The 115,343-nt window shown below is 72.2% G+C and carries 93 protein-coding genes and 1 riboswitch (2 of these 94 cut by a window edge); of the genes, 53 read left to right on the forward strand and 40 right to left on the reverse strand.

What is annotated here, in order from left to right; all coding sequences use genetic code 11:
- From DMA15_RS09690 to DMA15_RS09710, 5 genes are all read right to left on the reverse strand, one after another.
- Positions 1-2,520 carry the 5' portion of an efflux RND transporter permease subunit gene (locus tag DMA15_RS09690; RefSeq protein WP_125512371.1) on the reverse strand. The gene continues 627 nt to the left of window position 1, outside the view, so 2,520 of the gene's 3,147 nt are visible here — the first part of the coding sequence; the start codon lies at positions 2,518-2,520; the stop codon falls past the left edge of the window.
- Between the two features lie 211 nt (positions 2,521-2,731).
- Positions 2,732-3,412: a response regulator transcription factor gene (locus DMA15_RS09695; protein ID WP_125512372.1), complete on the reverse strand. Its 681-nt coding sequence runs from the start codon at positions 3,410-3,412 to the stop codon at positions 2,732-2,734.
- Complete coding sequence (locus tag DMA15_RS09700) at positions 3,409-4,656, reverse strand: histidine kinase (protein WP_125512373.1); 1,248 nt, start codon at positions 4,654-4,656, stop codon at positions 3,409-3,411. Before DMA15_RS09700 ends, DMA15_RS09695 begins: the two co-directional genes overlap by 4 nt.
- A 56-nt stretch (positions 4,657-4,712) precedes the next feature.
- The gene (locus DMA15_RS09705; RefSeq protein WP_125512374.1) at positions 4,713-4,991 is read right to left on the reverse strand and encodes a hypothetical protein; all 279 of its coding nucleotides are present in this window, start codon (positions 4,989-4,991) and stop codon (positions 4,713-4,715) included.
- 58 nt (positions 4,992-5,049) lie between these two features.
- A complete protein-coding gene (locus tag DMA15_RS09710) occupies positions 5,050-5,844 on the reverse strand; it encodes a PspA/IM30 family protein (RefSeq protein ID WP_125512375.1) in 795 nt (264 codons plus the stop codon).
- 243 nt (positions 5,845-6,087) lie between these two features.
- On the opposite strand from DMA15_RS09710, the gene DMA15_RS09715 reads away from it, so the two are divergent.
- Positions 6,088-6,684 (forward strand): DUF3043 domain-containing protein, encoded by a 597-nt coding sequence (locus DMA15_RS09715; RefSeq protein ID WP_125512376.1) that lies wholly within the window; start codon positions 6,088-6,090, stop codon positions 6,682-6,684.
- A gap of 74 nt (positions 6,685-6,758) precedes the next feature.
- Positions 6,759-7,466, forward strand: a complete 708-nt coding sequence (locus DMA15_RS09720) for a class I SAM-dependent methyltransferase (protein WP_125512377.1) — start codon at positions 6,759-6,761, stop codon at positions 7,464-7,466.
- A gap of 81 nt (positions 7,467-7,547) precedes the next feature.
- On the opposite strand, the gene DMA15_RS09725 is transcribed toward DMA15_RS09720, so the two are convergent.
- A complete protein-coding gene (locus DMA15_RS09725) occupies positions 7,548-7,769 on the reverse strand; it encodes a hypothetical protein (RefSeq protein WP_125512378.1) in 222 nt (73 codons plus the stop codon).
- Positions 7,770-7,871: 102 nt separating this feature from the next.
- Here DMA15_RS09725 and DMA15_RS09730 point away from each other — a divergent pair, with 102 nt between their 5' ends.
- Positions 7,872-9,125, forward strand: coding sequence for a bifunctional adenosylcobinamide kinase/adenosylcobinamide-phosphate guanylyltransferase (locus DMA15_RS09730; protein WP_125512379.1), 1,254 nt, complete (start codon positions 7,872-7,874; stop codon positions 9,123-9,125).
- A 7-nt stretch (positions 9,126-9,132) separates the two neighbouring features.
- On the opposite strand, the gene DMA15_RS09735 is transcribed toward DMA15_RS09730, so the two are convergent.
- Entirely contained in the window at positions 9,133-10,197 is a 1,065-nt protein-coding gene (locus DMA15_RS09735) for a class I SAM-dependent methyltransferase (protein WP_125512380.1), read from the reverse strand.
- Between the two features lie 173 nt (positions 10,198-10,370).
- Here DMA15_RS09735 and cobT point away from each other — a divergent pair, with 173 nt between their 5' ends.
- From cobT to DMA15_RS37030, 3 genes are all read left to right on the forward strand, one after another.
- The gene (gene cobT, locus DMA15_RS09740) at positions 10,371-11,510 is read left to right on the forward strand and encodes a nicotinate-nucleotide--dimethylbenzimidazole phosphoribosyltransferase (protein WP_125512381.1); all 1,140 of its coding nucleotides are present in this window, start codon (positions 10,371-10,373) and stop codon (positions 11,508-11,510) included.
- A 615-nt stretch (positions 11,511-12,125) separates the two neighbouring features.
- The gene (locus DMA15_RS09755) at positions 12,126-13,892 is read left to right on the forward strand and encodes a phosphatidylglycerol lysyltransferase domain-containing protein (RefSeq protein WP_125512382.1); all 1,767 of its coding nucleotides are present in this window, start codon (positions 12,126-12,128) and stop codon (positions 13,890-13,892) included.
- On the forward strand, positions 13,889-14,611 hold the full coding sequence (locus DMA15_RS37030; protein ID WP_206302701.1) for a hypothetical protein: 723 nt from the start codon (positions 13,889-13,891) through the stop codon (positions 14,609-14,611). Before DMA15_RS09755 ends, DMA15_RS37030 begins: the two co-directional genes overlap by 4 nt.
- On the opposite strand, the gene DMA15_RS09765 is transcribed toward DMA15_RS37030, so the two are convergent.
- Positions 14,527-15,315, reverse strand: coding sequence for a hypothetical protein (locus tag DMA15_RS09765; protein ID WP_125512383.1), 789 nt, complete (start codon positions 15,313-15,315; stop codon positions 14,527-14,529). The genes DMA15_RS37030 and DMA15_RS09765 overlap by 85 nt on opposite strands.
- Before the next feature lie 90 nt (positions 15,316-15,405).
- Here DMA15_RS09765 and DMA15_RS09770 point away from each other — a divergent pair, with 90 nt between their 5' ends.
- The 7 genes from DMA15_RS09770 (at position 15,406) to DMA15_RS09800 (ending at position 27,400) form a co-directional block, all read left to right on the forward strand.
- On the forward strand, positions 15,406-16,188 hold the full coding sequence (locus tag DMA15_RS09770; RefSeq protein WP_125512384.1) for an adenosylcobinamide-GDP ribazoletransferase: 783 nt from the start codon (positions 15,406-15,408) through the stop codon (positions 16,186-16,188).
- A gap of 145 nt (positions 16,189-16,333) precedes the next feature.
- Positions 16,334-17,881, forward strand: coding sequence for a leucyl aminopeptidase (locus DMA15_RS09775; protein WP_125512385.1), 1,548 nt, complete (start codon positions 16,334-16,336; stop codon positions 17,879-17,881).
- 321 nt (positions 17,882-18,202) lie between these two features.
- On the forward strand, positions 18,203-19,591 hold the full coding sequence (gene lpdA, locus DMA15_RS09780) for a dihydrolipoyl dehydrogenase (protein ID WP_125512386.1): 1,389 nt from the start codon (positions 18,203-18,205) through the stop codon (positions 19,589-19,591).
- 119 nt (positions 19,592-19,710) lie between these two features.
- Positions 19,711-21,495, forward strand: a complete 1,785-nt coding sequence (gene sucB / locus DMA15_RS09785; RefSeq protein ID WP_125512387.1) for a 2-oxoglutarate dehydrogenase, E2 component, dihydrolipoamide succinyltransferase — start codon at positions 19,711-19,713, stop codon at positions 21,493-21,495.
- A gap of 138 nt (positions 21,496-21,633) precedes the next feature.
- Entirely contained in the window at positions 21,634-22,257 is a 624-nt protein-coding gene (locus DMA15_RS09790) for a GntR family transcriptional regulator (protein WP_125512388.1), read from the forward strand.
- Between the two features lie 337 nt (positions 22,258-22,594).
- A complete protein-coding gene (gene aceE, locus DMA15_RS09795; protein WP_125512389.1) occupies positions 22,595-25,300 on the forward strand; it encodes a pyruvate dehydrogenase (acetyl-transferring), homodimeric type in 2,706 nt (901 codons plus the stop codon).
- Between the two features lie 1,080 nt (positions 25,301-26,380).
- On the forward strand, positions 26,381-27,400 hold the full coding sequence (locus DMA15_RS09800) for a YafY family protein (protein ID WP_125512390.1): 1,020 nt from the start codon (positions 26,381-26,383) through the stop codon (positions 27,398-27,400).
- Here DMA15_RS09800 and DMA15_RS09805 read toward each other — a convergent pair.
- Positions 27,391-28,362, reverse strand: a complete 972-nt coding sequence (locus DMA15_RS09805; protein WP_125512391.1) for an SDR family oxidoreductase — start codon at positions 28,360-28,362, stop codon at positions 27,391-27,393. The genes DMA15_RS09800 and DMA15_RS09805 overlap by 10 nt on opposite strands.
- A 140-nt stretch (positions 28,363-28,502) precedes the next feature.
- Between DMA15_RS09805 and DMA15_RS09810 the strand changes: the two genes are divergently transcribed.
- The gene (locus DMA15_RS09810; RefSeq protein WP_164551929.1) at positions 28,503-29,024 is read left to right on the forward strand and encodes a DUF4240 domain-containing protein; all 522 of its coding nucleotides are present in this window, start codon (positions 28,503-28,505) and stop codon (positions 29,022-29,024) included.
- 43 nt (positions 29,025-29,067) lie between these two features.
- Here DMA15_RS09810 and DMA15_RS09815 read toward each other — a convergent pair whose 3' ends face one another.
- Positions 29,068-30,222, reverse strand: a complete 1,155-nt coding sequence (locus DMA15_RS09815) for a PP2C family protein-serine/threonine phosphatase (RefSeq protein WP_125512392.1) — start codon at positions 30,220-30,222, stop codon at positions 29,068-29,070.
- 137 nt (positions 30,223-30,359) lie between these two features.
- Complete coding sequence (locus DMA15_RS09820) at positions 30,360-30,848, reverse strand: GNAT family N-acetyltransferase (RefSeq protein WP_125512393.1); 489 nt, start codon at positions 30,846-30,848, stop codon at positions 30,360-30,362.
- Positions 30,849-30,952: 104 nt separating this feature from the next.
- On the opposite strand from DMA15_RS09820, the gene DMA15_RS09825 reads away from it, so the two are divergent.
- Positions 30,953-31,879: a TIGR01777 family oxidoreductase gene (locus tag DMA15_RS09825; RefSeq protein WP_125512394.1), complete on the forward strand. Its 927-nt coding sequence runs from the start codon at positions 30,953-30,955 to the stop codon at positions 31,877-31,879.
- A 178-nt stretch (positions 31,880-32,057) separates the two neighbouring features.
- Positions 32,058-33,422 (forward strand): NAD(P)/FAD-dependent oxidoreductase, encoded by a 1,365-nt coding sequence (locus tag DMA15_RS09830; RefSeq protein ID WP_125512395.1) that lies wholly within the window; start codon positions 32,058-32,060, stop codon positions 33,420-33,422.
- A 117-nt stretch (positions 33,423-33,539) separates the two neighbouring features.
- On the opposite strand, the gene DMA15_RS09835 is transcribed toward DMA15_RS09830, so the two are convergent.
- On the reverse strand, positions 33,540-34,985 hold the full coding sequence (locus DMA15_RS09835; protein ID WP_125512396.1) for a regulator: 1,446 nt from the start codon (positions 34,983-34,985) through the stop codon (positions 33,540-33,542).
- Positions 34,986-35,203: 218 nt separating this feature from the next.
- Here DMA15_RS09835 and lipB point away from each other — a divergent pair, with 218 nt between their 5' ends.
- From lipB to DMA15_RS09855, 4 genes are all read left to right on the forward strand, one after another.
- Complete coding sequence (gene lipB / locus DMA15_RS09840) at positions 35,204-36,025, forward strand: lipoyl(octanoyl) transferase LipB (RefSeq protein WP_125512397.1); 822 nt, start codon at positions 35,204-35,206, stop codon at positions 36,023-36,025.
- 149 nt (positions 36,026-36,174) lie between these two features.
- Positions 36,175-37,140 carry a lipoyl synthase gene (locus DMA15_RS09845; protein ID WP_125512398.1) on the forward strand — a complete coding sequence of 322 codons (966 nt, stop codon included), beginning with the start codon at positions 36,175-36,177 and terminating at the stop codon, positions 37,138-37,140.
- A gap of 322 nt (positions 37,141-37,462) precedes the next feature.
- On the forward strand, positions 37,463-37,666 hold the full coding sequence (locus DMA15_RS09850) for a hypothetical protein (RefSeq protein ID WP_125512399.1): 204 nt from the start codon (positions 37,463-37,465) through the stop codon (positions 37,664-37,666).
- A gap of 30 nt (positions 37,667-37,696) precedes the next feature.
- On the forward strand, positions 37,697-38,404 hold the full coding sequence (locus DMA15_RS09855; protein WP_125512400.1) for a DUF4191 domain-containing protein: 708 nt from the start codon (positions 37,697-37,699) through the stop codon (positions 38,402-38,404).
- Positions 38,405-38,507: 103 nt separating this feature from the next.
- Here DMA15_RS09855 and DMA15_RS09860 read toward each other — a convergent pair whose 3' ends face one another.
- Entirely contained in the window at positions 38,508-38,975 is a 468-nt protein-coding gene (locus DMA15_RS09860) for an RDD family protein (protein ID WP_125512401.1), read from the reverse strand.
- A 203-nt stretch (positions 38,976-39,178) separates the two neighbouring features.
- Here DMA15_RS09860 and glnA point away from each other — a divergent pair, with 203 nt between their 5' ends.
- The gene (gene glnA / locus DMA15_RS09865) at positions 39,179-40,588 is read left to right on the forward strand and encodes a type I glutamate--ammonia ligase (RefSeq protein ID WP_125517532.1); all 1,410 of its coding nucleotides are present in this window, start codon (positions 39,179-39,181) and stop codon (positions 40,586-40,588) included.
- A 271-nt stretch (positions 40,589-40,859) separates the two neighbouring features.
- On the opposite strand, the gene DMA15_RS09870 is transcribed toward glnA, so the two are convergent.
- From DMA15_RS09870 to DMA15_RS09895, 6 genes are all read right to left on the reverse strand, one after another.
- Complete coding sequence (locus tag DMA15_RS09870; protein WP_125512402.1) at positions 40,860-41,690, reverse strand: metallophosphoesterase; 831 nt, start codon at positions 41,688-41,690, stop codon at positions 40,860-40,862.
- Between the two features lie 121 nt (positions 41,691-41,811).
- Positions 41,812-42,585 carry an ABC transporter ATP-binding protein gene (locus tag DMA15_RS09875; RefSeq protein ID WP_240660187.1) on the reverse strand — a complete coding sequence of 258 codons (774 nt, stop codon included), beginning with the start codon at positions 42,583-42,585 and terminating at the stop codon, positions 41,812-41,814.
- A gap of 71 nt (positions 42,586-42,656) precedes the next feature.
- Positions 42,657-43,679 carry an iron chelate uptake ABC transporter family permease subunit gene (locus tag DMA15_RS09880; protein ID WP_240660188.1) on the reverse strand — a complete coding sequence of 341 codons (1,023 nt, stop codon included), beginning with the start codon at positions 43,677-43,679 and terminating at the stop codon, positions 42,657-42,659.
- Between the two features lie 2 nt (positions 43,680-43,681).
- Positions 43,682-44,746 (reverse strand): ABC transporter substrate-binding protein, encoded by a 1,065-nt coding sequence (locus DMA15_RS09885; RefSeq protein WP_125512405.1) that lies wholly within the window; start codon positions 44,744-44,746, stop codon positions 43,682-43,684.
- Positions 44,747-44,809: 63 nt separating this feature from the next.
- Positions 44,810-44,995, reverse strand: a riboswitch (cobalamin riboswitch).
- A gap of 7 nt (positions 44,996-45,002) precedes the next feature.
- Positions 45,003-45,548 carry a VOC family protein gene (locus DMA15_RS09890; protein WP_125512406.1) on the reverse strand — a complete coding sequence of 182 codons (546 nt, stop codon included), beginning with the start codon at positions 45,546-45,548 and terminating at the stop codon, positions 45,003-45,005.
- Between the two features lie 5 nt (positions 45,549-45,553).
- Entirely contained in the window at positions 45,554-46,405 is an 852-nt protein-coding gene (locus DMA15_RS09895) for a helix-turn-helix domain-containing protein (RefSeq protein ID WP_125512407.1), read from the reverse strand.
- A gap of 872 nt (positions 46,406-47,277) precedes the next feature.
- Between DMA15_RS09895 and DMA15_RS09900 the strand changes: the two genes are divergently transcribed.
- The gene (locus tag DMA15_RS09900; protein ID WP_125512408.1) at positions 47,278-48,408 is read left to right on the forward strand and encodes an HAD family hydrolase; all 1,131 of its coding nucleotides are present in this window, start codon (positions 47,278-47,280) and stop codon (positions 48,406-48,408) included.
- A 36-nt stretch (positions 48,409-48,444) separates the two neighbouring features.
- Here the strand turns inward: DMA15_RS09900 and DMA15_RS09905 are convergent, their stop codons facing one another.
- Both DMA15_RS09905 and DMA15_RS09910 read right to left on the reverse strand, forming a co-directional pair.
- Complete coding sequence (locus DMA15_RS09905; protein WP_125512409.1) at positions 48,445-49,458, reverse strand: alpha/beta fold hydrolase; 1,014 nt, start codon at positions 49,456-49,458, stop codon at positions 48,445-48,447.
- A gap of 181 nt (positions 49,459-49,639) precedes the next feature.
- The gene (locus tag DMA15_RS09910; RefSeq protein WP_125512410.1) at positions 49,640-49,948 is read right to left on the reverse strand and encodes a hypothetical protein; all 309 of its coding nucleotides are present in this window, start codon (positions 49,946-49,948) and stop codon (positions 49,640-49,642) included.
- Between the two features lie 167 nt (positions 49,949-50,115).
- Between DMA15_RS09910 and DMA15_RS09915 the strand changes: the two genes are divergently transcribed.
- Complete coding sequence (locus tag DMA15_RS09915) at positions 50,116-50,484, forward strand: arsenate reductase family protein (RefSeq protein WP_125512411.1); 369 nt, start codon at positions 50,116-50,118, stop codon at positions 50,482-50,484.
- Between the two features lie 24 nt (positions 50,485-50,508).
- Here DMA15_RS09915 and DMA15_RS09920 read toward each other — a convergent pair whose 3' ends face one another.
- The gene (locus tag DMA15_RS09920) at positions 50,509-51,420 is read right to left on the reverse strand and encodes an alpha/beta fold hydrolase (RefSeq protein WP_125512412.1); all 912 of its coding nucleotides are present in this window, start codon (positions 51,418-51,420) and stop codon (positions 50,509-50,511) included.
- 226 nt (positions 51,421-51,646) lie between these two features.
- On the opposite strand from DMA15_RS09920, the gene DMA15_RS09925 reads away from it, so the two are divergent.
- The 4 genes from DMA15_RS09925 (at position 51,647) to DMA15_RS09940 (ending at position 55,238) form a co-directional block, all read left to right on the forward strand.
- Positions 51,647-52,117, forward strand: a complete 471-nt coding sequence (locus DMA15_RS09925; RefSeq protein ID WP_125512413.1) for a hypothetical protein — start codon at positions 51,647-51,649, stop codon at positions 52,115-52,117.
- A gap of 147 nt (positions 52,118-52,264) precedes the next feature.
- Positions 52,265-53,302: a glutamine synthetase gene (gene glnII / locus DMA15_RS09930; protein ID WP_125512414.1), complete on the forward strand. Its 1,038-nt coding sequence runs from the start codon at positions 52,265-52,267 to the stop codon at positions 53,300-53,302.
- 318 nt (positions 53,303-53,620) lie between these two features.
- Positions 53,621-54,181: a winged helix-turn-helix domain-containing protein gene (locus tag DMA15_RS09935; RefSeq protein WP_125512415.1), complete on the forward strand. Its 561-nt coding sequence runs from the start codon at positions 53,621-53,623 to the stop codon at positions 54,179-54,181.
- A gap of 70 nt (positions 54,182-54,251) precedes the next feature.
- Positions 54,252-55,238 (forward strand): NAD-dependent epimerase/dehydratase family protein, encoded by a 987-nt coding sequence (locus DMA15_RS09940; protein ID WP_125512416.1) that lies wholly within the window; start codon positions 54,252-54,254, stop codon positions 55,236-55,238.
- A 57-nt stretch (positions 55,239-55,295) separates the two neighbouring features.
- Here the strand turns inward: DMA15_RS09940 and DMA15_RS09945 are convergent, their stop codons facing one another.
- The gene (locus DMA15_RS09945; protein ID WP_206302702.1) at positions 55,296-57,533 is read right to left on the reverse strand and encodes an MMPL family transporter; all 2,238 of its coding nucleotides are present in this window, start codon (positions 57,531-57,533) and stop codon (positions 55,296-55,298) included.
- 219 nt (positions 57,534-57,752) lie between these two features.
- Between DMA15_RS09945 and DMA15_RS09950 the strand changes: the two genes are divergently transcribed.
- Genes DMA15_RS09950 through DMA15_RS09960 form a run of 3 tightly spaced genes read left to right on the forward strand, consistent with a single transcriptional unit; the run spans position 57,753 to position 61,108 of the window.
- The gene (locus DMA15_RS09950; protein WP_125512417.1) at positions 57,753-59,033 is read left to right on the forward strand and encodes a sensor domain-containing protein; all 1,281 of its coding nucleotides are present in this window, start codon (positions 57,753-57,755) and stop codon (positions 59,031-59,033) included.
- The gene (locus DMA15_RS09955; protein ID WP_125512418.1) at positions 59,018-59,668 is read left to right on the forward strand and encodes a response regulator transcription factor; all 651 of its coding nucleotides are present in this window, start codon (positions 59,018-59,020) and stop codon (positions 59,666-59,668) included. Before DMA15_RS09950 ends, DMA15_RS09955 begins: the two co-directional genes overlap by 16 nt.
- Before the next feature lie 42 nt (positions 59,669-59,710).
- A complete protein-coding gene (locus DMA15_RS09960) occupies positions 59,711-61,108 on the forward strand; it encodes a DUF1996 domain-containing protein (RefSeq protein ID WP_125512419.1) in 1,398 nt (465 codons plus the stop codon).
- Positions 61,109-61,138: 30 nt separating this feature from the next.
- Here DMA15_RS09960 and DMA15_RS09965 read toward each other — a convergent pair whose 3' ends face one another.
- Positions 61,139-61,573 carry a hypothetical protein gene (locus DMA15_RS09965; protein WP_240659729.1) on the reverse strand — a complete coding sequence of 145 codons (435 nt, stop codon included), beginning with the start codon at positions 61,571-61,573 and terminating at the stop codon, positions 61,139-61,141.
- A gap of 128 nt (positions 61,574-61,701) precedes the next feature.
- On the opposite strand from DMA15_RS09965, the gene DMA15_RS09970 reads away from it, so the two are divergent.
- From DMA15_RS09970 to DMA15_RS09995, 6 genes are all read left to right on the forward strand, one after another.
- On the forward strand, positions 61,702-64,827 hold the full coding sequence (locus DMA15_RS09970; protein WP_125512420.1) for an alpha-N-acetylglucosaminidase: 3,126 nt from the start codon (positions 61,702-61,704) through the stop codon (positions 64,825-64,827).
- Positions 64,828-65,324: 497 nt separating this feature from the next.
- On the forward strand, positions 65,325-67,262 hold the full coding sequence (locus DMA15_RS09975) for a hypothetical protein (RefSeq protein ID WP_125512421.1): 1,938 nt from the start codon (positions 65,325-65,327) through the stop codon (positions 67,260-67,262).
- Positions 67,263-67,362: 100 nt separating this feature from the next.
- A complete protein-coding gene (locus DMA15_RS09980; RefSeq protein WP_125512422.1) occupies positions 67,363-68,310 on the forward strand; it encodes a metal-dependent hydrolase in 948 nt (315 codons plus the stop codon).
- Between the two features lies 1 nt (position 68,311).
- Complete coding sequence (locus DMA15_RS09985) at positions 68,312-69,379, forward strand: PDR/VanB family oxidoreductase (RefSeq protein ID WP_125512423.1); 1,068 nt, start codon at positions 68,312-68,314, stop codon at positions 69,377-69,379.
- Positions 69,380-69,435: 56 nt separating this feature from the next.
- On the forward strand, positions 69,436-70,152 hold the full coding sequence (locus tag DMA15_RS09990) for a TetR/AcrR family transcriptional regulator (RefSeq protein ID WP_125512424.1): 717 nt from the start codon (positions 69,436-69,438) through the stop codon (positions 70,150-70,152).
- Positions 70,149-70,694 (forward strand): GNAT family N-acetyltransferase, encoded by a 546-nt coding sequence (locus tag DMA15_RS09995; protein WP_240659730.1) that lies wholly within the window; start codon positions 70,149-70,151, stop codon positions 70,692-70,694. Before DMA15_RS09990 ends, DMA15_RS09995 begins: the two co-directional genes overlap by 4 nt.
- Here the strand turns inward: DMA15_RS09995 and DMA15_RS10000 are convergent.
- Both DMA15_RS10000 and pulA read right to left on the reverse strand, forming a co-directional pair.
- Positions 70,691-72,319 (reverse strand): fused response regulator/phosphatase, encoded by a 1,629-nt coding sequence (locus DMA15_RS10000; protein ID WP_240659731.1) that lies wholly within the window; start codon positions 72,317-72,319, stop codon positions 70,691-70,693. The two genes, DMA15_RS09995 and DMA15_RS10000, sit on opposite strands and share 4 nt — an antisense overlap.
- Before the next feature lie 67 nt (positions 72,320-72,386).
- A complete protein-coding gene (gene pulA / locus DMA15_RS10005; protein ID WP_125512426.1) occupies positions 72,387-75,083 on the reverse strand; it encodes a pullulanase-type alpha-1,6-glucosidase in 2,697 nt (898 codons plus the stop codon).
- A gap of 306 nt (positions 75,084-75,389) precedes the next feature.
- Between pulA and DMA15_RS10010 the strand changes: the two genes are divergently transcribed.
- The 6 genes from DMA15_RS10010 (at position 75,390) to DMA15_RS10035 (ending at position 82,289) form a co-directional block, all read left to right on the forward strand.
- On the forward strand, positions 75,390-76,682 hold the full coding sequence (locus tag DMA15_RS10010; RefSeq protein ID WP_125512427.1) for an extracellular solute-binding protein: 1,293 nt from the start codon (positions 75,390-75,392) through the stop codon (positions 76,680-76,682).
- 62 nt (positions 76,683-76,744) lie between these two features.
- Complete coding sequence (locus DMA15_RS10015; protein WP_125517544.1) at positions 76,745-77,623, forward strand: sugar ABC transporter permease; 879 nt, start codon at positions 76,745-76,747, stop codon at positions 77,621-77,623.
- Positions 77,624-77,637: 14 nt separating this feature from the next.
- Positions 77,638-78,546 carry a carbohydrate ABC transporter permease gene (locus DMA15_RS10020; RefSeq protein WP_125512428.1) on the forward strand — a complete coding sequence of 303 codons (909 nt, stop codon included), beginning with the start codon at positions 77,638-77,640 and terminating at the stop codon, positions 78,544-78,546.
- A gap of 43 nt (positions 78,547-78,589) precedes the next feature.
- Complete coding sequence (locus DMA15_RS10025) at positions 78,590-80,251, forward strand: glycoside hydrolase family 13 protein (RefSeq protein WP_125512429.1); 1,662 nt, start codon at positions 78,590-78,592, stop codon at positions 80,249-80,251.
- Between the two features lie 25 nt (positions 80,252-80,276).
- Complete coding sequence (locus DMA15_RS10030) at positions 80,277-81,302, forward strand: LacI family DNA-binding transcriptional regulator (protein ID WP_276314331.1); 1,026 nt, start codon at positions 80,277-80,279, stop codon at positions 81,300-81,302.
- Between the two features lie 105 nt (positions 81,303-81,407).
- Positions 81,408-82,289 (forward strand): phosphatase PAP2 family protein, encoded by an 882-nt coding sequence (locus DMA15_RS10035; protein WP_125512431.1) that lies wholly within the window; start codon positions 81,408-81,410, stop codon positions 82,287-82,289.
- Here DMA15_RS10035 and DMA15_RS10040 read toward each other — a convergent pair.
- Positions 82,277-85,288, reverse strand: coding sequence for a bifunctional [glutamine synthetase] adenylyltransferase/[glutamine synthetase]-adenylyl-L-tyrosine phosphorylase (locus DMA15_RS10040; protein ID WP_125512432.1), 3,012 nt, complete (start codon positions 85,286-85,288; stop codon positions 82,277-82,279). The genes DMA15_RS10035 and DMA15_RS10040 overlap by 13 nt on opposite strands.
- A 178-nt stretch (positions 85,289-85,466) precedes the next feature.
- Between DMA15_RS10040 and DMA15_RS10045 the strand changes: the two genes are divergently transcribed.
- Positions 85,467-85,901 carry a VOC family protein gene (locus tag DMA15_RS10045; RefSeq protein ID WP_125512433.1) on the forward strand — a complete coding sequence of 145 codons (435 nt, stop codon included), beginning with the start codon at positions 85,467-85,469 and terminating at the stop codon, positions 85,899-85,901.
- 127 nt (positions 85,902-86,028) lie between these two features.
- On the opposite strand, the gene DMA15_RS10050 is transcribed toward DMA15_RS10045, so the two are convergent.
- The 5 genes from DMA15_RS10050 to DMA15_RS10070 all read right to left on the reverse strand — a co-directional run bounded on the left by DMA15_RS10050 (position 86,029) and on the right by DMA15_RS10070 (position 90,969).
- Complete coding sequence (locus tag DMA15_RS10050) at positions 86,029-86,784, reverse strand: helix-turn-helix transcriptional regulator (protein WP_164551717.1); 756 nt, start codon at positions 86,782-86,784, stop codon at positions 86,029-86,031.
- Positions 86,785-86,800: 16 nt separating this feature from the next.
- Positions 86,801-87,016 carry a hypothetical protein gene (locus DMA15_RS10055; RefSeq protein WP_125512435.1) on the reverse strand — a complete coding sequence of 72 codons (216 nt, stop codon included), beginning with the start codon at positions 87,014-87,016 and terminating at the stop codon, positions 86,801-86,803.
- 487 nt (positions 87,017-87,503) lie between these two features.
- A complete protein-coding gene (locus DMA15_RS10060) occupies positions 87,504-88,262 on the reverse strand; it encodes an alpha/beta hydrolase (protein ID WP_125512436.1) in 759 nt (252 codons plus the stop codon).
- An 18-nt stretch (positions 88,263-88,280) separates the two neighbouring features.
- The gene (locus DMA15_RS10065; protein WP_030786766.1) at positions 88,281-89,642 is read right to left on the reverse strand and encodes a glutamine synthetase family protein; all 1,362 of its coding nucleotides are present in this window, start codon (positions 89,640-89,642) and stop codon (positions 88,281-88,283) included.
- Between the two features lie 301 nt (positions 89,643-89,943).
- Positions 89,944-90,969 (reverse strand): hydroxyacid dehydrogenase, encoded by a 1,026-nt coding sequence (locus DMA15_RS10070; protein ID WP_240659732.1) that lies wholly within the window; start codon positions 90,967-90,969, stop codon positions 89,944-89,946.
- A gap of 299 nt (positions 90,970-91,268) precedes the next feature.
- Here DMA15_RS10070 and DMA15_RS10075 point away from each other — a divergent pair, with 299 nt between their 5' ends.
- The 4 genes from DMA15_RS10075 (at position 91,269) to DMA15_RS10090 (ending at position 95,828) form a co-directional block, all read left to right on the forward strand.
- A complete protein-coding gene (locus DMA15_RS10075) occupies positions 91,269-92,123 on the forward strand; it encodes an ABC transporter permease subunit (protein ID WP_125512437.1) in 855 nt (284 codons plus the stop codon).
- Positions 92,120-93,016, forward strand: coding sequence for a carbohydrate ABC transporter permease (locus DMA15_RS10080; protein WP_240659733.1), 897 nt, complete (start codon positions 92,120-92,122; stop codon positions 93,014-93,016). The genes DMA15_RS10075 and DMA15_RS10080 overlap by 4 nt, the downstream gene beginning before the upstream one ends.
- Positions 93,017-93,063: 47 nt before the next feature.
- Positions 93,064-94,701: an extracellular solute-binding protein gene (locus DMA15_RS10085; RefSeq protein ID WP_125512438.1), complete on the forward strand. Its 1,638-nt coding sequence runs from the start codon at positions 93,064-93,066 to the stop codon at positions 94,699-94,701.
- 74 nt (positions 94,702-94,775) lie between these two features.
- A complete protein-coding gene (locus DMA15_RS10090; protein ID WP_125512439.1) occupies positions 94,776-95,828 on the forward strand; it encodes a LacI family DNA-binding transcriptional regulator in 1,053 nt (350 codons plus the stop codon).
- 123 nt (positions 95,829-95,951) lie between these two features.
- Here the strand turns inward: DMA15_RS10090 and DMA15_RS10095 are convergent, their stop codons facing one another.
- Together DMA15_RS10095 and DMA15_RS10100 are read right to left on the reverse strand one after the other, a co-directional pair.
- Positions 95,952-96,758, reverse strand: a complete 807-nt coding sequence (locus DMA15_RS10095) for an alpha/beta hydrolase (RefSeq protein WP_125512440.1) — start codon at positions 96,756-96,758, stop codon at positions 95,952-95,954.
- Complete coding sequence (locus tag DMA15_RS10100) at positions 96,755-97,495, reverse strand: DUF998 domain-containing protein (RefSeq protein ID WP_125512441.1); 741 nt, start codon at positions 97,493-97,495, stop codon at positions 96,755-96,757. The genes DMA15_RS10095 and DMA15_RS10100 overlap by 4 nt, the downstream gene beginning before the upstream one ends.
- A 179-nt stretch (positions 97,496-97,674) precedes the next feature.
- Between DMA15_RS10100 and DMA15_RS10105 the strand changes: the two genes are divergently transcribed.
- The 3 genes from DMA15_RS10105 to DMA15_RS10115 all read left to right on the forward strand — a co-directional run bounded on the left by DMA15_RS10105 (position 97,675) and on the right by DMA15_RS10115 (position 102,015).
- The gene (locus DMA15_RS10105; RefSeq protein ID WP_125512442.1) at positions 97,675-98,223 is read left to right on the forward strand and encodes a hypothetical protein; all 549 of its coding nucleotides are present in this window, start codon (positions 97,675-97,677) and stop codon (positions 98,221-98,223) included.
- Positions 98,224-98,355: 132 nt separating this feature from the next.
- Positions 98,356-100,095, forward strand: coding sequence for a multicopper oxidase family protein (locus tag DMA15_RS10110; protein ID WP_125512443.1), 1,740 nt, complete (start codon positions 98,356-98,358; stop codon positions 100,093-100,095).
- 159 nt (positions 100,096-100,254) lie between these two features.
- Positions 100,255-102,015 carry an NAD+ synthase gene (locus DMA15_RS10115; RefSeq protein ID WP_125512444.1) on the forward strand — a complete coding sequence of 587 codons (1,761 nt, stop codon included), beginning with the start codon at positions 100,255-100,257 and terminating at the stop codon, positions 102,013-102,015.
- A gap of 823 nt (positions 102,016-102,838) precedes the next feature.
- Here DMA15_RS10115 and DMA15_RS10120 read toward each other — a convergent pair.
- The 4 genes from DMA15_RS10120 to DMA15_RS10135 form a co-directional block, all read right to left on the reverse strand.
- Entirely contained in the window at positions 102,839-104,050 is a 1,212-nt protein-coding gene (locus DMA15_RS10120) for an MFS transporter (RefSeq protein WP_125512445.1), read from the reverse strand.
- Between the two features lie 192 nt (positions 104,051-104,242).
- Positions 104,243-105,271 carry an endonuclease/exonuclease/phosphatase family protein gene (locus DMA15_RS10125; protein WP_125512446.1) on the reverse strand — a complete coding sequence of 343 codons (1,029 nt, stop codon included), beginning with the start codon at positions 105,269-105,271 and terminating at the stop codon, positions 104,243-104,245.
- A gap of 220 nt (positions 105,272-105,491) precedes the next feature.
- Complete coding sequence (locus tag DMA15_RS10130) at positions 105,492-106,091, reverse strand: TetR/AcrR family transcriptional regulator (protein WP_240659734.1); 600 nt, start codon at positions 106,089-106,091, stop codon at positions 105,492-105,494.
- 77 nt (positions 106,092-106,168) lie between these two features.
- Positions 106,169-107,767, reverse strand: coding sequence for an MFS transporter (locus tag DMA15_RS10135; protein ID WP_125512447.1), 1,599 nt, complete (start codon positions 107,765-107,767; stop codon positions 106,169-106,171).
- Between the two features lie 224 nt (positions 107,768-107,991).
- Between DMA15_RS10135 and panB the strand changes: the two genes are divergently transcribed.
- The 3 genes from panB (at position 107,992) to DMA15_RS10150 (ending at position 111,519) form a co-directional block, all read left to right on the forward strand.
- Entirely contained in the window at positions 107,992-108,873 is an 882-nt protein-coding gene (gene panB, locus DMA15_RS10140; protein WP_125512448.1) for a 3-methyl-2-oxobutanoate hydroxymethyltransferase, read from the forward strand.
- Between the two features lie 799 nt (positions 108,874-109,672).
- Positions 109,673-110,692: an ATP-binding cassette domain-containing protein gene (locus DMA15_RS10145; RefSeq protein WP_125512449.1), complete on the forward strand. Its 1,020-nt coding sequence runs from the start codon at positions 109,673-109,675 to the stop codon at positions 110,690-110,692.
- Positions 110,689-111,519, forward strand: coding sequence for an ABC transporter permease (locus DMA15_RS10150; protein ID WP_125512450.1), 831 nt, complete (start codon positions 110,689-110,691; stop codon positions 111,517-111,519). Before DMA15_RS10145 ends, DMA15_RS10150 begins: the two co-directional genes overlap by 4 nt.
- A 39-nt stretch (positions 111,520-111,558) precedes the next feature.
- On the opposite strand, the gene DMA15_RS10155 is transcribed toward DMA15_RS10150, so the two are convergent.
- Together DMA15_RS10155 and DMA15_RS10160 are read right to left on the reverse strand one after the other, a co-directional pair.
- Positions 111,559-114,909, reverse strand: coding sequence for a BTAD domain-containing putative transcriptional regulator (locus DMA15_RS10155; protein WP_125512451.1), 3,351 nt, complete (start codon positions 114,907-114,909; stop codon positions 111,559-111,561).
- Positions 114,910-115,014: 105 nt separating this feature from the next.
- Positions 115,015-115,343 carry the 3' end of a geranyl diphosphate 2-C-methyltransferase gene (locus DMA15_RS10160; RefSeq protein WP_125512452.1) on the reverse strand. The gene runs 562 nt beyond the window's last position, so 329 of the gene's 891 nt are visible here — the last part of the coding sequence; its start codon lies beyond the right edge, outside the window; the stop codon is at positions 115,015-115,017.

A 115,343-nucleotide genomic window follows, 5' to 3' on the forward strand; every position in this document is an offset into this window, starting at 1 on the left:
GGCCGTGGCCCCGGCCGGGAGCTTGAGCGCGTCCAGCTTCTTGGTCAGCTCGGTGCTGATCGCGCCCGTGTTGTCGCCGGTCGGCTTCGCGGTGATCGTCGCGGCCCGCGCGCCGTCGATGCGGGTCATCGAGACCGGCCCCTCGGCCAGCTTGACGTCGGCGATCTCGCCGAGCTTCACGCCGGGGCCGAGCGGCAGCCTCTTCAGCTCGTCCAGCGTCTTCGCCGGCTTCGCCGACTTGATCACCACGTCGCGCTCGGTGTCGTCCAGAACGGCCTTGCCGCTGGTGGTGCCGCGCACCGCCTGGGCGACGGCCTGGCCGAGGGTGGTCTCGTCGAAGCCGGCCTCGGCCGCCTTGGCGTTCGCCTTCACCGAGATCCTCGGGACGCTCTGCGACAGGTCGCTCTGCACGTCGGTGACGTCGTCGAGCTTCGCGACCTCTTCGCGCACCTGCTCGGACGCCTTGCGCAGCACGTCGCCGTCGGCGGCCTTCACCACGACGCTCAGGTCCTGGTCGCCGAAGCCGTCACCGGCGGCGACGGTGGTCCTGCCGATGCCGGAGAGCTTGGCCAGCTCCTTCTCGACCAGGTCCTGCGTCTCCTCGTACGCCGCCTTGTCCTTGAGGGTGAGGGTGTACGAGGCCTGGTTGGTGTCCGTGCCGCCGCCGAAGGCGGCCATGAAGCCGGAGGAGCCGACCGTGACCTGGTAGTCCTTGATCTCGTCGAGGCCGGAGAGCATCTTCTCGATCTTCTTCGCCGAGGCGTCGGTCGCGGCGAGGCTGGTGCCGGGCTTCAACTCCTGCTTGACGGTGAGGACTTCCTGCTCGCCCTCGTCGAAGAAGTTGGTCTTCAGGAGCGGCGCCATGGCGAACGTGCCGACCAGGACGGCGAGCGCGATGGCGAGGCTGGTGAGGCGGCGGCGGGTCGCGAAGCGCAGGACCGGGACGTAGATCCGCTGGAGTCTGCTGCGGCTCTCCTTCTCCTCGGCCTTGCGGCGGGCCTCCTCCGGGTCGACGCCCCGGATCGCCTTGGGGGCGCGCAGGAACCAGTACGAGAGGACGGGTACGACGGTGAGCGAGACGAGCAGGGAGGCGAGGAGCGCCGCCGTGACCGTCAGCGAGAACGAGCCGAACAGCTCACCGACCATGCCGCCGACCAGACCGATCGGCAGGAAGACGGCGACCGTGGTGAGCGTCGAGGACGTCACCGCTCCGGCGACCTCGCGCACGGCCCTGAGGATCGCCTGCTCGCGCTCCTCGCCGTAGCCGAGGTGGCGCTTGATGTTCTCCAGGACCACGATCGAGTCGTCGACGACGCGGCCGATGGCGATGGTCAGGGCGCCCAGCGTGAGCATGTTGAGGGAGAGGTCGCGGGTCCACAGCACGATGAGGGCGAGGATCACGGACAGCGGGATGGAGACCGCCGTGACCAGCGTCGAGCGGATCGAGGCGAGGAAGACCAGGATGACGAGGACCGCGAAGAGCAGGCCGAGCGCGCCCTCGGTGGTGAGGCCCTCGATGGACTTGGAGACGGCCGGGCCCTGGTCGCTCGTGACGGTCAGCTCGGCGCCGGAGCCGAGGTCCTCGCGCAGGTCGGGCAGCTTGTCCTTGACCGCCTTCGAGATGGCGACGGCGCTGCCGTCGTGGTCCATGGTGACGGAGACGGCGAGGCTGGGCTCGCCGTTGGTGCGGGTGAGGGAGGCGGTGGTGGCCGGCTTCTGCTCGACCGTGGCGATGTCGCCGAGGCGCACCGGCTTGCCGGACCGCTCGCCGGGGGTGGCCTCGGGCGTGACCCGCAGCTCCTCGATCTGCTTCAGCGAGGTGAAGCCGCCGCCGACCTGGACGGTGCGGTTCTTGCCGTCCTCGTCGAAGGAGCCGGCGGGGAGCGTGGCGCCGCCCGCCTGGAGGGCCTTGCCGAGCGCGGCCGGGGTCAGGCCCGCCTGGGCCAGCTTCTTGTCGTCGGGGGTGACGTCGACCTGGAGGTCGCGTACGCCGTCGACGGTGACCCGGCCGACGCCGTCGATGTCCTTCAGGGAGGGCACGACGGTGCGGTCGAGCTGGTCGGCGAGGGCCTGCTGGTCCTTGTCGGAGGTGACGGAGAGCACGACGGTCGGCATGTCGTCGGTGGAGCCCGCGACGACCTGCGGGTCGACGTCGTCGGGGAGTTCGGCGCGAGCGCGGTTCACGGCCTGCTGGACGTCGGAGACGAGCTGCTCGGAACCGTCGCCGTAGTCGAACTGGGCCATGATCACGGCGTTGCCCTCGCTCGCCGTGGAGGTGATGCCGGTGATGCCGTCGACCGTGTCGATATTGCGCTCGAGCGGCTCGACGACCTGCTTCTCGACCACATCGGGGGACGCGCCCTGGTAAGGGGCGATCACGGACACCATGGGGAGTTCTATGGAGGGCAGCAACTGCTGCTTGAGCTGCGGAATCGCGATCGCCCCGAAGGCGATCACGATGATCGACATCAGTCCGATCAGGGCCCGCTGGGCGAGGCTGAACCTGGACAGCCAGGACATGGGGGGTCTCTCTCTGTGGCGTGAGCGGCGGGGGCGGGCGGTCCGGGCCCGGAGTGGGCCGACCGGACCGGCCGGGCCGGAGAGTTGGGGCCCTCCGGCCAGCGGTGGTACGCCCCTCTCACCCTGGGCCATCCGGGAGGCGCGAGCCCTCGCCCCCAGGACCATTTCCTTATGCCGCCCCTACTGCGGGTGCAGTACGCCGCCCCTGGCATCACTCCACCCTTGGACGTACCAGCCCCGACTCGTAGGCGATGACGACCAGTTGTGCCCTGTCGCGGGCGCCGAGCTTGGCCATCGCGCGGTTCACATGGGTCTTCACGGTGAGCGGGCTGACCTCCAGGTGCTCGGCGATCTCGTCGTTCGAGTAGCCGCCCGCGACCTGGACGAGCACTTCGCGCTCCCGGCCGGTGAGCGCGCCCAGCCGCTCACCGCGCACCGACGCCTCCCCGTCCGAACCCTCGCCCTGCGCGAGGAACTTGGCGATCAGCCCCTTGGTCGCCACCGGCGAGAGCAGCGCCTCGCCCGCCGCCGCGATCCGGATGGCACCGAGCAGTTCATCGGGCTCCGCGCCCTTGCCGAGGAACCCGGAGGCCCCCGCGCGCAGCGACTGCACCACGTACTCGTCGACCTCGAAGGTCGTCAGCATCACCACGCGTACGTGCGTCAGGGCCGGGTCGGCGCTGATCATGCGGGTGGCGGCGAGGCCGTCCGTGCCGGGCATGCGGATGTCCATCAGGACCACGTCGGCCCGCTCGGAGGCGGCGAGCCGCACCGCCTCCGCGCCGTCGGACGCCTCGCCGACCACCTCCATGTCGGGCTCGGAGTCGACGAGCACCTTGAACGCGCTGCGCAGCAACGCCTGGTCGTCGGCGAGCAGTACGCGGATCGTCACGCCGTCTCTCCCTTTGCCGTGGTGACGGGGGCGACGGGCAGGATCGCATGGACGCGGAAGCCGCCGCCGTAGCGGGGACCCGCCGTGCAGCTGCCGCCGAGCGCCGTGACGCGCTCGCGCATCCCGAGCAGGCCGTGGCCGCCGCCGTCGGTGTCGCCCTGCCCTTCGCCGTCGCCGCCCTTGCCCTGGCCCTGGCCCGGGCCGTCGTCGATGACGGTGACCTCCACGTTCGGGCCGACGCGCACGACGCTGACCTCGGCCTTGGCGTCCCGTCCCGCGTGCTTGCGCACGTTGGTGAGCGCTTCCTGGATGATCCGGAACGCGGCGAGGTCGACGGCCGCGGGCAGATCGAGGCCGACCTGGCCGAGTGCCACCTCCACCGGCAGGCCCGCGTTGCGGAACGTGTCGACGAGTTCGTCGAGCCGGTGCAGGCCCGGGGCGGGCTCGGTGGGCGCCTCGGGGTCGCCGGTCTGCCGCAACAGGCCGACGGTGGCGCGCAGTTCGTTGAGCGCGGAGCGGCTGGCGTCGCGTACGTGCGAGAGGGCTTCCTTCGCCTGGTCGGGCCGCTTGTCCATGACGTGCGCGGCGACGCCCGCCTGCACGTTGACCAGGGCGATGTGGTGGGCGACCACGTCGTGCAGATCGCGGGCGATGCGCAGCCGCTCCTCGGCGACGCGGCGCCTTGCCTCTTCCTCGCGGGTCCGCTCGGCCCGTTCGGCGCGCTCCCTTATGGCGTCCACGAAGGCGCGGCGGCTGCGCACCGCGTCGCCCGCGGCGGCGGCCATGCCGGTCCAGGCGAAGATGCCGAGGTTCTCCTGGGCGTACCAGGGCAGCGGTCCGGAGAGCATCGCGACGCCGGTGAGGCCCGCCATGGTGACCAGGCCGATCCGCCAGGTCGTGGAGCGGTCGGTGGTGGCGGCCACGGTGAAGAGCGCGATGACCGCGCACATCACGACGGGCGCGCGGGGGTCGCCGGTGAGCAGTTCCGTGATGGAGGCGGCGCAGGTCACGGCGAGTACGGACCAGGGGGCGCGGCGGCGGAAGAACAGGGCGAGGGCGCCGAGGGCCATCAGGAGCAGGCTCGGGGCGTCGGGGGTGCGGGTGCCCCAGGTGGGGCCGTGCTCTCCGTAGGGCTCGGCGAAGGAGCCGATGACCATGCAGACGAGGACGACGGTGGCCAGCGCCGCGTCCACCGCCAGCGGGTGTGTCCGGGCCCAGCAGCGGCCTTTGCCTAGCGTGGTCAACTTCCCGCTCTTCTGTTGATTCTGCACAGCCCCGCGCCGCTCGCGGGGCGCTTCGGTCAGCCCGGGATCAAGCCGTCGTCGCTCAGCATCTCGCGGACCTCGTCGAGGGTCGCGTCCGGGGAGGGGAGAATCAGCTCGGACGGTTCGAGGGCGTCGTCCGGGAGGGGTTCGCCCAGCTCCCGGACCTTGTCCAGGAGCGCGTGGAGCGTGGAACGGAAGGCGACGGAATCGCCGCCCTCCATCTCCTGGAGCAGCTCGTCGTCCAGCTTGTTCAGCTCGGCGAAGTGGCTGTCGGCCAGCTTCACCTGGCCCTCCCCCATGATCCGTACGATCATGTCGTCCTCCTCGGACGTGAGCGGTACCCGTGCCGCATGGAACTACCGCTCGTCGAAGCTACTGCTTGTCGAAGCGCGGGGTGTCCTGCGGCTGCTGCGACTGGGGCCGGCCCTGGCCGCCCTCGATCGCCTGCTGCCCACCGCTGGAGCCGCCCGCCAGCTCCGCCTTCATGCGCTGCAGTTCCAGCTCTACATCAGTACCACCGGAGAGGCGATCCAGCTCGGTCTGGATGTCGTCCTTGGCGAGACCGGATGAGTCGTCGAGGGCACCGGAGGCGAGCAGTTCGTCGATCGCGCCGGCCCGCGCCTGGAGCTGCGCGGTCTTGTCCTCGGCGCGCTGGATCGCCATGCCGACGTCGCCCATCTCCTCGGAGATGCCGGAGAAGGCCTCACCGATACGGGTCTGCGCCTGCGCGGCGGTGTAGGTGGCCTTGATCGTCTCCTTCTTCGTACGGAAGGCGTCGACCTTGGCCTGGAGGCGCTGTGCCGCGAGGGTGAGCTTCTCCTCCTCGCCCTGGAGCGTCTGGTGCTGCGTCTCCAGGTCGGTGACCTGCTGCTGGAGCGCGGCGCGGCGGGAGAGCGCTTCGCGGGCCAGGTCCTCGCGGCCGAGGGCGAGGGCCTTGCGGCCCTGGTCCTCCAGGGTGGAGGACTGCTTGTTGAGCTGGGCCAGCTGCAGTTCGAGGCGCTTGCGGGAGGTCGCCACGTCGGCGACGCCGCGGCGGACCTTCTGCAGCAGCTCCAGCTGCTTCTGGTACGAGTAATCGAGGGTTTCGCGCGGGTCCTCGGCCCGGTCAAGGGCCTTGTTCGCCTTCGCGCGGAAGATCATCCCCATACGCTTCATGACACCGCTCATGGGCTTCGCGCGCCCCCTTCTGACGGACTTCCAGCTCCAGGTACTGCTCAGAACCCACAGTACGGGCCCTGCATCCATTACCGCACTGTTCGCGGGCGGATGCGCTCATCCCCAAGGACGACTGCGTACGGCCCCGCTCCGGCGTAAGGAGTAGGTGCACCCCTGTGAAGACGCCCGGTGTTGCCGGATCGTTCCCCGTGGGACGGGGGTCCATGCCCGCCGCACCACGTACCCTTGGGTTTTGTGTTCCGTAGCCGATCCAAGGAAGAGAAGGCCCCGGCCGCGCAGGCGCCGGTGACCGACTCCAAGCAGCCCCGTGACCCGCAGGCCCCCAAGGGCCGCCCCACCCCCAAGCGCGCCATGGCACAGTCGCAGCGCCGCAGCGTGACCAATACGCCGACGTCGCGCAAGGAGGCGGCGAAGCGGCAGCGTGACGAGCGCCGTGCGCAGATGGCGAAGCAGCGCGAGGCGCTGGCCAGCGGTGACGAGCGGTTCCTGCCCGCCCGTGACAAGGGGCCCGTGCGCAAGTTCGCGCGCGACTTCGTCGACTCGCGCTTCTGTATCGCGGAGTTCTTCCTGCCGCTCGCGGTGATCATCCTCGTCCTGAGCATGGTCCGCGTGCCCCAGCTGCAGAACATCGCGCTGCTGCTCTGGCTCTTCGTGATCGTGCTGATCGTCGTGGACTCCGTCGCCACCGCGTTCCGCCTGAAGAAGCGCCTCGCCGAGCGCTTCCCGAGCGAGAACAAGAAGGGCGCCGTCGCCTACGCCCTGATGCGTACGCTCCAGATGCGCCGGCTGAGGCTGCCGAAGCCGCAGGTCAAGCGCGGAGAGCGGCCCTGACCGGATTCACCGGCGGGGCCACCGCCTGGCTGGCGAAGCTGGGCGGTCTGCGCAATGCCGTACGCCAGGAGCTGGTGGCCCGGCAGCTCGACGAGCAGATAGCCGCGCGCTTCCCCGTGGGGCAGCGGCTGCGGGTGCTCGACGTGGGCATGGGCCAGGGCACGCAGGCGCTGCGGCTGGCCCGCGCCGGGCACAAGGTGACGGGGGTCGAGCAGGACCCCGCGATGATCGCCGCCGCACGTGAGGCGCTCGCCGAGGAGCCCGAGGGCATCCAGGGCCGGGTGCGCATCGTCGAGGGCGACGGCCACCAGACCGGTGTGCACTTCCTGCCGGGCAGCTTCGACGTCGTGCTCTGCCACGGCGTCCTGATGTACGCCGACGAGCCCGACGCCCTCCTTGCGGGGCTGGCCCGGATGCTGGCCCACGGCGGGCTGCTCTCGCTCGTCGTGCGCAACGCGGACGCGCTGGCCATGCGGCCGGGGCTCAGCGGCGACTGGAGCGGCGCGATGGCCGCCTTCGACTCCGTCACGTACCGCAACCACCTCGGTCTCGACGTGCGGGCCGACCGGCTCGACGCCCTGTCGGCGACGCTGGCGGGCATCGCCGCGCCGCTCCAGGTCTGGTACGGCGTACGGGTCTTCACGGACACCGTCCCCGACGGGGCGCCGCTCCCCCCGGAATGGGAGCTGGAGGCGCTGCTGGCCGCCGAGGAGCGGGCCGGACGCACCGACCCCTATCGGCGGGTGGCCGCGCTGCTGCATCTGTGCGGGGTGCGGGACTAGGACTGCGCGGGACCGTGCATGACAGGAGGCGGCGACCGGGGTTCCGGTCGCCGCCTCCTGTCGTGCCGTGGGCCGCTGCGCCTACGCTTCCTGCGCGTCCTGCGCGTGCAGGCTCATCGGGCCGTAGATCTTGTTCTCGTCCTCGAAGAGGGACACCTGGTCGGCGCCGCCGTCGGCCAGCGACTTCCAGTACTCACCGACCCAGGACTCGGCGTCGCCCTGCGTGGTGAACTCCTCGGGCTCCACCGCGGGCTGGACCTCCGTCCCGTCCGCCTTCTCGAACCGCCACGTCCATGCCGCCATGTCAGCCTCCCGAAGGTCCGTGGCGGTCTCATGAGACCGCCTGAATCCGCTTGAAGCCTAGCCGGGCGCGCGGCCCGGGACCCGACGCGGGAGGATCTTCGTGTGGAACTGACTCTGCTCGGCACCGGCGCCCCCGAAGGGCTGCCCCTCCCCGGCTGCCCCTGCGCGGCCTGCGCGACCGCCCTCGGCGACGCGGCGCGCGCCGCCACCGCGCTCCTCGTGGACGGCGTCCTGCTGCTCGACCTCACCCCGGGCGCGGCCTTCGCGGCCGCGCGCGCGGGGCACTCGCTCGGCGGTGTGCGCCAGGTCCTGCTCTCCCATCCGCACGACGGGCCCGCCGTGGAGGTCCCCGCCGGACTCCCTCAGCCCGTACGGGGAGCCGACGGACGGGAGTTGACGCTCCTGACCGGTCACCGGGTGCGCGCGGTGGCGCTGGACGCGCCCGGGTCCGGGTACGAGGTGACGGGACCGGACGGGGAGCGGCTGCTGTACCTGCCGCCCGGCGGGGCGGCAGCCGGTCTCTCGGGGCCCGCGGGGTCCCCCGGGTCCGCGGATGGCAACGGCTTCGGCGTGGCGAACGGCAGGCGTGCCGCGTACGAGATGGTCGTCGCCGACGTCCTCGGCCGCCCCGACGGGCTTGCCCGGCTGCGCGCGGCCGGGGCCGTCGGACCCACCACGGATGTGATCGCCGTCCACATCGGCCACGAGGTGCCGCAGGGCGCGGAGCTGACGCGCCGGCTCGCGGCGGCGGGCGCGCGGGCCGTGCCGGACGGCACGACGCTCGTCGTCGGCGCCTACGAGGAGGTACCGGACGTGCCGCGCCGCACCCTCGTCCTCGGCGGTGCCCGCTCGGGCAAGTCGGTGGAGGCCGAGCGGCGCCTGGAGGCCTTTCCCGAGGTGCTGTACGTGGCGACGGGCGGGACCAGGAGCGGCGACACGGAGTGGGCGGACCGGGTGCACCTGCACCGCGAGCGGCGTCCCGGCTCGTGGCGGACGGCGGAGACCTGCGATCTGGTGCCGCTGCTCGCGCAGGACGGGCCGCCGCTGCTCATCGACTGCCTGTCGCTGTGGCTGACCCACGTCATGGACGAGGTGAACGCCTGGGACGACGCCGAGTGGGCGGGCGGCGGCGAGCGGGCGCTGCGGGGGCGGGTCGCGGGGCTCGCGGAGGCGGTGCGCGCGACCCGGCGCACGGTTGTCGCCGTGTCGAACGAGGTCGGCTCCGGCATCGTGCCCGCGACCGCGTCGGGCCGCCGCTACCGCGACGAACTGGGCCGTCTGAACGCGGCGTTCGCCGCCGAGTGCGAGCACGTCCTGCTGGTCGTGGCGGGCCAGGCGCTCGCGCTGCGCGGCTGACTCGGCGTCAGTCGTCCTCGCCCCTGCGGGCGACGACCCGGTAGGTGTTGGCGAAGCCGGCGCGGGTGAGCAGCGGGGCCAGGAGCCTGTCGAGGGCGTGGGCGAGGGCCAGCGCGGGCACGCAGGCCCACCACGCGGCCCGGCGCAGCCGCAGCCGCAGCGGGGGCGCGGGGCGGGCGCGCCAGGGGACGTCGCCCTTGGGCAGGCAGCGGTTGAGGAGGAGGGCGAGCGCCCCGCTCAGGTCGGCCGGCACGTGCGCCGCGCGGCGCTCGACGCCGACGACCGTGAAGCCGAGCCGCTCCAGCTCCTCGCGGAGGTTGGCGAGCGGCACGAGGTGCAGATGCTGGGGCTGGGCGTACGAGGGCCACCACTTGCCGAGCACCCGGGCGTACCGGCAGTCGGGGTCGGTGGCCTCGATCATCAGGTGGCCGCCGGGGCGCAGCGCGGTCCTGGCCGCCCTGAGTTCCGCGCGCGGGTCAAGACTGCGCTCCAGCTGGTGGAAGAGGCTCAGGGCGTCGTAGCGGCCGGCGAGGGCGTCCGCGAGGCCGGCGAGGGTGCCGCGGTGGCCCTCCTCGACGCGGCCGCGGCGTACGGCGTCGACGACGCCCCGGCCCGGGTCGAGGCCGTCGAAGGACGTGTACGGGAGGACCTGCTTGGCCAGGGCCGGGAAGCGCGCCCGCCCGGTGCCGACGTCCAGCCAGCACTCGGGCTCGTCGAACTCGCGCAGGGCGCGGGCGCGGGCGAGGTGGCGGCCGTCGGTGGCGGGGGCGCCGAGGAGCGTGTCGGCGGCCTTGCCGCTGAGGGTCTCGCGGATGTCCCGCCGGTAGAAGTCCAGGCCTTCGGGGGTGAGGCGGGGGTTCTGGAAGGAGTGGGCGCAGTTGCCGCACCGGTCGAGGGTGAAGGTCCCCGGCTTGTGCTGGATCAGGTCGGCGGTGCGCAGCCGGATCCGCAGGCGCGGGGAGCCGCACCAGGGGCAGTCGGCGCGGCGGGGCTCGTGGAACCGCTCGGTTCCCCCGGCGAGGGCGGCGAGATAGGCGGGGCGTCGTTCGGCGACCCGCTGGGCGACGTCCAAGCTCGTACTCCTGAAGTCGGTTTTGACGCGTTGGGTCCGGCAATGACGTTATGTGCCCATTGCCACACATGTCGTAACCGCTCTTCGGGCCGGTCCGCCGGACGCCCGCTTGACGTGCGCGCGGCCGGAGCCGTTCGAACACCGGCGCCGCCGCTGCCGGTACTGTTCGGCGAATGAGCTCGCTGAATCTCGACGACTTCACCGACCTGATCGAGCGGCCCGACGGCGGGGTGCGCCGCGACGCCGAGGAGCGCAGGGAGCGGCTGACCGTGCCGCCCGGCGCCCTCGGCCGCCTCGACGAACTGGGCGAGTGGCTGTCGGCGGCCCAGTCCTCGGTGCCGGTCCGGCCGGTGGAGCGGCCGCGCGTGGTGCTCTTCGCGGGCGACCACGGGGTCGCCCGGCTCGGGGTCTCGGCGCGGCCCGCGGGCGGCGCCGCCGAGCTTGTGCGTGCCGTGCTGGCCGGTGAGAGCCCGGTGGCCGTCCTCGCGCGCCGCCTCGACGTGCCGGTGCGGGTCATCGACATGGCGCTGGACTGCGACCCCGCCGAGCTGCCCGCGGAGGTCGCGGGACACCGGGTGCGGCGCGGGTCGGGACGTATCGACATCGAGGACGCGCTGAGCGCCGAGGAGGCCGAGCGCGCGGTGCGGGCGGGCATGGCCGTCGCCGACGAGGAGGCGGACTCCGGCACCGATCTGGTCGTGCTCGGCGATGTGAGCGTCGGCGGCACGACGCCCGCCGCGACGCTGATCGCCGCGCTCTGCGGCACCGACGCGTCCGTGGTGACCGGGCGGGGCGGCGAGGCCATCGACGACCTGGCGTGGATGCGCAAGTGCGCGGCGGTGCGGGACGCGCTGCGGCGGGCCCGGCCGGTACTCGGCGACCAGCTGGAGCTGCTGGCGACGGTCGGCGGCGCCGATCTGGCCGCGATGACGGGGTTCCTGTTGCAGTGCGCGGTGCGGCGTACGCCGGTGATCCTGGATGGCGTCGTGGCCTCGGCGGCGGCGCTGGTCGCCCAGCGAGCGGCCTTCCGGGCGCCGGACTGGTGGCTCGCGGGGCACGACAGCGGGGAACCGGCGCAGGCCAAGGCGCTGGACCGGATGGCCCTGGAGCCGCTCCTGACCCATGGGGTCAAGGTCGGCGAGGGGGCGGGGGCGCTGCTCGCGCTACCGCTGGTGCGGGCCGCGGCGGCACTCTCGGCGGAGCTGCCGGAGCGGGCCGCTGACGCGGGGTCTGGGGCGGAGTCCGGGGCGGAGTCCGGGGCGGAGTCCGGGGCGGAGGCCGGGGCGGCGACCGGAGCGGCGGCCGCCGGGTAGGTGCCCGGCGGGTTGGCGGCTGGCGGGTTGGCGCCCGGCGGGTTGGCGGCTGGCGGGTTGATGGCCGCCGGGTAGACGCTGGCCGGGTAGGGCGCCCGGCAGGTAGACGGCCCGGCAGGCAGGTGTCCGGCAGGGAGCCGCCCGGCAGGCAGACGCCCGGCAGGTAGACGGCCAGCAGGTAGACGCCGCCCACCCCGTTGACGGCCGCCGGGTTGACGGGCGGCAGGCAGCCCCCGGCGGGTTGACGGCCGCCGGGCAGACGCCCGACAGGGATCCGGCCGGCAGGCAGACGCCCGACAGGTTGGCGGCCAGCAGGGAGCCGCCCGGCACGGAGCCGCCCGGCAGGTTGACGGCCAGCAGGTAGACGCCGCCCACCCCGTTGACGGCCGCCGGGTAGACGGGCGGCAGGCAGCCCCCCGGCGGGTTGACGGCCGCCGGGTAGACGCTGGCCGGGTAGGCCCCCGGCAGGCAGACGGACCGGCACGGAGCCGCCCGGCAGGCAGACGCCCGGCAGGTTGGCACCGACAGGCAGGCGCCCGCCGCACAGGCACCCGCCGCGTAGGCGCCCGGCGGCGCGGATCGGTCATGCCGGGCTTGCCCATATGATCCCTTTTCATGGGAGATGAGCAGGTCGTCGCCGGGCGACAGAAACCACGCACCGTCACACAACGCCGCGCCGCGGGTTTCACCGTCTGGTACCTCCGCGCCGTCACGTTCATCAACTTCCTCAGCGCGGTCTGGGTCTCCCTCGGGCAGGATCTGCGGCAGCACAACACGGCGAACTACTTCACCCCGTACATGCTGACCGCGGGCTTCGCCTCCGGGGCGTTCACGATGTTCCTGGCGATCACCATGCGGCGCCGCAAACGCGCCGCGTGGATCCTCAACCTCGTGCTCAGCGGGCTCTTCCTGCTGCTCTTCGCCTTCACGATGGTCTTCCCGGAGATCCGCGCGCACGCGCAGAACTGGATCTCCCTCGCGCTGACCGCCGCCTTCGTCGCGGCGCTGGGCGTCGGGCGCCGCGAGTTCTACGCCAAGGGCGACCGCTCCAACCCGAAGCTGGCCTCGGCCGTCGCGGTCGGCGGGCTCCTGGTGACCTCGCTGATCGCGGCGCTGCTCGTCACCGCCACCAACCGCGCCCACGACGACCACCGTTCGACCTTCCTGGACCGCTGGCGCTACGGCACCATGCGCCTGGTCTCGCTCGCCGCCGACGACCGGCGCTTCGCGGGGATCACCACGCCCGGCTGGGTCAACGTCACCATCAACGTCCTGAGCGCCCTGCTGCTCTGCGCCGTCCTGTACGCCGCGTTCCGCTCGCGCAGGGCCGTCGACCCGCTCACCGAGGAGGACGAGGAGCGGCTGCGTGCGCTCCTCGACCGGCACGGCGAGCGCGACTCGCTCGGCTACTTCTCGCTGCGCCGCGAGAAGAGCGTCGTCTGGTCCCCGACCGGCAAGGCGGCGGTCGCCTACCGCGTCGTCAGCGGCGTCTCGCTGGCGTCCGGCGACCCGATCGGCGACCCGGAGGCCTGGCCCGGGGCGATCGAGCCGTGGCTCGCCGAGGCCCGCGAGCACGGCTGGCTCCCCGCCGTGATGGGCGCGAGCGAGGAGGCGGGCACGATCTACGCCCGGCACGGCCTGGACGCCCTGGAGCTGGGCGACGAAGCCATCGTGGAGATCGACGAGTTCACCTTGGAGGGGCGGGCCATGCGCACCGTCCGCCAGGCGTACAACCGCGTCAAGCGCGCCGGGTACACGGTCCGCGTCCGCCGTCACGAGGAGATCCCGGCCGAGGAGATGGCGGAGCTGCTGCGCCGCGCCGACGACTGGCGCGACGGCGCCACCGAGCGGGGGTTCTCGATGGCGCTCGGGCGGCTCGGCGACCCGGCGGACGGGCGGTGCGTGATGCTGGAGTGCACCGACGGCGAGGGCCGGCTGCGGGCGCTGCTCTCCTTCGTGCCGTGGGGGCCGCGCGGGCTCTCCCTGGACCTGATGCGGCGCGACCGCGACTCCGAGAACGGCCTGATGGAGTTCATGGTCATCGAACTCCTGCAACGCGCCCCCGAGATCAAGATCACTCAGGTCTCGCTCAACTTCGCCGTGTTCAGGTCGGTCTTCGAACGTGGCTCACGGCTCGGCGCGGGCCCGGTCCTGCGCCTGTGGCGTTCGCTGCTCGGCTTCTTCTCCCGGTGGTGGCAGATCGAGTCCCTGTACCGGGCCAACGCCAAGTACCGGCCGATCTGGGAACCCCGCTTCCTGCTCTTCGAGAAGAGCGGCGACCTGCCGCGCATCGCCGTCGCCGCGGCCCGCGCGGAGGGCTTCCTGGAGGCGCCGGGCCTGCCGAAGTGGCTGCACCGCAAGCACCTGGAGTCGAGACGATGAGCACCCTGGCCCGCCGCGCCCGCGCCGAGTGGGGACCGCTGTCCTTCGCCGTGCGGGACGGGCTGCGCACCCGGCGCCTGCGGGCCGCGCCCATGACACTGGCGGCGGTCGGGCTCACCGCGCTCTTCCAGTACGTCCAGAACCAGCCCTGGGGCTATCAGTTCGTCCAGAACATCGGCTCCGTGCGCGCCGAGGACCCCCTCTGGCTCGCGCTGCTGCGCACCCCGCTCTCCCTCTTCGTGCCCGCCCTCGACCTGCCGGTGTGGGGCGCGCTCGCGCAGATCCTGCTCGTCTTCGGGATCGCCGAGATCTGCCTCGGCTGGTGGCGCACGCTCGCCGTCGGATACGCGGCCACGCTCGCCGGCACGCTCTACGCGCGCGTGGGCGTCGCCTTGGGCCCCGGCCACCTCCTCGGGCTACCCGCCTCCGACGCGCGGGTCATCGACACGGGCCCGTCGGCCGCCGTGGTGGGCCTCGCGGTCTATGTGTGCTGGCGCTACCGGGCGTACTTCACGGCGGCCCTGGTGACCGTCCTGATGGCCGTCGAGGTGCTCGTCAAGAACAACCTCGCGGGCAAGGAGCACCTGGCGGCCCTCGCGGCCGTGTTCGTGCTCTGCGTGTTCTCCGCCGTACGTCACCGGGGCGGCGGCACGCGCTCCGGGTCGTCCGGTTCCGGGAGCGGCTTCGGATCGGGCGAGAAGCCGCCGATCCAGTCCTGAAGCTTGCGGCGTGGGCGCGCCCAGCGCCGGTCGTGGTGGAAGGCGCGCAGCCCGGCACGCGCGCGTGCCCGGTGCCGGTTGCGGTAGAACTTGCGCGCCCACGCCGATCCCGGCCGGGCCAGCCTGACCGCGCCGACCAGCGCGACCAGCGGGACCACCATGCCGATCAGGGCCGTGCGCAGCTTGCCCTTGAGGAGGGCGATCAGCGCGAAGGCGCAGTTGATGCCGACGTTCAGGGCGAACAGGGCACGGTTCTGGCGTTCGTCGGGCGTCAGTTCGTTGACCCCGAACGGCGTGAAGCCGGTGAGCACGAGCACCACCAGCGCGGCCGTGAGCATGACGACCTCCACGCTCTTGCGGCCCTGCTCGCTCCAGTAGACGTCGTCGAGGTGGAGGATCAGCGCGAACTCGTCGAGCACGAGCCCGGCGCCGATCCCGAAGATGACCGCGGCGTACAGCGGCCCGGCGCCGTGCCGGCCCGCGGCCACCGCCCAGAAGCCGCCGACGAGCATCAGGAAGATCCCCGGTACGACGTGGTGGACATGCACCTCTCCCGAGCTGATGTTCCGGAAGGGGCCCTTGCCCGCCCGGATGAGCCGCGTGATCGTCCGGGTGACCAGGAACGACCCGACGAAGGAGAGCAGCGCGAGCAGCAGTGGCAGCTTCCCCGGCTCGACGATGTTCCGGTACCACCAGTCGCTCATGCGGCCATCCTCGGTGGAGGAGGGAGCTGCCGCACCCGCTGTGGGCGGCCGTCCGCCGGGCGGGTGCATCACCCCAGGTAGCCTTCGCCGGTGCCAAGAACCTCCTCGACCGACGGCATACGTTTCGCCTTCGGCACCCTCACCGCGCTCCCCGTCAGGGTCACCCGCTGGGACCGCGACGCCGCGCGCGCCGGGATGCAGTGCGCGCCCCTCGCCGGCCTGGTGGTCGGCCTGAGCGCCGCGGGCGTCGGCGGCGTACTGACCCTGCTGGGCGCCGGTCCCCTCCTCGCCGCCACCGCGACCGTGGCGACCCCCGCCGCGCTCACCCGCGGCCTGCACCTCGACGGCCTCGCGGACACCGCCGACGGACTGGGCAGCGCCAGGCCCGCCGAGGACGCGCTGCGCGTCATGAAGCAGTCCGACATCGGCCCCTTCGGCGTCCTCACCCTGCTCTTCGTCCTGCTCGCCCAGGTCGCCGTGGTCGGCCAGCTCTACCAGCGCTCGTGGACGGAGGGCGCCGTTGCCGCCGTCGTCTCGGCCACCGCCGCCCGCCTCGCCCTCACCCTCGCCGCCCGCACCGGCGTGCCCCCCGCCCGCCCCGAGGGCCTCGGGGCCGCCGTCGCCGGGGTCGTCCCGCGCGGGCGGGCGCTGCTCGTCACGGCGCTCGTCGTGGGCGGGGCGGCAGCGGCGGGCGCGCTGCTCGGGGCGGACGGCGCGGTGCGGGCGGCGGTGGCCGTGGTTCTCGCGGCGGGCGCCGCCGAGGCGCTGCTCCGGCACTGCGTACGGCGGTTCGGCGGGGTCACCGGAGACGTCTTCGGCGCTCTCGCGGAGACGGCCGCGACGGCCGCCCTGGTCGTGCTCGCGCTCGGCTGACCCCGGCTCCGCCGAAACCCCGGCGTCCACGACGCCCCGCCGAACACGCACAGTGAGGCGCACCGCAGCGCTCACGGGCGTAGGCTCGCGACGGGCTCACCCCCGCACAGCCCGCCGAAACTCACTGAAAGAGGACCTCACCACTGTGACTGCTCTGACTCTCAGCACCGCCGCCGCGCCCGGCCTGCGTGCCGACGCGATCGTCGTCGGTGTCGCGAAGGGCTCCGGCTCCAAGGGGGCTCTGGTCGTCGCCTCCGGCGCCGAGTCCGTGGACAAGGCGTACGACGGCAAGCTCGCGTCCGTCCTGGAGACCCTCGGCGCCTCGGGCGGCGAGGGCGAGGTGACGAAGCTGCCCGCTCCGTCCGGCTTCAAGGCGCCGGTCGTCGTCGCGGTCGGCCTCGGCGAGGTCCCGGAGAAGGACGAGACGTACGGCACGGACGCGCTGCGCCGCGCCGCGGGTGTCGCCGCGCGCGCCCTGTCCGGCACGAAGAAGGCCGCGTTCGCGCTGCCCGTGGAGGACGCGGACGACATCTGCGCCCTCGCCGAGGGCGCGCTGCTCGGCGCGTACTCCTTCGTCGCCTACAAGGACCAGGGCGACGCCAAGGGCGCGAAGAAGAACGGCAAGGACGCCAAGGCGCCGCTCGCCGAGATCGCCCTGCTCGGCGGCAAGCCGCGCGACAAGGCGTACAAGGCCGCTCTGGAGCGCGCCACCGCCGTCGCCGAGGAGCTGAACCGCGCCCGCGACCTCGTCAACACCCCGCCGAACGACCTCGACCCCGAGGCCTTCGCGGCGGTCGCCACCGCGGCCGCCAAGGAGCACGGCATCAAGATCCAGGTGCTCGACGAGAAGGCGCTCGTCAAGGGCGGCTTCGGCGGCATCCTCGGCGTCGGCGCGGGCTCCGATGCCCCGCCGCGCCTGGTGAAGCTCTCGTACACGCACTCCAAGGCCAAGAAGCACCTCGCCTTCGTCGGCAAGGGCATCACCTACGACTCGGGCGGCATCTCGCTGAAGCCGGCCGGCCACAACGAGACCATGAAGTGCGACATGGCCGGTGCCGCGGCCGTCTTCGCCGCCGTCGTCGCCGCCGCGCGCCTGGGCCTCGAAGTGAACGTCACCGGCTGGCTGGCGCTCGCCGAGAACATGCCCTCCGGCTCCGCCACCCGCCCCGGCGACGTCCTGCGCATGTACAGCGGCAAGACCGTCGAGGTCCTGAACACCGACGCCGAGGGCCGTCTGGTCCTGGCCGACGCGATCGCCAAGGCCTCCGAGGACAAGCCCGACGCGATCGTCGACGTGGCGACCCTGACCGGCGCCATGATGGTGGCGCTCGGCAACCGCACCTTCGGCATCATGGCCAACGACGACGCGTTCCGTACGTCGGTCCACGAGATCGCGGAGGAGGTCGGCGAGCCGGCCTGGCCCATGCCGCTCCCCGGCGACCTGCGCAAGGGCATGGACTCCCCCACCGCCGACATCGCCAACATCGGCGACCGGATGGGCGGCGGCCTGGTGGCCGGACTCTTCCTGAAGGAGTTCGTCGGCGAGGGCATCATCTGGGCCCACCTGGACATCGCGGGCCCGGCGTACCACGAGGGCGCGCCGTTCGGCTACACCCCCAAGGGCGGCACCGGCACCGCCGTGCGCACCCTGGTCCGCCTGGCGGAGCGCACCGCCGCGGGCGACCTGGGCTGATCCGCGTACACCGTTTCGGGGCTCCGGACGTTCCCGCGTCCGGAGCCCCGGACGTTCCCGCGCACCGGCGCCTCGTTCGATTTCGCCCTCAACGAAATCCGTACGTTCCTACGCGCGAGAACCGCTGGAGACGGCTGATCAGACGTCTCACAGCCTGGCCCGGCGTCCCGTCTCCCGTCGACAAGTGCGAAGATGGGTTCTCGGCAGGACAGGGCCCCCACCAAAGGGCCGAAACAAGAGCGGCCGAATACCAGCCGACCGACCGGTCGTCCCCCGCGCAACGGGGTCCGGCGTACGGCGCACATGCATGGAGGACGTGACGTGGCGAACGACGCCAGCACCGTTTTCGACCTAGTGATCCTCGGCGGCGGTAGCGGCGGTTACGCCGCGGCCCTGCGCGGAGCGCAGCTGGGCCTGGACGTCGCCCTGATCGAGAAGAACAAGCTCGGCGGCACCTGCCTGCACAACGGCTGCATCCCCACGAAGGCGCTGCTGCACGCCGGCGAGATCGCCGACCAGGCGCGCGAGGCCGAGCAGTTCGGCGTGAAGGCCACCTTCGAGGGCATCGACATGGCGGCCGTCCACAAGTACAAGGACGACGTGATCTCCGGCCTCTACAAGGGCCTCCAGGGCCTTGTGGCCTCCCGCAAGGTGACGTACATCGAGGGTGAGGGCAAGCTCTCCTCGCCGACCTCGGTGGATGTGAACGGCAGGCGCGTCCAGGGCCGCCACGTGCTCCTCGCGACCGGCTCCGTGCCGAAGTCGCTGCCGGGCCTGGAGATCGACGGCAACCGCATCATCTCCTCGGACCACGGCCTGACCCTGGACCGCGTGCCGAAGTCCGCGATCATCCTGGGCGGCGGCGTCATCGGCGTCGAGTTCGCCTCGGCGTGGAAGTCGTTCGGGGCCGACGTCACGGTCATCGAGGGCCTCAAGCACCTCGTGCCGGTCGAGGACGAGAACAGCTCCAAGCTTCTTGAGCGCGCGTTCCGCAAGCGCGGCATCAAGTTCAACCTCGGCACGTTCTTCGAGAAGGCCGAGTACACGCAGGACGGCGTCCGCGTGACCCTCGCCGACGGCAAGACCTTCGAGGCCGAGGTCCTCCTGGTCGCCATCGGCCGCGGCCCGGTCTCGCAGGGCCTCGGTTACGAGGAGCAGGGCGTCGCCATGGACCGCGGTTACGTCCTGGTCGACGAGTACATGCAGACCAACGTCCCGACCATCTCGGCCGTGGGCGACCTGGTGCCGACCCTCCAGCTCGCGCACGTCGGCTTCGCCGAGGGCATGCTGGTGGCGGAGCGCCTTGCCGGTCTCAAGCCCGTCCCGGTCGACTACGACGGCGTGCCCCGGGTGACGTACTGCCACCCCGAGGTCGCCTCCGTGGGCATCACCGAGGCCAAGGCCAAGGAGATCTACGGCGCGGACAAGGTCGTCGCCCTCAAGTACAACCTGGCGGGCAACGGCAAGAGCAAGATCCTCAAGACCGCGGGCGAGATCAAGCTCGTCCAGGTCAAGGACGGTGCCGTGGTCGGCGTCCACATGGTCGGCGACCGCATGGGCGAGCAGGTCGGCGAAGCCCAGCTGATCTACAACTGGGAGGCGCTGCCGGCCGAGGTGGCCCAGCTCATCCACGCCCACCCGACGCAGAACGAGGCGCTGGGCGAGGCCCACCTGGCCCTGGCGGGCAAGCCGCTGCACTCCCACGACTGACCTCGGTCTCCGGCTGACCCCAGTCGCCGGCTGATCTCGGTCTCCGGCTGACCCCAGTCTCCGGGCGCGACGAGACGACGACCAGACTTCCGCAATTTTTGTAAGGAGCAACTGAAACCATGGCGGTTTCCGTATCCCTTCCGGCGCTCGGCGAGAGCGTCACCGAGGGCACTGTCACCCGTTGGCTGAAGGCCGAGGGCGAGCGTGTCGAGGCCGACGAGCCGCTGCTCGAGGTCTCGACCGACAAGGTCGACACCGAGATCCCCTCCCCGGCCGCCGGCATCCTGGCGTCCATCAAGGTCGCCGAGGACGAGACCGTCGAGGTCGGCGCCGAGCTGGCCGTCATCGACGACGGCTCGGGCGACGCGGGCGGCTCGGCCGCCCCGGCGCAGCAGCAGGAGGAGGCCCCCAAGCAGGAGGAGGCCCCGGCCGCCCCCGCGCAGCAGGAGGCCCCCCAGCAGGAGGCCCCGGCCCCGTCCGGCGGCTCCGCCGAGGGCACCGAGGTCACCCTGCCCGCGCTCGGCGAGTCCGTCACCGAGGGCACCGTCACCCGTTGGCTGAAGGAGGTCGGCGAGGAGGTCGCGGCCGACGAGCCCCTTCTCGAGGTCTCGACGGACAAGGTCGACACCGAGATCCCCTCGCCCGTCGCGGGCGTTCTCCTGGAGATCGTCGTCGGCGAGGACGAGACCGCCGAGGTCGGCGCCAAGCTCGCCGTCGTCGGTGCGCCCGGTGCCGCTCCGGCCCCGGCCAAGGAGGAAGCCCCGGCCGCCCCCGCGCAGCAGGAGGCCCCGAAGCAGGAGGCTCCCAAGCAGGAGGCTCCGGCCAAGGCCGAGGCCCCCGCCGCTCCGGCGCAGCCCGCCGCCCAGGCTCCGGCCGCCCCGGCCGCGCCCGCCGCCCAGGCCCCGGCCCCGGCTCAGCCCGCGGCCCCGGCCCAGCCGGCTCCCGCCGCGCCCGCCGCCCCGGCGCAGTCCACCCCGGCCGACGACGGCGCCTACGTGACCCCGCTGGTCCGTAAGCTCGCGTCCGAGAACGGCGTGAACCTCTCCGAGGTCAAGGGCACCGGCGTCGGCGGTCGTATCCGCAAGCAGGACGTCATCGCCGCCGCCGAGGCCAAGAAGTCGGCCCCGGCCCCGGCCGCCGCTTCGAGCGCTCCCAAGGCCCCGGCCCTGGAGACCTCTCCGCTGCGCGGCCAGACGGTCAAGATGACCCGCATGCGCAAGGTCATCGGCGACAACATGATGAAGGCCCTGCACTCGCAGGCCCAGCTGACCTCGGTCGTCGAGGTCGACATCACCAAGCTGATGAAGCTGCGCGCCAAGGCCAAGGACGCCTTCGCCGCCCGTGAGGGCGTCAAGCTCTCCCCGATGCCGTTCTTCGTCAAGGCCGCCGCCCAGGCGCTGAAGGCCCACCCGGTCATCAACGCCCGGATCAACGACGACGAAGGCACCATCACCTACTTCGACGCGGAGAACATCGGCATCGCCGTCGACGCGGAGAAGGGCCTGATGACCCCGGTCATCAAGGGCGCGGGCGACCTGAACATCGCCGGTATCTCCAAGAAGACCGCGGAGCTGGCCGGCAAGGCCCGTGGCGGTGGCCTCACCCCGGACGACATGTCCGGCGCCACCTTCACCATCTCCAACACCGGCTCGCGCGGCGCCCTGTTCGACACGGTCATCGTGCCGCCGAACCAGGCCGCCATCCTCGGCATCGGCGCCACCGTCAAGCGCCCGGTCGTCATCAACCACCCCGACCTCGGCGAGACCATCGCCGTGCGGGACATGACGTACCTGTCGCTCTCCTACGACCACCGTCTGGTGGACGGCGCCGACGCCGCCCGCTACCTGACCGCGGTCAAGGCCATCCTGGAGGCGGGCGAGTTCGAGGTCGAGCTCGGCCTGTAGTTCCGGCGCGCGAGCGTCTGTAACACTCGTCTCATCAGCGCGTACGCCCCCGTCCGGAGTCTTCCGGGCGGGGGCGTCGCCGTATTGTCTAGGGGTCACACGCCCTTGGGGCCCGCAGCCCCTGCCGGAGGAGCTCTCATGACCGCGCCCGTCGTTCACTCGCTGCGCGAACAGATCCGCGAGCACATCGTGGAGGGGATCGTCAGCGGGCGCTGGAAGCCGGGCGAGCGCATCGTGGAGCGGCGGATCGCCGTGGAGCTGGAGGTCTCCCAGACGCCGGTGCGGGAGGCGCTGCGGGAGCTGGAGACGCTGCGGCTGATCGAGTCCGCGCCCAACAAGGGCGTACGCGTACGGAACTTGACGGCGGCGGACCTGGAGGAGAGCTACCCCGTGCGGGCGGGGCTCGAAGCGATCGCCGCGGAGCTGGCGGCGGAGCGGCTCGCCGAGGACTGCTCGGCGCTGGAGCCCCATGTCGCCGCCCTCTACGAGGCGGACCGCGCCAGTGACGGCACCGGACAGGTGCGGCACACCGTCGCCTTCCACCGGGAGCTGGTGCGGGCCGCGGACAACTCCGTGCTCCTGCACACCTGGGAGGGCCTCGGCATCGAGGTCTTCACCGCGCTCTCCATCCGGTGGCTCGGCACGGTCCAGCAGTCGTACGCGGAGGAGCACGAGGCCCTCGTCTCGGCTTTCCGGCGCCGGGATCCCGCGATCGCGGAGCTGGTGAAGGGGCATGTGCTGGGGTGCGCGCCGCGCGCGTGAGGCCGCGCGCCGCGTGGGCCTGAGGCCGCGCTCATCCGAGGCCCCCGGTCGGCAAACGTGCCCCGCAAAAGGGCTCCGACCTGCGCGGATCCTTCATTTCCAAGGCACCGCGTGCCCTTATTCCTGGCACCGGATGCCGACTTTCTCGTTCTGGCGAAGTTTTTCGCTCAACGCTTTGATCGATCATCGATCACGGGCTTAAAGTCGTCGATGGCCCTGTGGCGGAGCCACACCAACGATTCCGCACCAGAGCCGCACGCCCTGTCCTGCCAAAGACACCGGGCACCCCCACCCCTTACCGAACAGGGGACCCCCTCCGACTCAGGAAGGCGGCGCAATGACCGACCCCTCCGCAATCCAGCCGAGCGAGCTCGACCAGCTCCCGGACCGCGACCCCGAGGAGACCGCCGAATGGCAGGCCTCCCTGGACGCCGTTACTCAGGCGGCCGGGCCGCACCGTGCCGCGTACCTGATGCGCCGCACGCTGGAGCGCGCCGAGGGCGCGGGCCTGGCGCTGCCCAAGCTCCTCGAAACGGACTACGTCAACACCATCCCCACCTCCGCCGAGCCGTCCATCGACGGTGACGAGGAGATGGAGCGGAAGATCACCGCGTGGAACCGCTGGAACGCGGCCGCGATGGTCACCCGCGGCTCCAAGCACGGCGTCGGCGGCCACATAGCGACCTTCGCGTCGGCGGCCTGGCTGTACGAGACCGGCTTCAACCACTTCTTCAAGGGCAAGGAGTCCGGCGAGGCCGCCGGCTCCGGCGACCAGCTCTACATCCAGGGCCACGCCTCCCCCGGCATCTACGCCCGCGCCTTCCTCGACGGCCGCCTGAACGAGGCGCAGCTCGACAACTTCCGCCGCGAGGCGGGCGGCGACGGCCTGCCGTCCTACCCGCACCCGCGCCGCCTGCCCTGGCTGTGGGAGTTCCCGACGGTGTCGATGGGCCTTGGCCCGCTCTCCGCGATCTACCAGGCGCGCTTCAACCGCTACCTGACCAACCGCGGCATCAAGGACGTCTCCGCCTCGCACGTGTGGGCGTTCCTCGGTGACGGCGAGATGGACGAGCCCGAGTCGACGGCGGCCCTCGCACTCGCCGCGCGCGAAGGCCTGGACAACCTCACGTACGTCATCAACTGCAACCTCCAGCGCCTCGACGGCCCGGTCCGCGCCAACTTCCGTGTGGTGCAGGAGCTGGAGGCCCAGTTCCGCGGCGCCGGGTGGAACGTCATCAAGGTCCTGTGGGGCAACGCCTGGGACGAGCTGTTCCAGCTCGACACCACGGGCGCCCTCGTCCGCCGCCTGCGCGAGGTGCCGGACGCGCAGTTCCAGACGTACGCGACGCGCGACGCCGCCTACATCCGCGAGCACTTCTTCGGCGCCGAGCCCGCCCTCGTCGAGCTGGGCAAGCTGCTGAGCGACGACAAGATCAGCGAGTGCTTCCACCTCTCGCGCGGCGGCCACGAGGCCCGCAAGGTGTACGCGGCCTACCGTGCGGCGCTCACCCACAAGGGCGCGCCGACCGTGATCCTCGCGCAGACGGTCAAGGGCTTCACGCTCGGCAAGGGCTTCGAGTCCAAGAACGCCAACCACCAGATGAAGAAGCTGACGGTGGACGAGTTCAAGGACATGCGCGACCTGCTGGGTCTGCCGATCCCGGACAGCGCCTTCGTCGACGGCCAGGTGCCCTACGGCCACCCCGGCGCCGACTCCCCCGAGGTCCGCTACCTCCAGGAGCGCCGCGCGGCCCTCGGCGGCCCGGCCCCGGCCCGCCGCACCCAGCCGCTGGCTCCGCTGCCGGCCGCCGCGGACAAGACGTTCGCGTCCTTCGACAAGGGCTCCGGCTCGCAGAACGTGGCGACGACCATGGCGTTCGTACGCCTGGTCAAGGACCTCGTACGCGACAAGGAGACCGGCAAGCGCTGGGTGCCGATCGTCCCCGACGAGGCGCGCACCTTCGGCATGGAGAGCCTCTTCCCGTCGCTCGGCATCTACTCCCCCAAGGGCCAGACGTACGAGCCGGTCGACCGCGACCAGCTGATGTACTACAAGGAGGCCAAGGACGGCCAGATCCTCAACGAGGGGATCACCGAGGCCGGTTCCATGGCGGACTTCATCGCCGCGTCCACGTCGTACGCGACGCACGGCGAAGCGATGATCCCCTTCTACATCTTCTACTCGATGTTCGGCTGGCAGCGCACCGCCGACCAGATGTGGCAGCTCGGCGACCAGCTCGGCCGCGGCTTCCTCGTCGGCGCCACCGCCGGTCGTACGACGCTGACGGGTGAGGGCCTCCAGCACGCGGACGGCCACTCCCCGGTCATCGCGGCGACCAACCCGGCCGCGCTGACCTACGACCCGGCGTTCGCGTACGAGATCGCGGCGATCGTCAAGGACGGTCTGCGCCGCATGTACGGCGAGGCGGCCCCGGGTGAGGACCCGAACGTCTTCTACTACCTCACCGTCTACAACGAGCCGATGCCGCAGCCCGCGAAGCCCGCGGGTGTCGACGAGGGCATCGTGCGGGGCCTCTACCGCTTCAACACGGCGGAGTCTGCGGGCCTGGCGCCCGCGGCCAACGCCGCGCGCATCCAGCTGCTCGGCTCCGGTACGGCCATCCACTGGACGCTCGCCGCGCAGAAGATGCTCGCCGAGGAGTGGGGCGTGGCCGCGGACGTCTGGTCGGCCACGTCCTGGACGGAGCTGCGCCGGGACGCCCTGGAGGCGGACGAGGCGCTGCTGCGCGGCGAGGAGCGCATCCCCTATGTGCGCAAGGCACTTGAGGGTGCGCAGGGCCCCGTGCTCGCCGTCTCCGACTACATGCGTCAGGTCCCCGACCAGATCGCCCAGTGGGTCGAGCAGGACTACTCCTCGCTCGGCGCGGACGGCTTCGGCCTCTCCGACACGCGAGACGCCGCCCGCCGCCACTTCGGCGTCGACGCGGAGTCGATCGTCGTCGCGGCGCTGGCGCAGCTGGCGCGGCGGGGCGAGGTGCGGGCTTCGGCGGTGAAGGAGGCTCGGGCCAAGTACGGCCTGTAGCCCCGTACCGGGGCGTTCTCTCCCGGGGCGCCGGGGGCGGTGTCCTCGGGGCCCGGGGGGCTTGGTCCGGCCTTCCCTTCGGACGCGCGGGAGCGGTTGCCCCGGGGGCGGTGTCCTCGGGGGCGAGGGGGCGGTGTCCTCGGGGCGAGGGGGCGGTGTCCTCGGGGCGAGGGGGCGGTGTCCTCGGGGGCGAGGGGGCTTGGTCTGGCCTTCCCTTCGTACGCGCGGAAGCGGTTGCCCGGGGGGCGGCGAGGGCGGATGCCGACAGCGGCGTCCTCGGCGCAGGGGGCTCGGGCCCCGTACCGCCCCCGTAGCCCCGTCCCAGAGTCTCCCCTCTCGCCCCTGTCCCGCCGCTTCGCGGCGGGTGCCTCCCACCCACCCACCCGTTTACCCCGCGTTGAGCGGTGAACGGGTGGGTGGCGGCGTTTGGGGCCAATCCGGTGCGGCGTGACGACGCCGGGTGAACGGGGGGCGTCCGGTGTGGGGTTGGTGCCGGGTGAAGTGGTGGGTGGGTGGGGACATCCGTCGCGGACCGGCGGGATAGGGCATGGTGCCGGGTGAACGGGCGGGCGGGTGGGGAACATCCGGCGCGAAGCGGCGGGACAGGGCATAGCGCGGGGTGAACGGGTGAGTGGGTGGGAGACATCCGGCGCGAAGCGGCAGAACAGGACATCGCGCGGGGTGAACGGGCGGGCGGGTGGGAGACATCCGGCGCGAAGCGGCGGAACAGGACATCGCGCGGGGTGAACGGGCGGGCGGGTGGGAGACATCCGGCGCGAAGCGGCGGAACAGGACATCGCGCGGGGTGAACGGGTGGGTGGGTGGGAGACATCCGGCGCGAAGCGGCGGGACAGGGCATCGCGCGGGGTGAACGGGTGGGTGGGTGGGAGACATCCGGCGCGAAGCGGCGGGACAGGGCATGGCGCCGGGTCGGCCGGAGGTGTCCGGGGCGGGGCGGCCAGGCCGGCTTGGCGCCGGGCGAGCGGGCGAGACGCGTCCCGCGCGAAGCGGAGGCGCCCCCGCCCGAGAGGGCCAGGACAGCCGGGGCGAGCCCGTTCAATAGCACTGCATGATGGACGTATGCGCGCCGCCCGCCTCATCAAAATGGTCCTCCTGCTCCAGTCCCGCCCCTCCATGACCGCCGCGGAACTCGCCACCGAGCTGGAGGTGTCCGAGCGGACCATCACGAGGGACGCGCAGGCCCTGTCGGAGGCGGGCGTCCCCGTCTACGCCGACCGGGGCCGAACCGGCGGCTACCGCCTCATCGGCGGCTACCGCACCCGCCTGACGGGCCTGGGCCGCAGCGAGGCAGAGGCCCTGTTCCTGTCCGGAGTGCCGGGCGCCCTGCGCGAGATGGGCCTGGAGGACGCCGCGTCGGCCGCCCGCCTGAAGGTGTCCGCGGCGCTCATGCCCTCCCTCCAGGACGCCTCACAGAACGCCTCGCAACGGTTCCACCTGGACGCGCCCGGCTGGTTCAAGGAGACGCCCGCCCCCGAGCTGCTGCCGGCCGTCGCGGACGCGGTGTGGGACGACCGCCGGGTCACCGCCCGCTACCGCCGCCAGGAGGCGGAGGTGGAGCGGGAGTTGGAGCCGTACGGGCTCGTGCTGAAGGCGGGCGTCTGGTACTTGTGCGCGAGGGTGCCCGACTCCGGGGCGTACCGGGTCTACCGCATCGACCGGTTCACCGCGGTGGCCCCGGGCGAGGAACGCTTCGTACGCGATGACGAGTTCGACCTGCCGGGCTTCTGGGAGGAGCGGGCGGCACAGTTCGCGCGGGCGATCCTGCGCGCGGAGGTCGTGGTGCGGCTCACCCCCGCGGGCGTGCGGCAACTGCCGTACGCCACCGACCGCGCGGTGGCCCGCGAGGCGATGGAGTCGGCGGGCGAGCCCGACGCGACGGGCCGGGTGACGGTCACCCTGCCCGTCGAGAACGAGGACGTGGCGTACACGCAGCTGATGTCTCTCGGCCCCGAAGCGGAGGTGCTGGCGCCCACCGCCCTGCGCGAACGGTTCACGGACGCGGCGCGCCGCCTGTCCGGCCTCTACCGAGACCACCAAGACCACCAAGACGGCCCGGACCGCCAGGACCGTCACCGGTAACCGGTGACGTCCGCGACCTCGCTCTCCTGGTCTACCTCCATCAGGTACCGCCAGGCGTCGGGCGCCGAACCGTCCACGTCCGTGAAGCCGTACTCCTTGGCGAGTCCCCCGCTGGAGAGCGACTTGCCGTTGTGGCGCGCCACTTCGGGGTCCGCGGCCAGCGCGACGAGCGCGCGCCCCACGAAGGCGGGGGTCTCGGAGATCGCGAAGTGCGGGTTCTGCTCGCAGCCCGCGAGCCAGTCGTCCTCGGTCACCTTGAAGTAGGTGTCGAGCATGGCCTCGGAGCGCAGCCAGCCGGGGGTGAGGCAGAGCGCCGTACAGCCGTACTCCTCGACCTCCTCGGCGAGGCCCCGGGCCATGCGCAGCGGGGCCGCCTTGGCGAGGTCGTAGTAGAAGGGCTTGCGGTAGTGGGGGCCGTTGTACTCGGCCGTGCCGTCGGTGACCTCGACGACCAGGCCGCCGGGGTTCTTGATGAGGAGCGGCAGCGCGTACCGGCTGGTGACGATGTGGGTCTCGATGCCGAGCCGCAGGATGCGCAGGCCCTTGTCGAGGTCGTGCTCCCACATCTTCTTGTCCCACTGGACGTGGAGGTCGCCGCCCCAGATGTCGTTGACGAGGATGTCGAGGCGGCCCTGCTCGCGGTCGATCCGTGCGACGAGTGCCTCGACCTGGTCGGGCTCCAGGTGGTCGGTGGGTACGGCGACGCCCTTGCCGCCGGCCGCGTCGACGAGTTCGGCGGTCTCCTCGATGGTCTCGGTGGCCCTGCCGACCTCGCTGGTGTGCTCGCGGGTGGTCCGTCCCGTCACGTATACGGTGGCCCCGGCCCGGCCCAGCTCCACGGCCATGGCCCGGCCCGCGCCCCGGGTGGCGCCCGCGACGAGGGCGATCTTCCGCTTGAGGGGCTGTGCCGACTCGTCGAAGGGCTGTACGGAGGTGTTCGCGCGCTCTGTGTTGGTGGTCATGCTCTGGAGGCTTCCACCAAAAGGCGACAACCCCTGTCGGTCTTGTCGGTTCGTGTAGGCGTGTGCGACATAACGAGACAGCCGCATTCCGGCGTACTCCGCGTGCGCCCCCACTCCCCAGGACCGATGCTGGACCCGTGATGGACGAGACGGAGTTCTGGGAGATCGTGGACAGTACTCGCGAGGCCGCCGGCGGCGACCCCGAGGACCACGCCGAGCTGCTCGTCGAGCGACTGCTGCAGTCCGACCCGGACGCCGTCCTCGACTTCGCCCGCCATTTCGAGGCCCGCTACAACCGCGCCTACCGCTGGGACCTGTGGGGCGCGGCCTGGGTGCTGCTCGGCGGCGCGAGCGATGACGCCTTCGACTACTTCCGGTGCTGGCTGATCGGCCAGGGCCGGGAGATCTTCGAGGGCGCGGTGCACGACCCCGACGCGCTCGCCGACCTCCTCGACGACTTCGACGAGGAACTCGACGGCGACGGCGAGGAGCTGGGTTACGCCGCCGACGAGGCGTACGAACAGCTCACCGGCCTCGTCGCACCCGATCTCGGCATCCTGCCCGCCCCGCCGGAGCCGGAGGGCACACCGGTGGACTTCGAGGACGACGCGGTGATGGCGCAGCGCTATCCGAAGCTGTGGAGCCGCTTCATGGCGGACTGAGGCCATCCCTCCCAGGCTCCGAACCGGTCCCGAGCAGGTCTGCCTACTCCGCCCCCGAGGGACCCCGCCCCTCCTGCTCCGCCTCACACGGTCCCGGCGCGAACACCATCATCGTCACGTCGTCCCGCACCGTCCCCGCATGGCGCACGACGTCGGCCCAGACCCGTTCCGTCAGGCCCGCCGGGTCGTCCAGGATGTCCGGGTCGGCCTTGACCATCTCGGTGAGCCGCTCGGCCAGGGGGTAGAACGTGCCGGACGCGTCCCGCGCCTCGCTCACCCCGTCGGTGAGGCCGAGCAGCCGGTCCCCGGCGAGCAGCGGCACCGTCAGCTGTTCCGGCCGGGCCAGGCCCGCGATGCCGAGGCCCAGCGGGGGGCCCGACGCCACCTCCAGCTCGGTGATCTCGGGGCCGCGCAGCAGCAGCGGCGGCGGGTGGCCGCAGGAGACGACGCGTACGACGCAGCAGTCGTCCGGGAACTCCAGGAGCACCGCCGTGGCGAACAGCTCCGCGTGCTCGTCGCCCTTGGAGTCCACGACGAGCCTGCGGTCGAGCCGGGCCGCGACGCCCTCCAGGTCGGGCTGGTCGATGACCGCCTCGCGGAAGGCGCCGAGCAGCGCCGCGACCGTGCCGACGGCCGCGAGCCCGTGCCCCTGCACATCGCCGATCAGGGCGCGCACGACACCCGGGCCCCTGCGTACGTCGAAGAAGTCGCCGCCGACCAGCGACTCGTGCTGCGCCGCCTGGTAGAGGCCCGCGCACCGCACTCGGCCGACCCGTTCCGGCAGCGGCGGCAGGACCGCGAACTGGGCCGCCTCGGCGACCGTGCGGACCGTGACCAGCTGCGCCTCGCGCCTGCTGCGCACCCATGCGAAGACGACGCTGAGCAGCGCGATGAAGGTGATCGTCAGCTCGTCGCTGCTGCCGGAGTGGCCGAGGCCGAAGCCCGGCAGCGAGAGCAGCGCGACCACGAGACCGCCGAGCAGGGCGGTGGCGGCGGGCCCGTACGAGAGCGCGGCCAGCGGCGGGACGGCCGCGACCAGGAAGCTCAGGTCCACCGTCTTGGGGGTGATCAGCTGGATGAAGATGATCGCGAGGAGCAGCAGCGGCGGGGGCCAGCGCACCCATGGCGGGGGCGGTGTGCCACGCAGCAACCAGTCGCGCTCTTCCGCGTCGCGCCGTCTGGCCGCAGCCCTGATCATCTCTTCACGCTCCTACGCGCGCGGGGACACCGCACGCCGGGCCGGTCCGTCGGGTGGGGGGCCTTGCGAACCGTGCGGGCCCCCGGGGGTGTCTGAGGGGGTGTCTGAGGGAGGCAGGCAGGTGAGGGAGGCGGGTGTCAGAGGAGGCGGCCCATGAGGACGTCGTCGACGTACTCGCCGTCCAGCAGGAACTCGCCGGGCAGTACGCCCTCGATCACGAAGCCCTCCGCCTCGTAGAGCTTGCGGGCCGGTGTGTTGTGCGCGAGGACCCGCAGGGTGATGCGGACCGCGCCCTGGCGGCGGGCCTCGTCCATGGCCGCCCTCATCAGCCGCCTGCCCACTCCCTGGCCGCGCGCCTCATCGGCGACGACGAAGCCCTGGATCTGGCGTACGTGCGCGTTGACGAGGAGCGGGGTGGGGTAGCCGAGTTTCACATAGCCGACGATCCGCCCGGCCGACTCGGCGACGAGGTGGTCGCGGGGGCCGAAGCGGTCGTTGAAGAAGGGCTCGTAGGGGGGCTCGGGGCGGGGCTGGACCGCGTGCAGCGTGGACCACGTGGCGCGGTCGAGACGGGCGAGGGCGTCGTCGTCCTCGGGCAGCGCGGTGCGTATGTGCAGGTCCGTCATGGCGCCACTGTACGGCGGGCGCCTCACACCCCCGTGGCATTTCCGCCGGGCGCCTCCTCGCGGCGCGGCGGTGCCCGCGCGGTGTTCGGGGGCAGGATGGGTCCATGGAACCCACGCAGCCGAAGCGTTCCCCGCAGCCGTCCCGGGTGGCCGTCGCCGGCGCCTCCGGGCTCATCGGGACGGCGCTCACGCGCTCCCTCACCGAGGACGGCCACGACGTCGTCCGGCTCGTGCGCAGGGCGCCCAGCGGTCCGGGGGAAGTGCGCTGGGACCCCAAGAGGGGATATGTCGACACGGCCGGGCTCGTGGGCTGCTCCGCGATCGTCAATCTCGCCGGGGCGGGCATCGGCGACCGCCGCTGGACGGACGCCTACAAGCGGGAGCTGCGCGACAGCCGCGTCCTCGGCACCACCGCGCTGGCCGCCGCGGCCGCCTCGCTCGACGAACCGCCGCGTGTCTTCCTGAACGCCGGCGCGATCGGCTACTACGGAGACACCGGACAGCGGGCGGTGGACGAGAGCGCGCCCCCGGGCGAGGGTTTCCTGCCGTCCGTGTGCGTGGAGTGGGAGGCGGCAACGGCCGCCGCCGAGGAGGCGGGCATCCGCACGGTCATCGCCCGCAACGGCCTCGTGGTGGGCAGCCGGGGCGGCGCCTGGGGGCGTCTGTTCCCGCTCTTCAAGGCGGGGCTCGGCGGCCGCCTCGGCAACGGCAGGCAGTACTGGAGCTACATCTCCCTGCACGACACGGTGGCCGCGCTGCGCCATCTCCTCGACACGGAGACGCTGTCGGGCCCGTTCAACCTCACCGCGCCCGACCCGCTCACCAACGGCGAGGTGACGGCCGCGATGGGACGGGTCCTGAAGCGGCCCACACTCCTGGCCGTCCCCGCGCCCGCGCTGCGGGTGGTGCTCGGCGAGATGGCGGGCGACGTCCTCGGCAGCCAGCGGGTGCTGCCGAGGCGCCTCCTGGAGTCCGGCTTCACCTTCACGTTCCCCGGGATCGAGGAGACGATCAGGGCAGCACTGAGGTAAGAGCCGAGGTAACCGCTGATCGAATCTGTTCGCGTGCGACCGCTGTGCGACCGTGCCCGGTCCATGCGCGACTGCCTTTGACCGGAACCCCTCCTACCCTCGGCCGAAGTCGGGGATTCCGGAGCCCCGTCGGGGGCATCAGCCCCCCACCAGCCCGCACGACCTCTGGGAGGGGCACGTGCTAGAGCCTGCGCACCATGCGGATGTCGTCATCGTGGGGGCCGGGGCCGCGGGGCTCTCGGCCGCGCACCGGCTGACCAGCGCCGGTGTAACGACCGTTGTCCTGGAGGCCGCCCCTTACGCCGGCGGCCGGATGTCGACCGAGAAGGTCGACGGCTTCCGGCTCGACAGGATCGGCCAGCTGCTCACCACCTCATATCCGGAACTGCGCCGCACGCCGGGCCTCGACTCGCTCGTCCTGCGCCCCTTCGCGCCCGGCCTGCTGGTGCACAGCGACGGCCGCCACCATCGCGCGGCGGAGCCCGCGCTCGGCCGGAACGCAAGGAGCGCAAGGGGCGCACTCTCCGCAGCGCGCGCCCTCGCGAGCGCCCCTCGTGTGCCGCGGGCCGCGAAGGCCGCCCCCGGCCCGGCCTCCCGCCCCGCGCCCCTCGGCGGCCCGCTCGACCAGGCGAGGCTCGGCGCCGCGCTCGCCCGCCTCGCGGCGACACCGGTGAAGCGACTCCTTGCCCGCCCCGAACTGCCCGCCGCACGCGCCCTCTCCGCGCGCGGACTGCCCGCCCGCACCATCGACGGCTTTCTGCGCCCCCTGCTCTCCGCACTGCTCTGCGACCCCGGCCTGACCACCTCCAGCCGGTGCGCCGACCTCGCCCTGCACGCCTTCGCGCGCGGCCGGCTCTGCGTACCGGAGGGCGGGGCCGAGGTCCTGCCCGAACTGCTCGCCGCCGCGCTGCCGCCGGGCACGGTCCGCACAGGCGTCCGTGTCACGGCGGTCTCCACGACCTCCGTCACCACCGCCGAGCACGGCGAGATCGCCTGCCGCGCCGTGCTGCTCGCCACCGACGCCCGCGCCGCCGCCGAACTCCTCCCCGGGCTGCGCGTGCCGCCCTTCCACGAGCTGACGGTGGTCCACCACACCGCCCCCGAGCCGCCGCTGGAGGGCCCCGCGCTGCTCCTGGACGCCGACCGCGCGGGCCCGGTCGCCCATACGACCGTCATGAGCCGGGTCGACCCCTCGCGCGCGCCCGCCGACCGCGTCCTCGTCTCCTCGACCGTGCTGGGCCCGCCGCCGGACGAGCGGACCGTCCGCGCGCACCTCGCCACGCTGTACGGCACCCCGACCGACCGCTGGGAACTCCTCGCCGTCCACCACACCCGCGAGGCCGTGCCCGCGATGCCGCCGCCGCACGACCCGCGCCGCCCGGTCCGCCTGCTCTCGGGCCTCTACGTCTGCGGGGACCACCGGGACACCAGCACCGTGCAGGGCGCGCTGCACTCGGGGCGGCGGGCGGCGCGCGCCGTGCTCACGGACCTCGGCGTCGCCGCCCCCGGTCGCGCCGAGGAGTCACTGCCGACCGCGGCCTGACCCACCGGCTCACCCCGCCGGGACAGCGCCACCCGCGCCGACCTTCCTGGCCGGCTCCCCCGGAAGCCCCCGCGCCCCCCACGCGGGGGCTTCTCCCCTGCCCCACGCCCTGGCCGCTCACCCCAGCGCCGCGACCCTGTCGCGATACCCCCGCACCGGCGCCGCGTCCCGGTACGGCTCAAGGCGGCGCTCGAATTCACGGACGTACTCATGGGCCCGGGCCGAGCGCATCTCGCCCGCCGCCTGGGCCGCCTCGGCGCCCAGCTGGCAGGCCTGTTCCAGCTCGCCGAGGCCGAGCCGCGCCGTGGCGAGGACCACCCGGCAGAACAGGCGGCTGCGCGCGAAGCCGGGGGCGCGCAGCTGGAGGGAGCGCTCGGCGTGCTGGGCGGCGACGCGGTACTGCTGGAGGTCGCGGTAGCTGTGCCCGAACTCGTCGGCCAGCTGCGCCTCGTCGAAGAACCGCGCCCAGTACGGCACCTCGTCCCCCGGCCGCGCCGCTTCGAGGGCCCGTTCGGCCCGCTGGAGCGTGGTCGTACAGGCCCGCGCCTCACCGAGCACCCCGTGCCCGCGCGCCTCGGCGGCGTACAGCAGGGACTGCACGACGGGCGGCGCCGAGGAGCCGACGCCCTGCTGGGCCACCCGCGCGAGCTGGACGGCCTCGCGCCCGTGCCCGAGATAGACGGCCTGGCGGCTCATGGTGACCAGGACGTAGGAGCCGTACGCGCGGTCGCCCGCCGCCTGCGAGAGGCGCAGCGCCTGCACGTAGTACCGCTGGGCGAGCCCGTGGGCCGCGATGTCGTACGACGTCCAGCCCGCGAGCCGGGTCAGATCGGCGGCGGCCGCGAAGAGCCGCCGCCCGGCCTGCTCGCCGTAGGTGCCGCGCAGCATCGGCTCGGCCTCGTGCTCCAGATAGCGGACGAGGGCCTGGCGGGCGTGCCCGCCCCCGTAGGCGTTGTCGAGCGCGCGGAACAGCTCGCCCACCGAGCGCAGGGCGGCGATGTCGCCGTTGGTGACGCGCTGCCCGGGGCCCCGGTCGGACTCTCTGCGCTGGCGGGGCACGGCGGAGCGGCCCTGGGCGGGTACGCGCAGGTGCCCGGGGTCGACCTCGCCGCGCCCGACGCGCTCGTCGGGCCGGCCGATCAGCCAGTCCCTGCTGGGCACGACGAGCCCGGCCGGGGTGAACGCGATCTTCCGTAGCTCCGCGTGGCTGCCGGAGTCCTTGCGCCACAGGCCGCCGACGATGTCGACGGCTTCCTCGGGTGTGGCCGCGAACTCGAGCCCGGCGTACACCGGCGCGCACGCGTCGAGCCCGAGGTCCTGGGCGGACAGGCGCCGTCCCAGCCTTCTGGTGAAGACCTCGGCGATCAGCGCGGGTGTGGTGCCTCTGGGCTGCTGGCCACGCAGCCACCGGGTCACGGATGTCTTGTCGTAGCGCAAATCGAGACCGTGCTCGAGCCCGAGCTGGTCGACGCGGCGCGCGAGGCCCGCATTGGAGAACCCGGCTTCCGAGATGAGCGCGGCTAGCTGGCGGTTGGGAGTGCGCTGCGGGGGTCGTTCCGTCATCGGCTGTGCGGTCTCCTGCCTTCCGGGCCTGCCTTTGAGCAGCCCTTATGGCCTCGTGAACGGCGCGAATGTAACGGCCATCACAGCCCCTGGATGCACCTTCATCCGCTGTTCATCCGATCGTGTGAGGAACCCGGGCCGGGGTTGCCGGGCGAGGGGGCCCGTACAGTGGCAGGGGCGCGATATGTGCACGGTGAATGTTCAGGGAGGCACCTGCCGTGAGTGAGTTCCGGTTCGTCCGCATGGGCTTCGGTCCCGACGCCGTGGAGTACCAGGAGGCGTGGGACGAGCAGCGCCGGGTGCACGCCGCCCGCTTCGCCGACGAGGTCCCGGACACCTGCCTGCTCGTCGAGCATCCGCCGGTGTACACCGCGGGCCGCAGGACCGCGGAGAGCGAGCGTCCGCTGGACGGCACGCCCGTCGTGGACGTGGACCGCGGCGGCAAGATCACCTGGCACGGGCCGGGCCAGCTGGTGGGCTATCCGATCCAGAAGCTGCCGCGGCCGGTGGACGTCGTAGCACATGTGCGGCGCCTGGAGGAGGCTCTTATCCGTACGTGTGCGGAGTTCGGCCTGGAGACCTCGCGCGTCGAGGGCCGCAGCGGCGTATGGGTCCTCGGCGACCCGGTGGAGGAGCGTCCGGCGCTCGGCGGCCTGTCCCTCGACTTCGACCCGCGCCTCCAGGACGACGAGTTCGACGCCCGGTTCAACGGCCCGGAGTACGCCCCGTCCAACGCGGGCCAGCGCCGTGAGGACCGCAAGATCGCCGCGATCGGCATCCGGGTCGCCAAGGGCGTGACGATGCACGGCTTCGCGCTCAACGTGAACCCGGACAACACCTGGTTCGACCGGATCATCCCGTGCGGCATCCGGGACGCGGGCGTCACGTCCCTTGCGTACGAGCTGGGCCGCGAGGTCACCATCGCCGATGTGCTGCCCGTCGCGGAGCGGCACCTGCGGGACGTGCTGGAGAACGCGGAGCTGAAGCCGAGGATCGTGGAGCGGCAGACCGAGAAGCAGGCCGAGCCCGCGGGAGCCTGAGGGAATGCCCTGAGGGAGTGTTCTGAGGGAATGCTCTGCTCTGGCCAGAGGTTGGCCGGAAGTAAGTACCGCGAAATAACGGGCGTACCCTGGTGTGCGCCGAAGAATCGAAGCTACGCCAGCTATACGCCAGCTAACAGGGAGCCGATGTGTCCGCAGTCGCACCCGACGGACGCAAGATGCTGCGCCTGGAGGTCCGGAACGCCCAGACCCCCATCGAGCGCAAGCCCGAGTGGATCAAGACCCGGGCGAAAATGGGCCCCGAGTACAACGCCCTGCAGAAGCTCGTGAAGAGCGAGGGTCTGCACACGGTCTGCCAGGAGGCGGGCTGTCCGAACATCTACGAGTGCTGGGAAGACCGCGAGGCGACGTTCCTCATCGGCGGCGACCAGTGCACGCGGCGCTGTGACTTCTGCCAGATCGACACCGGCAAGCCGCAGGCCCTCGACCGCGACGAGCCGCGCCGCGTCGGCGAGTCCGTCGTGACGATGGACCTGAACTACGCCACGATCACCGGCGTCGCCCGCGACGACCTGGACGACGGCGGCGCCTGGCTGTACGCGGAGACCGTGCGCCAGATCCACGCGATGACCGCGGACCGCGCCGAGGGCCAGACCAAGGTCGAGCTGCTGATCCCCGACTTCAACGCGGACCCCGACCAGCTGGCCGAGGTCTTCTCCTCGCGCCCCGAGGTCCTCGGGCACAACGTGGAGACCGTGCCGCGCATCTTCAAGCGCATCCGCCCCGGCTTCCGCTTCGAGCGCTCCCTTGAGGTCATCACCCGCGCGCGGGAGGCCGGCCTGGTCACCAAGTCGAACCTCATCCTGGGCATGGGCGAGGAGCGCGAGGAGATCAGCGAGGCGCTGCACGCGCTGCACGAGGCGGGCTGCGAGCTGATCACGATCACGCAGTACCTGCGCCCGACGCCGCGCCACCACCCCGTGGAGCGCTGGGCCAAGCCCGCGGAGTTCGTGGAGCTGAAGGAGGAGGCCGAGGAGATCGGTTTCTCCGGCGTCATGTCGGGCCCGCTGGTCCGCTCCTCCTACCGCGCCGGGCGCCTGTACCAGATGGCGATCGAGAAGCGTGGGGCGTACGTCGCCTCGCAGGCGGTGTGAGTCCGGCACAGGCACGGCGGGGCCGCTGTGTGAATCCGCGCACAAGAAGCTACTGACTAGTAGAACCCGCAACGACGCGGTCCGCACGATCTCCGCAGGTGACGGGGGCGTATGGGCCGCGTCAGTGTTTTGGGGCGGGGCGTAAAGGTTTCATCGGCGTTTGACCGGTCGGTCACGCCCTGGTAACACCAATCAGTGACCCTGGAATTACCGCACGTACAGCCTTACCCCCAGCTTTCTTCCCGGGTCTACCCGCAAGTGCCACCGCCAGCCTCATCCACAGCCGCTCGTCCCCCGAGCCGCTCCCCAGGAGGGCCCCATCATGCAGGCCGCGCCCGTACGCGCCACCGCCATCCCGTCCGTCACCGACGCCCTGCGCGCGGTCGAGTCGCTGTTGATGAGCGGCGGCCAGCGCACCGCACGCCGTAACGCCTGGACTTCCGTGCTCGAGGACCGGCGCCGCGCCAAGGACCGGGTCGAGGCGCTGCGGGTCTTCGAAGAGGGCATGGCGACCCGTACGTCGTAGCCGCCTCCCGGGCCACGTAGACTTCACGACATGGCGAGGAAGGAATCCACCGCGGCGGATACGGCCGCGGAGCCAGGGCGACTCAAGCAGATCGCTCTGACCTACAAGATGACCCGACGGGCCGACTCCAAAATCGGTCTCATCATCGCGGCTGTGGGAATCGTCACCTTTGGTGCGTTCCTCGCGATCGGCTTCTTGATCGGTCACCCGGTCTATCTGGGCATTCTCGGCTTCCTGCTCGCCTTCCTCGCGATGGCGATCGTCTTCGGACGCAGGGCCGAGCGTGCCGCCTTCGGGCAGATGGAGGGCCAGCCCGGTGCGGCGGCCGCGGTGCTCGACAAGATCGGCCGCGGCTGGACGACGACCCCCGCGATCGCGATGAACCGCAGCCAGGACGTGGTGCACCGCACCGTCGGCAAGGCCGGCATCGTCCTGGTGGCCGAGGGCAACCCGAACCGCGTGAAGGGCCTGCTGGCCGCCGAGAAGAAGAAGATGGCGCGCATCGTCTCGGACGTGCCGGTGCACGACATCATCGTCGGCACCACCGAGGGCACGGTCTCCCTGAAGAAGCTGCGCACCACGCTTCTGAAGCTGCCTCGTGTCCTCACCGGCCCGCAGGTCACGGCGACCAACGACCGGTTGCGGGCGATGGGTGACCTTATGTCCAATATGCCCCTGCCAAAGGGCCCCATGCCCAAGGGCATGCGGATGCCGCGCGGCGGTCCGAAGATGAGGTAGTCCGCCCTGCTTCTCCCTACGACGGTGAAGGCCCCGGAACCGAGTCGGTTCCGGGGCCTTCACCGTCGTATGCGTATGCGCAGGGGCCGTGGGCGCCCGTCGGCTAGATCCGGATCTGCACGGCGCGGGCGAGGCGCTCGTGGAGGCCGCGGCCGTCGCGGTCCCAGATCAGGGCCGGGATGGCGACGCAGAGCAGGACGGTACGGGTGAGGACCCGGCCGATGCCGAGCCGACCGCCGCCCTCGGCGACGACGCGCAGCCTGAAGAGGGCCTTGCCCGGCGTGCAGCCGACCGTGCCGACGGTGAGCACGCTCATGACGAAGAAGATGCCGAGGGCCCAGTTGCCCATCGCCTGCTGGTCACCGCGGGCGAACAGGCCGTATGCGATCAGCATGCACAGGCCCCAGTCGACGGCGATGGCGCCGATGCGGCGGCCCGGGCGTGCGATCGACCCCGGCCCCTCCTCGGGCAGACCGAGCTGCTCGCCCCGGTACCCGAAGTCGACACCGGCGTCCTCCGCGGCCGCGCGCGGGCCGGACAGCCACGATCCGATTACTTGCCTGTTGTCCACCCGTCCACGGTACTGCGCCCGGTCCCTTACGGGGACGGCACCCCGTCCCGAGCCGCCGGGCCGGTTAACTTGGGCGAAACAAATGGGTCATGCTTGAGAAATCCCCCGTCCCTATGGTCGGGTCCCAGCGTGTGCCACCGCACTGGCCGCACCACGAGCTGCAACCCCGTCCCGCCCCGGGCGGGAGTAGGAGGAGTTGGATGTTGTTCCAGAACGCCGACGACGCAAAGAAGTACATCGCGGACGAGGACGTCAAGTTCGTCGATGTCCGCTTCTGTGACCTGCCGGGTGTGATGCAGCACTTCACGATCCCGGCCGCGGCGTTCGACCCGGACGAGGAGCTGGCCTTCGACGGTTCGTCGATCCGCGGCTTCCAGGCCATCCACGAGTCCGACATGGCGCTGCGCGCGGACCTGTCGACCGCCCGGGTCGACCCGTTCCGCCGCGACAAGACCATCAACATCAACTTCTTCATCCACGACCCGATCACGGGCGAGCAGTACAGCCGTGACCCGCGCAACGTCGCGAAGAAGGCGGAGGCGTACCTGGCCTCCACCGGCATCGCGGACACGGCCTACTTCGGCCCCGAGGCGGAGTTCTACGTCTTCGACAACGTCCGCTTCCAGACGTCGGCGAACGAGAGCTTCTACCACATCGACTCCGAGGCGGGCGCCTGGAACACCGGTGCGGTCGAGAACAACCGCGGCTACAAGGTCCGCTACAAGGGCGGTTACTTCCCCGCCCCGCCGGTCGACCACTTCGCCGACCTGCGCGCCGAGATCTCCCTGGAGCTGGACAAGAACGGCCTCCAGGTCGAGCGCCAGCACCACGAGGTGGGCACGGCGGGCCAGGCCGAGATCAACTACAAGTTCAACACGCTGCTGGCCGCGGCCGACGACCTGATGCTCTTCAAGTACATCGTGAAGAACGTCGCCTGGCGCAACGGCAAGACCGCGACCTTCATGCCCAAGCCGATCTTCGGCGACAACGGCTCGGGCATGCACGTCCACCAGTCGCTGTGGTCGGGCGGCAACCCGCTCTTCTACGACGAGCAGGGTTACGCGGGCCTGTCGGACACCGCGCGCTACTACATCGGCGGCATCCTCAAGCACGCGCCGTCGCTGCTGGCGTTCACCAACCCGACGGTGAACTCCTACCACCGCCTGGTCCCCGGCTTCGAGGCCCCGGTCAACCTGGTCTACTCGCAGCGCAACCGCTCCGCGGCGATGCGTATCCCGATCACGGGCTCGAACCCGAAGGCCAAGCGCGTCGAGTTCCGCGCGCCGGACCCGTCCTCCAACCCGTACCTGGCCTTCTCGGCGCTGCTCCTCGCGGGCCTCGACGGCGTCAAGAACAAGATCGAGCCGGCCGAGCCGATCGACAAGGACCTCTACGAGCTGGCCCCCGAGGAGCACGCGGGCGTCCCCCAGGTCCCGACCTCCCTCCCCGCGGTCCTCGACGCCCTGGAGGCGGACAACGAGTACCTGCAGGCGGGCGGCGTCTTCACGTCGGACCTGATCGAGACGTGGATCGACTACAAGCGGACGAACGAGATCGCCCCGATCCAGCTGCGGCCGCACCCGCACGAGTTCGAGCTGTACTTCGACATCTAAGAAGCGCGGGCTTGGTCCCGTACGCATCACGAGGGCTGTCTTCCAGGAACAGGAAGGCAGCCCTCGCGTGTGTTCGTGGAGCCGGTGGTCCCCTACGGGGCGCCGGGGATGTCCGTCTGGCCGCGCCGCCCTTGCGGACCGCGATGATCTCGTGGGTCGCCGACCATAAAGCCCCCGAGGACCGTGGCGGTGTGGTGAGGCCATGGGTCTTGGTGACCGAGTTGAGCAGCGAGATGGCGCCCTTTGTGTCGGGACGGGGGGCAACAGGGGATTAGGGGAGTGGTATCGGGCGGTAGTGCGTCGTCAGGCGGCCTGCTGGGTTCAGGACGTGGAAGGCGAGGGCCGGGGGGAGGTCCTGGTGGATGTGGTGGGTGGGGTGGGTCTGGTGTTCCCAGGGGAGGCGGAGCGTGGAGGTCACGCCCGGGGCCACCAGGAGGGGGCGGTCGGCGAAGGTGGTGGCCGCGGGGGTGTGGGCGTGGCCTGCCAGGAATGCCGTGATGTTCGGGTGGCGGGTGGTCAGTTCGGCGAGGCGGGACTCGTCGAACTGGCGGATCTCGTCGACGTACGGCGTGTGCAGGTCGACCGGCGGGTGGTGGAAGGCGATCAGCGCGGGGCGTGTGGGCGGGGCCGCCGCCAGGGTGTCCGACAGCCACGTCAGCGTCTCGTCCGTCAGTGTGCCGTGGTGCTTGCCGGGGACCGAGGTGTCGCAGAGGGCGAGTGTGAAGCGGTCAGTTGAGTACGACTGGTTGATCGGGGACGTTGTCGGGGCCTCGCCCAGCAGGTGCTCCCGGAACGCGCCGCGCTCGTCGTGGTTGCCGGGGCAGGTCAGCAGGGGGTGGCGGGAGACGAGGAGTTTGCGGGCCTCCTCGTACTCCGCGGGAGTCCCGTGGTCCGCGATGTCGCCCGTGACGATGATGGCGTCCAGGTCGTACGGGAGGTCGTTCAGGTACTCCATGACCGCGCGGGTGCGGGCGATGCTGCGGCCGTCGTCCTCGTCGCGCGCGACTATGTGGATGTCGCTCACGTGGGCGATCACGGCGGGGGCGGGGGTGGCTTGCGCCGTCGTCGGGATCAGGTTCGGCGTCGGGGTCGGGGTCGGCATCTTCGCGGGCTCCCTTTCAGCGGTTCCTTGCGGCTGTCCAGTGGATCTTCCGTGAACCTAGGGACCCGCAGGCGTACGCGTGAAGAGCCAGTGCGTTCCCTCTGGCCTGCTCCTCGCCCCGTCAGCTCCGCAGGAAGCGCACCGACGGGGTCGGCGGGCGGCCGTCGGGGGTCGGCTCGCCGGGGGTGACCCGCGCCCGTACTCCGTATACCTCCGCGATCAGCTCCTCCGTGATCACCTCCGCCGGTGCGCCCGCCGCGTATGCCGTGCCCTCCTTCAGGATCAGCAGGTGGTCGCAGAACATCGCCGCCAGATTGAGGTCGTGCAGTGCTACCACGCTGGTGACGGGGAGTTCGGCGATCAGGGTGAGCAGGTCCAGCTGGTGCTGGATGTCCAGGTGGTTGGTGGGCTCGTCCAGGAGGAGTTCGCGGGGTTCCTGCGCCAGGGCGCGGGCGATCTGGACGCGTTGGCGTTCGCCGCCGGAGAGCGTGTGCCAGGACTGGGCGGCCCGTTCGGTGAGACCGGTGCGCTCCAACGCCTCCCGTACCGCCCGCTCGTCGTGGGACGTGGGGGCCGACCACGCGCGGCGGTGCGGGATGCGGCCCAGGCGTACGACATCTCGTACGGTCAACTCCACCTGGGTGGACGCGTGTTGCTCGACCACCGCGATACGGCGTGCCACAGTGCGGCGCGGCGTCTCGGGGAGGGGGTGGCCGTCCAGTGTGACCACCCCGGAGGCGGGCGCGAGGACACCCGCGAGGATGCGCAGGAGCGTGGACTTGCCGGAGCCGTTCGGGCCGAGGAGGCCCACGGTGGCGCCGGGCGGCGGGGCGAGGCTCACGCCGTCCACGATCAGGCGGCCACCGGCCTCGCGGGTGACCCGGTCGGCGCGCAGGCCGTTCTCGGAGGTGGGGGGCTCGGGCGCCGTCTGTCGGGGACGCGTGGGCTCGTGCGTCGTCTTTTGCCTCACGTCGTCGCCCTTCGTGTCCGGTACAGCACCAGTACGAACGCCGGTACGCCGATGAGCGAGGTCACCACGCCCACCGGGACCTCCTGCGGGTCGAGTGCCGTACGGGCCAGCGTGTCCACCCAGACCAGGAAGACCGCCCCGGCCAGCGCCGTGACCGGCAGCAGCCGGGCGTGGCCGGAGCCGGCGAACGCGCGGGCCGCGTGCGGCAGGACCAGGCCCACGAAGCCGATGGCGCCCGCCGAGCTGACCAGGGCCGCCGTCAGCAGCGCCGTCACGCAGAGCAGGACGAGCCGGGTGCGTGCCACCCGTACGCCCAGCGTCGCCGCCGCCTCCTGGCCGAAGGCGAAGGCGTCGAGCGTGCGGGCGTGGCCGAGGCAGACGGCCAGCGTCACGGCGAGGACCGCCGCGCACAGCCATACGTCGGTCCAGCCCGCCCCGCTGAGCGAGCCGAGCAGCCAGAACAGCACGCCGCGGGTGGTCTCCGCGTCGCCCGCCGTGAGGATCACGAAGGACGTCAGCGCGGAGAAGAGCTGCATCGCGGCCACGCCGGACAGGACCACCCGGTCCACCGTGTCGCCCAGCGAGTGGCTCAGGAGCAGGACCAGCGCGAAGGAGAAGAGCGCGCCGACGAACGCGCCCGCCGAGATCGACACCGCTCCCCCGCCGACGCCCAGGACGACGACCGCGACGGCTCCCGTGGACGCCCCGGACGACACCCCGAGCACGAAGGGGTCGGCGAGGGGGTTGCGCAGCAGGGACTGCATGACCGCGCCGCAGACCGCGAGGCCCGCGCCGCAGACCGCGGCGAGCAGGGTGCGGGGCATCCGCAGGTTCCAGACGATGCCGTCCCTGAGGGGGGTGAGCCGTGGCTCGCCCCAGCCGAGGTGCGCGGCGAGCGCCGACCAGACGTCGGGCACCGAGATGTCGGCGGGGCCGATGGTGACGGCGACCGCCACGGAGAGTGCGAGCGCGGCGCACGCCGCCAGCCACAGCAGCCCTTGCCGGGCAGGGGCGGCCAGCCTCACTTCGCCAGTCCGAACTTCCGCAACCCGGCGGCCACTTGTTCGATGCCGTCGACCGTGCGGATCGTGGGGTTCATGGCCTGGCCGCTGAGCAGGACGTACCGCTTCTTCTTCACGGCGGTCAGGTTCCTGGTCGCCGGGTTGGACTCCAGGAACTTGATCTTCGCCGCCGCGCTCTCCGCGGACTGCGACTTGCGGGTGAGGTCGCCGATGACGAGGACGTCGGGGTCGCGGTCGGCGACGGTCTCCCAGTTGATCTGGGGCCACTCCTCGCGGGTGTCGTCGAAGACGTTCTTCACGCCCAGTTCGCGGGTGATGATGCCGGGGGCGCCGCAGCAGCCCGCCATGTAGGGGGCGTCGGAGTTGGCGAACCAGTACAACACGCTCGTGCCGGAGGCATCGGCGGCCTTGATGTCCTTCGTGGCCTTCGTCACGCGGCTCTTCAGCCGCGCGATCAGCTTCTCACCGCGCTCCTCGACGTCGAACACCTTCGCCAGGTCCCGCACTTCGCCGTAGACGGTGTCCATGGTGAGGGTCTTGACGCGCTTGCCGTCGCCGCCGCCGTCGTTGTCCTTGCCCGCGCAGTCGGTGGGCGAGACGTAGACGGGCACGCCGAGTTCGGTGAACTTCGTACGGTCAGCGACGCCGCCCTTGCCCACGGTGTAGAGGAAGGAGGCGCTGACGAAGTCCGGCTCCTTGGCGAGGACCTTCTCCAGGGAGGGGTAGCGGTCGGCGAGCCGCTCCACCTTCGCGTTCTGCTTCTCCAGGTTCTTCAGGACCGGGTCGGTCCAGGTGCCGGTGCCGGCCATGCGGTCGGCGAGGCCGAGGGAGAGCAGGATCTCGGTGGAGCCCTGGTCGAGCGAGACGGCGCGTTGGGGCGGGGCGCCGACCTTCGCCTCCTTGCCGCAGGAGGCGACCGTGACGGGGTAGCCGTCGGCGCTCTTGCCCCCGGGCCCGTCGGCGGACTTCTGTGCGGAGCCGTCGCCGCACGCGGTTAGCGCGAGCGTGGCGGCCGCCAGCAGTCCGGCACAGCGCAGGGCGGTTCTACGGTCTTTCGAGGACACGCGATCCCTTGAGTCTCACGGCTCATACGCGGAGCCTGGTCTGCGTCACGACCTCCGCCGCGGTGTGCGGGCGGAGGCGCCAGCAGGTCTTCGGACTCGGGATCGACCGGACGGGACGCCTTCCCGGGCGTCGTGAGACGCCCAGTGGCCGTGGCCCCGCCCGTCCCCCTCACCGCTGCGCGTCAGTTCCGGATTTCCACCGGATTCCCTGGCCCAGGTACGGGTTTGACTGGCTTGCGCAAGTTATCACGCGCTCTCACGGCGTCGGTCCGGGCCTGGGCTCGCCCCGGTAGGTGCCGAAGAACCAGCGGTTTCCCTCGGGGTCCGCGATGCCGAACTCGCGGCTGCCGTACGGCTTGTCCTCGATCTCACCGACGATCTTCACGCCGGCCTCGGTGAGGCGGGCGTACAGGGCGTCCACCTCGTCGGTGACGACATAGGCGCCGGAGGTGCCGGGCTTCCCGCATGCCTCTCCGGGGGCGTCCGGGTCGTACGAGCCGAGCATGATGCCGCCGCCCTCGGGCCAGTCCAGCTGGGCGTGGGCGACGCGGGCGCCGTCCTCGTAGACGGCCGTCCGCCGGAAGCCGACGGTGTCGACGAGGAAGTCGATCAGGGCGGGGGCGTCCTGGGCCTGGAGGGTCGGCCAGACGGCGGGGTCCCGCTGGGGGGAGGGGGTGGTGGTGTCGAGGTGCGGCTTCGCTGTGGTGTCGGGTTCGGGTGAGGTGCGGTGCTGTTTCGCTGTGGTGTCGGGTTCGGGTGAGGAGGAGTGCTGCTTCGCTGTGGTGTCCGGTGTGGTGTTCATGGCTTCTACTCTTCGCCTCCGCCGTGCGCCCCGGCTTGGATATTCCGGCACTCTTCCGCCAGCCAGCGGGTGGGGCTCGCCTCCGTGTACTGGTGGAAGTCCCGTACGAGGTGGGAGTGGTCGTAGTAGCCCGTGTCGGCGGCGACCCGCGCCAGGTCCGGCGGGCCGCCCGCCGCCACGGCCCGCACCACGGCGGCCTTGGCGTGCTGGAAGCGCATGAGGCGGGCTGCCTGTTTGGGGCTCAGGCCGGTCTCGGCGCGGAAGAGGGCGGTCAGGCGGCGCTCGCTGAGCACCACGTGCCGGGACAGGCCGCCGAGGGTGCCCGCGCCTCGGTGCCGGGCCAGCCAGGCCCAGGCCTCGGTGACCTCAGGGCGTACGGATCCGGCGGCGCGGGCGTCCGCGGCGCGCTGTCTCAGGTAGCCGGTCAGGAGGGCGAAGCGGTCCTCCCAGCGGTTCAGCTCGCACAGGCGTTCGCGGATCTCGGCGGCGGGGGCGCCGAGTACGTCCGTGCCGGCGATGACGAGCTGTCCGGTCAGCGCGCCCGCGGGCAGGCCGAGGAGCGGGCGGGCGGCCAGTGGGTGCACGGCGAGCTGGATGCCGGCCTCGTGCTCGGCCTGTACGACGTACGCGGGGCTCTGGTGCAGACCGCCCACGACGATGTCGGTGCGGATCGCGTCGGCGCCGGTCGCCTGGGCGGGGGTGGCGCCGGTGGTGATGGGGCCGTCCAGGGAGAAGATCAGTGTCAGGTACGGGGAGGGCAGGCCTCTGTGCAGGGCTGGGCGTGGGTCCGCGGTGCGGTAGCCGGTCGCGGAGATGACCATGCCGTCCAGTCGGGGGGCGGCCCTGACGAACTCCATGTCTTCCAGTATGGGTTCCGGGGCTTCGGGCTGCGGCTCGGCGGGGCTTTCCCGGCGGGGGCCGGGCCTCGGCTTTCCCGGCGGGGTGGGCCGGGCCTCGGCAAGGGGCTTCTCCAGCGGGGTGGGCCGGGCCTCGGCAAGAACCTTTCCCACCCGCCCGGCACCCCGCGATCAGTCGCGCGCCCAGGACGCCGGACCCGCACCCCGCGATCTCCCCCGGAGCCAGGGGCACGGACCGGCACCCCGCGACCATCCCCCGGGGCGAGGGACACGGACCGGCGCCCCGCGACTACCCGAACCCCAGCACGCGGACCGGCGCCCCGCGACGACCCCGAACCCAGGCACGCGGACCGGCGCCCCACGACCACCCGAACCCAAGCACGCGGACCGGCGCCCCACGACCACCCGAACCCAAGCACGCAGACCCGCACCCCACGACCACCCGAACCCAAGCACGCAGACCCGCACCCCACGACCACCCGAACCCAAGCACGCAGACCCGCACCCCGTGATCACCGGAGCCGGGGGCGCCCCGCGCCCGGCACCCCGCGCCCGCGCCCGGACCCGGCTTCGAGACGCGGGACCGGCACCCCCGCATCCAGCCCCAGGACGCGGTCCGGCACGTGTGATCACCGAAGTCGAGGACGCCCCGCAGCCGGCACCCCGGCTCAATCCCAACCCCAAGACGCGGGGCCAGCACCCGGCCCCCGCGCGCAGGACGGAGCCCCCTCCGCTACCCACCCTCCCCCCACCCCACGCCCCCCACCCCCGGTGACTTCGATCATGGGAAACCGGGGGGTCTGCCCATAGCATGGCGCGCCGCTCCGGATGGGGGCGCGCATCGCTCTCAGGAACGGTGGGACAAGGAAGACATGGCAGTACGAGCATTGAAGAAGCCGGCCCTCATCGGCGCCACGGGAGCCCTCGCGGCGGCGCTGCTCGCGGGTGGCGCGCTGTGGCCGACGAGCGAGGCGACGGCGGCGGACACCTCGGCCGCCACCGCCCGCGAACTGTCGCACTGGCCCGAGCCGGTCGCGAAGAAGCTCGGCAAGGTGATCGCCGCCAACGACCACAAGGGCGCGTACGCCGTCTTCGACGCGGACAACACCTCGTACCGCAACGACCTGGAGGAGTCGCTGCTGCCCTTCCTGGAGATGAGGGGCGTCCTGACCCGCAAGACCATGGACCCGTCCCTGAAGGTCATCCCCTTCAAGGACAAGGCCGGGCACAAGGAGAGCCTCTACAGCTACTACAACCGGCTCTGCGAGGTGGACGACCAGGTCTGTTACCCCTGGGCCGCGCAGATCTTCTCCGGCTTCACGCTGAAGGAGCTGAAGGGGTACGTCGATGACCTCCTCGCCTACAAGAAGCCGATCCCGGCCGAGTACTACGAGGCCGGGAAGGTGACGAAGACCGAGGTGAAGCCGCCGGAGCTGTCGCGCGGCATGCGGCAGCTCTACAAGACGCTGCGCTCGCACGGCATCGAGGTGTACGTCGTCAGCGCGGCCAGCGAGGACCTGGTCCGCATGGTCCTCGCCGACCCGAAGTACGGCTACGGCGTGAAGCCGCAGAACGTCATCGGCGTCTCCATGCTCCTCAAGGACCGCAAGACCGGCGAGGTGACCAGCTCCCGCAAGGAGATCGCCGAGGGCCGCTTCGGCGAGAAGGACCGCGCGAAGCTCGCCGGGCACGAGCTGACGCCCAAGCTGTGGGCGCCGCTGACCTGGTACGAGGGCAAGCCCGCGGCGATCAACACGTACATCGACGAGTGGCGGAAGCCGATCCTCGCGGCCGGTGACACGCCGGTCAGCGACGGCCCGATGCTCTTCCACTCCGCGGACGTGGAGCACGGTGGCGTACGGGTCTGGGTCAACCGCAAGGACTCGTACATGAAGCAGCTCGACGGGATGAAGAAGAAGAACGCCGAGCGCCAGCGCGAGCTGGGCCAGAAGGTCACCGCCGACAAGCGGTGGCTCACGGTGACGCCGGACCAGATCGGCTGACCGTCGACCGGTCGGCCGGTCGGCTGACCGGACCGATCAGACGGTGGACGTCCAGGCCGCCACCTGCTTGGCGAGCGCGCCGCCCGCCCTCGTCCACGCGAAGTGGTCGAGGCGGCCGCCCGCCTCCCGCTCGGTGTAGTGGCGCCGGGTGAGGCGGGCGCGTGGGACCTTGCCGAGCAGGTGGTCGAGGGCGGCGGCGGGGGCGAAGGTGTCGCGCTCCACGGTGACCGCGAGCACCGGCAACTCCAGTGCGGCGAGGGCCGTTTCGTAGTCGAGGATCGATCCCTTGGCGGTGTAGCGGCCCGTACGTCCCTGCCGCGCCCAGTCCCGCATGACGCCCTTGGGCTGGTCGCCGCCGAAGCCGAGCCGGGTGCCGGGCCAGCGGCCGAGCACGGTCGAGGTCGCGCCGATCAGCAGCTCGCCGAGGAGCAGGGCGGGGCCGCGCAGCGGGCCGTACGCGCGGAACCAGACGGACCCCGAGGCGACGAGCACCACGCCGTCGACGCCGGGACCGAGGCCTGACGCTGCGCCCAAGGCGGCGTGGACCAGGGCGAGTTGGCCGCCCAGGCTGTGGCCGAGGAGGTGCAGCGGTGGCTCGGGGCCCAGCTCCGCGCGGACGGCCGCGAGGACGGCGGGGAGGTCCTCCTCGACGATCGTGCGGTAGCCGTGGTCGCCTGCCCCGCGGGCGCGGGCGCCGCCGCGCGGGGTCGCCTCGCCCTGGCCGCGCAGGTCGGCGGTGAGGACCGTCAGGCCCTCGCCGTGCAACTGGCGCGCGAAGCGGCGGTAGAAGCGGGCGGGGGTGCCCATCGCGGGGAGGATGAGGACCGCGGGCGCCGGGGGCGGGCCCGGCGCGGGGCCGGAGCCGGACGGAAGGAAGCGTTCCGGCGCGGGGGCGCGCAGGGCACGCACCGGAACGCGGGCGCCGTCCGGGAGTTCGACACTCGCCAGGAGCGGCAGTTCGGCGGCGGGGTCCGGCTGGGCCCGCTGGTCCGTGCCGACGGTTTCCGGCTGGGTCGGCCGGGTCAGGCCGACGGGGTCCGGCTGGGTCATGAGGCACAGCATGTCTCATCGCACATGCGTCCGCACGGTTTCGCGCAGGTTCACGCGGTTCCTATGAGTGCGCATGGGTTCACACGGGTCCACGTCGGAGTTGACGCGCGGGCCGGGACGGAAAGACGCCGGGCCCGAGAGCGGAGGCGAACTCCCCTCTCGGGCCCGGCACTTCCTCCGCTCAGCGGCTGTAGCGCATCAGCGCGCGCACCATGTGGCAGGTGATGTCGGAGGGCGGGTGGATCCCGACCTCCTCCGCCATGCTCCGTATCGTGCTGTTCTTCGCCTGGTTCGGCAGGTACACCCCCGAGTCGAGCAGGGCGATGGCCAGGCGCATGGCCTTGAGGCGGCGGTTGTGGTTGACGTACCACTCGCGCGGGCGGCCGGCGGGCAGCGCCTTCTTCGCCAGTGGCACATACGGCAGATCGATCAGTACGGGCTTCGGGACTCGCTGGGAAACGGGCTTCCTCGTCAGTGCGGCAGCGGGCACGGGCATCCTCCTGTCGCGGTCGGGACCCCCCGTCGGGCGCCCTCGAACACTACTGTGATTCTACCGTCCACCACTGACAATCGCCGCTGGCCAGAAGGGCTTTGGGCTGTTCGAACAGACCCGCGCCGCACGGCCTGGGGCGGGTGTTTCGGAGGTAGCGTGTGGGCATGGAGATCTGGATCAACCCCGCCTGTTCGAAGTGCCGCGGCGCCCTCGCGCTGCTCGACGCGGAGGGCGCCGACTACACCGTGCGCCGCTACCTCGAAGACGTACCGAGCGAGGACGAGATCCGTGCCGTGCTCGACCGTCTCGGCCTCGAACCGTGGGACATCACCAGGACACAGGAGCAGGCCGCCAAGGACCTCGGCCTCAAGGACCGCGAGGCCTGGCCGCGCGACGCGTCGGGGCGCGACCGCTGGGTCAGGGCCCTCGCCGAGCACCCGAAGCTGATCCAGCGGCCCATCATCACGGCCGACGACGGCACGGCGGTGGTGGCGAGGACCGAGGAGGCGGTGCGGGACGCGCTCTCCCGCTGACGCCGCCGCCGGCGTCGCGGCCGACTACGACGGCGGTCGCGACGCCAGGAACTCCGTCACCGCCCGGTCCAGCTCCGCGGGCCGCGCATGCGGGAGCGCGTGGTGCGAGACGTCCGGCAGCGTCGCCACCGTCACGTCGGGGAGGAGGGCGCGGGCCCGGGCGGCGACCTTGCGGATGTCGTGGGCGCGGCTGCGGGCCGCGAGGAGGAGCAGCACGGGACGGCGCAGCTCGCGCAGGGAGGCCGGGGCGGGGCGCGGGCCCGTGACCGGCCTGGCGGTGGGGAAGGCGGCCGCGCGCTCCTGGAGGGCGAGCCAGTCGGCGTCGAGCGGGGCGCCGCGGGTCTCCCAGGCGAGGAAGGCGCGCGTGACCTTGCCCGAGGGGCGCAGCAGCGTCGGCAGGGCGCGCAGCAGATAGCCGGGGCGGAAGCCCGCGAAACACTGGGTGGGGTCGAGGAGCACCAGGCACCGTACGCGATCGGGGGCGCGCAGCGCGTAGTGGAGGGCGATCCAGGCCCCGTACGAGTGTCCCGCGAGGTCGGCCGCCGGTAGCCCCAGGCCGTCGAGCAGGGCGTCGAGCCAGGCCGTCAGGTCGGCCACGGTCCTGATCGGCCGCCGCTCCGCACGGACGCTGCGCCCGGGCTCCCCGATCAGGTCGACGGCGAACACCCGGCGCGTACGGGAGAGTTCGGCAGCGTTCGCGAACCAGCTGACCCCCGTCGCACCGCCGCCGGGCAGCAGCACGAGCGGAACGCCGTCGCCGTCGTCGCCACCGTCCGGGCCACCGTCGCCGGAGCCGGAGCCGGGGCTGGCACCCGGGCCGTGGACGGTGACGTGCGTGTTCCCGAAGGGCGTGGGGACGGTCCGGGTCGTGGTGCCCTCGGGCCACTTGGCGAGGAGCGCGTCGTACGCCGTCCGGAACGCGTCCGTGTCAGCCATGGGATCAGCTCTCCTCCGCCTCTGCGCCCGGCCGACGGCCAACGGTCAACGGCCGGCGGTCAACGCCACGCACCCTACCGGCGCACCCGCCCGGGGCGCCGGGCAGGAGACCTCGCCCCTCGACCGATGGGAGAACTCCGGCAAACCGTTACATAACCGTACGCAGCCGAGGGCACCCGACGGGCTGCCGCCCGGACGAGGGTTCCGGGGCGGGGAGAGGAGCGCCGTGCGGAGCTGGCTGTTCGGAGGCGTATACGGAACGGTCCTCGCGAGCGCGCTGTTGGCCGCGCTGCACTCGGGGGGCGCCGTCTACACGCCCCTCTACGACGCGGCCTGGATCATGGTGACCGCGGGCACGGCCGGCCTCGCGCACGGCTACGCGCACCACATGTCCACCCACCGACCGGGCGCGGGCATCCACCGCTGGCGCCAGCTGGGCCTTGCGCTCGTCGACGAGTGGCCGGTCGTCGTCGCCTGCTGGCCCACGGTGGCCCTGCTGCTGCTCGCCGGAGCCTTCGGCTGGCCCGAGCCGCCGGTCACCTGCGCCGGACTGCTCCTGAACGCCGCGCTCCTCTTCGGCTGGGGCACCTTCGCCGCGCTGCGGGTCGGCTACCGGCGGCGCTCGGCGGTCCTGATCGGCGGCGCGGACGCGGCGATCGGCCTGGTCATCGCCGCCGCGAACGCGGTCATCAAGTGAGGTGGGCCACTCCTGACGCAGGTAACACGGGGTTCACACAAGAGCAACGGTCGGGAAATCGCCGGTTGCCAGGCTGCCGCTCATCACCACGGCACCGCAGCACCCGCACGTTCTGCGCCGTACCGAGCGTTTAAGGATGAGGCCCCCGTGACCTTCAAGGCTGAGTACATCTGGATCGACGGCACCGCGCCGACCGCGAAGCTCCGTTCGAAGACGAAGATCCTCGGGGACGACGCGAAGGGCGCCGAGCTGCCGCTCTGGGGCTTCGACGGATCCAGCACGAACCAGGCCAAGGGTCACGCCTCCGACCGCGTACTCAAGCCGGTCTTCACCTGCCCGGACCCGATCCGCGGCGGCGGCAGCACCGGTGACGTACTCGTCCTGTGCGAGGTCCTCAACACGGACATGACGCCGCACGAGTCCAACACCCGCGCCGAACTGGCCGAGGTCGAGGCCCGCTTCGCCGCGCAGGAGCCGATCTTCGGCATCGAGCAGGAGTACACCTTCTTCGAGGGCGACCGCCCGCTCGGCTTCCCCGTCGGCGGCTTCCCCGCCGCGCAGGGCGGCTACTACTGCGGCGTCGGCTCGGACGAGATCTTCGGCCGTGACGTCGTCGAGGCGCATCTGGAGAACTGCCTCAAGGCGGGCCTCGGCATCTCCGGCATCAACGCCGAGGTCATGCCGGGCCAGTGGGAGTTCCAGGTCGGCCCGCTCGCCCCGCTGGAGGTCTCCGACCAGCTGTGGGTGGCCCGCTGGCTGCTCTACCGCACCGCCGAGGACTTCAAGGTCTCCGCGACCCTCGACCCCAAGCCGGTCAAGGGCGACTGGAACGGCGCGGGCGCGCACACCAACTTCTCCACCAAGGCGATGCGCGAGGGTTACGACGCGATCATCACCGCCTGCGAGTCGCTGGGCGAGGGCTCCAAGCCGATGGACCACGTCAAGAACTACGGCGCGGGCATCGACGACCGCCTCACCGGCCTGCACGAGACCGCCCCGTGGAACGAGTACAGCTACGGCGTCTCCGACCGCGGCGCCTCGGTCCGCATCCCGTGGCAGGTCGAGGTGGACCGCAAGGGCTACATCGAGGACCGCCGCCCGAACGCGAACGTCGACCCGTACGTGGTGACGCGCCTCCTCGTCGACACCTGCTGCGCCGCCCTGGAGAAGGCCGGCCAGGTCTGACCCGTCGTGCACACCTTCGGCAAGGGCGCCCACCGGTACCGGTGGGCGCCGTTGTCGTCATCTGATTCAATGGGGACCATGGGCAGCCACCAGAACACCTCGACCGGTCGTGACGACCTCGAGCCTTTCTGGCCCTCCCGGCAGCATCACGACTTCGACCGGGTGTGTTGCCGCGCGACGAACGCGCGGGCCCTCTAAAGCCGTTCACCCCGGCCTTCGCCTGACGCGCACGGCGTGACGCCGTTTCGACGTATCGCCGTATCGACGTACGTCTCGTTCTCGACGACTCCTCTCTTCGCGCGAAAGAGCTGACCTCCCATGGCGAACTCCCGTACTTTCACTGCCACTGCCGCCGTCCCCGCCGCCGCCACCACGACCGCCTCCGCCTCCGCCGCCCGGGGGCGCCTGCGGGCCGTCGCCCCGGACGAGGTGGTGCACATCCCCGACTTCCTGCCGCCGGGCGCCACTTGGCTGCCCGCGCCCCAGCACACCCTGCCGACCCTGCCGGGCCAGCCGCCGATGGTCGGCTACCTCGTCCTCGTACCGGCCGCGGGGCAGGAGCCCGCCGAGCCGCGGCCGCCGGCCACCGGACCGGTCAGCGTCGACCCCGTGCGGCGCTCCGCCGAGGTCGACGGGCGGCCCCTGGACCTCACGTATCTGGAGTTCGAACTCCTCGCGCACCTCGTCGCGCACCCCCACCGGGTGCACACCCGGGACCAGTTGGTGACCACCGTGTGGGGGTACGGCCACGTGGGCGACGGCCGCACCGTGGACGTCCATGTCGCGCGGCTGCGGCGCAAGCTCGGCGCCGAGCACCGCAGGGCGATCCAGACCGTGCGGCGGGTGGGCTACAAGTACGCGCCGCCGGCCTCCCGCTGAGCGGCGGTCGCTGTCTGCTGGCAGCAGAAGACGTTTCCCTGCCCCCTGCCACCAGGGCAGAGTCTCCCCCATGAGACTTCTGATGCTGGGTGGTACCGAGTTCGTGGGCCGTGCCGTCACCGAGGCCGCACTGGCCCGCGGCTGGGAGGTGACCGTCTTCCACCGCGGTCGGCACGCGGCGCCCGAGGGTGCCCGTGTCGTCCACGGTGACCGCACGGCCGAAGGTGGCCTCGCGGGGCTCGCCGAGGGCGAGTGGGACGTGGTGGTCGACACCTGGTCGGGCGCGCCGCACGCCGTACGGGACGCGGCGCGGCTCCTCGCCGGACGGGCGGGACGTTATGTCTATGTGTCGACCGGTTCCGTCTACCGCTACCCGGCCGACGCCGGGTCCGATGAGACGTTCCCCCTGGTGGACGGCGACCCCGACGCCGACGCGAAGGGGTACGCGGAGGACAAGCGGGGCAGCGAGCTGGCGGCGGTCGACGCGTTCGGCGCCGAGCGGACGATCCTCGCGCGGGCGGGCCTGATCCTCGGCCCCTACGAGAACATCGGCCGGCTGCCGTGGTGGCTGAACCGGATCGCGCGGGGCGGGCCGGTGCTGGCCCCCGGCCCCCGCGATCTGGAGATCCAGTACGTCGACGCGCGGGACCTCGCGGAGTGGATCCTCGACGCGGCCGCAGCCGAGCTGCACGGGCCGTACAACCTGGTCAGCCCCATGGGCCGGTTCACGATGGGCGAGCTGCTCGACGCGTGCGTCGAGGTGGTGGGCAGTGACGCGAGCTTGCGCTGGACGGCGCCCGAAGCGGTGGCGGAGGCGGGCATCCAGGAGTGGGTCGAGCTGCCGGTGTGGGCGGCTCCCGGGGAGGGGCACGACACGATGCACCGCACCTCCTCCGAGAAGGCGATCGCCGCGGGGCTCAGGACGAGGCCCGTCGCCGAGACGGTGCGCGGCACCTGGGAGTGGCTCCAGTCCATCGGAGGGACCCCGCCGCAGCGGCCCGACCGGCCCGTGGTCGGGCTCGCCCCCGACAAGGAGGCGAAGGCGCTCGGCCTGTAGCGGACGCGTGGCCCCCTGTGCGGTCACTCGGCACAGGGGGCCCTCGTCACGGCCGCGTCAACGCCCGCTCGCCACCGGGGAGTCGTGCCGTCCGGCCCGGGGCGGGGCGGTGGGCCCCGCCTCCTCGTGGGAGACCCGCGGCAGCCACGCCAGGTACCGCGGCGTACGCCAGTTGCGCTCCCCCAGCAGTGCCATCACCGACGGCAGCAGGACCATGCGGACCACCGTGGCGTCGAGCAGGACCGCCACGCCGAGGCCCACGCCCATCTGCTGCATGTCCTGCATCGACAGCGTGCCGAAGACCGCGAAGACCGCCACCATGATCACGGCCGCGCCCGTCACCGCGCCCGCCGTGCGGGTGACGCCCTCACGGATCGCCGCGCGGTTGTCCATGCCCCGGTCCCGGGACTCGCTGATCCGGGAGACCACGAACACGTGGTAGTCCATCGACAGGCCGAAGAGGACGACGAGGACGAAGAGCGGCATCCAGTTCTCGATCGCGCCGACCTGCTCCGAGCCGATCAGCTCCGCGCCCCAGCCGTGCTGGAAGACGGCGGTCATGACGCCGTACGCGGCGCCCACGGAGAGCAGGTTGAGGGCGATCGACGTCACCGCGATCACCACCGAGCGGAAGCTGAGGAGCATCAGCAGGAACGTCACCGCGGCGATGAAGGCGAAGACGGGGAGGATGCCCCTGCCCAGCTGGTCGCTGAAGTCCTCCGACGAGGCCAGATCGCCGCCCACGTACGCCGTCGCGGCGACGCCCTCGAAGGCGGCGGGGACCGTGTCGTCGCGCAGTTCGCCCAGCGCCTTCTTCGCCTCGGCGTCGGTGCCGTCGCCCGGCAGCGGCACCTCGATCTCGGCGACGTCCGCCGCCTCGTGGACGGTGAGTTCGGCGCCGTCGCCCGCCTTCTTCGTCAGGGCGTCGAGGGCGTCGCGCACCGCCGGGGCGCCGATGTCGTCCGCCTCGACGACCACGCGGGCCGGGGCGGGGCCGCCGGGGAACTCCTCGGTGATGGTCTTGTACGCGATCGAGAGCGGGGCATCGGAGCCGAACTGCTTCTCCAGGCCCAGCTGTTCGGTCTTCATGCCGAGGGCGGGCGCGGCCAGCGCGAGGAGCAGCACCGTCGCGCCGACTGCGAAGAGCTTGGGGCGGGCGAGGACGGGCCGCAGCAGTCTGCCCGCGATGCCGCCGCTGGTGGGTGCGCCGCTGCCGCCCCTCGTCCGTGCACCGGTACCGCCACCGGCGTGCGTGCCCCTCTTGGCGCGGCGGTTCAGGAACGGGACGCGGCCCGCGTCGATCCGGTCGCCGAGCCCGGCGAGCAGTGCCGGAAGGACCGTGACGGAGCCGAGCATCGCCACGCACACCACCAGGATCGTGGCGACGGCGAAGCCCTTGAAGAGCAGCAGCCCGGACAGGAACATGCCCGCCATCGCGACCATCACCGTCAGTCCCGAGACCAGCACGGCCCGCCCGCTGGTGGCGGCGGCGATCCGCAGCGCGGTGTCCGCGTCGTGTCCGGCCGCCCGCTCGTCCCGCTCGCGGCGCAGATAGAACAGGCAGTAATCGACGCCGACCGCGAGGCCCATCAGGAACATCACGGAGTACGTCGTCTCGAACAGATGCAGCTGGTGACTGGCGAGGGAGAGCAGTCCGAACGCCGCCACGCACGCCGTGAGCGCGAGGCCGACCGGCAGCAGCGCCGCGACCACCGCGCCGAAGGCGACGAGGAGGATGCCGAGGGCGAGCGGCACCGCGGTGAACTCGGCCCGCTTCAGGTCGTCGGCGAGCAGGTCGGACAGGTGTTTCTCGGAGCTGGCCTCGCCGAACTGATGGATAGCGATGCCGCGCGCCGCGCCCGCTTCCTTCGCCTCGGCGACGGTGTCGAGCACCGGCTGGACGCGGTCGGCCGCCTCGTCCGAGGGGCCCTTGATCTCGAAGCGGAGCAGCGCGTCCTTGCCGTCCTCGGAGCGCAGCGGCTCCTGGAGGCCGGTCACGTCGCCGGTCGCCGTCAGCGCCTTCGACAGGTCGGCCGCCGCCTCGCGCCAGCCGTCGGGCGTCCGCGCGGTGACCATGACGAGTTCGCCCGCCGGCTCGTCGATGCCGGCGTCCTTGAGGATCCCGGCGGCCCGGCCCGAGTCGCCGACGCCCATCTCGTCGTCGGACGCCGTGACCATGCCGCTGGCCCCGCCGAGAACCGTGGCGAGCACCACGAGGGCCAGCCAGCCGAGCACGGCCGTTCTGCGGTGGTGTGCGCTCCACACCCCAAGTCGTGCCGCGAGGTTTCGCCTCATGGCCCCTCCCCCATCACTCTGCGCAAGTAAGCGTCGGATAAGACGTGCCTCACGCTAGGAAGCGGCGCCTTCGCGCCCCAGCCGCCGAGGCCCCCTCCGCGGGAAGCGGAAGGCGAAGCCCGGGGGTGTCGCCAGGTACACCCCGGCCCGGGGGGCGGGCCCCGTGACCTGGGCACGCGCCACGGGCGAGACTGGGTGACGCCGTAGACACCGAGAAGGATGGATGCCATGACGAGGCTGAAGGACGCAGTGATCGCGGGGGCCCAGGGCCTCTATCTGGCGATCGTCTCGTTGGTGGGGTCGATCGTCCTCTTCGTCTTCTCGGTCGTCTCGATGGCTTTCCTCCTGCTCGGGGTCGGCTTCCTCACCACCCCGGCCATCCTCATGGGCGTACGCAGGTACGCCGACGCCCACCGCGCGCGGGCCGCCGAGTGGTCCGGCGTCCAGATCCCGGTGCCCTACCGCCCCTTCCCCGCCGGGAAGCGGACCGGCCTCACCGGGCAGGTGGAGCGCTGCTCGCTGATGCTGAAGGACCCGGCGACCTGGCGCGACCTCCAGTGGCTCCTGGTGAACATGACCGCGGGCTTCACCCTCGCGATCTTCCCCCCGGCGCTGCTGCTCTACATGGTGTACGGCTGGGTGCTCGCGCTCGGCGTGTGGAAGCCCATCCACGAGGCGGGCGGCGGCGAGTGGTTCGCCTGGATCCACGTCACCTCGCAGTCCACCGCCAACCAGGCCGCGGCGCTCGGCGTGGGCTTCTTCGTGCTCGGCGTGCTCGTCAACACCTCTCTCGTACGCTCCCACTTCCTCCTCGCCCGTACGTTCCTGGCGCCCACGGCCGCCATGCGGGAGCGCCAACTGGCCCAGCGCGTAGACCGGTTGACCGAGACCCGGCACGACGCCGTGGACAACTCCGCCGCCGAGCTGCGCCGCATCGAGCGCGATCTGCACGACGGGGCGCAGGCCCGTCTGGTGGCCATGGGCATGGACCTCGGCACGATCGAGGCGCTCATCGAGACGAATCCGGCCAGGGCCAAGCAGCTGCTCGCCAAGGCGCGGCACGACTCCGGGGAGGCGCTGACCGAACTGCGTGACCTGGTGCGCGGCATCCACCCGCCGGTCCTCGCCGAGCGGGGCCTCGGGGACGCGGTGAAGGCCCTCGCGCTGCGGCTGCCGATCCCCACGGAGGTCGACGTGGAGCTGCCGGGCCGGGTCGAGGCGCCGGTGGAGTCGGCGGCGTACTTCGCGGTGAGCGAGTCGCTGACGAACGCCATCAAGCACGCGGGCGCCGACCGGATCTGGGTCGACGTGCACCACGGCGACGGCATGCTGCGCATCGCGGTCACCGACAACGGCAAGGGCGGCGCCGCTCTGGGGGCGGGCTCCGGGCTGAGCGGGATCGAACGCCGACTCGGTACATTCGACGGCGTACTGGCCGTCAGCAGCCCCGCGGGCGGTCCGACCATGGTGACCATGGAGATCCCTTGCGCGTTGTCCTAGCCGAAGACCTCTTCCTGCTGCGCGACGGCCTGGTGCGGATGCTGGAGGCATTCGACTTCGAGATCGCGGCGGCCGTGGAGAGCGGCCCCGAACTCACCAAGGCCCTCGCGGAGCTGGAGCCGGACGTCGCCGTCGTCGACGTCCGGCTTCCGCCGTCCCACACGGACGAGGGCCTCCAGTGCGCGCTGGCCGCCCGCCGGGCGAGGCCGGGGCTGCCGGTGCTCGTCCTCTCGCAGCATGTGGAGCAGTTGTACGCGCGTGAACTCCTGGCCGACGGGACCGGGGGCGTCGGCTATCTCCTGAAGGACCGGGTCTTCGACGCCGAGCAGTTCATCGACGCGGTACGCAGGGTCGCGGCGGGCGGCACCGCGATGGACCCGCAGGTGATCCAGCAGCTCCTCTCCCGGCGCTCCAGCGACCAGCCGCTCGGCGCGCTCACCCCGCGCGAGCGCGAGGTCCTCGAACTCATGGCGCAGGGCCGGTCGAACGCGGCGATCGCCTCCCAGCTCGTCGTCACCGAGCGGGCGATCGCCAAGCACACGTCGAACATCTTCGGCAAACTCGATCTCCCGGTCTCCGACGACGACAACCGGCGCGTGCTCGCCGTACTGGCCTATCTGGACCAGGGGCGCTGAACGCGCCTGAACACGCCGGGCCGCTGATGCGTATGTAGCCCCATGGGACGCACATCACGAAAACGATCAAAGCTCGCGCGGCGCCTGGTCGCCGTGTCAGCGGCTGTAGTCATGGGCGGCGGCGGTCTGATCGCCGTGAACGTCTACGCGAACGCCGGGGAGGGCGCCGACCAGCCCCCTCCGCAGGCGTCCGGCCTGCCTGTCTCGACCATCAGCTGTCCTGATGTGGCCAATCGCCTGTCGGACGTTCCTCAGGGCGCGCGCGGCGAGGTCGACGACCGGCTCGCGGAACTCGACAGTCAGATCACTCGGGCGTACGACCAGCTCGGCGCGGCGCGGGACAAGCAGTCCGTACTCGCTCCGCTGGAGGAGCGGCGCCAGGGCACGCTCGGCGAGATCGCGGACGCCATGGACCAGGCGGGGCAACGGCCCGAGCGCCTCGACAGCATGGCGCCCTGCACCCTGCGCGCCGTCGACGCCCCCGACCAGCAGGGTCAGCAGGGGCAACAAGGCGAGCAGGGCCAGCAGGGCCAGGGGCCCGGACAGGGCGGCAATGGGCCCGCGGCCAATGACTTCGTCGAGATCGAGTCCGTACAGCCGAACGTCAACCGCCCCCGCAATCAGCGGGGCGCATCCCGCGGCACCTTCACCACGAAGTGCGGGCGGAACGAGAACGGCAAGTTCAACCCCGACAACGTCATCGTCGCGCCCGGCGTGAGCAACGGCGCCCACCACATGCACGATTACGTGGGTAACCAGGCGACGGACGCCTTCTCCGGTGACGACGACCTCGCGAACGGCCGGACCAGCTGCCGGAACCAGGGCGACAAGTCGACGTACTACTGGCCCGTGCTGCGGCTCCAGAACGGGGAGAACGAGGCGGACGCCCAGGCGGACGGCGGCGGAAAGGACCAGAACGTCGGCGAGATCCAGACCCCGTCCTCGGTCACGCTGAACTTCGTCGGAAACCCGCGGAGCAAGGTCGTCGCGATGCCGCGGTTCCTGCGCATCATCACCGGTGACGCCAAGGCGTTCACGAACGGCGACGCCAACGCCAACGCCTCGTGGAGCTGCACCGGGTTCGAGGACCGGCAGCTGAAGGACAAGTATCCGATCTGTCCCGAGGGCAGCAAGGTCGTCCGGACGTTCAACTTCCAGAGCTGCTGGGACGGCCGGAACACCGACAGCGCCAACCACCGCACCCATGTCGCCTTCGCGGACCAGCGGACGGGCGCCTGCCCCCAGGGCTTCAAGGCCATCCCGCAGCTGGTGCAGCGCGTCGTGTACGACGTGCCGCCGGGGCCCGGCTTCGCCGTCGACTCGTTCCCCGAGCAGCTGCACAAGCCCGTCACCGACCACGGCGACTTCATCAACGTCTTCGACGAGCGGCTGATGCGGCGCGTCGCGGACTGCGTCAACTCCGGGCAGCGCTGCACCTGACGCCAACCCCCTGCCCCCCCGCTGGGCCCCTCACCCCATGCGGTGACCGTGGTGGTCCCCGCCGTGCCTCCCCGCGGCGTCCACCACGGTCCCGCCAAGACGTTCGCGCAGCGCCGAGATGTCGGCGCGGGCGCCGACGGCGACCCAGCTGCCGCCGACGAGGTACGTACCGCCGTAGTCGTCCGCCTCGTCGAGCCATTCGGCCTGGCCACGGGCGTTCGCGAAGGTGACGAGCACATAGCGCCGGGGACCGTTCTCACAGGTGGCCTGGCGCAGGTCGGCCGCGTCCGTCTGGATGTCGGCCCTGCACTTCGCCCTGGCCGCCAGCTGCTCCAGGCTGCCGCTCGCCGTGCCCGGTGCGCCGTCACCCCCCGGGCCGCACCCCACGATCACCGAGCCGCATCCCACCATCGCGAGCAGCAGGCCCACGCCCCTGCCGCTGAACCTGCCCCTGCCCGCACGCACGCTCCGCGCTGCCTTCATCGTCCCACCAACCGCTTCCGGCGAGCCGAACTCGCCTGTCTCGTATGCACCTTTGAGGGAGCCGGCCGCGCGGATACCGTGCGCCGCAGCCTTCACCTCAGGGGGTACACATGTCCGAACCGTCCCGACGTTCCGTGCTCGGCACCGCCGGAGCCCTCGGCCTCGGCGCCGCCACCGGCGGGGTACCGCTCTCGGCCCATGCCGCCGACCGGCCCGCGAGGGCCCCGGCCTTCGATACGGATTCCGCGCGCTCGGCACTCAACAGACTCCTTCCGCGTCACGCGGAACAGTTCCGGCTCGGGCTCCGTCCGGCGAAGGACGGACGCGAGGACCGCTTCCGGGTCACCGGCACCACCGGGCGGATCGAGGTCTCCGGCACGACGCCGGCCGTGCTGCTCACCGGCGTCCACTGGTACCTGAAGTACGTCTGCGGCGCCCATATCACCTGGAACGGGCGCCAGTTGGAGCTGCCGCGCAGGCTCCCCGCCCCGGCCCGGCCGCTGGAGCGGTCCACCACGCTCCCCCACCGGTTCGCCCTGAACGACACCAACGACGGGTACACCGCGCCCTACGCCGACTGGGCGTACTGGGAGCGGATGATCGACGTACTCGCCCTGCACGGCTGCAACGAAGTCCTCGTGGTGGCGGGCGCCGAGGCCGTCTACCACCGCGTCCTGAGGGAGTTCGGCTACTCCGACGCCGAGGCCAGGGCGTGGCTGCCCGCCCCCTCGCACCAGCCGTGGTGGCTGCTCCAGAACCTCGCCGGGTACGGGGGTCCGCTCACCGGGCGACTGATGGCCGACCGGGCGCGGTTGGGGCGGCGGATCACCGACCGGCTCCGCGCGCTCGGCATAGCGCCCGTGCTGCCCGGCTACTACGGGCACGTCCCCGACGGCTTCGTCGAGCGCAACGGCGGGGACGCGCGGGTCGTCCCCCAGGGCATCTGGCACGGCTTCCAGCGGCCCGACTGGCTCGACCCGCGCACCACGGCCTTCGCGGAGGTCGCCGCCTCCTTCTACCGCCACCAGGAACAGCTCCTCGGCCCCGCCGACCTGTTCAAGATGGACCTGCTGCACGAGGGCGGCACCCCCGGTGACGTGCCCGTGCCCGCCGCCGCCCGGGGCGTGGAGGCCGCCCTGCGCGCGGCACGGCCCGGCGCGACCTGGGTGATCCTCGGCTGGGAGGCCAATCCGCTGCCCGCGCTGCTCGACGCCGTCGACAAGGAGCGGATGCTGATCGTCGACGGTGTCTCGGACCGGTACGCGGGCGTCACCGACCGCGAGAAGGACTGGGGCGGGACCCCGTACGCGTTCGGCACCATCCCCAACTTCGGCGGGCGCACGACGATCGGCGCCCGCACCCACCTGTGGAACGAGAAGTTCTTCGCCTGGCGTGACAAGGCGGGCAGCGCGCTGGCCGGCACCGCCTTCATGCCGGAGGCCACCGACCGGGACCCGGCCGCCTTCGAGCTGTTCTCCGAACTGGCATGGACCAAGGCCCCGTTGGACCGGGCCGCGTGGTTCTCCTCGTACGCCGATTTCCGGTACGGCGGGCGCGACCGGGACGCGCGGGACGCCTGGCGGGCGCTGCGCGACACCGCCTACCGGCACACCGCGGTGGAGCGCAGCGACCCCCACGACTCCCTGTTCGCCGCCCGCCCCGACCTCGCGGCGAACCGCGCCGCCGAGTACGCGCCGCGCGCCCTCACCTACGACCCCGCCCGCTTCGACGCCGCGCTCACCGGGCTGCTCGGGGTGGCGGGCGCGCTGCGGGGCAGCGCCGCCTACCGGTACGACCTGGTGGACGTGGCCCGCCAGGCCCTCGCGCACCGCAGCCGCCAGCTCCTGCCGCAGCTGCGGGCCGCCTACCGGCGCAAGGATCAGGACGCCTTCCGCGCTCTTTCGGCGCTGTGGCTGCGGCTGATGCGGCTCTCGGACGAGGTCACGGGGACGCATTCCGCCTTCCTGCTCGGGCCGTGGATCGAGGCCGCCCGGCGCATGGGGACGACCGACGCCGAGCGCGCCGAGTTCGAGCGGACCGCCAAGGTGCTGATCACCGTGTGGGGCGGGCGCGCCACGGCCGACGGCGGCAGGCTCCACGAGTACGGCAACCGTGAGTGGCACGGGCTGATGAGCGACTTCTACGTGCCCCGCTGGCAGCGGTGGCTCGACGAGCTGGCGGACGCGCTGGCCGCGGGGCGCGAGCCGGTGCCGGTCGACTGGTTCGCGGTGGAGGAGCCCTGGACACGGGAGCGCGAGGACTATCCGCTGCGGCCTACCGGCGATCCGTACCGCACTGTCTCGCGGGTGCGCGGCGTCCTCGCGCGGGCGCCCTACCAGGGGAGCGTGGAGGTCACCGCGGAGCCGCCCGCGTTCCCGCCCGGCGGCCACGCGCGCGTGACGGCCGTTTTCCGCAACGTCAACGGGCTGCGCGCGACGGGCCGCGTCGACTTCGCGTTGACCGGCGTCGAGGCGGAGCCGACGGGCCCGGTGTCCCTGCCGAGGGTGGGCCCCGGGGCCACGGGCGAGGTCACGTGGCGGGCGGGGGCCCCGGTGACCCCCCTGGACCGGCCGCTGCGTCCGCTGCCGTACGAGATCGCCGTGCGGTACGGCCCGGCGGGCGAGCGGCGGGTGCGGCACGTCCACGAAGGGACCCTGTTCGAGGCGGGGCCGGTGAGCGGCAGCTGGCGGACATACTCCAACAACGCGGCCGTCTTCGGCGAGTGGGAGGGGCGGTACGCGATCCATGGGGGCGGGGCGGACCTGTGGAAGGGCACCGCGGAGTTCGGCGCGCTCTACCGGGCGGGGGCGCTGCGTGACGGGGTCTCGGTGACGGTACGGGTCGACGCGCAGGCGGCGACGGGGCCCTGGGCGCGGGCGGGCCTCATCGCCCGCGACGCGCTGGCCACGGCGGGCTCTCCCGGCTTCGTGAACCTTGCCGTGACTCCGGGGAACGGGGTGGTGCTGTCGTACGACACGAACGGCGACGGAACGCTGGACACGTACCAGCGGCTTACGGGCGTCCGGGCGCCGGTGCTGCTGCGGCTGACCCGTGCCGGGGCTTCCTTCGTGGGCGCCTGTTCCCTGGACGGGGGCTCCACTTGGCGGACGGTGGCGACGGTGGCGGTGCCGCCGGGGGCGGGGGCGGTGCAGGACGCGGGCATGTTCATGAGCGCGGCGAACGGTGGGGACGGGGAGCGGGGGGTGGTGGAGTTCGGGGGGTGGGCGGTGGTGTGACTGGCGGGGGTGCCTTGGGCGGGGTCTCGCCTTGGCTTCGTGGGTGGGGCGGGGCCGCGGGGGTATGTGCGTGCTCGCCATCTCGGTGCGGGCGCCTGCTGGTTGTTGCTCGGTTACTGGGGGCCACTGTGCTGCGCTCGCACATACCCCCACGTCCCCTCCGGCGCGCGCGCGGCTGCGGGCCGGTGGGGGTGACCTGCCGGGCGTGCCCGTTCCCCTGCGTTGCAGGGAAGGCCCGCACCCGCCCCGCCGGTACCCCCGCCCCGCCCGCGTTCCCGCGAGGGAGTTCCCCACCCACCCGCCCCCGCCCCTACGGCACATCGCCCGGTGCCGCGAGACGGGTGGGTGGGTGGGGAAGCATCCGCCGCGAAGCGGCGGGACAGGGACGCCCGCAACGGCGGGGAGAGCACCCGAGGCACGCCCGCACGAAGCGACCCCGGACGGCCTTGAGGTGACCATCCGAGGATTCGCTCGTTTTGCTGAACGTGTCGTCGAATGTGCAGTCTCAGCCTTCCCAGTCCCCAGGCGCCAGCACCAACGCCAACGCCAGCGCGAGCGCCCCCGCTCCCGTCCTCGACGTGGAGCAGGCCGAGGCCGCCCTCGTCGAGCACTACCCGCGGCTCGTCCGGTTGGCCTATCTGGTGCTGCCACCCAGCCTCGGCCGCAACCGCCGGGTCCTGACCGCCCACGCCCTCACGCAGCGCGCCCTGCCGCGCGGCCGCAAGTCGGGCACCGAGGTCGCCATCCCCTCGCAGCGGGGCGGCGGCCCGCACCTGCGGGACCCCGGGTACGCGTACGTACGCCTCCAGGTCCTGCGCGGCGCGCTCGACGCGGGGCTCCCCCTGACGTGGAAGGCCCTGCCCAGGCGGGCACAGCTGCCGCCGCTGCTGCCCCAGGTCCGGGGGCTGCGGCTCTTCCCGCGTGCGGGCGGCGCCGACGAACTCGCCTTGGACCAGCGCCTGGCCAAGCTCTCGGGTGCCGCCCGCGCCGCCTACGTCCTGCGCGGCCTGGAGGGGCTCGACGACGCCGGCGTGTGCACGGTGCTGACGGCCGCCGGGTGCGACGACGTCGACGACGCCCTCGACGAGGCGGACGAGGTCGAGGCGCGCTACGCCCTGCTCGCCTCCCCCGAGTTCGACCCCTGCTCCCTCCAGGCCAGGCCGACCGACCTGATGCGGCGCAGGCAGCACATGAAGGCCGCCGGTGTCGCCGCCCTCGCCATGCTGGTGTGCGGGGCGTTGCTCGGTATGCCGGGCGAGGGCTGGGGGCCCGACGGCGCCGCCGCTCCCCCGTACGCGCGAAACCCCGCCGCCCAAGCCGCCCTCGACCCCGGCCAGTTGACGGTGGCGACCGCGAGCGCGTGGAAACGTTCCGCCCGCACCGACTTCTCCGTGTGGCCCGCCCGCGGCAACCTCACCGGCGACCGGGAACTCCTGCGCCGCGCCCTCGCCGTCTGGGCGCGGCCCGGTGAGACCGTCCAGGTGTCCGCCACGCCCGGCACTCCCTCCGGAGCGCCCCCCGGGCCCGCCCAGCTGCTCTTCGCGGGCGATGTCGACGCCGCGCGCGTGGTGCTGCTCCACGACGGTCTGCGCATCGTGCGCTATGCCGAGCCGAAGGAGGGCACGAGCGGCGCCGCGCTGGACTTCGCGCGGGTGGACGGCGCGAGCGGCCCCGAGGCGAGCGCCGTCGTCGTCAGCCGCGCGGACGGCAACATCCGCTATCTGACGGCCCCTTGGGTCAAGGCCGCCGCGGTCCGCGACCTGCTGAAGCCCGCGGACAGGGCCCAGCCCCTGCGCCGCGGCAAGGACGGCGTCACCGACCCCTTCGCCGGCCCCGCGCCGACCGGACAGTGCACGTCCTGGAACGCGCTGCGGCTGCGCGACGACACCGGTGCGGTGCGGACATCGACCGACCTCGGGGAGCTGACCCCTGCCCGGCTGACGGCGGGCCGCCCAGAGGCGCCGCGCGAGGCCGCGCCCGCGGACTGGGCCAAGACCGCCTGTTCCCTCGCGACGGTGCGCTCGAACGGCGTACGGTCCGTGAACTCCTGGGCGTACGCCCGTCAGACCCTCCCCGAGGGCAACGGCGCCGCCCAGTGGGTCTGCACCCGCGCCGAGACCTGGCGGGGCGCGGGCAGCCGGTCCCTCGCCCAGTTCGAGACGGCGGGCGGGCCCGCGGGCGCCGTGGCCGCCAAGGCCGAGGACACTCTCGCGTGCGGCGCCCGCGACCCGAAGGTCCTCGCGGGCGTCCTGTGGAAGTCCCGGGGCGGGAACTGGTACCTCCTGGGCGCGGGCAGCAAGGACGTCACGTCCCTGACCACGTCCGGCGGCGACCGGGTCCAGGGCAACGTCATCGCGGCCAGGACGGAGCGCACCGCACGGGCGCGGCTGACCGGCACCCTGGCGGACGGCACGAAGGTGTCGACGCTGGGGTAGCGGGCCCCGGCGGGCGGGGTGCGCGGCGAGTGATCGTTCGGGCCGAATTCCCTTCGCGCACCCCTGTACCACCCGACCTACCCATCAGTACATTGACGCCATGTCTAACACGCAGAGGCGGGTGCCCGAGCCCGTCGCGTCCGAGCACATATCGCTCAAGGCTCGCAACGTCTCCTTCTCCTGGGAGCAGACCCCGCTCCACTGGCTCCCGGGCGACCCGTTCACCACGCACACCATCAACGTGCTGCATCTGCTGCTGCCCGCCGGTGAGCGCTGGTTCGTGCACGTCTACAAGCAGGTCCTGCCGTACATAACGGACGAGCGGCTGCGCGAGGACGTCATCGGGTTCATCGGCCAGGAGGCGGTGCACTCGCAGGCCCACGACGAGGTCCTGCCGCACCTCAAGGAGCAGGGGCTCGACCCGACCCCGTACACCGCGCAGGTCGACTGGCTCTTCGAGAAGCTGCTCGGGGACCGCACGCTGCCGCCGGGCAGGGCGCGCCACTGGTGGCTGATGGAGCGCGTCGCGATGATCGCGGCCATCGAGCACTACACCGCCTTCCTCGGCGACTGGGTCCTCAACGCCCGGGAACTGGACCGCAGGGGCGCCGACCCGACCATGCTGGACCTGCTGCGCTGGCACGGCGCCGAGGAGGTCGAGCACCGGTCGGTGGCCTTCGAGCTGTTCCTGCACGTCGACGGCGGCTACCGGCGCCGGGCGCGGACCTGGGCGACCGCGTTCACCGCCCTGGTCTTCCTCTGGCAGCGCGGGGCGCGGTTCTTCATGGAGAACGACCCGACGCTCGTCGACGGCAAGGCGAGCCTCAAGGACTTCTACCGCAGCGGGCGCGCGGGCACCCTGCCGACGGCCGGCGCCATGCTCCGCTCCATCCCCCGTTACCTGAGCCGCGGTTACCACCCCTCACAGGAGGGCAGCACGGAGCAGGCCCTGGCCTATCTCGCCTCCTCACCGGCCGCCACCGCCGCCGAAAGGGCCGGCTCCGAGCGGGCCGCCGCCGGTGCCAGGCAGCCGGGCGGGGGCCTCTGACATGCCCCGCGTCCACACCCTCGCCCTCGCCGCGGGCGGTGCCCTGCTCGCCCGGCGCGCCCTGCGCCGCCGCATAGCGGCCTCCCCGCTGTGGCCGCTGCCCGCCCTGGAGGAGCCGGTCTCCGGACGGGGGCGCTCCCGCGCGCTGCGCCTGCGTGTCGCCCGGCACGAACGCGTCGCCGACGGAGTCGTCCAACTCCGCCTGGAGGGACAGGGCTTGCCGCGCTGGCGGCCGGGCGCCCACCTCGATCTGGTGCTCCCGTCCGGGCGGGTGCGGCAGTACTCGCTCTGCGGCGACCCCGAGGACTCCTCCTCATACACCGTCGCGACCCGGCTGATCGGCGCCGAGCAGGGCGGCAGGGGCGGCTCGCGCGAGGTGCACGGGCTGGTGGAAGGTGCCGTGGTCGAGGTGCGGGGGCCGCGCAACCGCTTCCCGCTCGCGGACGCCCCCTCGTACGCCTTCGTGGCCGGGGGCATCGGGATCACGCCGATCCTGCCGATGCTGCGGGCCGTCGAGGCCTCGGGGGCGCCGTGGCGGCTGCTGTACGGGGGCCGTACGCGCGCCTCCATGCCGTTCCTCGAAGAGGTCGTGAAGCTCGGCGGTGGGCGCGAGGGGCGGGTCACCGTCGTCGCCGAGGACGAGGGCGGGCTGCCGGACGTGGCCGCCTTCCTCGGCGGGGCGGCCGACGGCGCCGCCGTCCACGTATGCGGGCCGGAACCGCTGATGGAGGCGGTCGGTGCCGTGCTGCCCGCGGGGTGCTCGCTGCATCTGGAGCGGTTCTCACCCCGCGCGTCGACCGGCCGCGAAGAGGCCTTCGAGGTCGAGCTGCGGCGCAGCGGGCGCACGGTGGCGGTCGGCGCGGACAGCACGGTTCTCGCCGCGGTCCGCGCCGAGCTGCCGGACACGGCGTACTCCTGCGAGCAGGGCTTCTGCGGCACGTGCCGACAGCGGGTCCTGGAAGGGGAGGTCGACCACCGCGACGAGCTGCTCACGGACGACGAGCGGGCCACCTCCATGCTCATCTGCGTCTCGCGTGCGCGCGGCGAGCGGCTGGTGCTCGATCTGTGAACTCCCCTGGCGGACCGGCCCGTCGGGCGGCCGGATCTGCTCGGTAAGGTGTTCGTATGACAACCGGGGTGCGCCGCAGGATGGGTGTCGAGGAGCGGCGGCAGCAGTTGATCGGGGTCGCGCTCGACCTCTTCAGCCACCGCTCGCCCGACGACGTGTCCATCGACGAGATAGCAGCGGCCGCGGGCATCTCGCGCCCGCTGGTCTACCACTACTTCCCGGGCAAACTCAGCCTGTACGAGGCGGCGTTGCGGCGGGCGGCCGAGGAGCTGGCCGGGCGGTTCGAGGAGCCGCGCGAAGGGCCGCTCGGGGAGCGGCTGTTGCGGGTGATGGGCCGCTTCCTGTCCTTCGTCGACGAGCACGGTCCCGGCTTCTCCGCGCTGATGCGGGGCGGCCCCGCGGTCTCGGCGGGCGGCCCCTGCGCGCGGGAGACGGTGTCGACGACGACCGCGCTCATCGACTCGGTGCGGCAGGCCGCGTACGACCAGATCCTCGCGCACCTGGGGGTCACCGAGCCGCCCGCCCGGCTTGAACTGGTCGTGCGCTCCTGGATCTCGCTCGCCGAGTCCACGGCGCTGCTCTGGCTGGACGGACGGCGCATCCCGCGCGGGGAACTGGAACGGCAGCTGGTGCACGACTTCGCGGCACTGACCGCGGTGAGCGCCGCCTACGACGAGGAGATGGCCGAGCTGCTGCGCGGCATCCTCGCCCAGGAACCGGCCGACGGCCCGTTCGCCGAGCTGATCACCAGGCTGGCGGCGCTGGCACCGTGACGGCACTGCTGACCTTCCGCGGCGCGGACGAGAGCGACACGGCCACCCTCGCGGGGCTCTACGACGGCGCGGCCCGCTGGATGCTGGAGCGCGGCATCGACCAGTGGAAGCCGGGCGACAAGGACGAACGGCACTTCCGCCGGCTGATCACCTCGGGCGTGGAGGAGGTGTGGCTCGCCCACGAGGGGGACGCGGTCGTCGGGGCGTACGAGATCTGGTGGGACGACGAGGCCGCCTGGGGTGTGCGGGCGCCGGTCGCGGGCTACGTGCACCGGCTGATGGTGCGGCGCGGGGCGCGGCCGGGCACGGGGCGGGCGCTGCTCGCGCGGGCCGAGCGGCGCATCGCCGAGGCGGGACGTGAACTCTCCCGCCTCGACTGTGTTTCGGCCAACCCCCGGCTGCGCGCCTACTACGAGGGCGCGGGGTACGCGGTCGTCGGGGAGCTGGCGGGGAAGGTGGCCGCCGACGGGAGCACGTACGGCGTGACGCTGATGGAGAAGCGGCTCTCCGGCGGACCCCTAGGGGTCCGCCGGCCCGGCTAGGGATTCCCGGTCAGGCCGAGGACCAGGAGCGCGATGTCGTCGTCCCTGTCGTGGCCGAAGCAGGCGAGCAGCGTGTCGCACAGGGCCGTGACGCCGAGCGGTGATTCGGCGGCGGCGACGCGCAGGTGCTCCATGGAGACCGCGAGGTCGGTGCCGCGGGTCTCGATGAGGCCGTCGGTGACCATGAGGAGCCGATCGGTGGGGAGCAGGACCGTCTCGGTGGGCGTGGGCCTTTCGAGACCGAGGCCGAGCAGCGGGCCGCTCGCCTCCAGGTAGGTCGCGACGCCGTCGTCGCTGACGATGAGCGGCGGGATGTGCCCGGCGTTCGAGACGCGGGTGCGTCCGGTGGCCGGGTCGACGAGCGCCAGGCAGAGGGTGGCCGTCACGTCGGGGTGGTAGCGCTGGAGCATCTTGTCGAGGCGGTGGGCGAGGACCCGGGGGTCGGGTTCGTCGACGCAGTAGGCGCGCAGGGCGTGCCGGATCTCGACCATGACGGTGGCGGCGTCGAGGGAGTGGCCGACGACGTCGCCGATGGCGGTGAGGACGCCCGCGGAGGTGGGCAGCGCGGCGTAGAAGTCGCCGCCGATCTCCGTGTCGCGGGAGGCGGGTTCGTAGCGCACGACGACTTCGGTGCCGGGGACCTGCGGCACGTGCGCGGGCAGGAAGCTGCGCTGGAGGGTGAGCGCGATGTGGCGTTCCATCTCGTACATGAGCAGGCGTTCGGCGGCGAGCGCGGTGGCGTGGGCGAGCCGTCCCACGAGACGGCCGGTGCCGGGGGCGGGCGCCTGGGCGTACGAGGGAGTGGCGAGGCACACGGGCGCGCACCCCTCGCGGCTGCGGGCCAGGGCGAGCCGGGCGCCGTCGGGAGCCGCGGAGCCGGGCTCGGCGTGGAAGAAGCCGGGCGGCCAGAGCGGGGCGGGTGCGAAGGTGCTGCGCACGCCGACGTGGCCCGACATGATGCGCAGGACGAGCCGCGCCACCGCTTCGTGCGCGCCGTCGTCGGGCAGGGAGATGGTGGCCCTGCGCCGGGAGAGGCCGCGGTGCATCGCGCCGTCCTCGCCGAGGATGAAGGCGGCGGCGGGGCCGCGGGTGAGGCGGTCGGTGCCCGCGGCGGCGGCGTCGGCAAGCTCGCGCGGGCAGCGGGCGGACTGCACGTCGAGGATGGTCTCGGCGAGCCGGGTCAGGTGCCCGGCCTCGGCCTCGGCGTCGCTGCGGTGGCGGGCGCCGCGGGCGACGGCGCGGATGACGGCCTGGATCTCCTCCGGTTCGGCGGGCACCGTCAGATAGGCCTCACCGCCCGCGTCGAGGCCGCGGCACCGGTCGGCGGGGGCGACGCGGGCCGCCGAGAAGTGCACGACGGGCACGACGGCGGTCTGCGGGGATTCCTTGAGCCGGCGGCAGAGCTCGAAGCCGCTCATGTCGGGCAGGCCCACGTCGATGAGCGCCACATCGGGCAGGTCGCCCGCGCGGTGCCGCGCGTCGAGTTCGAGGAGGGCCTCGCCCGCGCTGGCGGCGAGGATGACGCGGTGGCCGTCCCGGCGCAGGACCGCGCCCAGCGCGTATCGACTGGCGGCCGTGTCGTCGACTACCAGGATCGTGGTGTCTGCCTTGCCGTTGGCGCTCAAGCGAGGCCCCTCAGGGGCATGTCGGTGGGGCAGGCCTCCGGCGGGCCTGCCCGACCAAGTTAGCGCCCTAGGGCGCGCTCCGGGAGAAGACGGCGACGGTCCGACCGGGAACGGTGAAGATCCCGGAACTGGACTCATACGAAACAGACTTCACGATACGATCTGTGCCTTTCGCCTGGATGGGGTGGAGTCGGTACATGCTGCCCGCGACGGCCCGGACCTGCTGTTTCCGGGTCTCGGGGGTGGCGTTGAAGACCACGACGAGGTCGCCCGCGCGCAGCGTGATGACGCCGGGCGTCTCGGCGGGGCCCGACAGAGGGAAGGAGAGATTCCGCTGGACTTGGCCGGCGGTGCGCCGGCCGAAGACCTTCTCGGTCGTACGGATCTTCAGCAGCTCCCGGTAGGCGGCCGAGGCCCCCTCGATCTCCGCGCAGCCCACCCGGACGGAGGTCAGCAGAGGCTTGCCGTAGGGCCACTTGGACTTGTTGTCGGCGGCCGGGGGCAGGCCGCGCCCGAAGCCGTTGCCGTCGCGGCAGTCCCAGTGCAGGGCGTTGAACCAGTCGCCGCTGTCGTAGGAGTTGCGGTCCAGGGACTTGGAGCGCAGCCGGTCGGTGCCCGCCTGGGAGAGGGCGGGGCCCTGCGAGAGTGCGGCGGTCGCCATCGCGAGGACCTGCATGCGCGCGCGGTCGGCGGGTGTCGTGGCCGGGGGCAGCTTGAAGGCGAGGGCGTCGAAGAGGGTTTCGTTGTCGTGCGCGTCGGCGTAGGCGAGGGCGTCGCCGGGGGCGGCCGCGTAGCCCGCGGGGGCGCCGTTGTAGTCGACGTCGGAGCCCTTGACGCGGCGGCCCGTGGAGTCGGTGAAGGTGTAGTCGGCGAGGTTGCCGGTGAGGCCGACCTTGATCAGGTCCTGGTAGTGCAGGAGGCGGGCCTTCTGCTCGGCCGGGGTGCCGTTGGCCTGCGAGGCGTTGGGGTCGGTGTACAGGCCGCTGGCGAAGCCCTGGACGCCGGGGTCGTCGTCGAAGGGGCCGCCGCCGCGCACCGCGTCGCGGGCCCGGTCGGAGAAGGTGGCGATGCCGGTGCCCGCCATGTTCTTCTGGGTGGCCTGGACGAAACGGGCGTCGTCGGCGGCCTCGCCGAAGTTCCAGCCCTCGCCGTAGAGGATGATCCGCTTGCCGTCGACGCCGTCCCGCGCGGGGGTGAGCGCGTCAAGGGCCTTGCGGACGGCGAGGATGTTGGCCTTGGGGTGGTGGCCCATCAGGTCGAAGCGGAAGCCGTCGATCTTGTACTGCCTGGCCCAGGTGACCAGGGAGTCCACGACGAGCTTGCCCATCATGGCGTTCTCGGGCGCGGTGTTCGCGCAGCAGGTGGAGGTCGCCACGGTGCCGTCGGCGAGGAGCCGGTGGTAGTAGCCGGGGACGATTCTGTCGAGTACGGACTTGGGGTCCTGGCCGCTCGCCGCCGTGTGGTTGTAGACGACGTCCATGACCACGCGCAGCCCGTCGCGGTTGAGCGCCCGCACCATCTCGCGGAACTCGACCGTGCGCCGGGTCCCGTCGGGGTCGGTGGCGTACGAGCCTTCGGGCACCGTGTAATGGAAGGGGTCGTAGCCCCAGTTGTAGGCGTCGTCGGCGGCGACGGCGGCCACGCACTCCTGCTGCTTCTCGGAGTCGGCGGCGAAGGAGGCGAGATCGCAGTCGGGGCGCTTCTGGTCGGCCGCGCGCTCGGGGATGGTCGCGATGTCGAAGGCGGGGAGGAGATGGACGTACGACGTCCCGGCCTCCGCCAGCTTCCTCAGGTGCCGTGAGCCCTTGCTGCGGGTGTCGGTGAAGGCGCGGTAGGTGCCGCGGTGGCGGGCCTTCGCGGTGCGGTCGGTGGCGGAGAAGTCCCGGATGTGCAGTTCCTGGATCTGCGCGTTCCGCAGCGGCACGGCCTTCGGCTTCTCCAGGTCCCGCCAGCCCCTGGGCGCGAGGGAGTCGGCGGCGAGGTCGACGGCGACGCTGCGGGTGGAGTCGGCGGTCAGGCCGAGCGAGTAGGGGTCGGTGACCTTGTTGGTGACGACCGCGCGGGCGCTCGGGGAGAAGACCTTGACGACGTAGCGGTAGCTCTTGCCGGTCCAGTGCTCCGGCCCGGTGGCCGACCAGACGCCGCTCGCGTCGTCGCGCCGCATCGGCACGCGTGCGCCGCCGAGTTCCAGGGCGACGGACCGGGCGGTGGGGGCCCACACGGAGAGCGTGACCTCGCCCTCGCGGAAGACCGGGCCGAGCCGTGCCTTCGTGGCGCGGGCCGCGTAGAGGTCGTCGAGGACGCCCTGGGTCTGGACGCCGGTGGCGGTGGTGAGGGTGCCGTCGGAGGCGCGTTGGGTGAGGATCACCTGGCCGGTGAGGTCTTCGGCGGTGTGCTTCCGGTCTCGGGGGGCGACTTCGTAGGCGGCGTACGCGGACAGGTGCGGGAAGCGGGCGCGCTGGGCGGCGGAGAGGCCGCCGGGGATCTCGCGGAGGGCCGACTCGCGTCCGGTGCCGGTGAGTTCGCCGTCCCGCACGGCGAGTTCCCCGTCGGGGTCGGCGACGAGCCGGGTGGTGGTGCCCGCGGCCGCGCCGTCGTCCTTGACGGCGACGGTGGTGCGGTCGATCCACTGGGCGGTGGACTTCGTCAGGTCGAGGGGGCCGGGATCGGGGGGCGGCGCCGCCCCGGCCGGTATCGCGGCGAGGAGGGCCGCGATGAGTGCGAGGGCTGTGCCGGTTGCCGTGCGGTGCCTGAGCTGGGCCATGACCGGGGAAGGTACCCGGGGGACACCCTTGCAGCAAGAGTTTGCAAGGAGCGACTCGAGGGCGGCCCGCAGAGGCCCTCTCGGTGTGCGGTTGGCGCCTTGCGGCGCGATCGCGTCTGCCCGCTGCCGCGAAATGACGGGTGCGGCCCGTATTGGGCCGGTCGCGCAGTTCCCCGCGCCCCTTACGGGGCCACAAAGTGGTTGCAAGCTCTTCCGCAAAGCCTTGCAGGGCTGTTAACTTCCTGCCAGCCCGGCAGCCGTCGATGGGACGGACGGTTCAGCGGGTCCATCCCTCAGGAGTTCACTATGCGACGTGGCATATCGATCGCCGCCGCGGTCTGCGCCCTTGCGCTCACCGCCACCGCCTGCGGCAGCGACGACGAAGGCTCGACCGGCAAGGCGAAGGACGCCAAGGACATCTCCGGCTCCCTCACCTACTGGGACACCTCGGACGCCACGACCGAGGCGCCGGTCTACAAGAAGCTGATCGCCGACTTCGAGCAGAAGTACCCGAAGATCGACGTCAACTACGAGAACGTCGAGTTCGCGTCGATCGAGCAGAAGTTCAAGTCGGCCGCGAAGACCGGCAAGGGCGCCCCCGACGTGATGCGCGCCGACGTCGGCCTGATCCCCGAGTACGCCTCGCTGCACTACATCGCCCCGCTGGACGGCACCCTCGCCCTCAAGGGCGGCACGGACGACTTCACCGAGGGCCCGCTGAACACCACGAAGTACCAGGGCAAGACGTACGGCGTCCCGTCGGTCACCGACACCCTCGGCATCCTCTACAACAAGAAGCTCTTCAAGAAGGCCGGCATCGAGAAGGCGCCCACCACCTGGGACGAGTTCATCGAGACGTCGAAGACCATCAAGAAGAAGACCGGCGTCGAGGGCACCTACCTCAACCCCGACTCCTACTTCCTGCTGCCCTTCCTCTACGGCGAGGGCACCGACCTCGCCGACACGAAGACGAAGAAGATCACGATCAACTCGCCGGAGGCCGTCAAGGCCGTCACCACGGCGAAGAAGGTCTACGACCAGGCCTCCGCGAAGGTCGACTTCGCCAACGCCTACGACAACATGCAGACCTCGTTCAAGAACGGCGAGGTCGCCATGCTCATCCAGGGCCCCTGGTCGGTCACCGACGACCTCTCCGGCAAGGCCTTCAAGGGCGACGAGGACAACCTCGGCTTCGCCCCGGTCCCGGCCGGCTCCACCGGCAAGCCGCAGGCCCCCACCGGCGGCCACGACCTCACCGTCTACCAGGGCTCCAAGAACCTGGACGCCGCGTACCTCTTCACCCAGTTCATGACCTCCTCCAAGAGCCAGCAGAAGATCGCCGCCGAGACCGCGACGCTGCCGACGCGCGAGTCCGCGTACACCCCCGAGGTCACCAAGGACGCCCGCATCAAGGGCTTCCACCCGATCATGAAGACCGCGCGGCCGCGCGTGGCGCTCCCCCAGGTCGGCAGCCTCTTCACGCCGCTGGTGCAGCAGTACACGAAGATCCTCCAGGGTGACGTCTCCGTGAAGTCCGGCCTCGACGCGGCCGCCGAGGACTTCAAGAAGCTGCTCCCCGGCTACACCATCGGCAGCTAGGGCAGGCTGAGTTGATCACCGCGCTTCGCCACTCCTGGCAGAAGTACTGGTACGCGTGGGCGATGGTGGCTCCGGTCGTCATCGTCCTCGCCGTACTGGTCCTGTATCCGCTGGGCTACGGCTTCTACCTCTCGCTCACCAACGCCAACGAGGCGAACGTGGCGCGCGACATCGGGGCCTTCCACGCCCCGGCGACGTACAAGATGGTCGGGCTCGACAACTACTGGTCGATCCTCTCGGGCGCGGACGGCGACTTCTATCCGCGCCTGACCTGGACGATCGTATGGACGGTCTCCTGCGTCGCCCTGCACATCGCGATCGGCATGGGCCTCGCGCTCCTGCTCAACCGCAAGATGCGGGCCAAGCTGCTCTACCGCGCCCTGCTGATCCTGCCGTGGGCGGTCCCCGCCTTCGTCGGTGTCTTCGCCTGGCGCCTGATGCTCAACTCGCAGTACGGCGTCTTCAACGAGATGATCACGGCCGTCGGCCTGCCCGCCCAGAACTGGCTGGCGACACCGTTCGCCCAGAAGGTCGCCGTGATCATGGTGAACGTCTGGATCGGCGTCCCCTTCAACATGGTGGCGCTCCTCGGCGGACTCCAGTCCATCCCCAAGGAGTTGTACGAGGCCTCGGAGATGGACGGCGCCTCCCCCTGGCAGCGCTTCGTGAACGTCACCCTGCCCGGCCTGCGCCCGGTCACCCACACCGTGGTGCTGCTCGGCTGCATCTGGACGTTCAACATGTTCGCGGTGATCTACCTCCTGCTCGGCCAGAACACCACCGGTGAGGCGGACATCCTCGTGACCTTCGCCTTCCGCAAGGCGTTCACCGGAGTGTCCGACTACTCCGGCGCAGCCACCTACGGAATCGTGATCCTCGCCCTCCTCCTCGCCTTCTCGACCTTCTACCGCCGCCGCCAGCTCAAGACCGAGCAGGCCTGAGGGGGCCCGTCACCATGACCTCAGCAACCACCCACTCCCCGGCCACCACCGGCGCGCTCGCCAAGACCCCGGCGCCGCGCCCCAAGAAGGTCCGCGGCCGCGAGGAGCGCTCCACGCTCGCCTCCGTCGCGCTGCACGGCACGCTGATCGTGGCGAGCCTGGTCGCCGCCTTCCCCGTGGCGTGGATCGTCTTCATCTCGCTGGGCCCGAAGACGGCCTGGCAGAGCCCGGGCGAGGTGCTCGGCAACCTGAGCCTGGACAACTACGTCAAGGTCCTCACCGAAACCGACTTCCCGCACTGGTTCGGCGCCTCGGTGATCGTCGCGGGCGGCACCACCGTCCTCGGCGTCTTCCTCGCGGCGACCGCCGGTTACGCGGTCTCCCGGATGCGCTTCCCCGGCCACCGGCAGCTGATGTGGAGCTTCCTGGTCACCCAGATGTTCCCGATGGCCGTCCTGATCGTGCCGCTCTACGAACTCCTGGCCCGCTTCGACCTGATCGACAACTACCTGGGGCTCATCCTCACGTACGCGACGACCGCGGTCCCCTTCTGCGCCTGGATGATGAAGGGCTACTTCGACACCATCCCGCACGAGATCGACGAGGCCGGACGCGTCGACGGCCTCACCCCCTTCGGCACCTTCTGGCGGCTCATCGTGCCGCTCGCCAAGCCGGGCCTCGCGGTGACGGCGTTCTACAGCTTCCTCACCGCGTGGGGAGAGGTGGCCTACGCCTCCCAGTTCATGGGCGCCGACCATTACACCCTCGCCGTCGGAATCCGTACCTTCGCCACCGAATCACGCGCAGACTGGGCCATGATGACCGCCGCCTCGGTGATCATCCTGGTCCCGGCGACGCTCGTCTTCCTTCTGGTCCAGCGCAATCTGGTGTCGGGCCTGACGGCCGGCGGCACCAAGTCCTGACCCGCCACCACCCCGTCAACTCCCCGCACTCCTAAGGGACTTCATGACCCAGCACGTCACCGCCGCGCCCGCCCTCACCGACTCCGTGCCCACCCGGGAGTGGTGGCGGGACGCGGTCATCTACCAGGTCTACCCGCGCAGCTTCGCCGACGGGAACGGCGACGGCATGGGCGACCTGCCCGGCGTCACGGCCCGCCTGCCGCACCTGCGCGACCTGGGCGTGGACGCCGTCTGGCTCTCCCCCTTCTACGCCTCGCCGCAGGCCGACGCCGGTTACGACGTGGCGGACTACCGCGCGGTGGACCCCATGTTCGGCACCCTCACCGACGCCGACGACCTCGTGCGCGAAGCCCACTCTCTGGGCCTGCGCGTCATCGTCGACCTGGTGCCCAACCACTGCTCCGACCAGCACGAGTGGTTCAAGCAGGCGCTGCGCGAGGGCCCCGGCTCGCCGCTGCGCGACCGCTTCCACTTCCGCCCCGGCAAGGGCGACGACGGCGAACTGCCGCCGAACGACTGGGAGTCCATCTTCGGCGGCCCCGCCTGGACCCGCGTCGAGGACGGCTCCTGGTACCTCCACCTCTTCGCGCCCGAGCAGCCCGACTTCAACTGGGACCACCCGGCGGTCAAGGACGAGTTCCGCTCCATCCTGCGCTTCTGGCTCGACCTCGGCATCGACGGCTTCCGCATCGACGTCGCGCACGGCCTGGTCAAGGCGGAGGGCCTGCCCGACATCGGCCACGAGGAGCAGGTCAAACTGCTCGGCAGCCAGGCCGTGCCCTACTTCGACCAGGACGGCGTCCACGAGATCTACCGCGACTGGCGCAAGATCCTCGACGAGTACACGCGCGAGGACGGCACCGAGCGCATCGCCGTCGCCGAGGCGTGGACGCCGACCGTCGAGCGCAGCGCCCTGTACCTGCGCCCCGACGAGCTGCACCAGGCCTTCAACTTCGAGTACCTGACGACCGAGTGGGACGCCGACGCGCTGCGCGCCGTCATCGACCGCTCGCTGGCCGCGATGAACGCCGTGGACGCCCCCGCCACCTGGGTGCTCTCCAACCACGACGTCGTACGCCACTCCACCCGCTTCGCCGACGGCGACGAGGCGCGCGGTCTGCGCCGGGCCCGGGCCGCCACGCTGCTGATGCTGGCGCTGCCCGGTTCCGCGTACATCTACCAGGGCGAGGAGCTGGGGCTTCCCGAGGTCACCGACCTGCCGGACGAGGTGCGCCAGGACCCGGCGTTCTTCCGCTCCACCGGGCAGGACGGCACGCGCGACGGGTGCCGGGTGCCGCTGCCCTGGTCCGGTGAGCGCGCGCCGTTCGGCTTCGGCCCGGTGGCGGGCGGCCCGAGCTGGCTCCCGCAGCCGGACTCCTGGAAGGACCTCTCGGTGGCCGCCCAGACCGGCGACCCGGCCTCGACGCTCGAGTTCTACCGCTCCGCGCTCGCCGTGCGCCGCGAGCACCCGGCGCTCGGCGCGGGCCGGGGCGTCGAGTGGCTGGAGGCCCCCGAGGGCGTCCTTGCCTTCCGCCGCACCTCCGCCACGGGCGACTTCGTCTGCGCGGTGAACCTCACCTCCTCCCCCGTCACCCTGCCCACCCCCGGCACGCCGCTCCTCGCGAGCGCGGAGGCCGACGCGGTGGCCGCGGGCGCCGACGAGACCGTGCTGCCCGCCGATTCAACGGTCTGGTGGGCAGCCTGAGATGCGACCGGTACAGTCCAATCCTGTGACCGCACGGCTAGCCGACATCGCAGCCCAGGCGGGGGTCAGCGAAGCGACAGTAAGCCGCGTGCTCAACGGCAAGCCGGGCGTCGCGGCGGCCACCCGTCAGTCCGTGCTCGCCGCGCTCGACGTGCTCGGCTACGAGCGCCCGGTGCGGCTGCGCCGGCGCAGCGCGGGCCTGGTCGGGCTGATCACGCCGGAGCTGGAGAACCCCATATTCCCCGCGCTCGCCCAGGTCATCGGGCAGGCGCTGACCCGGCAGGGGTACACCCCGGTCCTCGCCACCCAGACCCCCGGCGGCTCCACCGAGGACGAGCTGACCGAGATGCTGGTGGACCGCGGGGTGGCCGGGATCATCTTCGTCTCGGGGCTGCACGCGGACACCTCGGCCGACATGCAGCGCTACGAGCAGCTGCGGGCGCAGGGCGTGCCCTTCGTCCTCGTGGACGGCTTCTCGCCGAAGGTGCAGGCGCCGTTCATCTCGCCGGACGACCGCGCGGCGATGCGGCTGGCGGTCACGCACCTCGTCTCCCTGGGTCATACGCGCGTAGGGCTGGCCCTCGGCCCCAAGCGGTTCGTGCCGGTCCAGCGGAAGATCGAGGGTTTCGTACGCACGATGCAGGACCAGCTGGGCCTGTCGCCGGAGGAGATCGAGGGGGATCTCGTCCAGCACTCCCTCTATACCCTGGAGGGCGGCCAGGCGGCGGCCGCGGCGCTGATGGACCGCGGCTGCACGGCGATCGCGTGCGCCAGCGACATGATGGCGCTCGGGGCGATACGGGCGGCCCGCCAGCGCGGTCTGGAGGTCCCGGACGACGTCTCGGTGGTCGGCTTCGACGACTCGCCGCTGATCGCGTTCACCGATCCACCGCTGACCACGGTCCGCAAGCCGGTGCCCGCGATGGGGCAGGCGGCGGTGCGTACTCTCCTGGAGGAGATCGGCGGGACCCCCGCCCCGCACAGCGAATTCGTCTTCATGCCGGAGCTGGTGGTTCGAGGTTCAACCGCCTCGGCGCCCAGGCGCCCCTAGGGATCCCCCGGATCACGGGCTCGTCCTTGCGGTGTAGAGAATGCGGTCCGGACCCGACCAGGGGATGATCGGTCGGGGGGCGGGGATCTGGCAGACTCTGTGCCTATGGGTGAGACGATCGTGACGACACTTGAGGGCCGGCAGGCCCCCGCTGATCCACCCATCGCGGGCGAGCCCCTGGCGGGCGAGCGGGACGACCGCAGTGGGCGGGACGTCCTGCGTCGTCTGCGCTCCCCCCGCCGTCCTCGGCTGTGGTTCGAGATCCTGCTGATCGCGGTGAGTTACTGGACGTACTCACTGATCCGCAACGCGGTCCCGGAGCAGAAGGCGCAGGCGCTGCGGAACGCGGACTGGATCTGGCGCGTCGAGCACGATCTCGGGATCGCCGTCGAGAAGAGCGTCAACCACGCCGTCGACTCGGTGACATGGCTCATCGTCGGCATGAACTACTACTACGCGACGCTGCACTTCGTGGTGACGCTCGGTGTCCTGGTCTGGCTCTTCAAATGGCATCCCGGCCGGTACGCGGCCACGCGCCTGGTCCTCTTCGCGACGACGGCGGTGGCCCTGCTCGGCTACTACCTGTATCCGCTGGCGCCGCCCCGGCTGATGAACGGCACGGCCTTCATCGACACGGTCCTGGTCCACCACACGTGGGGCTCGATGGCCTCGGGCGACCTGAAGAGCATGTCGAACCAGTACGCGGCGATGCCGTCGATGCACATCGGCTGGTCCCTGTGGTGCGGCCTGACGATCTTCGCCCTGGCCTCGGCGCCGTGGGCGAAGGTGCTCGGCCTGCTCTACCCCACGGCGACGCTCGTGGTGATCGTGGCGACCGCCAACCACTTCTGGCTGGACGCGGTCGGCGGCATGATCTGCCTGGCCTTCGGCTTCGCGGTGGCCCGGCTCTGGTACGGGGCGCGGCCGTACGCGCTGCCGCGCGAGGTGGCGGCGGCCCGCAGGACTCCCGGGGCCTACGCCCCGTAGAACCGCTCCTCCACGACCGCCCGCGCCCGGCGCGTGATCCTGCGGTAGTCGTCCAGCATGTCGCCGACGTGCCCCGCGTCGTAGCCCAGGTACCGGCCCACCGCGGCCAGCTCGCGGCCCCCGGAGGGGAACGTGTCGCCCGCCCTGCCGCGTACGAGCATCACCGCGTTCCGCACCCGGGTCGCGAGGACCCACGCCTCGTCGAGGATCGCCGCGTCCTGGGCCGGGACCAGGCCCGCCGCGCAGGCCGCAGCCAGGGCCTCGCGGGTGCGGGTCGTCCGCAGGCCCGGCTCAGCCCAGCCGTGTCGCAGCTGGAGGAGCTGGACGGTCCATTCGACGTCGGACAGGCCGCCGCGGCCCAGCTTGGCGTGGAGGGTCGGGTCGGCGCCGCGCGGCATCCGTTCCGCCTCCATGCGGGCCTTGAGGCGGCGGATCTCACGCACGGCGTCCTCGCCCAGGCCCTCCGCCGGATAGCGCAGGGGGGCCACCAGGTCGATGAAGGCGCGGCCCAGCTCCTCGTCCCCCGCGACCGGTTCGGCCCTCAGCAGCGCCTGGGACTCCCAGACCAGGGACCAGCGGCGGTAGTAGGCCTCGTACGACTTGAGCGTGCGCACCAGCGGGCCGCTCCTGCCCTCCGGGCGCAGATCCGCGTCGATGGCCAGCGGCGGGTCGGAGGAGGGGAGTTGGAGGAGCCTGCGCATCTCCGCGACCACCTTCGCCGCGGCCTTCGCCGCCTCCTGCTCGTCGGCGCCCTCGCGGGGCTCGTGGACGAAGAGGACGTCCGCGTCCGAGCCGTAGGCCAGCTCGTGGCCGCCGAAGCGGCCCATGCCGATGACCGCGAAGCGGGTCGGCAGCGTGTCGCCCCAGCCCTCGCGGACGACCGCGCGCAGGGTGCCCGCGATCGTGGCGGCCGTGAGGTCGGAGATCGCGTCGCCCACCCGGTCCACCAGCGCGCCCGGGTCGGCCTCGGCGGGGCTCTCCTCGGTGCCGTACGAGCCGATGATGTCCCCGGCGGCGGTGCGGAACAGCTCACGGCGGCGTACCCCGCGCGCCGCCGTCACCGCCTGCTCGGCGCCGTCCGCGCGGCGCACCGCCGCCAGAATCTCCTGCTCCAGGTGGGCGCGGCCGCGCGGTACGAGGCCCCGCTCGTCGCCGAGCAGGGCGACCGCCTCGGGGGCGCGGAGCAGCAGGTCGGGGGCGAGGCGTCCGGCGGACAGGACGCGGGCGAGGTTCTCGGCGGCGGCTCCCTCGTCGCGCAGCAGCCGCAGGTACCAGGGGGTCTTGCCGAGGGCGTCGGAGACCTGGCGGAAGTTCAGCAGGCCCGCGTCGGGGTCCGCGGAGTCCGCGAACCAGCCGAGCAGGACGGGCAGCAGCGTGCGCTGGATGGCCGCCTTGCGGGAGACGCCCGAGGCCAGCGCCTCCAGGTGGCGCAGGGCGCTGCTCGGGTCCGCGTAGCCGAGCGCGATGAGCCGTTCGCGGGCCGCTTCCGTGCTCAGGCGGGCCTCGCCGGGGGCGAGTTGGGCGACGGCGTCGAGGAGGGGGCGGTAGAAGAGCTTCTCGTGCAGGCGGCGTACGACGGAGGTGTGCCGCTTCCAGGCGCGGCCCAGCTCGGTGATCGGTTCCGTGCGCATTCCCAGGGAGCGGCCGATGCGGCGCAGGTCGGCGTCGTTCTCGGGCACGAGATGGGTGCGGCGCAGCCTGTACAGCTGGATGCGGTGCTCCAGGGAGCGCAGGAAGCGGTAGGCGTCGTCGAGCTGGGCCGCGTCGACCCGGCCCACGTAGCCGCCCGCGCCGAGGGCGTGCAGGGCGGCGAGGGTCGAGCCGCTGCGGATCGAGGCGTCGCTGCGGCCGTGCACCAACTGGAGCATCTGGACGGCGAACTCGACGTCCCGCAGCCCGCCGGGGCCGAGCTTCAGCTCCCGGTCGACCTCTCCGGCGGGGATGTTCTCGACGACCCTGCGGCGCATCTTCTGCACGTCGGGCACGAAGTTCTCGCGCTCGGCGGCGTGCCAGACCAGTGGCGCGAGCGTGGTGACGTACTCCTCGCCGAGCGCGAGGTCTCCCGCGACCGGGCGGGCCTTGAGCAGCGCCTGGAACTCCCAGGTCTTCGCCCAGCGCTGGTAGTAGGCGAGGTGGCTGGAGAGGGTCCGCACCAGGGGGCCGTTCCTGCCCTCGGGGCGGAGGTTGGCGTCGACCGGCCAGATCGTGCCCTCGATGTTCGTCTCGGAGCAGATCCGCATCATGTGGGAGGCGAGGCGGGTGGCGGCGCGCAGGGCCTTGCCCTCGTCGGCGCCTGCCCCGCTCTCCCCGCCCTCAGTGGGCTCGGCGACGAAGATGACGTCGACATCGGAGACGTAGTTCAGCTCATGGCCACCGCACTTGCCCATCGCGATGACCGCGAGCCTGCACTGCGCGGCGTCGCCGGGGGCCTCGGCGCAGGCCATGGCGAGGGCCGCGCGCAGCGTCGCCGTCGCGAGGTCCGCCAGCTCGGCCGCCGCCTCGGCGACATCGGTGGTGCCGCACACGTCACGGGCGGCGATGGCCAGCAGGCAGCGGCGGTAGGCGACGCGCAGCGAGACGGGGTCGGTGGCGTCGGCCAGGCCGCGCTCGAAGTCCGCCACGCCGGGGTGCAGGTCGGCGGACTCGTACGTGGCGAGGGCCCGCCAGTCGCGGGGGTGCCGGGCGAGGTGGTCGGCGAGGGCCTCGGAGGCGCCCATCACCCCGAGCAGGCGGTCGCGCAGGGGCTTGGCGGTGACCAGGGTGTCCAGCAGCTCGCGCCGGCCGTTCTCGTCCTCCTGCGCCTCCACGAGACGCACCAGGCCGAGCAGGGCCAGATCGGGGTCGGCGGTGGCGCCCAGCGCGTCCAGGAGCAGCGGGTCGGAGCGGACGCTGCTCAGCTCCGGGGCGTCGAGCAGGCGCTCGGCCGCGGACGGGTCGGTGAATCCGTGCCGCAGCAGCCGGGTGAACGTACTGCTCCTGCGTCCTTGCGGCACCGTCATGGCCTCGCGCCTCCGTTCGATCACTCCTGCGCCCGAGCCTACGGCCTCACCCCGGACGGCCGCCCTCATGGCACCCCGTTGCCCACGGCGTGGCTGGGCGGCCGCTGCCACCACGGGCCCGCGACACCCCGGGGCGCGGGCGCTGACAGGACCCCAACTCCCTGATGTACTGCGGCCCATGGAATACACACTCGAAGTGATCCCGCTGCCGGTGAGCGACCTCGACCGGTCCATGGACTTCTACCGCGACAAGCTCGGCTTCCACGTCGACATCGACGCGGAGGTCATGCCGGGCATGCGCATCGTCCAGCTGACCCCGCCGGGCTCGGGCTGTTCCATCGCCCTGGCGGGCGACGCGCTCTGGGAGACGATGGCGGGCCCGAAGCCGGCCGCCGGTTCCTACCAGGGCCTGCAGCTGTGCGTCGCCGACGCTAAGGCCGCGCACGCCGAGCTGACGGCACGCGGCCTGGACATCACCGAGCCGGTCCAGCACGCGCCGCAGGACGGCGGCACGTTCATGTACTTCAAGGACCCGGACGGGAACGGGTGGGCGATCCAGGAGTACCGGGTGCGGGCGACGACGTCGCTTCGGGACGCGATCGTGCCCCGTTAGGGACGCGGGAGACTGGGGGGAGCAACCAACCGGAATGCCGCTGACGCGTGTGCCCGGTCCTCGGCGGACGTGTCCGCGGCCTTCCGTGCGCTGAACGCGCGGTTCCCGCGCCCCTGACGGAGGGCCCCTACGGCACCGGCAGGCTCTTGTGCTGATTCCGTGGCATCGCCAGGCCTACGGCCGGGTAAGGCGTCACCCACTGGATCTCCGGGCCGGTCCCGGCCGCGGGCCCCCGCTCGTCGTGGGCGCGCTCGTCGTGGGCACGTCGACGCCTATGTGCCGAGGTTTCGTGCATCCGGGTGAGGTGGCCTCTCATCCGTTGCACGTCCAGACGGCGCCGGGCCCGCTGCCAGGCACTGCGCCACTGGTCCCGGTCATCCTGGTCGGTCACGCCGCATACCGTCAGGAAGACCATGAGCTGATCGACCGCGAGCATGGACTTGCCCGCCAGCATCCGGAGCACGGTGCTGTGCGGCAGCTCTCCGTGCTCACCGGCCCGACGCTCCATGTCCTCCACGGGCATCGCCCCTGCCAAGCGGTAGAGCTCCTGCAGCGCCTTGATCAACCCCTCACGATCGCGCACCCGGTCCGGCCTCAGCACCCCCGCTCGCGGCTGCTCGGCGCCACGAGCGGCCCGCCACAACTGTCGCGCCCTCCAGACCGGAGCCCCGCACGCCTTGGCATATGCCTCCACCACGGGCAGACGGGGGATCCTGGCCCCGCTGGTGGCGCGAGAGTAGGTGGTGGCGGAGAAGACGTGCCCGGACTTCCGGGCCATCTCCCGGTGGGTCAGACCCGCCGCCCGACGCTGTCTGCGCAGCCACTCCGCGAGCTGCTCCAGAGCCGGGTCAATCGTGGAGATCGGCTGTTCCGGGCGCGCCATGGCCGGCCGGCCCCGGTCACGGACCGACGGGCGCGGACGGAGCACGCCGTGCCACATGGGCGCCGATCAGGCCGCAAGCCGTCAGGACCTCGGCCACGACGATGACGGGCATTCCGGTCAGCGCCATGGCCACGCCCAGTACGAGGACCACGATGACGATGACGGTCTGCTTGCCGTCCAGACGGGCAGCCGGCTTCGGTGTGGCACAGGTAAGACGCCGATGTGTGTACATGGGTTCCTCTGGATCTCGAAGTGCCGGGGATGCCATTGCCATACCCGGCTCAGTCACGGGCCGCATTCTCAACTGGGCACCGGCAAGCGCCCGTTGGAGCATCGTGGCACGAGATCCGATGCCCTTGCGGATTGATGCACTCCCGCCCCGCTCGCGCGGCATTGATGCGGCGCCAAAGTCGCTCAACGGCCCCTTGCCACCTGCATGAACGAAGAATTACCGAACATACGTCCCGCAACGGGAGGCAAGTTGATGCATGCGAGCCCGGCCCTGGACTGGCCGATCGGCATCCCGCTTGCGAGCATCACATCGGGTTCACTACGGGGGACGCAGAAAGCGTCTCACCTCGTCTTGACGTCACGGGCCGCAGACCACAGCGGAAAGACCACGAACCTGGCACGCCTCCGCGCGGCAACGCGGAGCGCGCCGCGGAGGGGCCGGCTCTCGTCGGCCCCTCCATTTCCCTGGCCACCTGTCTAATCCGCCGTTACTCCTCGGCGGAAGCGATCAGTACCTGCGCCAGTTCACGCGGCTGGGAGAACATCGGCCAATGGCCGGTGTTCATCTTGGCCAGCCGCCAGTGCTCGCTCTTCAGCAGCTCGGCCACGTCTTCGTCGGGCTCGGCGTCGTCGGAGTCGGCGTCGTCGGAGTCGGCGTCGTCGGAGTCGGCGTCGTCGGAGTCGGCGTCGTCGGGCAGACAGAGGATGTACGTCGCCGGGAGTTCACCGAGCGGCTTCGCGAGCACGGCGGGCTCGGTCAGCGTGGCGCCCGGGTGGGGCGTTGCGCCACCGATGAGTCGTGCGATCTGTTCGTCGGTGAGATCCTCGCCGTCATAGTGAGCAGCCGACACGAGCGGCCAGAATCCACCATTCTCGGCAATCGACGCCTTCACCGCCGCCCCACCATCCGGCCAGGCGGAGACAAACGATTCGCCGTCAACGGGAATGCTTGAGTCGACGAACACCACACGGCTCAGCCGATCGCCGATCCGCTCCGCGGCCTGGCCGACCGGGATTCCTGAATAGCTGTGACCGACCAGGACCACATCACGCAGATCCCGGCGTTCCACTTCGGAGACGATGTCCTGGACGTGGGTCGCCTGCCTCGCGAATACACCCCGCTTTTCAGCGAGACCGGACAGCGTCAACGGGAAAACGCCGTGGCCGGCTGCCCGCAGATACGGAACCACCTCGTCCCACGCCCACGCCCCGAGCCGCGCCCCCGCAACCAGCACGAAATTCACCATGCCCGTACCGTAGCCGGGCTACAGAACCGGCAGGTTCTTCCGCAGTTCGAAGGCCGTGACCTCGCTGCGGTACTCCTCCCACTCCTGCTTCTTGTTGCGCAGGAAGAAGTCGTAGACGTGCTCGCCGAGGGTCTCGGCGACCAGTTCCGACTTCTCCATCAGGGCGATCGCCTCGCCGAGGTTCTGGGGCAGGGGTTCGATGCCCATCGCGCGGCGCTCGGCATCCGAGAGGGCCCAGACGTCGTCGTCGGCGCCCGGCGGGAGTTCGTAGCCCTCCTCGATGCCCTTGAGGCCGGCGGCGAGCAGGACCGCGTAGGTCAGGTAGGGGTTCGCGCCCGAGTCGATCGAGCGGACCTCGACGCGTGCCGAGCCCGTCTTGCCGGGCTTGTACATCGGTACGCGGATCAGGGCCGAGCGGTTGTTGTGGCCCCAGCAGATGTACGAGGGGGCCTCGCCGCCCGCGCCCGCGGTGCGCTCGGAGCCGCCCCAGATGCGCTTGTAGGAGTTCACCCACTGGTTGGTGACCGCCGAGATCTCCGCGGCGTGCCGGAGCAGGCCCGCGATGAAGGAGCGGCCGACCTTGGAGAGCTGGTACTCGGCGCCCGACTCGTAGAAGGCGTTGCGGTCGCCCTCGAAGAGGGAGAGGTGCGTGTGCATGCCCGAGCCGGGGTGCTCGGAGAAGGGCTTCGGCATGAAGGTGGCCTGGACACCCTGTTCGAGGGCGACCTGCTTCATGACGAGGCGGAAGGTCATGATGTTGTCGGCCGTGGAGAGGGCGTCGGCGTAGCGCAGGTCGATCTCCTGCTGGCCCGGCGCGCCCTCGTGGTGGCTGAACTCGACCGAGATGCCCATGGATTCGAGCATCGTGATGGCCTGGCGGCGGAAGTCCATGCCCACGTTCTGCGGGGTGTGGTCGAAGTAGCCGGAGTTGTCGGCGGGCGTGGGCCGCGAGCCGTCCAGCGGCTTGTCCTTCAGGAGGAAGAACTCGATCTCGGGGTGTGTGTAGAAGGTGAAGCCGAGGTCGGAGGTCTTGGCGAGGGCGCGCTTGAGCACGTAGCGCGGGTCCGCGAAGGACGGGGAGCCGTCCGGCATCAGGATGTCGCAGAACATACGGGCCGTACCGGGGGCCTCCGCGCGCCAGGGCAGCACCTGGAACGTCGACGGGTCCGGCTTGGCGATCATGTCCGACTCGTACACCCGGGCGAATCCTTCGATCGCCGAGCCGTCGAAGCCGATGCCCTCGTCGAACGCCTGCTCAAGCTCGGCCGGGGCCACGGCCACCGACTTCAGGAAGCCGAGGACGTCCGTGAACCACAGGCGTACGAACCGGATGTCGCGCTCCTCCAACGTACGGAGCACGAATTCCTGCTGCTTGTCCATCTTCCGCTTCCACCCATCCTTGCTGGTCAGGCCGCCTGCTCCCGCGCCACGGGACACCTCGGAACGCCTTGGGCACACGAGCATCCCATCACCCGGTTTCAGGCGCGTTGCGGACCCCGTGCCGCCCGGGCCCGCACCGCCGGGTTCCGGGCCGTGCCGCGTGCCGCTCTGTGCCCATAGTGCCTGCTGATCGGCCCATCTGTAACAGCGGGCCAGCGCGGCGGCTCGAAGGCGCCCTGCGGGCCGGGCCCGGACGGACGAGAAGCGCCGGGCCGAGGTGCCCGGGGACGCCGGGCACGGGCTACGCCAGCCTGGCCAGGTCCTCGCGGAGGAGGCGGCCGCGGAGGGGCTCTCCGGCGATGTACCGCTCGACCTCGGCGACCGCGTACGCGCCGAGCCGCCGCACCTCGCTCCCCTGCGCCCCCGCGACATGCGGGGTCACCAGCACATTGGGCAGGCCGAGGAGCACATGGCCCGCGGGCAGCGGCTCCGGGTCCGTGACGTCCAGGAACGCGTCGAGGCGCCCCGCCGCGCACTCCCGCGCCAGCGCCTCCGTGTCCACCAGCGCCCCCCGCGCCGTGTTGACGACGACCCCGCCGTCCGGGATCAGCCTCAGCATGGCCTCGCTCAAGAGGCCTGCCGTCGAGGGGAGTTCAGGCGCGTGCACCGTGACGATGCTGCTGCGCCGGCACAGCTCGGGGAGGGGGACCAGCTCCACGCCGAGCGCCCCCGCCTCGGCCGGCGTCACATAGGGGTCCGTGAGCAGCACCCGGTACCCCGCGTCGGACGCCCGGAGCGACGCGATCACCCGCCGCCCGATACGGGACGCCCCGATGACCCCGACGGTGCGCGCGTCGCCCCCGACGCGCTCGGTGAACGACGGTCTGGCTCCGGCCGCGTACCCCGCGGCGGCCCGCAGCGCCCCCTTCGCCCCGAAGGTGACCGCTGCCATCGTGAACGCCACCACCGGATCCGCGTTGGCGTCCGCGGCCGAGGAGACGACGACGCCCCGCTCCCACACCGCCTCCGTCACCATCCACTTGACCGAGCCCGCCGCGTGCACGACCGCCCGCAGGCGGGGCGCGCCCGCCAGCACCTCGGGCGTCAGGAGCGGGCATTCCCAGCCGGTGACCAGGACCTCCGTCTCGGCGAGGACCGCGCGCGCCGCCGGAGCGGTGAGCGACCCCGAAAGGACCGGGGGCGCCAGCCGCACGCAGGCGGCGAGCCGTGCACGCAGGTCCGGCGGGAAGACGCGGTCCGCGACCTCGGCGCCCATCGCCAGGGCCGCCGTGACCGGCCGCCCCACCTCATCCCTCTGATCCGTCACGCGTGACCGTCCCTCGTAGTAACCGGTTACTAACCAGCCTCTGGAGGCTAGGACCAAGCCGGGAGAGAGGTCAAGAGATCGCCCGGCCAAGGGGGTTGACCGAGGACAGTAACCGCTTTAGATTCCGGGCACCTTATTCCGACGACGGAGGGGTTGCCGTGCCGACGGTGACGAAAGACCGGGCGGAAACCGAGGCGGTGAAGCCGCCCGACAGGCGCGACAACGGGTCAAGTGGCGGGAAACCAGGGCGCGGTGAGCGATGGAAGCGGTTTCAGCGCACCCGGTTCCTGGTGCTGCTCATGGCGCCGGGGCTTGCCTACTTCCTGGTCTTCCACTACGGCGCCTTCATCGCCAACGCGGTGGCCTTCAAGGAGTACGTCCCCTTCGACGGCCTGTGGGCCAGCCCCTGGGTCGGCACCGCGAACTTCGAGCGGATGTTCGGCGACCCGGACTTCTGGCACGCCACCTGGAACACCCTGTTCATCGCCGTGCTCCAGCTGGTCTTCTTCTTCCCGGCGCCGCTCGCCCTCGCCCTGCTCCTGCACAGCCTCACCTCGGACCTGCTGCGCCGCTTCACGCAGTCGGTGATCTATCTGCCGCACTTCCTGTCGTGGGTCGTCGTGGTCGCCCTCTTCCAGCAAGTGCTCGGCGACACCGGCCTGTTGAACACCACGCTCGGCGACGCCGGACTGCACACCGTCGACATCATCGGCAACCCGGACGCGTACAAGCCGCTGGTCGTGATCGAGGTGATCTGGAAGGACGCCGGCTGGGGGACGATCATCTTCCTCGCCGCGCTGATGCAGGTCGACGAGCAGTTGTACGAGGCATCGGCCATCGACGGCGCAGGGCCCTGGCGGCGCTTCTGGCACATCACGCTGCCCAGCATCCGGCCCATCATCATCCTGCTCCTGATCATGCGGCTCGGTGACATCCTCTCCGTCGGCTTCGAACAGATGCTGCTGCAACGGCAGTCGGTCGGCCCGGAGGTCGGCGAGGTCCTCGACACCTTCGTCTTCTGGCAGGGCATCGTCGGCGGCGACACCGGATACGCGGCGGCCGCCGGAATCTTCAAGGGCGTCGTCGGCGCGGCGCTCGTCTTCACCGCCAACCGGGTCGCCCACCGGCTCGGCGAGCAGGGGGTCTACAAGTGAGCGCCCGTCATGTCATCAGGCCGGCCTGGAGGGAGAAGCCCCGGTTCGCCACGAAGGCCGCCAAGGCCGTCGCGGTGGTGGTCGTGCTCGGGCTCATCCTCATCCCCTTCCTCGTCATCGTCTCGACCTCGCTCGCCTCCAACCGGGAGGTCGTGGACAACGGCGGCTGGGTGCTGTGGCCGAGCGATCCGACGCTGCGCGCCTACCGCACCATCCTCACCGGCGGCATCGTCACCAAGGCGCTCGGCGTGAGCGTCGCCCTCACGGTCCTCGGCACGCTCTTCTCCCTCGCGTGCACCACCTTCCTCGCCTACGCCCTCGCCCGCCCCGGCGTCTTCGGCGGCCGCCCCGTGCTGCTGCTCATCCTCTTCACGTTCCTCTTCCCGCCCGGCATGATCCCGGCGTTCCTGCTGGTCAAGGGCATGGGGATGATGGATACGTATGCGGCGCTCATCGCCCCCGTACTCATCAACGTCTTCAATCTGATCGTGCTGCGCGGCTTCTTCCAGGGCATACCGGAGGAGCTGTACGAGGCGGCCCGGCTCGACGGCGCGGGTGACTGGCACATCCTGTGGCGGCTCGTGCTGCCGCTGTCGAAGGCGGCGCTCGCCGTGGTCTCCCTCTTCTACGCCGTGAGCTACTGGAACGCCTGGTTCCATGCCTCCATCTACATGGAGTCGGACCACTGGCCGCTCTCCCAGGTCCTTCGTACGTACGTCATCGGCGGCTCGCAGATCGCCGACACGGGACTGAGCGAGGCCGGGCTCGTCTCGGCCCCGCAGACGACCCAGATGGCCGTCCTGGTGATCGCCACCGTGCCGATCCTGCTCGTCTACCCCTTCCTCCAGCGGTACTTCACCAAGGGCGTGCTCACCGGCGCCATCAAGAGCTGACCCCCACTCGTCGTACAGAAGGGCTCATTCACGTGTCCGGTTCCTCGATGTCGCGGCGCACCCTGCTCCGCTCCATAGCCGTCGGCGGCGCCGCCCTGGCCGCCCCGTCCGTCCTCACCGCCTGCTCCACCGGCTCCGGCGGTGGCGGCAGCGTCTCGAACGCGGGCAAGAAGGCGGTGCCGTGGCCCGCGTACAAGCCCGCCGACGGCCCCGCCCCCGATCTGGCGCCGACCGCCGAGGGCGTGCAGGCCGGATACACGAAGTACCCCGAGAAGCTCGTGCGGGCGATCTCCGAGAAGCCGGGCGACGGCAAGCAGAAGATCAGGGTCCTGACCATCACGTACGGCACCCCGCCGAAGTCGGCCGGCCGCAACGGGTACTGGCAGGCGGTGAACGAGGCGCTGGGCGTGGAGGTCGAGTTCACCGTCGTGCCCGACGCGGACTTCCGCGCCAAGATGTCGACGCTGATGTCGGGCGACGACCTCCCCGACATGATCAACTTCGGTGGCGGGTACGTCCTGCCGCGCGAGTCCCAGTTCGTGAAGTCCCGGTGCGCCGACCTGAGCGAACACCTGTCGGGCGACGCGGTGAAGGAGTACCCCCACCTCGCCAACATCCCCACGTACGCCTGGGAGGGCATGGGCCGCATCGCCGGGCGCATCTACGGGCTGCCCGTGGAGCGCGCCAAGGTGCAGGGCGCGATGTTCATCAACCGCGAGGCCTTCGACAGGGCCGGATACCGGCCCGGCATGTCCGCCCCCGACTTCCGCGCGATGGCCCAGGAGGCCTCGCGGGGCAAGAGGTCCGCGCTCGGCGCGTCCACCGTCGGCTTCTTCGGCTACCTCTACCACGCGATGTGGCACGGGGCGCCCAACCAGTGGCGGATCAAGGGCGGCAAGGTCACCGACATGTACGGCACCGACGCGTTCAAGGCGGCGCTGGAGTACATGGCGAAGCTGCGCCAGGACGGCTCGTACAACCCCGACGCCACCTCGATCTCCCAGGTGGACCTGAAGACGCAGTTCTACAACGGCACGGTCCGCTCGATGACGGACGGCTGGGGCGCCGCCGTCTCCAACGCCCAGGGAATCAAGGACGAGTTCACGCTCGACGTCGCCGAGCCGTACGCGGTCGACGGCGTCACACCCGTGTACCAGCAGAACCGCGGCTGTTTCGGCTACACCGTCATCAAGAAGGCGTCCAAGGACCGCGTCAAGCTGATGCTGCGCGTACTGAACTGGCTCGCCTCGCCGTTCGGCACCAAGGAGTACGAGCTGATGCACCACGGCGTCGAGGGCACCCACTTCACCTACGACAAGGCGGGCGACCCGGTCGCCACCGAGCTGGGCCTCGTCGACTCGCGCACCAACCTGCCCTTCCCCTACCTCATGGACGCCCCGCAGCCGCTGTACTACCCCGGCTTCCCCGACCTCACCAAGCGGCTGCACGCCTGGCAGCGGAAGGTGGTGCCGATGCTGGTGCCCGACGACCACTGGGGCCTGATGTCGGACACGTACAACCGGCAGAGCGCCACGATGGACCAGATCATCACGGACGGCGTCACCGCGGTCGTCGCCGGGCGCAAGAAGCTCTCCGACTGGGACGGCGTCTACAAGAAGTGGCGTTCCCAGGGCGGCGAGCGGTCCGCCGAGGAGTTCCTGGAGGAGTACGAGGCCGCACACTGAGCCGGGGGCGGGGCGCGGGATGATGGGTCCGGGGCGGCGAGGGCGCCGGGTGGTCGCTAGGCGAGGGAGAGACAGTGGGCGAGCGGGTCACCATCCGCGACGTGGCCGCGCGGGCGGGGGTGTCGGTGGCGACCGTCTCGCGGGTCCTCGCGGGCAACTACCCGACGTCGACGGCGTCGCGCGCCAAGGTGCTGCGGGCGGTCAAGGACCTGGACTACGTGGCCAACGCGCACGCGCGCGCGTTGGCGGGCGCCGGGCGCAAGACGATAGCGGTGCTCATGTTCGACGTGGTCGGCGCGTTCTACGCGCAGGTCGCGCAGGGTGTGGAGATGGAGGCGGCCCAGCACGGCCGCCTCACGCTCGTCGCGTCCACCGGCAGCGATCCGGCGCGTGAGCTCGCCCTGGTCCAGATGATGCGCGAACAGGCCGCGGAGGCCGTGGTGCTGGTGGGCGGCGTCACGCAGGACGACGAGTACCGGCAGCGGATGGCGCGGTACGCGGAGGTCCTGGCGGCGGCGGGCTCCCGGCTCGTGCTGTGCGGCCGTCCCGCCCCGGCGCCCGACGTGCCCGCGCTGGTCATCGAGTACGACAACGAAGCGGGCGCCCACGCCGTCACCAGCCACCTCCTGGGCGCCGGGCACCGGCGGATCGCGCTCCTCGGCTACCAGCCCGGCAACACGACCGGTGAGGACCGCCTGGCCGGGTACCTCCGGGCGCTCGCCGACCACGGCGTGCCGCGCGGCGACGCCATCCTGCACGGGGTCGGCTTCGGGCAGAACCACGGCTACCGCGCGATGCGGGACCTGCTCGAAGCGGCGGACGGCAGGCCGGAGTTCACGGCGGTCTTCGCGGGGGACGACCGGGCGGCCGCGGCGGCCGTCATCGCACTGCGGGAGTACGGGCTGCGGGTGCCGGAGGACATGTCGGTGGTCGGCTACAACGACGACCCCGTGGCCGCGGACATCACTCCCGGCCTGACGACCGTGCGCATCCCCGCCGAGGAGATGGGCCGCACGGCGGTGCGCCGCGCCCTGTCCGACACTCCGCGCACGGGCCAGGAACGCCATCTCCTGGGCACGCACATCGTCATCCGCGACAGTGTCCGGCCCGTCGCGGGGCGCCACTGAACAGCGCTGGAGGGCGTCGGGGCTGTCGCTGGGCGCGGCTAGACGCCGAAGGCGGTCGCCGCGGGGGTGAGGCCGGTGCCGCGCCGCTCCGGATGACGTACTCGACACCCCGCGATCACCCCCTCACCCCCCGCCCCCGCCCCCGGCGAGGACCGCCTCCGCCACGTCCCCCGGCCGGTCCCGCATCACCAGATGTCCCGAGGGTCGCGCCACGCGGAACTCCCCGCCGAGGCCGGAGGCCAGCTCCCGTTGGCGGCCGAGCCACTTCTTCGAGCCTCCCGCGTACGCAGCGAGCACGATCACCGGCGCCCCGCCGGGGAGCGGTCCGGCCTCCCGCAGCGCCGCCAGCTCCACCGCCGCGTCGCCGTACGTCACGTACTCCATGAGCGCCGCCCGCAACACCCGCCCCGTTCCGTACACCCCCGCCCACCGCGTGGGCGCCGCCCGCCTGCGCAGCGTGGGACCGAGCGCCCGCGGCACCCCCGCCGCACACAGAACCGCCCCGCACGCGCGCGTGCCCCTCACCCGTGCCGCGCGGGGCACCCGCACCCGGGGCCGCTCCTCGACGCTGGAGTCGACGAGGACGAGGCCGGCCGTGCGCCCCGGGTACAGCCGCGCGAACGCCTCCGCGTGGAACCCGGCGAGCGAGTGCCCGACCACCGTGGCCTTCTCCCCGCCGAGACCGACCCCGTCGAGGACGCGCAGGATGCGTTCCGCCTCGCCCCGCAACGTGGGCGCCACGCGCGCGTGGCCGCTGAGTCCGAGCCCGGGGCGGTCGAAGCGGACGACGGTCCGGTGCGGCGCGAGCAGCGGCACCACCGGGTCCCAGTCGAACCAGCCGAGCCCGAGACCGGCGCTCAGCACGCACACCGGCCCGCTCCCCGTCACATCGACGTTGTGCGGCACCCCTGCGATGCGTACGAAGGTCATCCGCGCCGCTCCCGCGGCGACGCGGCGGCCGCCACGGACCACGCGAGGACCGCGATCCAGACCGCGATGAACAGCACCTGGAGCCGCTGCCCGACCCCCAGCGCCCACGTCCCCCGCCCCGCCTCGAACGCGGCGACGGACGCCAGCGTCCACCCCGTGGCGGCGACTTCGAGGACGACGAGGACCGGGCCGGTGCGCGCGAGAGCGGGCCACGCGCCCGCGCCGCGCCGCGCGGCGACGGTGAGCAGGACCATGCCGAGCAGGGCCCCGCCGACCGCGACGCTGCTGCTGACGGTGTGCGCGGAGTGCGTCCAGGGGACGTCGCCCGCCGCCTCCCGCGCGGCGCACGCGGCGTCGGCGGTGGGCGCGCAGCTCAGCGCCAGCTGCGAGTCGGCCGCCGTGGCCGCCCCGAACAGCGCGAGCCCGGCCCACCCCGCCACGGCCCACCCCCGGCGCGGCAGCCACACCAGCGCGCCCACCGCGCCCGCGAGGACGAGGAGCCCCGCCAGGAGGTCCGCGGTGCGGAAGAAGGTCCCGTACGGCTGGTCACGGGCGGCGAGTTCACTGACGTACACCTGGAGGGGTGAGAGGCCGGTCGGCAGGAAGGCCTCGACGGTCCAGGTCGTGTAGAGGAGCGCGCCGAGCAGCAGCGGGATCGCGAGGGCGGCGCGGGTGGCGCGGGTGGCGGGGGGCCTTCGGGGGCCGCCGCCCGGCGGTCGTGTCGGCCGTGGAGGCATGCAGGCGGCCTCCGTCGTCGGGGGCGGGCTCGGCGCACCCATGCTAGGCAGCCGTTCGGGACGGCGCGTGGTCCGGGTGGATCCATCCCGGTTCGTCCTTGGTCGTCATGGACTCATGATCGTCGCGGTGGCGGTGGCCCGCGAGTCGTCGGATACCCGGCGGGGGTAGGGTTCGGCTCATGGCGAGGACGAGGAACCGCACGGGGTACGGGCAGTTGCTGCTGCTCGCCGCGCTGGTCCTCGGGATCTTCGCCATGCATACGTTGGGGCATCCCTCGGGTGGGCATGGGGACGGGCACGGAGCCCTCGCGAGGTCGGGCCTCCATGCGGGGTCCGGCCTCCAGGCGGGGTCCGGCGTCCATGCGGGGTCCGGCGTCCATGCGGGGCACGAGGTCCATGCGGGGTCCGGCGTCCATACGGGGCACGAGGTTCGCACCGAGCACGCCGCCCAGGGAGCCCATGCCGAGCGCGGCGGTGTCCGTGCCGAGCCCCTGGCGGGGCCCGTGGCGGAGCCCCACGGGGGCGTCGGCATGGGGATGGACCCCCTGTCCGTGTGCCTGGCGGTGCTGGGCGCCATGACGCTCGTACTGCTGGTGCGCGCGGGTCTGTTGAGGCCGGGCGGGACGCTGGGCCACACCCCGGCGGCCGGGCATCTCCCCCACGCCCCGAGGCCCGAGGCGCCGCCGCCCCGCGTCCTGCTCTCCCGTCTGTCGGTGCTGCGGATCTAGAGCGCGCCCGGCTGCTTCGCGCTGCCCGGAAACCCGTGCCGTTCCGATGGGAACCCGCGGGGCCGGGCGGTGTGTCAGAAGCAGCGGACGCGCCCATACGCACGTACCACCATGACGAGGTGTCACCCGGCCATGCGCCACGAAACCCCACGCACTGCTTCCGCAAACCCCTCCGCTCCCCTCCCCCTCACCTCCCTCGCCTCAGCCCCGCCTGCTCCCCTCACCTCAGCCCCGCCCTCCCGCCGCACCCTGCTCACCGCCACTGCCGCCCTCACCGGGGCGGGAGTCCTGACGGCCTGTACCGGCTCGGGCTCGGGCGGCCACGGCGGTGGGCACGGCCGGGGCGGCGCGTCGTCCGGCCCCGAGGGCTATGTGGACCCGGCGGGTCCGGAGGTCGCCGCCGCCGAGAAGAAGCGGGGCCGCGGCGGCCGGGTCCGCGAAGTGCGGCTCACGGCCGCCGAGACCCGGCTCGACCTGGGCGGCGGCCCCACGGTCCGGACGTGGGCGTACGGGGACGCCCTGCCCGGCAAGGAGGTCCGCGTCACCGCGGGCGACACCCTCGCCCTGACCCTCGCCAACCACCTCCCCCAGCCCACGTCCCTGCACTGGCACGGCATCGCCCTGCGCAACGACATGGACGGCGTCCCCGGCCTCACCCAGCGGGACATCAAGCCCGGGTCGGACTTCACCTACCGCTTCGCGGTGCCGGACCCGGGGACGTACTGGTTCCATCCGCACTCCGGCACCCAGCAGGACCGCGGGCTGTACGCCCCCTTGATCGTCGAGGACCCGAAGGAGCCGCTGAAGTACGACAAGGAGTGGGTGATCGTCCTCGACGACTGGGTCGACGGCGTGGACGGCTCCACCCCGGACGGCGTACTCGCGGAGCTGAGCAAGGGCATGGCCGAACACGGCGACCACGGCGACCACGGCGACCACGGCGACCACGAGATGTCCCACATGTCGCACGCCGCGGCGCGGACCGCCCCGTCCCCAACGCCGAAGACGACGCCGATGCCGAAGAAGCGGACCGGCCCGTCCCGGATGATGATGGGTGCCAGGAGCGATCTGCTCGGGGGTGACGCGGGCGACGTCGCGTACCCGCACTACCTGATCAACGGCCGTACGCCGAAGGCGCCCTCCCAGTTCCGTGCCCGCCCCGGCGACCGCATCCGTCTGCGCCTCATCAACGCCGGAGGTGACACGGCCTTCCGCGTCGCGCTCGGCGGCCACGAGATGACGGTGACGCACACGGACGGCTTCCCGGTGGAGCACGCGAGGACGGAGGCGCTGCTGCTCGGCATGGGTGAGCGGTACGACGTCCTGGTCACCGCCAAGGACGGCGTCTTCCCGCTCACCGCGGTGGCCGAGGGCAAGAAGGCGGCGGCGCTCGCGGTGCTGCGCACGGGCGGCGGGGCCGCGCCCGCCGCGTCGGCACGTCCCGGGGAGCTGACGGGCCGCCTCCTGACGGCGGACAAGCTGCGGGCGGCCGAGTCCGTCGCCCTGCCCGCCCGCGAGCCGGACCGCACGATCAGGCTCCAACTGACGGGCGGCATGGCGAAGTACGACTGGGCCTTCGACAAGAAGCCCTACTCCCCCGGCCGGCGCCATCCGCTGCGCGCGGGCGAGCGGGTCCGTCTCGTCTTCGCCAACTCCACCTCGATGTGGCACCCCGTGCATCTGCACGGCCACACCTTCGCCCTGTCGAACGTGGCGAACGGCCCCCGCAAGGACACCGCCGTCGTCCTGCCGAACGGCACGCTGACGGTGGACTTCGACGCCGACAACCCCGGCCTGTGGATGGTCCACTGCCACAACGTCTACCACTCGGAGGCGGGAATGATGACGGTGCTCGGGTACCGCGACGCGTGACGGCGGCGCCCGGCGGGCGAGGGGGGCGGCGCCCGGCGGGGGCGGCTCCCCGTGGGCCGCGGGGGCGGCTCTCGGCGGGCGGCGGGGGCGGCTCCCGGGCCTCCGGTCCCGCCCCCGGCCCGCCGGGCATCGCGTCGCTTTGACGATTACACTGGGCGCGTGCCTCAACTACGTCTCGCCCTGAACCAGATCGACTCGACCGTCGGCGATCTCGCCGGGAACGCCGAGGCGATCGTCCACTGGACCCGGCACTCCGCCGAGCAGGGGGCGCATCTCGTCGCGTTCCCCGAGATGGCGCTGACCGGGTACCCCGTGGAGGACCTCGCCCTGCGCTCGTCCTTCGTCCACGCCTCGCGGCAGGCGCTGCACGCGCTCGCCGCCCGGCTGAAGGACGAGGGCTTCGGCGAGCTGCCGGTCGTCGTCGGCTATCTCGACCGCACCGAGGAGGCCAAGCCCCGCTACGGGCAGCCCGCGGGCGCGCCGCGCAACGCCGCGGCCGTGCTCCACCGGGGCGAGGTCGCGCTGACCTTCTCCAAGCACCACCTGCCCAACTACGGCGTCTTCGACGAGTTCCGCTACTTCGTGCCGGGCGAGACCCTGCCGATCGTGCGCGTGCACGGCGTCGACGTGGCCCTCGCCATCTGCGAGGACCTCTGGCAGGACGGCGGCCGCGTGCCGGCGACCCGCAGCGCGGGGGCGGGGCTGCTGCTCTCCATCAACGCGTCGCCGTACGAGCAGAACAAGGACGACCAGCGGCTCGAACTGGTCCGCAAGCGCGCCCAGGAGGCGGGCTGCACCACCGCGTACCTGGCGATGATCGGCGGGCAGGACGAGCTGGTCTTCGACGGCGACTCGATCGTCGTGGACAAGGACGGCGAAGTCATCGCGCGGGCGCCGCAGTTCGCGGAGGGGTGTGTGGTCCTGGACCTCGACCTGCCCGCCGCCGCGCCCGTGCCGCCGTCCGGTGTCGTGGACGACGGGCTGCGCGTCGAGCACGTCACGCTCTCCGAGGAGCCGCTGCCCGCGTACGAGGCGGAGCTGACCGGCGGTTACGCCGACCGGCTCGACGACGACGAGGAGGTGTACTCGGCGCTGGTCGTGGGCCTGCGCGCGTACGCCGCGAAGAACGGCTTCAGCAGCGTGCTGATCGGGCTCTCCGGAGGCATCGACTCGGCGATCACGGCCGCCATCGCCTGCGACGCGCTGGGCGCGCGGAACGTGTACGGGGTCGCCATGCCGTCCCGCTACTCGTCCGAGCACTCCATCAGCGACGCGGAGGAGCTGGCGCGGCGCACCGGGCTCAACTTCCGTACCGTGTCGATCGCGCCGATGTTCGACGCGTACATGGGTGCGCTCGGGCTCACCGGGCTCGCCGAGGAGAACATCCAGTCGCGGCTGCGCGGGACGATGCTGATGGCGATCTCCAACCAGGAGGGGCACATCGTGCTCGCGCCGGGCAACAAGTCCGAGCTGGCGGTGGGCTACTCCACGCTGTACGGGGACTCCGTGGGCGCCTACGGTCCCATCAAGGACGTCTACAAGACGGCGATCTTCCGCCTCGCGCGGTGGCGCAACCGGGCGGCGCGGGAGCGGGGGCAGACGCCGCCGATCCCGGAGAACTCCATCAGCAAGCCGCCGAGCGCGGAGCTGCGTCCCGACCAGGTCGACACGGACTCGCTCCCCGACTATCCGGTGCTCGACGCGATCCTGGAGCTGTACGTCGACCGGGACCAGGGCGCTGACGCGATCGTGGCGGCGGGGTTCGAGCGGGAGCTGGTGACGAAGACGCTGCGGATGGTGGATACGGCGGAGTACAAGCGGCGGCAGTACCCGCCGGGTACGAAGATCTCCGCGAAGGGGTTCGGGAAGGACCGGCGGCTGCCGATCACCAATCGCTGGCGCGAAGGCGCCTCCGGCTGAGGTGGCCGGTTTCTCACCGGGGGCGTTGTGGCGGCCCCTCGGCGGGGGGCGTTGTGGTGGGACCCTCGGCGGGGGCGTCTTCCGGCGTGTGGCTCCCCGGGGCGGGACGGGTGACGGTCGACCGCCTTCGCCTTCGCCTTCGCCGCTTCGCGGCTCCGGGGGTGTCTTTGGCGTGCGGCGCCGGGGCTCGGGCGGTCAGCCGTCTTCGCCGCTTCGCGGCTCCCCGGTCCGGGGTGCGTGACGGTTGCCCGCCTTTGGCGTGCGGCGCCGAAGGGACGGCCCTACACGCCGCTTCGCGGCGATGCCCCCACCCACCCACCCGTTTGCCCCACACCGGGCCCCACCCATCCCCGCCGCTTCTCAGCGCAGCTCCAGGGGGCGGGGCCCTACACGCCGCTCCGCGGCGATGCCCCCACCCACCCACCCGTTTCCCCGAGCTGATCAAGTGCCGTCAGGGCGCCATCCGGTGCCGGGTAAACGGGTGGGTGGGTGGGAAAGATTCGCCGCGCAGCGGCGGAGAGGGTCCGCCCCCACCGGGGCGAGCCTTGACGACGGCACCGCCCGGTGCCGGGTGAACGGGTGGGTGGGTGGGGAAGCTTCGCCGCGAAGCGGCGGGAAGGATCCGCCCCCACCGGGGCGAGCCTTGACGACGGCACCGCCCGGTGGAAGCTTCGCCGCGCAGCGGCGGGAAAGGTCCGTCCCACCGGAGCGAGCCCTGACGGCGGCGGGAAAGTTCGCCGCGCAGCTGCGAGGAAGGACCGCCCTGGCGAGGGCACCCCAACCCCGGCCCCGCCCGGCGCCGGGCCCACCGCAGAGGCCCCCCTCACCGCCGAGACGCCTCCCGGCGCTGAACAGGCCCCGCGGCGACCAGTCGCGCCGGCGCCGGCGCGGTCCGGCGGTCGACCAGGTAGGCCGCCCCCGCCACCGCGAGCCCGAGCACCGCGAGCACCGCCCCCGTCACCGCCGGCGACGTGACGCCGAAGCCCGCCGCGAGGGCGAGGCCCCCGATCCACGCGCCGCCCGCGTTCGCGAGGTTGAAGGCCGCCTGGTTGGCGGAGGAGGCCAGCGACGGGGCCGCCGACGCCTTCTCCATGACCATCAGCTGCAACGGCGAACCCGTCGTGAACGCCGCCATGCCGAGCAGCATGACCGCGAGCGCCGCACTCCACCCGGCGCTCATGAGCAGCGGGAAGAGCGCGAGGACGACGGCGAGCGCGGTGAGGCCCCCGAAGAGGGTGCCCCGCAGGGAGTGGTCCGCGAGGCGGCCGCCGAGGAGGTTGCCCGCGGTGGCGCCGACACCGAACAGCGCCAGGAGCAGCGTGACGCTGGACTCGGCGTAGCCCGCCGCGTCCGTCAGCATCGGCGTGATGTAGCTGTACGCGGCGAAGAGCGCGCCGAAGCCCGCGACGGTCGTACCGAGCGCCAGCCACACCGGCACGCTGCCGAGCGCCCGCAGCTCCCCGCGCAGACCGACCGCGTCGCCGTGGCCGTGGTCGGCGGGGACGAGGAGGGCGAGCGCGGCGATGGCGGCGAGGCCGATCGCGCTCACCGCGAGGAACGTGGCGCGCCAGCCGAGCTGCTGCCCCATGGCGGTGGCCACCGGCACGCCGACGATGTTGGCGACGGTCAGGCCGAGGAACATCAGGGAGACCGAGCGGGCCTTGCGCTCGGGGGCGACGAGTCCGGTGGCGACGACCGCGCCGACGCCGAAGAAGGCGCCGTGCGGCAGGCCGCTGAGGAAGCGGGCGGCCAGCAGGGAGGTGTTGTCGGGGGCGACCGCCGAGAGCGCGTTGCCGACGACGAAGAGCACCATGAGGCCGATCAGGACGCGGCGGCGCGGCAGCTTCGCGGTGACGGCGGCGAGCAGCGGGGCGCCGATGACGACGCCGAGCGCGTACGCGGAGACGAGGTGTCCTGCGGCCGGGATGGATATGTGCAGGTCGTCGGCGACGTTGGGCAGCAGGCCCATCATCACGAACTCGGTCGTGCCGATGCCGAAGGCGCCCACGGCGAGGGCGAGCAGGGCCAGGGGCATGAAGAAGTACCTTCCACGGAAGCAGGGGGAGCGGGCGAGGGGAATCCATAAGTTTACTTACGGAACAAACTCCCCCGCACCCAGTATTCCGCGAGGTCAGGACCGAACGGCGACCACGTCGAGTCGCCCGCGTTAAGAGACGACCACGACAAGCCGCCCGCGTGAAGAGCCGACCACGTCAAGCCGCCCGCGTCAGGAGGAGAGGTCTACCCTCGCCGCGATCGGCAGATGGTCGCTGCTCGTCTCCGGGAGCGTCCAGGAGGAGACCGGCTCGACTCCCTTGACCATGATCTGGTCGATGCGGGCCATCGGGAACGACGCGGGCCAGCTGAAGCCGAAGCCGTTGCCCGCCGCGCCCTGCGTGGACCGCATCTGGGAGGTGACCGCGTTCAGCGCGCGGTCGTTCATCGTGCCGTTGAGGTCGCCGAGCAGGACGACCTTGCCGATCCGCTCGTCGGCGATGGCCTCACCGAGCGCGTCGGCGCTGTTGTCGCGCTGGTTGGCGGTGAAGCCCGCGTCGAGCTTGACGCGTACGGACGGCAGGTGCGCCACGTAGACGGCCACCTCGCCCTTGGGGGTGTCGACCGTCGAGCGCATCGCGCGGGTCCAGCCCAGCTTGATGTCGACGGGGCGGGTGTCGGCGAGCGGGTACTTGCTCCACAGGCCGACGGTGCCCTCCACCGCGTGGTACTTGTACTGGCCGGACAGGGCCTTCTCGTACGTGGGGACGGCGTCCGCGGTGAGTTCTTCCAGGGCGATCACGTCGGCGCCGGACGCCGCGACGTCCCGGGCGGTGCCCGTCGGGTCGGCGTTGTCGGCGTTGACGTTGTGCGTGGCCACCGTGAGGTCGCCGCCCGTGCCCGACTTGTCGCTGATCAGGCCGCCGAACGAGTTGAGCCAGATGATCACGGGAAGGAGCAGGGCGATCAGCGCGGTGGCGGACTTGCGGACCACGGCGACGACGAGCAGCACCGGGATGAAGACGCCGAGCCACGGCAGGAAGGTCTCGGTGAGGCTGCCGAGGTTGCCGACGCTGTTCGGGATCTGCGCGTGGAAGAGCATCACAAGCGCGATGAGGACCGCGGCCCCCGCGGTGATCAGCCCGCGCTTCCAGATGCCCGGGTCGCCACGCCAGCCGTCCAGCAGGCGTCGGAACCGGGACCCCGGACGCTCGGGCCCCGAGCCGTCGCTGCCCGTCTCCGTCATATACGCCTGCGCCATACCCTCGTCGCCTCACTGACTGCCGTACACACCGTCGGTCCGCCCCTGAAACCCTAGGCGATGATCGGTGTCGTCCCTGCCGTCCACGACGGCCGTACAGGCACCAGGACGATCGGGGCGGCACGGCGGGTTCCTGAACAGGGCGGGTGAGCGGCCGCTGTGACGAAATGCGCATACTCGCGCGCGTGGCGCCGCGGCCGGGACCCAAAGCGCCGGGGACTCACACAGCCGGGCCCAGGCCCTCAAGGACCGTGTCGACGATCCGTTCGGCGAGGTCGGCGTCGAGCGGCGCGTCGGGGCGCATGATCGTACGCACCAACATCGGCCCGACCAGCAGGTCGTTGGCCATCTCGATGTCGACGTCCGCGCGCAGTTCGCCGCCCTCGACGCCCCGCCGCAGCACGTCGTGGGTGAGGCGGCGGCGGGGGTCGACGACCGTGCGGTGGTACGCGTCCCAGAGCTTGGGCAGCGCCTTCATCTGCGCGAAGACGTTGTGCAGCAACGCCGAGGAGCGCATGTTCAGGCCGCGGCGGCGCAGCCCCTCCAGGAGGCAGACGAGGTCGTCGCGCATCGAGGTGCCGGGCAGCTCCGGGTCGGGCTCCTCGAAGACGCGCAGGACGTCGACGAAGAGGGCTTCCTTGCCGTCCCAGCGCCGGTAGATGGTGGCCTTGCCGACGCCCGCGGTCCTGGCGATCCGCTCGATGGAGAGGTCGGCGAGCGGAACGCCGTCCTCCAAGAGCCGCACCACGCCCTCGATGATGGCCTGCTCCACGGCCTCGCTCCGGGGCCGCCCCCGGCCGCCCTTGGCGATGTGGACCACGTCGTCTCCGCTCTCTCCGCGCCTGCTGCCGGGCCGATTCTCCCTCAGCCGCCTCCCCCCGCGGCCGCTCGGCTCCCTCAGTGGCCTGCCGCGCCCACCGGCTCGGCCTCCTTCTCCTGGGGGCGGGACTCCGGCGGCGTACGCCCGGGCAGGAAGAGGAAGACGACCAGCGAGCCGATCACCGCGACGCCCGCGCCCCACAGCGCCGTGACGTGCATGGCGTGCAGGAACGAGTCGTTGGCGGCGGCCACCAGGGGCTCGCCGCGCGGCCCGAGGCGTGCCGCGGCGCCCAGGGTCGCCTCGATGGACTCCCCGGCGGTGTGCCGGGCGCTCTCGGGCAGCAGTGTCAGCTTGTCCTCGACGCCGTTGCGGTAGGCGGTGGAGAGCACCGAGCCGAGGACCGCGATGCCGAGCGCGCCGCCGACCTGGCGGAAGGTGTTGCTGAGCGCGGAGGCGGAGCCGGCCTTCTCGCGCGGCAGGGCCTGCATGATCACGACGCTGGTGGGCGTCATGATGTGCGCCATGCCGGTGCCCATGAGGAAGAAGATGACCTCGAGGATCCAGATCGGCGTATCGGCGTCGAGGATCGTGAAGGACGCGAGCGTCGCCATCACCAGGAGCAGCCCGCCGGTGCACACGGCCCGTACGCCGAAGCGGTCGACGACCAGGCGGGCGCGCGGCGCGAAGATGAGCTGGGCCGCGGCGAGCGGCAGCATCAACAGGCCGGTCTGCAGCGGCGAGTAGCCCCGCACGCTCTGGGTGTAGAAGACCGAGAAGAAGGTCACGCCCATCAGCGCGAAGAAGACCAGCGCGATGGCGCTGATCGCCGCCGAGAAGACGCGGTTCTTGAAGTACGAGATGTCGACCGACGGGTGGTCGCAGCGCTTCTCGTACAGCACGAAGGCGACGAGGACGGCGAGGCCCGCGAGGACGGTGCCGAGGACCGCCGGGTCGGTGAAGTCGGCGAGCTGGCCGCCCTTGATGATGCCGTAGACGAGCAGGACGAGGCCGACGACGGAGAGCGCGACGCCGACGAGGTCGACGCGGCCCGGCTTCGGGTCGCGCGAGTCGGGCACCAGCCAGACCATCAGGGCGACCGCGACGATCACGATCGGTACGTTGATGAGGAAGACCGAGCCCCACCAGAAGTGGTCGAGGAGCACGCCGCCGGTGATCGGGCCGATGGCGATGGCGAGGCCGACGCCGCCCGCCCAGATGCCGATGGCCTTGGGCTGCTCCTCGCGTTCGAACACGTTCATCAGGACGGCGAGCGTGGCGGGCATCACGAAGGCCGCGCCGAGGCCCATCAGCGCGCGGAACACGATGAGTTGGACGGGTGAGCCGGACTGCGCGGCGAACGCCGAGCCGATGCCGAAGACGACGAGCCCCGCGATCAGGACCTTCTTGCGGCCGAGCCGGTCGCCGAGCAGGCCCGCGGTGAAGAGCAGGCCCGCGAAGACGAGCGTGTAGGAGTTGATCGCCCACTCCAGCTCGCCCTGGGTCGCGCCGAGTCCGGTCGGCTCGGGGGTGGAGATCGTCTTTATGGCGACGTTCAGGATCGAGTTGTCGAGTACGACGATCAGCAGGCTCAGCATCAGGACGCCGAGGATCGCCCAGCGGCGCCGGTGCACGGCCTCCGGTATGCGGGGCTGGGTGGGGAGGGCGGTAGTTGACATACGGACCAGCGTAGGGCCCTTTCGATACGATACCGTCTCGTATTGGAAAGACTTTACTGAACGCGTTACTGAACGCGTCACCGAACGCGTTGCTGAAGGGATGACGAACGGATTGGACGGATTACCTGTGGGCGCACTAGCCCCGGGGCGGCACGTGGTGCCACCATGGAGGTGATCCGGGGACGCCGACAGGGCGCCTCGAGATGACAGAAGGAGCCGTTGCGATGACGCAGCTTTCGGCTGCCCAGAAGAGCGCCGACGCCCAGCGGGGCCCCGACAGCGGCAAGGCGCTGTACGGCGGCAAGGGCACGCGACGCATCACTGTGCGCGACATCACCGCCGCCAAGGAGCGGGGCGAGAAGTGGCCCATGCTCACCGCCTACGACGCGATGACCGCGTCCGTCTTCGACGAGGCGGGCATCCCCGTCATGCTCGTCGGGGACTCGGCGGGCAATTGCCACCTCGGGTACGAGACCACCGTGCCCGTCACCCTCGACGAGATGACCATGCTGTCGGCCGCGGTCGTGCGGGGCACCTCGCGCGCCCTGATCGTCGGCGACCTGCCGTTCGGCTCCTACCAGGAAGGCGCCGTGCAGGCGCTGCGCTCGGCGACCCGCCTGGTGAAGGAGGCGGGTGTCGGCGCGGTCAAGCTGGAGGGCGGCGAACGCTCCCTGGCCCAGACCGAACTCCTCGTCCAGTCCGGCATCCCCGTCATGTCCCACCTGGGCCTGACCCCGCAGTCCGTGAACACCATGGGCTACCGCGTCCAGGGGCGCGGCGAGGAGGCGGCCCACCGCCTGCTGCGCGACGCCAAGGCGGCGCAGGACGCGGGCGCGTTCGCGGTCGTCCTGGAACTGGTCCCCGCGGACCTGGCCGCGGAGGTCACCCGCTCCCTGCACATCCCGACCGTCGGCATCGGCGCGGGCGCCGAGTGCGACGCGCAGGTCCTGGTCTGGACGGACATGCTGGGCCTCACGGGCGGCAAGATGCCGCGCTTCGTGAAGCAGTACGCGGACCTGCGGGGCGTGATGGCCGGCGCGGCCAGGGCGTTCGCGGAGGACGTGGTGGGCGGAACGTTCCCGACGGAAGAGCACTCGGTCCGCTAGGCAGCGGGGCCGCCGGCCCGCGTCCACTGGTCCGGTAGGCCGCCGCTGGGCCGCGCCCGCTGGTCGGCTCGGGCCGAGGTGGCGGCCGTCCCGGCGTACGAACCACTGCGGCACCAAGGCAGCCCGTTGGCCGTCCCCCGTCGACGGGCTGCCTTTTCTCGCCCCTGGGCGATTGGGCGGGCCCTTTCCCTGAGCTGGAAGCGGGCTCGCCCTGAGTGGCTGGGCCGGGCCTTTCCCAGGGGCTGGACACGGCTCGCCCTGAACGGCTGGGCCGGGCCTTTCCCAGGGGCGGGACACGGCTCGCCCTGCACGGCTGGGCCGGGCCTTTCCCAGGGGCTGGATGCGGCTCGCCCTGAACCCCTGAGCGGCTGGGCGGGGCCGACTGGTCACCTGCGGCGCCTGTCCCGCCCGCTTCGCGGCGGATCTCTCCCACCCACCCACCCGTTCACCCCGTACCGGGTGGGGCCGTAGGAGCCTCAAGCTCCCGCCCTCCGCGGTGACGCCCGCAACCCCGGCGCGAAGGGACGGGTGGGGCGGTCCGGGGCTAGCGCCGGGCGCCGGGCGGGTGGGTGGGAGACATCCGGCGCGAAGCGGCGGGACAGGGCATCGCGCCGGGTGCCGGGCGGGTGGGTGGGGAACATCCGGCGCGAAGCGGCGGGACAGGGCTTGGGGCCGGGGGCGGGGGCATTCGGCGAGGCGGTGGTCGGCTCGCGCCCCGTTGGGGGCAGGGGCAGAGGGAGGCCCCGGCCTGTCGGTGGGATGTCGGTGGTTTGTCGGTGCCGCCTGGCACCTTGTACCCATGACGCGAATCAACGAGAACCCCGGCGGCGCAGGGAGCGCGGTCACCGTAAGGGGACTGGTCAAGCACTACGGCGAGACCAAGGCACTGGACGGCGTGGACCTGGACGTACGCGAGGGCACCGTCCTCGGCGTGCTCGGGCCCAACGGCGCCGGCAAGACCACCCTCGTACGCTGCCTGTCCACCCTCGTCACCCCGGACGCCGGCTCGGCCCTGGTCGCGGGGTACGACGTGGTCCGCCAGCCCCGCCAGCTCCGCCGCGTGATCGGCCTCACCGGCCAGTACGCCGCGGTGGACGAGAAGCTCTCGGGCCGCGAGAACCTGTACATGATCGGACGCCTGCTCGACCTGTCCCGCAAGGAGGCCAGGTCCCGGTCCGACGGCCTGCTTGAGCGGTTCTCCCTCACCGAGGCCGCCAAGCGCCCCGCGGGCACGTACTCCGGCGGTATGCGCCGCCGCCTCGACCTGGCGGCGTCGATGATAGGCAGCCCGGCCGTCCTCTACCTGGACGAGCCGACGACCGGCCTCGACCCCCGCACCCGTAACGAGGTGTGGGCCGAGGTCAAGCGCATGGTCGGCGACGGCGTCACCGTCCTGCTCACCACGCAGTACATGGAAGAGGCCGAGCAGTTGGCCTCCGAGCTGACCGTCATCGACCGCGGCAAGGTCATCGCGAGCGGCGGCATCGACGAGCTGAAGGCGAAGGTCGGCGGCCGCACGCTGCGGGTCCGCCCGGCCGACCCGCTGGAGCTGCGCCCGCTGGCCAACGCCCTTGACGACCTGGGCCTCACCGGCCTCGCCACCTCGACCGTGGACGTCGCGACGGGCACGGTCCTGGTGCCGATCCTCAGCGACGAACAGCTGACGGCCGTGGTCGGCGCGGTCACCGCCCGCGGCCTCACGATCGGCTCGATAGCCACCGAACTGCCCAGCCTGGACGAGGTGTTCCTCTCCATCACCGGCCAGAAGGCCAGCGCCCCGCAGGACGCCCGCCCCGAACTGGAGGAGGTTGCCGTATGAGCACCACCACTCTCACGCCGCCCCTCACCAAGGGCGAGACGGACGACGCCCGCATCAGCCTGCGCGGCCACGTGCGGCACACCAGCGCGCTCGTGCGCCGCAATCTGCTCTGGATCCGCCAGGACCCCGAGTCGATGTTCGACGCGGTCCTGATGCCGATCGTGTTCACGCTCCTGTTCGTGTACGTCTTCGGCGGCTCGATCGGACAGGCGCTCGGCGGCGGTCAGGACCAGTACGTGCAGTACGTGGTGCCGGGCATGATGGCGATGATGAGCATGAACATCGCCATGGCCGTCGGCACCGGCTTCAACCAGGACTTCCAGAACGGCATCATGGACCGCTTCCGCACCCTGCCGATCGGCCAGGGCTCGGTGCTCTTCGCCAAGATCGTGGTGGAGCTGATGCGGCTGCTCATCGCGACGACGATCATGATGATCGTCGGTGTTCTCGTGGGCTTCGACATCACCGACTGGGGCGGCCTGCTGGCCGCCGTGGGCCTCTCCGCGCTCTTCGGCACGTCCATCATGTGGATCTTCCTGGTACTCGGCGTCTCGATGAAGAGCGCCCAGTCCGTGCAGGCGATGGGCTTCCTGGTCCTGATGCCGTTGCAGTTCGGCTCGTCGATCTTCGCGCCGACCAAGTCCATGCCGGGCTGGCTGCAGGGCTTCACCGACTACAACCCGCTCTCCTCGCTCGCGGACGCCGCGCGCGGCCTGATGGTCGGCGGCCCCGTCGCGCACGACGTGTGGGTGACGGTCGGCTGGTCGGCGCTGATCACGCTGGTGATGGCGCCGATCGCGATCCACAAGTTCCGCACCAAGAGTTGATCACCGCTCATACCAGGCACCGTGCATGCGGTGCACGGTTCACGCGGTGCACAGGGCGGCGGCCTCGTCGAGAGTGAGGCCGCCGCCCTCGGCGTACGCGGCCTCGTACGCCTCGGTGCCGAGCGCGGCACGGGCGAGCCGGGCGGCGTTCTCGTAGATCTCCCGCTCGATCGCGTTCGGGAAGTGGCCCGCCGGATGCTCCCGTTCGGCCACCGCGAGCAGCCGGGCGGCGTCCGCCGCGCGGCTGCCGCCGTCGAGTTCGGCCAGCGCGCGGGCCGCGATCCGCAGCTGCACGGTGACGGCCTGCGGCGCGACCATCAGCGACAGGGGCGCGCGGGCCTCCTCAAGGGCGGCGCGGGCCACGGCGACGCCCCGCGCGTACCGGCCGCCCAGGGTGTCGAGCCAGGCCTGGAGGCCGAGCACGAAGCTGTCGAAGACCGGGTACCCCACCACGCTGAACTCCTCGCGCAGCCGCGAGATGTGCTCGCGCGCCTCGTCGAGGCGCCCGGTGCGGCCGAGCACGCCGACGAGGAAGAGCCGGGCGGCGGGCACGGCCTCGCCGGTGTGGGCGCGCCCGCTGTTCGCCAGGACGTCGCGGAGGATCGCCTCGCCCCGCTCCAGGCTGTCCGGCGACTCCGTGAGGACCGAGCCGAGGCGGGCCTTGAGCACGGCCGCCTGGCTCTGGGCGCCGAGCTGTTCGGCGTAGGTGATGGCGGCCTCGAAGTCCTCGGCGGCGAGGGCGAACTCCCCGCACCGCTCGCGTGACTCGCCGCGCGCGGCGAGCGCCTCGGCCATGCCCCAGGCGTCCCCGAGCCGCTCGAAGCCCCGCAGCGCCTCGTCGGCGTCCTGGCGTGCCTCGCCCGCCCAGTCGGTGTGGTTGGTGAGGATGTTGGCGCGCAGTTGCAGCGCGGTGGCCAGTTCCCAGGCGTAGCCGAGCCTGCGGCAGGTGTCGACGGTCGCGTCGAGGGTGGTGCGCAGCAGCTCCGCGTCGCCGCCCAGCATCACGGCGAAGAACCAGAGGCTGCCCGGCACTCGGCAGGTCTGCGGCAGGCCGGGGCGGTAGGTGTCCCGGATGCCTCGCAGCCGCTCCTCGGCCTCCTCCGTCCGCCACGCGTCCATGTCCATGTCCATGCAGGCGAGATCGAGCAGGCGCACCCCGCGGCGGGCCTCTTCCAGCACTTCGGGGCGCATCGGCGGGGGCTCGGCCGTGCACGGTTGGTTCAGCGGGGGCGCGGGGGTGACGGGCGGGGCGAAGGGGTCGGGGCCGAGGGCCATGACGTCGCGGGCCCAGTTGCGGGCCTCCAGGCGCAGGCCGCGGATCTCCCAGAACCAGCACAGGGAGAGCACCAGGCAGAGCGCTTCCTGTTCGTCCCGCGCGGCCACGGCGTGGCGCAGGGCGGTGCGCAGGTTCTCGTACTCGGCCTCCAGCCGTTCGACGGCGGCGAGCTGGCCGCGCCCGCGCAGTTCGGGGTCGGTGGTCCTGGCGACCTCGCGGTAGTGCACGAGGTGCCCGCGCTCGGCCCCGGGCCGGTCCCCCGCCTCGTCGAGGCGTTCGCCCGCGTACTCGGCGACGGTTTCGAGCAGCCGGTAGCGCATGCCCGTCCCCGCCATGGGTGAGGGGGCGGCGACGACGAGGGACTTGTCGACGAGGGAACCGAGCACGTCGGCGACGTCGTACGGGCTGTCGCTGTCCGCGTACGAACTGCCCCTGCCCGCATACGAGCTGCCCCTGCCCGCGCAGACCGCTTCCGCCGCCGCGAGGTCGCAGCCGCCCGCGAAGACGGAGAGGCGGCGCAGGACGGCGCGTTCGGGTCCGTCGAGCAGGTCCCAGGACCAGTCGACGACGGCCCGCAGGGTCTGCTGGCGGGGCAGGACCGTGCGGGCGCCGTTGGTGAGCAGCCGGAAACGGTCGTCCAGGCGGTCGGCTATCTGGCGCGGGGTGAGCATCCGCAGGCGGGCGGCGGCCAGTTCGATGGCGAGCGGCAGGCCGTCGAGGCGCCGGCAGATCTCGGCCGCGGCGGCGGGGTCCTCGCCGACGGTGAACCCCGGCCGCGCGGCGGCCCCGCGCTCGGCGAACAGGCGGACCGCGACGGGCTCGGGCAGCGGCTCGACGGGCCGCAGCAACTCACCCGGCACACCGAGGGGTTCGCGGCTCGTGGCGAGGATCGTGAGGCCGGGGCAGCGGGCGAGGAGTTCGTCGGCGAGGCGGGCGGCGGCCGCCACGACGTGCTCGCAGTTGTCCAGGATGACCAGCATGCGGCGCCCCGCGCAGTGCTCGACGAGACGGACGACGGGGTCCTCGCCGTGCCGCTCCGACATGACGCGCATCTCCTCCGCGCCGACGCCGCGCAGCACGGTCTCGCGGGCGCCGAGCGCGGTGAGCACGGCCTCGGGCACGTCGTCGGGGCCTTCGACGGGGGCGAGTTCGGCGAGCCACACCCCGTCCGCGAAGCCTGTGCCGACGCTCTCGGCGGCCTCCTGCGAGAGGCGTGTCTTGCCCGCGCCGCCGGGGCCGAGCAGCGTGACGAGGCGGGCTCGCGCGAGGTCGTCGCGCAGGGCGTCGATGTCGGCCTCGCGGCCGACGAAGGAGGTGAGGCGGGCGCGGAGGTTGCCGGGTACGCGCGGCGGGCGCTCGGTCGGTGGGTGCTCGGCCTGCGGGTGCTCGGCCTGCGGGGCGTGCAGCAACTCGTCGTGCAGGGCGCGGAGTTCGGCCCCGGGGTCGGCCCCGAGCCGGTCCGCGATCTCCCTTCGTACGTCCTCGTAGGCGGCCAGGGCCTCCGCCGGGCGGCCGGTGTCCCGCAGCGCGCGCAGGCGCAGGGCCTGGAGCGGTTCGTCGAGGGGGTGGGTGTCGCAGAGCGCGGTGAGTTCGGGCAGGGCCTGTTCCGCCTGGCCGAGGGCGAGGGCGGCGGTCAGGCCGGCGCGGCGGGCGTCGAGGCGGCGGGCCTGCCAGCGGGCGCTCTCCGCGGTGCGGTCCGGCAGGTCGGCGAGGGCTTCCCCGCGCCAGAGCGCGAGCGCGTCGTCGAGCAGGGCGGCCGCCTTCGCCGGGTCGCCGTCGGCGAGGGCCCGGCGGCCCTCGCCCGCCAGCCGGTCGAAGCGGAACAGGTCTATGTCGTCGGGGCTCGCGTCCAGCCGGTAGCCGCCGTCCGCCGAGACGACGGCGTCCGCGCCGAGGGTGCGGCGGAGCCGGCCGACCAGGGCCTGGAGGGCGCCGGGGGCGTCGGCGGGCGGGTCGGCGGCCCAGACGTCGTCGACGAGGGCGGGTACGGGGGCCGGTCGGCCGGCGCGGAGGGCGAGTGCGGCCAGCAGGGCGCGCAGGCGGGGGCCGCCTACGGGGACGGGGGTTCCGTCGGGGTGGGTGGCTTGGGTGGGCCCCAGGACGCGGTAACGCACGGGGCCATTGTCGCGGGTTCCCCCGCCCGCCTGCCCGTTGCCCCGCGCCTCATCGTGCCGCAGGGGGTTTTCCCACCCACCCCCCGTTTCCCCGTGCCGGAAGCGTCAGACGCGGTCCGCTGCGATCAGGACGTACTGGAAGGAGCCGTCCTTGTACGACTCGATGAAGGCCTCTTCGATGCCGGTGACCAGGGACGACGTGGCCCGCAGCTCCCAGTAGGGCAGGGTCGCGGGAGTCAGGTCGACGACGGCCTGCGGTACGAGGCGGTTGTCGGCCATGGCGCGCAGATACTCCCGGCGGGAGTGGATGTTGCACTCGAAGTGGGCGTTGATCTGGGAGACCCACTTCGACGGCTGGCCGTAACGCGGGTTCCAGCAGCCGGTGATGGTCACATAGCGGCCGCCGACCTCAAGGATCCGGGAGTGCTCGGCGA

The sequence above is a fragment of the Streptomyces sp. WAC 01529 genome (assembly GCF_003945545.1).
Classification (GTDB): domain Bacteria; phylum Actinomycetota; class Actinomycetes; order Streptomycetales; family Streptomycetaceae; genus Streptomyces; species Streptomyces anatolicus.

Coding starts and splice junctions, on each gene's coding strand:
- DMA15_RS09705 (WP_125512374.1), bottom strand. CDS start 4,991: ATGATCGTACGGATCATGGGGGAGGGCCAGGTGAAGCTGGCCGACAGC.
- DMA15_RS09710 (WP_125512375.1), bottom strand. CDS start 5,844: ATGAGCGGTGTCATGAAGCGTATGGGGATGATCTTCCGCGCGAAGGCG.
- DMA15_RS09725 (WP_125512378.1), bottom strand. CDS start 7,769: ATGGCGGCATGGACGTGGCGGTTCGAGAAGGCGGACGGGACGGAGGTC.
- cobT (WP_125512381.1), top strand. CDS start 10,371: ATGAGCTCGCTGAATCTCGACGACTTCACCGACCTGATCGAGCGGCCC.
- DMA15_RS09755 (WP_125512382.1), top strand. CDS start 12,126: ATGGGAGATGAGCAGGTCGTCGCCGGGCGACAGAAACCACGCACCGTC.
- DMA15_RS37030 (WP_206302701.1), top strand. CDS start 13,889: ATGAGCACCCTGGCCCGCCGCGCCCGCGCCGAGTGGGGACCGCTGTCC.
- DMA15_RS09765 (WP_125512383.1), bottom strand. CDS start 15,315: ATGAGCGACTGGTGGTACCGGAACATCGTCGAGCCGGGGAAGCTGCCA.
- sucB (WP_125512387.1), top strand. CDS start 19,711: ATGGCGGTTTCCGTATCCCTTCCGGCGCTCGGCGAGAGCGTCACCGAG.
- DMA15_RS09790 (WP_125512388.1), top strand. CDS start 21,634: ATGACCGCGCCCGTCGTTCACTCGCTGCGCGAACAGATCCGCGAGCAC.
- aceE (WP_125512389.1), top strand. CDS start 22,595: ATGACCGACCCCTCCGCAATCCAGCCGAGCGAGCTCGACCAGCTCCCG.
- DMA15_RS09800 (WP_125512390.1), top strand. CDS start 26,381: ATGCGCGCCGCCCGCCTCATCAAAATGGTCCTCCTGCTCCAGTCCCGC.
- DMA15_RS09805 (WP_125512391.1), bottom strand. CDS start 28,362: ATGACCACCAACACAGAGCGCGCGAACACCTCCGTACAGCCCTTCGAC.
- DMA15_RS09810 (WP_164551929.1), top strand. CDS start 28,503: ATGGACGAGACGGAGTTCTGGGAGATCGTGGACAGTACTCGCGAGGCC.
- DMA15_RS09815 (WP_125512392.1), bottom strand. CDS start 30,222: ATGATCAGGGCTGCGGCCAGACGGCGCGACGCGGAAGAGCGCGACTGG.
- DMA15_RS09820 (WP_125512393.1), bottom strand. CDS start 30,848: ATGACGGACCTGCACATACGCACCGCGCTGCCCGAGGACGACGACGCC.
- DMA15_RS09825 (WP_125512394.1), top strand. CDS start 30,953: ATGGAACCCACGCAGCCGAAGCGTTCCCCGCAGCCGTCCCGGGTGGCC.
- DMA15_RS09835 (WP_125512396.1), bottom strand. CDS start 34,985: ATGACGGAACGACCCCCGCAGCGCACTCCCAACCGCCAGCTAGCCGCG.
- DMA15_RS09850 (WP_125512399.1), top strand. CDS start 37,463: ATGCAGGCCGCGCCCGTACGCGCCACCGCCATCCCGTCCGTCACCGAC.
- DMA15_RS09855 (WP_125512400.1), top strand. CDS start 37,697: ATGGCGAGGAAGGAATCCACCGCGGCGGATACGGCCGCGGAGCCAGGG.
- DMA15_RS09870 (WP_125512402.1), bottom strand. CDS start 41,690: ATGCCGACCCCGACCCCGACGCCGAACCTGATCCCGACGACGGCGCAA.
- DMA15_RS09890 (WP_125512406.1), bottom strand. CDS start 45,548: ATGAACACCACACCGGACACCACAGCGAAGCAGCACTCCTCCTCACCC.
- DMA15_RS09895 (WP_125512407.1), bottom strand. CDS start 46,405: ATGGAGTTCGTCAGGGCCGCCCCCCGACTGGACGGCATGGTCATCTCC.
- DMA15_RS09900 (WP_125512408.1), top strand. CDS start 47,278: ATGGCAGTACGAGCATTGAAGAAGCCGGCCCTCATCGGCGCCACGGGA.
- DMA15_RS09905 (WP_125512409.1), bottom strand. CDS start 49,458: ATGACCCAGCCGGACCCCGTCGGCCTGACCCGGCCGACCCAGCCGGAA.
- DMA15_RS09915 (WP_125512411.1), top strand. CDS start 50,116: ATGGAGATCTGGATCAACCCCGCCTGTTCGAAGTGCCGCGGCGCCCTC.
- DMA15_RS09920 (WP_125512412.1), bottom strand. CDS start 51,420: ATGGCTGACACGGACGCGTTCCGGACGGCGTACGACGCGCTCCTCGCC.
- DMA15_RS09935 (WP_125512415.1), top strand. CDS start 53,621: ATGGCGAACTCCCGTACTTTCACTGCCACTGCCGCCGTCCCCGCCGCC.
- DMA15_RS09940 (WP_125512416.1), top strand. CDS start 54,252: ATGAGACTTCTGATGCTGGGTGGTACCGAGTTCGTGGGCCGTGCCGTC.
- DMA15_RS09945 (WP_206302702.1), bottom strand. CDS start 57,533: ATGAGGCGAAACCTCGCGGCACGACTTGGGGTGTGGAGCGCACACCAC.
- DMA15_RS09950 (WP_125512417.1), top strand. CDS start 57,753: ATGGATGCCATGACGAGGCTGAAGGACGCAGTGATCGCGGGGGCCCAG.
- DMA15_RS09960 (WP_125512419.1), top strand. CDS start 59,711: ATGGGACGCACATCACGAAAACGATCAAAGCTCGCGCGGCGCCTGGTC.
- DMA15_RS09970 (WP_125512420.1), top strand. CDS start 61,702: ATGTCCGAACCGTCCCGACGTTCCGTGCTCGGCACCGCCGGAGCCCTC.
- DMA15_RS09980 (WP_125512422.1), top strand. CDS start 67,363: ATGTCTAACACGCAGAGGCGGGTGCCCGAGCCCGTCGCGTCCGAGCAC.
- DMA15_RS09985 (WP_125512423.1), top strand. CDS start 68,312: ATGCCCCGCGTCCACACCCTCGCCCTCGCCGCGGGCGGTGCCCTGCTC.
- DMA15_RS09990 (WP_125512424.1), top strand. CDS start 69,436: ATGACAACCGGGGTGCGCCGCAGGATGGGTGTCGAGGAGCGGCGGCAG.
- pulA (WP_125512426.1), bottom strand. CDS start 75,083: ATGGCCCAGCTCAGGCACCGCACGGCAACCGGCACAGCCCTCGCACTC.
- DMA15_RS10010 (WP_125512427.1), top strand. CDS start 75,390: ATGCGACGTGGCATATCGATCGCCGCCGCGGTCTGCGCCCTTGCGCTC.
- DMA15_RS10015 (WP_125517544.1), top strand. CDS start 76,745: ATGGTGGCTCCGGTCGTCATCGTCCTCGCCGTACTGGTCCTGTATCCG.
- DMA15_RS10020 (WP_125512428.1), top strand. CDS start 77,638: ATGACCTCAGCAACCACCCACTCCCCGGCCACCACCGGCGCGCTCGCC.
- DMA15_RS10025 (WP_125512429.1), top strand. CDS start 78,590: ATGACCCAGCACGTCACCGCCGCGCCCGCCCTCACCGACTCCGTGCCC.
- DMA15_RS10035 (WP_125512431.1), top strand. CDS start 81,408: ATGGGTGAGACGATCGTGACGACACTTGAGGGCCGGCAGGCCCCCGCT.
- DMA15_RS10040 (WP_125512432.1), bottom strand. CDS start 85,288: ATGACGGTGCCGCAAGGACGCAGGAGCAGTACGTTCACCCGGCTGCTG.
- DMA15_RS10045 (WP_125512433.1), top strand. CDS start 85,467: ATGGAATACACACTCGAAGTGATCCCGCTGCCGGTGAGCGACCTCGAC.
- DMA15_RS10050 (WP_164551717.1), bottom strand. CDS start 86,784: ATGGCGCGCCCGGAACAGCCGATCTCCACGATTGACCCGGCTCTGGAG.
- DMA15_RS10055 (WP_125512435.1), bottom strand. CDS start 87,016: ATGTACACACATCGGCGTCTTACCTGTGCCACACCGAAGCCGGCTGCC.
- DMA15_RS10060 (WP_125512436.1), bottom strand. CDS start 88,262: ATGGTGAATTTCGTGCTGGTTGCGGGGGCGCGGCTCGGGGCGTGGGCG.
- DMA15_RS10065 (WP_030786766.1), bottom strand. CDS start 89,642: ATGGACAAGCAGCAGGAATTCGTGCTCCGTACGTTGGAGGAGCGCGAC.
- DMA15_RS10075 (WP_125512437.1), top strand. CDS start 91,269: ATGGCGCCGGGGCTTGCCTACTTCCTGGTCTTCCACTACGGCGCCTTC.
- DMA15_RS10085 (WP_125512438.1), top strand. CDS start 93,064: ATGTCGCGGCGCACCCTGCTCCGCTCCATAGCCGTCGGCGGCGCCGCC.
- DMA15_RS10095 (WP_125512440.1), bottom strand. CDS start 96,758: ATGACCTTCGTACGCATCGCAGGGGTGCCGCACAACGTCGATGTGACG.
- DMA15_RS10100 (WP_125512441.1), bottom strand. CDS start 97,495: ATGCCTCCACGGCCGACACGACCGCCGGGCGGCGGCCCCCGAAGGCCC.
- DMA15_RS10105 (WP_125512442.1), top strand. CDS start 97,675: ATGGCGAGGACGAGGAACCGCACGGGGTACGGGCAGTTGCTGCTGCTC.
- DMA15_RS10110 (WP_125512443.1), top strand. CDS start 98,356: ATGCGCCACGAAACCCCACGCACTGCTTCCGCAAACCCCTCCGCTCCC.
- DMA15_RS10120 (WP_125512445.1), bottom strand. CDS start 104,050: ATGCCCCTGGCCCTGCTCGCCCTCGCCGTGGGCGCCTTCGGCATCGGC.
- DMA15_RS10125 (WP_125512446.1), bottom strand. CDS start 105,271: ATGGCGCAGGCGTATATGACGGAGACGGGCAGCGACGGCTCGGGGCCC.
- DMA15_RS10135 (WP_125512447.1), bottom strand. CDS start 107,767: ATGTCAACTACCGCCCTCCCCACCCAGCCCCGCATACCGGAGGCCGTG.
- panB (WP_125512448.1), top strand. CDS start 107,992: ATGACGCAGCTTTCGGCTGCCCAGAAGAGCGCCGACGCCCAGCGGGGC.
- DMA15_RS10145 (WP_125512449.1), top strand. CDS start 109,673: ATGACGCGAATCAACGAGAACCCCGGCGGCGCAGGGAGCGCGGTCACC.
- DMA15_RS10150 (WP_125512450.1), top strand. CDS start 110,689: ATGAGCACCACCACTCTCACGCCGCCCCTCACCAAGGGCGAGACGGAC.